At 62.2% G+C, this 84,261-nt stretch carries 91 protein-coding genes and 3 tRNA genes (1 of these 94 cut by a window edge); 47 read left to right on the top strand and 47 right to left on the bottom strand.

What is annotated here, in order from left to right; translation table 11 throughout:
* The first annotated feature begins 595 nt into the window (after nucleotides 1–595).
* Nucleotides 596–2,407, top strand: coding sequence for an adenine deaminase (ade, locus tag NKH98_RS15455; RefSeq protein WP_352705098.1), 1,812 nt, complete (start codon nucleotides 596–598; stop codon nucleotides 2,405–2,407).
* Nucleotides 2,408–2,426: 19 nt separating this feature from the next.
* On the opposite strand, the gene NKH98_RS15450 is transcribed toward ade, so the two are convergent.
* From NKH98_RS15450 to NKH98_RS15435, 4 genes are all read right to left on the bottom strand, one after another.
* Nucleotides 2,427–3,590, bottom strand: coding sequence for an alpha/beta hydrolase (locus tag NKH98_RS15450; RefSeq protein ID WP_352899556.1), 1,164 nt, complete (start codon nucleotides 3,588–3,590; stop codon nucleotides 2,427–2,429).
* Between the two features lie 132 nt (nucleotides 3,591–3,722).
* Entirely contained in the window at nucleotides 3,723–4,796 is a 1,074-nt protein-coding gene (locus tag NKH98_RS15445; protein WP_254817699.1) for an alpha/beta hydrolase, read from the bottom strand.
* Between the two features lie 103 nt (nucleotides 4,797–4,899).
* Complete coding sequence (locus NKH98_RS15440; protein ID WP_352899553.1) at nucleotides 4,900–5,988, bottom strand: M24 family metallopeptidase; 1,089 nt, start codon at nucleotides 5,986–5,988, stop codon at nucleotides 4,900–4,902.
* Between the two features lie 3 nt (nucleotides 5,989–5,991).
* Complete coding sequence (locus tag NKH98_RS15435; protein ID WP_352899550.1) at nucleotides 5,992–6,303, bottom strand: aminopeptidase P family N-terminal domain-containing protein; 312 nt, start codon at nucleotides 6,301–6,303, stop codon at nucleotides 5,992–5,994.
* 127 nt (nucleotides 6,304–6,430) lie between these two features.
* On the opposite strand from NKH98_RS15435, the gene ilvA reads away from it, so the two are divergent.
* Complete coding sequence (gene ilvA, locus NKH98_RS15430) at nucleotides 6,431–7,687, top strand: threonine ammonia-lyase IlvA (RefSeq protein WP_352509419.1); 1,257 nt, start codon at nucleotides 6,431–6,433, stop codon at nucleotides 7,685–7,687.
* Nucleotides 7,684–8,256, top strand: coding sequence for a DUF1697 domain-containing protein (locus NKH98_RS15425; protein WP_352477417.1), 573 nt, complete (start codon nucleotides 7,684–7,686; stop codon nucleotides 8,254–8,256). The genes ilvA and NKH98_RS15425 overlap by 4 nt, the downstream gene beginning before the upstream one ends.
* An 8-nt stretch (nucleotides 8,257–8,264) precedes the next feature.
* Here the strand turns inward: NKH98_RS15425 and NKH98_RS15420 are convergent, their stop codons facing one another.
* Nucleotides 8,265–8,558 (bottom strand): DUF2218 domain-containing protein, encoded by a 294-nt coding sequence (locus NKH98_RS15420; protein WP_254817703.1) that lies wholly within the window; start codon nucleotides 8,556–8,558, stop codon nucleotides 8,265–8,267.
* 78 nt (nucleotides 8,559–8,636) lie between these two features.
* The gene (gene gloA, locus NKH98_RS15415; protein WP_352509416.1) at nucleotides 8,637–9,077 is read right to left on the bottom strand and encodes a lactoylglutathione lyase; all 441 of its coding nucleotides are present in this window, start codon (nucleotides 9,075–9,077) and stop codon (nucleotides 8,637–8,639) included.
* Nucleotides 9,078–9,292: 215 nt separating this feature from the next.
* Here gloA and NKH98_RS15410 point away from each other — a divergent pair, with 215 nt between their 5' ends.
* The 4 genes from NKH98_RS15410 (at nucleotide 9,293) to NKH98_RS15395 (ending at nucleotide 11,770) form a co-directional block, all read left to right on the top strand.
* Nucleotides 9,293–9,889, top strand: a complete 597-nt coding sequence (locus NKH98_RS15410; RefSeq protein WP_254817705.1) for a cold-shock protein — start codon at nucleotides 9,293–9,295, stop codon at nucleotides 9,887–9,889.
* A gap of 19 nt (nucleotides 9,890–9,908) precedes the next feature.
* Nucleotides 9,909–10,472, top strand: coding sequence for a DUF192 domain-containing protein (locus NKH98_RS15405; RefSeq protein WP_352899548.1), 564 nt, complete (start codon nucleotides 9,909–9,911; stop codon nucleotides 10,470–10,472).
* A gap of 24 nt (nucleotides 10,473–10,496) precedes the next feature.
* A complete protein-coding gene (locus tag NKH98_RS15400; RefSeq protein ID WP_352808046.1) occupies nucleotides 10,497–11,264 on the top strand; it encodes an alpha/beta fold hydrolase in 768 nt (255 codons plus the stop codon).
* A 134-nt stretch (nucleotides 11,265–11,398) separates the two neighbouring features.
* Nucleotides 11,399–11,770 (top strand): hypothetical protein, encoded by a 372-nt coding sequence (locus tag NKH98_RS15395; RefSeq protein ID WP_352705082.1) that lies wholly within the window; start codon nucleotides 11,399–11,401, stop codon nucleotides 11,768–11,770.
* 42 nt (nucleotides 11,771–11,812) lie between these two features.
* Here NKH98_RS15395 and NKH98_RS15390 read toward each other — a convergent pair whose 3' ends face one another.
* Complete coding sequence (locus NKH98_RS15390) at nucleotides 11,813–12,424, bottom strand: HD domain-containing protein (RefSeq protein ID WP_352899546.1); 612 nt, start codon at nucleotides 12,422–12,424, stop codon at nucleotides 11,813–11,815.
* Between the two features lie 149 nt (nucleotides 12,425–12,573).
* On the opposite strand from NKH98_RS15390, the gene cysE reads away from it, so the two are divergent.
* Nucleotides 12,574–13,422, top strand: a complete 849-nt coding sequence (gene cysE / locus NKH98_RS15385) for a serine O-acetyltransferase (RefSeq protein ID WP_254817710.1) — start codon at nucleotides 12,574–12,576, stop codon at nucleotides 13,420–13,422.
* Between the two features lie 212 nt (nucleotides 13,423–13,634).
* Nucleotides 13,635–13,838, top strand: coding sequence for a DUF3126 family protein (locus NKH98_RS15380; protein WP_023674799.1), 204 nt, complete (start codon nucleotides 13,635–13,637; stop codon nucleotides 13,836–13,838).
* 68 nt (nucleotides 13,839–13,906) lie between these two features.
* Here the strand turns inward: NKH98_RS15380 and NKH98_RS15375 are convergent, their stop codons facing one another.
* A complete protein-coding gene (locus NKH98_RS15375) occupies nucleotides 13,907–14,638 on the bottom strand; it encodes a hypothetical protein (protein ID WP_352899544.1) in 732 nt (243 codons plus the stop codon).
* Between the two features lie 119 nt (nucleotides 14,639–14,757).
* Between NKH98_RS15375 and NKH98_RS15370 the strand changes: the two genes are divergently transcribed.
* Both NKH98_RS15370 and NKH98_RS15365 read left to right on the top strand, forming a co-directional pair.
* A complete protein-coding gene (locus NKH98_RS15370) occupies nucleotides 14,758–15,102 on the top strand; it encodes a DUF6949 family protein (RefSeq protein WP_352508582.1) in 345 nt (114 codons plus the stop codon).
* A gap of 18 nt (nucleotides 15,103–15,120) precedes the next feature.
* Nucleotides 15,121–15,648, top strand: a complete 528-nt coding sequence (locus NKH98_RS15365) for a gamma carbonic anhydrase family protein (RefSeq protein ID WP_352899541.1) — start codon at nucleotides 15,121–15,123, stop codon at nucleotides 15,646–15,648.
* 57 nt (nucleotides 15,649–15,705) lie between these two features.
* Here NKH98_RS15365 and NKH98_RS15360 read toward each other — a convergent pair whose 3' ends face one another.
* On the bottom strand, nucleotides 15,706–16,452 hold the full coding sequence (locus tag NKH98_RS15360; protein ID WP_352899539.1) for an SDR family oxidoreductase: 747 nt from the start codon (nucleotides 16,450–16,452) through the stop codon (nucleotides 15,706–15,708).
* Nucleotides 16,453–16,482: 30 nt separating this feature from the next.
* Nucleotides 16,483–17,670, bottom strand: coding sequence for an MFS transporter (locus NKH98_RS15355; RefSeq protein WP_352899536.1), 1,188 nt, complete (start codon nucleotides 17,668–17,670; stop codon nucleotides 16,483–16,485).
* A gap of 96 nt (nucleotides 17,671–17,766) precedes the next feature.
* Here NKH98_RS15355 and NKH98_RS15350 point away from each other — a divergent pair, with 96 nt between their 5' ends.
* Nucleotides 17,767–18,663: a LysR family transcriptional regulator gene (locus NKH98_RS15350; RefSeq protein ID WP_352899534.1), complete on the top strand. Its 897-nt coding sequence runs from the start codon at nucleotides 17,767–17,769 to the stop codon at nucleotides 18,661–18,663.
* Nucleotides 18,664–18,964: 301 nt separating this feature from the next.
* Here the strand turns inward: NKH98_RS15350 and NKH98_RS15345 are convergent, their stop codons facing one another.
* From NKH98_RS15345 to NKH98_RS15335, 3 genes are all read right to left on the bottom strand, one after another.
* Complete coding sequence (locus NKH98_RS15345) at nucleotides 18,965–19,564, bottom strand: transglutaminase-like cysteine peptidase (RefSeq protein WP_352899577.1); 600 nt, start codon at nucleotides 19,562–19,564, stop codon at nucleotides 18,965–18,967.
* A gap of 259 nt (nucleotides 19,565–19,823) precedes the next feature.
* Nucleotides 19,824–20,441 carry a PilZ domain-containing protein gene (locus tag NKH98_RS15340; RefSeq protein ID WP_254817716.1) on the bottom strand — a complete coding sequence of 206 codons (618 nt, stop codon included), beginning with the start codon at nucleotides 20,439–20,441 and terminating at the stop codon, nucleotides 19,824–19,826.
* A 117-nt stretch (nucleotides 20,442–20,558) separates the two neighbouring features.
* Nucleotides 20,559–21,197, bottom strand: a complete 639-nt coding sequence (locus NKH98_RS15335) for a PAS domain-containing protein (protein ID WP_352899533.1) — start codon at nucleotides 21,195–21,197, stop codon at nucleotides 20,559–20,561.
* Between the two features lie 392 nt (nucleotides 21,198–21,589).
* On the opposite strand from NKH98_RS15335, the gene NKH98_RS15330 reads away from it, so the two are divergent.
* The 4 genes from NKH98_RS15330 (at nucleotide 21,590) to NKH98_RS15315 (ending at nucleotide 25,071) form a co-directional block, all read left to right on the top strand.
* Nucleotides 21,590–22,360 carry a rhomboid family intramembrane serine protease gene (locus NKH98_RS15330; RefSeq protein WP_352899530.1) on the top strand — a complete coding sequence of 257 codons (771 nt, stop codon included), beginning with the start codon at nucleotides 21,590–21,592 and terminating at the stop codon, nucleotides 22,358–22,360.
* Between the two features lie 100 nt (nucleotides 22,361–22,460).
* Entirely contained in the window at nucleotides 22,461–22,892 is a 432-nt protein-coding gene (locus NKH98_RS15325; RefSeq protein WP_023717464.1) for a CBS domain-containing protein, read from the top strand.
* A gap of 189 nt (nucleotides 22,893–23,081) precedes the next feature.
* Complete coding sequence (gene gatB, locus NKH98_RS15320; RefSeq protein WP_352896737.1) at nucleotides 23,082–24,581, top strand: Asp-tRNA(Asn)/Glu-tRNA(Gln) amidotransferase subunit GatB; 1,500 nt, start codon at nucleotides 23,082–23,084, stop codon at nucleotides 24,579–24,581.
* Nucleotide 24,582: 1 nt separating this feature from the next.
* Nucleotides 24,583–25,071: a GNAT family N-acetyltransferase gene (locus NKH98_RS15315; protein ID WP_352477435.1), complete on the top strand. Its 489-nt coding sequence runs from the start codon at nucleotides 24,583–24,585 to the stop codon at nucleotides 25,069–25,071.
* Nucleotides 25,072–25,087: 16 nt separating this feature from the next.
* On the opposite strand, the gene NKH98_RS15310 is transcribed toward NKH98_RS15315, so the two are convergent.
* The 5 genes from NKH98_RS15310 to NKH98_RS15290 all read right to left on the bottom strand — a co-directional run bounded on the left by NKH98_RS15310 (nucleotide 25,088) and on the right by NKH98_RS15290 (nucleotide 30,091).
* On the bottom strand, nucleotides 25,088–25,429 hold the full coding sequence (locus NKH98_RS15310; RefSeq protein WP_352899528.1) for a hypothetical protein: 342 nt from the start codon (nucleotides 25,427–25,429) through the stop codon (nucleotides 25,088–25,090).
* Nucleotides 25,430–25,571: 142 nt separating this feature from the next.
* On the bottom strand, nucleotides 25,572–26,783 hold the full coding sequence (locus NKH98_RS15305) for a hypothetical protein (protein WP_352899526.1): 1,212 nt from the start codon (nucleotides 26,781–26,783) through the stop codon (nucleotides 25,572–25,574).
* 146 nt (nucleotides 26,784–26,929) lie between these two features.
* On the bottom strand, nucleotides 26,930–27,229 hold the full coding sequence (locus NKH98_RS15300) for a hypothetical protein (RefSeq protein WP_352899524.1): 300 nt from the start codon (nucleotides 27,227–27,229) through the stop codon (nucleotides 26,930–26,932).
* Between the two features lie 94 nt (nucleotides 27,230–27,323).
* A complete protein-coding gene (locus NKH98_RS15295; protein ID WP_352899522.1) occupies nucleotides 27,324–28,724 on the bottom strand; it encodes an ArnT family glycosyltransferase in 1,401 nt (466 codons plus the stop codon).
* Between the two features lie 206 nt (nucleotides 28,725–28,930).
* On the bottom strand, nucleotides 28,931–30,091 hold the full coding sequence (locus NKH98_RS15290; protein ID WP_352899519.1) for a helix-turn-helix transcriptional regulator: 1,161 nt from the start codon (nucleotides 30,089–30,091) through the stop codon (nucleotides 28,931–28,933).
* 253 nt (nucleotides 30,092–30,344) lie between these two features.
* Here NKH98_RS15290 and NKH98_RS15285 point away from each other — a divergent pair, with 253 nt between their 5' ends.
* From NKH98_RS15285 to NKH98_RS15275, 3 genes are all read left to right on the top strand, one after another.
* Nucleotides 30,345–30,743: an NADH:ubiquinone oxidoreductase subunit NDUFA12 gene (locus NKH98_RS15285; protein WP_254817092.1), complete on the top strand. Its 399-nt coding sequence runs from the start codon at nucleotides 30,345–30,347 to the stop codon at nucleotides 30,741–30,743.
* Between the two features lie 156 nt (nucleotides 30,744–30,899).
* Entirely contained in the window at nucleotides 30,900–31,382 is a 483-nt protein-coding gene (locus NKH98_RS15280) for a DUF2155 domain-containing protein (protein ID WP_254817093.1), read from the top strand.
* Between the two features lie 88 nt (nucleotides 31,383–31,470).
* Complete coding sequence (locus NKH98_RS15275) at nucleotides 31,471–31,839, top strand: hypothetical protein (RefSeq protein WP_352899575.1); 369 nt, start codon at nucleotides 31,471–31,473, stop codon at nucleotides 31,837–31,839.
* An 86-nt stretch (nucleotides 31,840–31,925) separates the two neighbouring features.
* Here the strand turns inward: NKH98_RS15275 and aat are convergent, their stop codons facing one another.
* From aat to NKH98_RS15245, 6 genes are all read right to left on the bottom strand, one after another.
* Entirely contained in the window at nucleotides 31,926–32,543 is a 618-nt protein-coding gene (aat, locus tag NKH98_RS15270) for a leucyl/phenylalanyl-tRNA--protein transferase (protein ID WP_023674821.1), read from the bottom strand.
* A 15-nt stretch (nucleotides 32,544–32,558) separates the two neighbouring features.
* Nucleotides 32,559–33,902: an acetyl-CoA carboxylase biotin carboxylase subunit gene (gene accC, locus NKH98_RS15265; protein WP_352477446.1), complete on the bottom strand. Its 1,344-nt coding sequence runs from the start codon at nucleotides 33,900–33,902 to the stop codon at nucleotides 32,559–32,561.
* Between the two features lie 19 nt (nucleotides 33,903–33,921).
* Nucleotides 33,922–34,380 (bottom strand): acetyl-CoA carboxylase biotin carboxyl carrier protein, encoded by a 459-nt coding sequence (accB, locus tag NKH98_RS15260; RefSeq protein ID WP_352899517.1) that lies wholly within the window; start codon nucleotides 34,378–34,380, stop codon nucleotides 33,922–33,924.
* Nucleotides 34,381–34,406: 26 nt separating this feature from the next.
* Nucleotides 34,407–34,841, bottom strand: coding sequence for a type II 3-dehydroquinate dehydratase (gene aroQ / locus NKH98_RS15255; RefSeq protein WP_031211260.1), 435 nt, complete (start codon nucleotides 34,839–34,841; stop codon nucleotides 34,407–34,409).
* A 164-nt stretch (nucleotides 34,842–35,005) separates the two neighbouring features.
* Complete coding sequence (locus NKH98_RS15250) at nucleotides 35,006–35,809, bottom strand: DsbA family protein (protein ID WP_352899516.1); 804 nt, start codon at nucleotides 35,807–35,809, stop codon at nucleotides 35,006–35,008.
* A 70-nt stretch (nucleotides 35,810–35,879) separates the two neighbouring features.
* Entirely contained in the window at nucleotides 35,880–37,274 is a 1,395-nt protein-coding gene (locus NKH98_RS15245) for a M48 family metalloprotease (RefSeq protein WP_352899513.1), read from the bottom strand.
* A gap of 146 nt (nucleotides 37,275–37,420) precedes the next feature.
* Between NKH98_RS15245 and NKH98_RS15240 the strand changes: the two genes are divergently transcribed.
* Nucleotides 37,421–38,569: a pyridoxal phosphate-dependent aminotransferase gene (locus tag NKH98_RS15240; protein WP_352899511.1), complete on the top strand. Its 1,149-nt coding sequence runs from the start codon at nucleotides 37,421–37,423 to the stop codon at nucleotides 38,567–38,569.
* Nucleotides 38,570–38,580: 11 nt separating this feature from the next.
* Nucleotides 38,581–39,546 (top strand): glutaminase, encoded by a 966-nt coding sequence (locus tag NKH98_RS15235; protein ID WP_254817099.1) that lies wholly within the window; start codon nucleotides 38,581–38,583, stop codon nucleotides 39,544–39,546.
* A gap of 96 nt (nucleotides 39,547–39,642) precedes the next feature.
* On the opposite strand, the gene NKH98_RS15230 is transcribed toward NKH98_RS15235, so the two are convergent.
* Nucleotides 39,643–42,627 (bottom strand): Rne/Rng family ribonuclease, encoded by a 2,985-nt coding sequence (locus NKH98_RS15230; RefSeq protein ID WP_352899508.1) that lies wholly within the window; start codon nucleotides 42,625–42,627, stop codon nucleotides 39,643–39,645.
* A gap of 667 nt (nucleotides 42,628–43,294) precedes the next feature.
* On the opposite strand from NKH98_RS15230, the gene NKH98_RS15225 reads away from it, so the two are divergent.
* From NKH98_RS15225 to NKH98_RS15200, 6 genes are all read left to right on the top strand, one after another.
* Entirely contained in the window at nucleotides 43,295–44,557 is a 1,263-nt protein-coding gene (locus NKH98_RS15225; RefSeq protein WP_352899506.1) for an N-acetylmuramoyl-L-alanine amidase, read from the top strand.
* 214 nt (nucleotides 44,558–44,771) lie between these two features.
* Entirely contained in the window at nucleotides 44,772–47,228 is a 2,457-nt protein-coding gene (locus NKH98_RS15220; RefSeq protein WP_352508562.1) for a penicillin-binding protein 1A, read from the top strand.
* Nucleotides 47,229–47,394: 166 nt separating this feature from the next.
* Nucleotides 47,395–48,526, top strand: a protein-coding gene (prfB, locus tag NKH98_RS15215) for a peptide chain release factor 2 (protein ID WP_352899503.1) whose coding sequence is annotated in 2 segments (ribosomal slippage) — nucleotides 47,395–47,460 and nucleotides 47,462–48,526 — 1,131 coding nt in all. Because the reading frame shifts where the segments join, the coding sequence is not laid out codon by codon here.
* Between the two features lie 467 nt (nucleotides 48,527–48,993).
* Nucleotides 48,994–49,380 (top strand): hypothetical protein, encoded by a 387-nt coding sequence (locus NKH98_RS15210; RefSeq protein ID WP_352508561.1) that lies wholly within the window; start codon nucleotides 48,994–48,996, stop codon nucleotides 49,378–49,380.
* A 197-nt stretch (nucleotides 49,381–49,577) separates the two neighbouring features.
* Nucleotides 49,578–49,946, top strand: a complete 369-nt coding sequence (locus NKH98_RS15205; protein WP_254817105.1) for a GFA family protein — start codon at nucleotides 49,578–49,580, stop codon at nucleotides 49,944–49,946.
* Nucleotides 49,947–50,120: 174 nt separating this feature from the next.
* Entirely contained in the window at nucleotides 50,121–50,768 is a 648-nt protein-coding gene (locus NKH98_RS15200; protein WP_254817106.1) for a YiaD family glycine zipper/OmpA-like lipoprotein, read from the top strand.
* Nucleotides 50,769–50,858: 90 nt separating this feature from the next.
* Here NKH98_RS15200 and NKH98_RS15195 read toward each other — a convergent pair whose 3' ends face one another.
* Together NKH98_RS15195 and NKH98_RS15190 are read right to left on the bottom strand one after the other, a co-directional pair.
* Nucleotides 50,859–51,131 (bottom strand): DUF2798 domain-containing protein, encoded by a 273-nt coding sequence (locus tag NKH98_RS15195; protein WP_352899500.1) that lies wholly within the window; start codon nucleotides 51,129–51,131, stop codon nucleotides 50,859–50,861.
* Between the two features lie 48 nt (nucleotides 51,132–51,179).
* Nucleotides 51,180–52,064, bottom strand: coding sequence for an NmrA/HSCARG family protein (locus NKH98_RS15190; protein ID WP_352899497.1), 885 nt, complete (start codon nucleotides 52,062–52,064; stop codon nucleotides 51,180–51,182).
* Between the two features lie 120 nt (nucleotides 52,065–52,184).
* Between NKH98_RS15190 and NKH98_RS15185 the strand changes: the two genes are divergently transcribed.
* Nucleotides 52,185–53,078, top strand: coding sequence for a LysR family transcriptional regulator (locus NKH98_RS15185; RefSeq protein WP_352899496.1), 894 nt, complete (start codon nucleotides 52,185–52,187; stop codon nucleotides 53,076–53,078).
* 26 nt (nucleotides 53,079–53,104) lie between these two features.
* Here the strand turns inward: NKH98_RS15185 and NKH98_RS15180 are convergent, their stop codons facing one another.
* On the bottom strand, nucleotides 53,105–53,272 hold the full coding sequence (locus NKH98_RS15180; protein WP_352899493.1) for a YjiS-like domain-containing protein: 168 nt from the start codon (nucleotides 53,270–53,272) through the stop codon (nucleotides 53,105–53,107).
* A gap of 249 nt (nucleotides 53,273–53,521) precedes the next feature.
* Here NKH98_RS15180 and NKH98_RS15175 point away from each other — a divergent pair, with 249 nt between their 5' ends.
* Nucleotides 53,522–55,534 (top strand): BTAD domain-containing putative transcriptional regulator, encoded by a 2,013-nt coding sequence (locus NKH98_RS15175; RefSeq protein ID WP_352899492.1) that lies wholly within the window; start codon nucleotides 53,522–53,524, stop codon nucleotides 55,532–55,534.
* Between the two features lie 45 nt (nucleotides 55,535–55,579).
* On the opposite strand, the gene NKH98_RS15170 is transcribed toward NKH98_RS15175, so the two are convergent.
* Nucleotides 55,580–57,175 carry a DEAD/DEAH box helicase gene (locus NKH98_RS15170; protein WP_352649924.1) on the bottom strand — a complete coding sequence of 532 codons (1,596 nt, stop codon included), beginning with the start codon at nucleotides 57,173–57,175 and terminating at the stop codon, nucleotides 55,580–55,582.
* On the opposite strand from NKH98_RS15170, the gene NKH98_RS15165 reads away from it, so the two are divergent.
* Nucleotides 57,162–57,458, top strand: coding sequence for a hypothetical protein (locus NKH98_RS15165; RefSeq protein WP_352477470.1), 297 nt, complete (start codon nucleotides 57,162–57,164; stop codon nucleotides 57,456–57,458). The two genes, NKH98_RS15170 and NKH98_RS15165, sit on opposite strands and share 14 nt — an antisense overlap.
* A 68-nt stretch (nucleotides 57,459–57,526) precedes the next feature.
* Nucleotides 57,527–58,183, top strand: coding sequence for an outer membrane protein (locus NKH98_RS15160; RefSeq protein WP_352477471.1), 657 nt, complete (start codon nucleotides 57,527–57,529; stop codon nucleotides 58,181–58,183).
* A gap of 74 nt (nucleotides 58,184–58,257) precedes the next feature.
* Here NKH98_RS15160 and NKH98_RS15155 read toward each other — a convergent pair whose 3' ends face one another.
* The 6 genes from NKH98_RS15155 to NKH98_RS15130 all read right to left on the bottom strand — a co-directional run bounded on the left by NKH98_RS15155 (nucleotide 58,258) and on the right by NKH98_RS15130 (nucleotide 64,054).
* On the bottom strand, nucleotides 58,258–59,031 hold the full coding sequence (locus NKH98_RS15155) for an NAD kinase (RefSeq protein ID WP_352649923.1): 774 nt from the start codon (nucleotides 59,029–59,031) through the stop codon (nucleotides 58,258–58,260).
* 450 nt (nucleotides 59,032–59,481) lie between these two features.
* Entirely contained in the window at nucleotides 59,482–60,240 is a 759-nt protein-coding gene (locus NKH98_RS15150; protein ID WP_352899489.1) for an MBL fold metallo-hydrolase, read from the bottom strand.
* A 2-nt stretch (nucleotides 60,241–60,242) separates the two neighbouring features.
* Nucleotides 60,243–61,307, bottom strand: a complete 1,065-nt coding sequence (locus NKH98_RS15145; RefSeq protein ID WP_352899487.1) for an ABC transporter ATP-binding protein — start codon at nucleotides 61,305–61,307, stop codon at nucleotides 60,243–60,245.
* Nucleotides 61,304–62,086, bottom strand: coding sequence for an ABC transporter permease (locus NKH98_RS15140; protein WP_352899486.1), 783 nt, complete (start codon nucleotides 62,084–62,086; stop codon nucleotides 61,304–61,306). The genes NKH98_RS15145 and NKH98_RS15140 overlap by 4 nt, the downstream gene beginning before the upstream one ends.
* A gap of 2 nt (nucleotides 62,087–62,088) precedes the next feature.
* Nucleotides 62,089–62,931, bottom strand: coding sequence for an ABC transporter permease (locus NKH98_RS15135; protein ID WP_352899483.1), 843 nt, complete (start codon nucleotides 62,929–62,931; stop codon nucleotides 62,089–62,091).
* 13 nt (nucleotides 62,932–62,944) lie between these two features.
* Nucleotides 62,945–64,054, bottom strand: a complete 1,110-nt coding sequence (locus NKH98_RS15130; protein WP_352899481.1) for a polyamine ABC transporter substrate-binding protein — start codon at nucleotides 64,052–64,054, stop codon at nucleotides 62,945–62,947.
* A 91-nt stretch (nucleotides 64,055–64,145) separates the two neighbouring features.
* Here NKH98_RS15130 and NKH98_RS15125 point away from each other — a divergent pair, with 91 nt between their 5' ends.
* On the top strand, nucleotides 64,146–64,760 hold the full coding sequence (locus NKH98_RS15125) for a TetR/AcrR family transcriptional regulator (RefSeq protein ID WP_352899478.1): 615 nt from the start codon (nucleotides 64,146–64,148) through the stop codon (nucleotides 64,758–64,760).
* Nucleotides 64,761–64,815: 55 nt separating this feature from the next.
* Here NKH98_RS15125 and NKH98_RS15120 read toward each other — a convergent pair whose 3' ends face one another.
* A complete protein-coding gene (locus NKH98_RS15120; protein WP_352808066.1) occupies nucleotides 64,816–65,016 on the bottom strand; it encodes a DUF2905 domain-containing protein in 201 nt (66 codons plus the stop codon).
* A gap of 137 nt (nucleotides 65,017–65,153) precedes the next feature.
* On the opposite strand from NKH98_RS15120, the gene NKH98_RS15115 reads away from it, so the two are divergent.
* Nucleotides 65,154–65,720 (top strand): DUF2569 family protein, encoded by a 567-nt coding sequence (locus NKH98_RS15115; RefSeq protein WP_352899476.1) that lies wholly within the window; start codon nucleotides 65,154–65,156, stop codon nucleotides 65,718–65,720.
* 63 nt (nucleotides 65,721–65,783) lie between these two features.
* Here NKH98_RS15115 and NKH98_RS15110 read toward each other — a convergent pair whose 3' ends face one another.
* Complete coding sequence (locus tag NKH98_RS15110; protein WP_352899473.1) at nucleotides 65,784–66,422, bottom strand: cupin domain-containing protein; 639 nt, start codon at nucleotides 66,420–66,422, stop codon at nucleotides 65,784–65,786.
* Here NKH98_RS15110 and NKH98_RS15105 point away from each other — a divergent pair.
* Nucleotides 66,416–66,811 (top strand): hypothetical protein, encoded by a 396-nt coding sequence (locus NKH98_RS15105; protein WP_352899470.1) that lies wholly within the window; start codon nucleotides 66,416–66,418, stop codon nucleotides 66,809–66,811. The two genes, NKH98_RS15110 and NKH98_RS15105, sit on opposite strands and share 7 nt — an antisense overlap.
* Before the next feature lie 209 nt (nucleotides 66,812–67,020).
* Here NKH98_RS15105 and NKH98_RS15100 read toward each other — a convergent pair whose 3' ends face one another.
* From NKH98_RS15100 to NKH98_RS15085, 4 genes are all read right to left on the bottom strand, one after another.
* A complete protein-coding gene (locus NKH98_RS15100) occupies nucleotides 67,021–67,419 on the bottom strand; it encodes a GFA family protein (protein ID WP_352899469.1) in 399 nt (132 codons plus the stop codon).
* Nucleotides 67,420–67,566: 147 nt separating this feature from the next.
* Complete coding sequence (locus NKH98_RS15095; protein ID WP_352899468.1) at nucleotides 67,567–67,692, bottom strand: hypothetical protein; 126 nt, start codon at nucleotides 67,690–67,692, stop codon at nucleotides 67,567–67,569.
* A 31-nt stretch (nucleotides 67,693–67,723) separates the two neighbouring features.
* Nucleotides 67,724–67,963, bottom strand: a complete 240-nt coding sequence (locus tag NKH98_RS15090; RefSeq protein ID WP_254817124.1) for a hypothetical protein — start codon at nucleotides 67,961–67,963, stop codon at nucleotides 67,724–67,726.
* 153 nt (nucleotides 67,964–68,116) lie between these two features.
* Nucleotides 68,117–68,192: transfer RNA gene (locus NKH98_RS15085), tRNA-Thr, on the bottom strand.
* Nucleotides 68,193–68,350: 158 nt separating this feature from the next.
* Between NKH98_RS15085 and NKH98_RS15080 the strand changes: the two genes are divergently transcribed.
* Both NKH98_RS15080 and NKH98_RS15075 read left to right on the top strand, forming a co-directional pair.
* Nucleotides 68,351–68,518, top strand: coding sequence for a hypothetical protein (locus NKH98_RS15080; protein ID WP_352899466.1), 168 nt, complete (start codon nucleotides 68,351–68,353; stop codon nucleotides 68,516–68,518).
* A gap of 222 nt (nucleotides 68,519–68,740) precedes the next feature.
* Nucleotides 68,741–69,097, top strand: coding sequence for a hypothetical protein (locus NKH98_RS15075; protein WP_352477490.1), 357 nt, complete (start codon nucleotides 68,741–68,743; stop codon nucleotides 69,095–69,097).
* Between the two features lie 40 nt (nucleotides 69,098–69,137).
* On the opposite strand, the gene bhcR is transcribed toward NKH98_RS15075, so the two are convergent.
* Nucleotides 69,138–69,995: an HTH-type transcriptional regulator BhcR gene (gene bhcR, locus NKH98_RS15070; protein ID WP_254817127.1), complete on the bottom strand. Its 858-nt coding sequence runs from the start codon at nucleotides 69,993–69,995 to the stop codon at nucleotides 69,138–69,140.
* A 202-nt stretch (nucleotides 69,996–70,197) separates the two neighbouring features.
* Between bhcR and gcl the strand changes: the two genes are divergently transcribed.
* From gcl to NKH98_RS15055, 3 genes are read left to right on the top strand one after another with little or no spacing between them, the layout of a single operon-like run.
* On the top strand, nucleotides 70,198–71,979 hold the full coding sequence (gene gcl / locus NKH98_RS15065; RefSeq protein ID WP_352899463.1) for a glyoxylate carboligase: 1,782 nt from the start codon (nucleotides 70,198–70,200) through the stop codon (nucleotides 71,977–71,979).
* Nucleotides 71,980–72,002: 23 nt separating this feature from the next.
* Nucleotides 72,003–72,794, top strand: a complete 792-nt coding sequence (hyi, locus tag NKH98_RS15060; protein ID WP_352899460.1) for a hydroxypyruvate isomerase — start codon at nucleotides 72,003–72,005, stop codon at nucleotides 72,792–72,794.
* A 9-nt stretch (nucleotides 72,795–72,803) separates the two neighbouring features.
* A complete protein-coding gene (locus NKH98_RS15055; protein WP_352899572.1) occupies nucleotides 72,804–73,721 on the top strand; it encodes a 2-hydroxy-3-oxopropionate reductase in 918 nt (305 codons plus the stop codon).
* Between the two features lie 90 nt (nucleotides 73,722–73,811).
* Here NKH98_RS15055 and rlmB read toward each other — a convergent pair whose 3' ends face one another.
* The gene (gene rlmB, locus NKH98_RS15050) at nucleotides 73,812–74,663 is read right to left on the bottom strand and encodes a 23S rRNA (guanosine(2251)-2'-O)-methyltransferase RlmB (RefSeq protein WP_352899458.1); all 852 of its coding nucleotides are present in this window, start codon (nucleotides 74,661–74,663) and stop codon (nucleotides 73,812–73,814) included.
* Nucleotides 74,664–74,864: 201 nt separating this feature from the next.
* Between rlmB and NKH98_RS15045 the strand changes: the two genes are divergently transcribed.
* Together NKH98_RS15045 and NKH98_RS15040 are read left to right on the top strand one after the other, a co-directional pair.
* A tRNA-Tyr gene (locus NKH98_RS15045) sits at nucleotides 74,865–74,949 on the top strand.
* Nucleotides 74,950–75,016: 67 nt separating this feature from the next.
* Nucleotides 75,017–75,090, top strand: a tRNA-Gly gene (locus tag NKH98_RS15040).
* Between the two features lie 173 nt (nucleotides 75,091–75,263).
* Here NKH98_RS15040 and NKH98_RS15035 read toward each other — a convergent pair.
* Complete coding sequence (locus NKH98_RS15035) at nucleotides 75,264–75,731, bottom strand: YidB family protein (protein ID WP_254817132.1); 468 nt, start codon at nucleotides 75,729–75,731, stop codon at nucleotides 75,264–75,266.
* A gap of 159 nt (nucleotides 75,732–75,890) precedes the next feature.
* On the opposite strand from NKH98_RS15035, the gene NKH98_RS15030 reads away from it, so the two are divergent.
* Complete coding sequence (locus NKH98_RS15030; RefSeq protein ID WP_254817133.1) at nucleotides 75,891–76,148, top strand: GlsB/YeaQ/YmgE family stress response membrane protein; 258 nt, start codon at nucleotides 75,891–75,893, stop codon at nucleotides 76,146–76,148.
* A gap of 49 nt (nucleotides 76,149–76,197) precedes the next feature.
* Here the strand turns inward: NKH98_RS15030 and NKH98_RS15025 are convergent, their stop codons facing one another.
* From NKH98_RS15025 to NKH98_RS15015, 3 genes are all read right to left on the bottom strand, one after another.
* A complete protein-coding gene (locus NKH98_RS15025) occupies nucleotides 76,198–76,857 on the bottom strand; it encodes a peptidoglycan recognition protein family protein (RefSeq protein WP_352899455.1) in 660 nt (219 codons plus the stop codon).
* A gap of 104 nt (nucleotides 76,858–76,961) precedes the next feature.
* Nucleotides 76,962–77,417, bottom strand: a complete 456-nt coding sequence (locus NKH98_RS15020) for a GFA family protein (RefSeq protein ID WP_352899452.1) — start codon at nucleotides 77,415–77,417, stop codon at nucleotides 76,962–76,964.
* Nucleotides 77,418–77,460: 43 nt separating this feature from the next.
* The gene (locus NKH98_RS15015; protein ID WP_352741120.1) at nucleotides 77,461–78,348 is read right to left on the bottom strand and encodes a DMT family transporter; all 888 of its coding nucleotides are present in this window, start codon (nucleotides 78,346–78,348) and stop codon (nucleotides 77,461–77,463) included.
* 270 nt (nucleotides 78,349–78,618) lie between these two features.
* Between NKH98_RS15015 and tuf the strand changes: the two genes are divergently transcribed.
* The 5 genes from tuf to NKH98_RS14990 form a co-directional block, all read left to right on the top strand.
* Nucleotides 78,619–79,794 carry an elongation factor Tu gene (tuf, locus tag NKH98_RS15010; protein ID WP_120015218.1) on the top strand — a complete coding sequence of 392 codons (1,176 nt, stop codon included), beginning with the start codon at nucleotides 78,619–78,621 and terminating at the stop codon, nucleotides 79,792–79,794.
* Between the two features lie 158 nt (nucleotides 79,795–79,952).
* Complete coding sequence (locus NKH98_RS15005; RefSeq protein ID WP_352899449.1) at nucleotides 79,953–81,638, top strand: COG3904 family protein; 1,686 nt, start codon at nucleotides 79,953–79,955, stop codon at nucleotides 81,636–81,638.
* Nucleotides 81,639–81,677: 39 nt separating this feature from the next.
* Nucleotides 81,678–81,947, top strand: coding sequence for a hypothetical protein (locus NKH98_RS15000; protein ID WP_352899446.1), 270 nt, complete (start codon nucleotides 81,678–81,680; stop codon nucleotides 81,945–81,947).
* Nucleotides 81,948–81,984: 37 nt separating this feature from the next.
* Nucleotides 81,985–83,778: a COG3904 family protein gene (locus NKH98_RS14995; protein WP_352899444.1), complete on the top strand. Its 1,794-nt coding sequence runs from the start codon at nucleotides 81,985–81,987 to the stop codon at nucleotides 83,776–83,778.
* 96 nt (nucleotides 83,779–83,874) lie between these two features.
* Nucleotides 83,875–84,261, top strand: partial view of a group II truncated hemoglobin gene (locus NKH98_RS14990; protein ID WP_352899442.1) — the 5' portion only. The gene runs 96 nt beyond the window's last position; only the first 387 of its 483 coding nucleotides appear in the window; the start codon lies at nucleotides 83,875–83,877; its stop codon lies beyond the right edge, outside the window.

The raw sequence follows: 84,261 nt of genomic DNA, 5'->3' as shown, positions 1-84,261 counted from the left end.
CTTGGGCATGGCAAATCACCTCCTTAAGGAAGTGAATCACAAACCCGACGTTAGCGGAATCCTTCGCGATTCAACCTGAATGTCCGACGCTCTAGAACGATGGAGTGCGTCAAACTCCGCGACCGTCGATTCGGTGAGATCCGCTAACGGGCGAAAGCTGATTGGCCGGAGTCATATTCCGCTTGGGCCATTTTGCCATGAATGGCGCTAAAACAAAAAACCCGCCTCGGCGGGCGGGTCGTTGGAGCCAATTAGCACCATAGCCAAATTAGTAGCATAGCTGCCGGCACAAAGCAAGAACAAAGTTGCTGCGGCCGGCACAAGAGCATAAATGCCTTTGTCCTGCCTTCCCGGCCCTGGTGATTGGCGAAAGCCGTGGCGCATCGATCTCCCTCCTTGAGGGGGAGATGGCAAGTTGTGGCAAAGAGGGCAGGCCAGAGGGGGGGCGTCTCGCGTGGATCGGCGACCCCCTCTGTCGCCTCCAGCGACATCTCCTCCTCAAGGAGGGAGAACTGCAACTTCGCCGTCCGCGCTTGCTTCCTCGCTGGTCAAAACCCTCGCGGCTTGGCACAGTCGGGCAAAGAGGAGCCTGTTGATGCCGAAGACCGCCAATGCGACAAAACCAAAACCCTGGGCCGAGATGGCGACGCATCTGGTCGATGTCGCCATGGGCCGCAAGCCCGCCGATCTCGTCATCCGCAACGGGCGCTGGGTCAACGTTCATTCCGGCGAGATCATCGCCGGCACCGACATCGCCATCGCCGGCGGCCGCTTTGCCTATTGCGGGCCGAATGCCGGCCACGCCATCGGCCAGGGCACCAAGGTGGTCGATGCCGGCGGCCGCTATCTGGTGCCGGGGCTTTGCGACGCGCATATGCATGTCGAGAGCGGCATGGTGACGGTGACGGAATTCTGCCGCGCGGTGATCCCGCACGGCACCACATCGATGTTCATCGATCCGCATGAGATCGCCAACGTGCTCGGCCTGCCGGGCGTGCGGCTGATGCATGACGAGGCGGTCGCCATGCCGGTCAACGTGCATGTGCAGATGCCGTCCTGCGTGCCCTCCGCTCCGGGGCTGGAGCATGCCGGCGCTGAGCTGACCGTCGCCGATGTTGCCGAGGCGATGACCTGGGAAAACATTATCGGGCTCGGCGAGGTGATGAATTTTCCGGGCGTCGCCGCCAATGATCCGGTGATGTCGGGCGAGATCGCGGCGACGGTGAGGGCCGGCAAGACTGTCGGCGGGCATTATGCCTCGCGCGATCTCGGCCTGCCGTTCCACGGCTATGTCGCCGGCGGCCCGGAGGACGACCATGAAGGCACGCGCGCCGAGGATGCCATCGCCCGCGTCCGCCAGGGCATGAAGGCGATGCTGCGGCTGGGCTCGGCCTGGTACGACGTCGCCTCGCAGATCAAGGCGGTGACGGAGAGCGGGCTCGACCCGCGCAACTTCATCCTGTGCACCGACGACAGCCACTCCGGCACGCTGGTGCACGAAGGCCACATGGACCGGGTCGTGCGCCACGCCATCAGCCAGGGCTTGAAGCCGGTGACGGCGATCCAGATGGCGACGCTCAACACCGCCCAGCATTTCCGGCTGGAGCGCGAGATCGGCTCGATCGCGCCGGGACGGCTCGCCGATCTGCTGATCGTCTCCGATCTCGCCGAAATGACCATCGACGAGGTCTATGGCCGCGGCGTCAGGCTGGCCAAGGGCGGCAAGCTCGAAATCGACATTGCAGCCTACAATTATCCGCGAACGGCGAAGAACACCGTCAAGCTCGGCAAGAAGCTCGAGGCAGGCGATTTCGACATCGCGGCACCGATGGGCGCCAACGAAGTGCGGGTGCGGGTCATCGGCGTCATCGAAAACCAGGCGCCGACGCGGGCGCTGGAGGCCGATCTTGCCGTCGAGGACGGGCTGGTCGCCATGGATCGCCGCAACGATGTCTGCCAGATCGCGCTGGTCGAACGCCACAAGGGCACCGGCGGCGTCACCAACGCCTTCGTCTCCGGCTTCGGCTATATCGGCGACTGCGCCATGGCCTCCAGCGTGGCGCATGATGCCCACCACATCATCGTCGTGGGCACCAACAAGCAGGACATGGCATTGGCGGTGAACCGGCTGGGTGAGGTCGGCGGCGGCGTCGTGCTGTTCTCCAAGGGCAAGGAACTGGCGCTGGTCGAAATGCCGATCGCCGGGCTGATGTCGGACGAGCGGGCGGAAATCGTCGCCGCCAAGGCGGACAAACTCAGCGACGCCATGCGCCAGATGGGCTGCTCGCTGAACAACGCCTACATGCAGCACTCGCTGCTGGCGCTGGTCGTCATCCCCGAGCTCAGGATTTCCGACGTCGGCCTGATCGACGTGACGACCTTCCAGAAGGTTGATTTGTTCGTTTGAACGCCGCCGGGGCGCCTCTTCAGCCGCCGGTGGCGATGGTCAGCACTTTGAACGGCGTGGTGATGACGATTTCGGCGACCGAGCCGACGGCCTTGCCGAGGCCCTGGCCGAGATTGTCGAGCTGGGCCGGCGCGGTCTCTTCGGAGGCGAGGCCGGCCGGGGCGCGCAGGCGGTCGCCGAGCAGCTGCACCAGGAACGGGTTGTCGGCGAATTTGGCGTGGTTCAGCCGGTCGCCGCCCTTGGTCTTGGTCAGGTCGACCACCGAGACGCCATAGCTGGCGAGGTCGGCCGCGTCGCCATAGTCGCCGACGCGCGGCTTGTCGCCGGAGATCAGGGTTGACAGCCTGAGCGCCCGGTCGTCGCCCGAAAGCAGCACGGCGAACGGCTTGTCGGGCTTGCCATAGCGGATCATCTGCTTCTTGAACACGTCGACGTCGATGTCGGGCGAAGCCAGGATGACGTAGCCGAGCTTGCCGCCGAGGTCGCGGTCGCCGGTAATGGCAAGCTGCCGCAACGCTTCCATCGTCACCCAGGTCCCCATCGAATGGGCAATGATGTCGATGCTCTTGGCGCGGCTCTTGGCGAGCATGCGCAGCGTCGCTTCGAGATCGTCGCGCGCCGCATTGGCGCTTTCCTTGTCGTAGATATAGCCGGTCGTCTTGCCGCTCGACGCCCACGAAAACAGCACCGGCGTGCCCGGATATTTCGTGTCGTGCGCGACCTGCGTCAGCCGGTAGATGCCGTCGTCGAAACCGTTGTTGAAGCCGTGCACGAAAACCAGCGCGCGGTCGCCGCGCATGGCTATGTCGGCGCCGACCGCCTTGGCGAATTGCGGCGCGCCTTCGTAGAAGGTGACGCCGGTCGCCGTGAAATCCTTCGCCGGATTGCTGTTGGCCGAGCCCTTGACCCGTTCGATGGCGCCGGCCTGATGCACCTTCGGCACCGTCACCTCGACGCTGGCAAAGCTGGTGGTCGGCGAACGGTCGCCGTCGAACACCTGCCGGGGCTCCTTCGTTGCCCTTTGCCGGGTTGTAGCGACGAAGATCTTGTGCGTCGCCGCAATGTCCGAAGCAGGCACGATGATCGTCGTCTTGTTGAGCAGATCGTGCGTGTTCTGACCGGCGCAGCCTGCCAGCGCGAGCGCGAACGCAACGACGAGAAAGATCTTCGAAGGCACGATCACGCGGGCTCCCGCAAAGGCGACGTCGAGCCGGAGACGTCTTGGCCTATTCGATAGAGGCAGAGGCCGGCACGGTCCAGTTCAAACTGTTCCGATAGTGCGGCAATGGTCAACAACGACTGCCGCGCAGTGCAGCTATTGTCCGACCGAGGCGATCCGGTCGGTCACTTCGCGGTCGCTGGCAAACCCGTCATCCTCACGCAGCTTCTGGCCGATCAACTGCACCAATTCCGGATTGTCGGCGAATTTGGTGTGGTTGAAGCGGTCGGCTCCCTTGACGCTGGAGAGATCGACGACCGACACGCCATAGCTGGCAAGGTCGGCGGCGTCCTTGTAGTCACCGACGCGCGGCCGCGCGCCGGCGATCAGGCCGGACAGCCTGAGCGCCCGGTCGTCGTCGGAGAGCAGCAGGATGAACGGCTTGTCCGGCTTGCCGTAGCGGCGCATCTGGCTCTTGAACACGTCGACGTCGATGTCGGGCGAGGCCAGCACGACGTCTCCGAGCTTGCCGCCGAGATCGCGGTCGCCGGTGATGGCGAGCTGGCGCAGCGCCTCCATGGTGACCCAGGTCCCCAGCGAATGGGCAACGATGTCGATGCGCCGCGCGCCGGTCTGCGCCAGCATTCTCAGCGTCACTTCCAGCTGGTCGCGGGCAACGCTGGCGCTTTCCTTGTCGTAGACATAGTCGGTGGTCTTGGCGCCCGACGCCCAGGAAAACAGCACCGGCGTGCCCGGATAGCCGGAATCATGGGTGATCTGGGTGACGCGGTAGACCGCGTCGTCGAAGCCGGTGTTGTAGCCGTGGACGAAGACCATGACGCGGCCGCCGCGCGCCGCGATGTCGGCGCTGAGCGCGCTGGAGAATTTCGGCTGGGTGTCGTAGCCGACGACCTCGGAAGCCATGAAGTATTTGGCCGGATCGTCCGACTTGCCGCGCGAGCGCCGCTCGATCTGGCCTGTCTTGTGGATGCCGGGGACGGTGACGTTGACGCGGGCATAGTTCAGCGTCGCCGACCGCTCGCCGTCGAAGACCTTGTTGGGATCGTCGGAGCGCTTGCGCGTCGTTGCGATGAAGATCGAGTGATTGCCGGCGATTTCCGTCACCGGCACCGCCATCATGGCGCTGCCGAGCAGTTCCTCGGTTTGGCGACCGCCGCAGCCGGCGAGCAGCGCGGCAAGGACAATGATGCAAATCGTCTTCAAGGGCACTTAAGCAATTCCACTCCGGCCTGACCAAAGGCCCATCCACCTCCGCCGCCCCTCCCGGACAGGCGAAGTGCGGCAGAAGTAAGTCGCGGATGCCGAAATGCGCTCAGTGCCTCGCGACGGCCATCGCACTGTTGCGCGAAAGCCAGAACGGCGGCAGGAACGCCGGGATGTTGGAAAACGGCAGCACTTCCGGCTTCAATCTTATGCCAAGCACGTCGCGCATGAAGGCGCGGCGCGCCTCGATGCGGCGCCAGGCTTCGGGATAGCGCGCGGCGATCTCTTCGCGCAGCGCCTCGTCGGCCAGCGCGATGCCGTCCTCGATGTTGGTGGTGAAATAAGCGGTGCCGGTTGCTGGGATGATGTCGACCTGCAAGGCCATGCCCGACTTCAATCTGATATCGGAGCCGGAAAATACCGGCGAATGCATCCATTCGTCGATATGGACGAGATGGCCGGGATTGAGCGACACGCCGAAGAACGGATCGCCGATCCGCTCGTGCACCGCTTGCCACAGTGCGCCGCCGGGAACGCCGATGCCGACCGTCTCATACCAGTCGACGACGGCGCAGAAATAGGGCGCGACCAGTTTCTCGACATAGTCCCGGATGCCCCTTGGAAGCTCGGCCGCGTCCTCGACCAGAAAACCGGCGCGGGCGTTGAGCGAGCCTTGGATGCCATAGGCCATGGTGATCGGGTCGCCGCGCTTGATGACGTCAAGACGCGGGCTTGGCAGGCCATAGGGCGCGCGCCTGCCGGCCGACAGCATCGGGTGACAGCATTGCGGCAGGCCGTTGATGCCCATCAGCCGCGCCGCCTGCAATTCGGTCATGCCGGGTTCGATGACCTGCAGGACATTGCGCAGGCCTTGCGAGGAATAGGTCGCGGCGAATTCGAACGCGGCCAGCTGGTCGGCCTCGTTAATGGCGCGCAGGCCGTCGGCAGGGTTCATCAAAAGGTTCGCCGCGTTGACGATCACACCCCTGTCGCCGGCAAGCGTGCGTAGCGTGTCGGCGATGAAGGACGGCAGGTCGAGCGTCGTTTCACCAAAACCGGCATCGCCGGGGCCGAACGGTTTCCAGCCGATGGCGCCGATGCGCTGGCCGGCTTTCAGGCCGCAATCGGCAAGAATGTTGGGAAGCGCCTGCGAGCGGTCGCGCGGCTGCGCCAGCAGCGAAAAGGTCTGGTAGAGCACGCGCTAGTACGGCCCGTCGCAGATCTCGGCATAGCCCCAGCCCTCATTGCCGACCAGCAGTTTCGGCGGCTTGTCGGGAACGATGACCAGCAGCGTCTCCTCGAAGCGCGGATCGTAGCCGCAGAGATAGGCGACATTGGCGGCATGTTCGCGGTCGCCATAGACGACGAACGCGTCGAACCCCGCTTCGCCGCCGCGTGCAACCAGTGCCGCGATGCGGGCCTCATAGGTGGCGCGCAGAACCAGCGGCATCACCGTCGGCTCGCCGAACTCCGGCAGCGACACGGTTTTCTGGGCCACCGATGCGACAGGCATGAACAGACGCTCCTAACGGCCAACGAGATTTTGGGAACACCCTTTCAGGGTGGCCGGACAATGGCTTCGTGAAGCCGGATATGCAATAGCGGGACCGAATTCGGCTAGCCTGTGGGGTGCTCTTGCCATGACCAGTTTCTCCTCTCGCGTTGCTGCCGCCGCTGCCGCGATCCGCGAGATCTTTCCGGAAACGCCGCTGCAGGAAAACGACTATCTGTCGAAGAAGAGCGGCGCGCGGGTGCTGCTGAAGCGCGAGGACCTGACGCCGGTGCGCTCCTACAAGATCCGCGGCGCCTTCAACTTCTTCCGCAAGACGCTTGCCGCCGGCAACGCTGCCGAGCTGTTCGTCTGCGCCTCGGCCGGCAATCACGCGCAGGGCTTTGCCTTCGTCTGCCGCCATTTCGGCAAGAAGGGCGTCGTCTTCATGCCGGTGACCACGCCGCAGCAGAAGATCGACAAGACGCGGCTGTTCGGCGGCGAGTTCGTCGAGATCAGGCTGGTCGGCGATTTTTTCGACGACTGCTACCGCGCGGCACTCGAATTCACCGAAACTGCCGGCGCGCATATGGTGCCGCCTTTCGACCACAAGGACATCATCGAAGGGCAGGCGACCGTCGCCTACGAGATATCAGGCCAGATGCCCGGCGCGCGCATGCCCGACATCATTATGCTGCCGGTCGGCGGCGGTGGCCTTGCCGCCGGCGTCACCCATTATTTCGCCGACCAGCTGCGTGAAACACGTTTCGTCTTTTGCGAGCCGGCCGGCGCCCCGAGCCTGAGCGAGAGCCTTGCCGCCGGAAAGCGGGTCAAGCTCGCCAAGGTCGACAATTTCGTCGACGGAGCGGCGGTAGCCGAGATCGGCCGCGAGCCGTTGCGCCACCTCAAGGAGTTTGCTGCCGATGCAGTGCGGCTGATCCCGGAAAACCGGCTCTGCGCGACCATGATCGAAATGCTCAATGTCGAAGGGGTCGTGCTCGAGCCGGCCGGTGCGCTGGCGATCGATGCGCTCAAGGATTTTTCCAAAAAGGAAATCAGGGGCAAGACCATCGTCGCCGTGGTGTCCGGCGGCAATTTCGATTTCGAGCGGCTGCCGGATGTGAAGGAACGGGCCCTGCGCTTCGAGGGCTTGAAGAAATACTTCATCATCCGCTTTCCGCAGCGGCCCGGCGCGTTGCGCGATTTCCTCGAATTGCTTGGTCCTGACGACGACATCGCCCGCTTCGAATATCTGAAGAAATCGGCGCGCAATTTCGGCTCGGTGCTGATCGGCATCGAAACCAAGGACCGCCGCAATTTCGACCTGCTTAAGGCGAATTTCGACGCCGAAAGCGTCCACTACCAGGACATTACCGACAACGAGACGCTCGCCGGGTTCATCATATGAGCAGCAACGATCTTCCGAACGCTCCGGCGAACGTTTTTATCGCGCTGTTTTCCGGCATCAATGTCGGCGGCAACCGCATCGTCAAGATGGCGGAGCTCAGGTCATTCTTGGAGCAGCTCGGCTTCTCCGATATCGCCACCTATGTGCAGAGCGGCAACGCCGTATTCCGGTCGCCAGACGGCGATGCGGCGATGCTGATCAGGCGGCTGGAAGCGGAATTCGAGAAGAAATGGGGCTTCCATTCGCGCATCATGGTGCGCGATCTCGGCTGGCTCGAGCGGCTGGCGGCGGACAATCCCTATCCGGAAGTGGCCGGCGAGCCGACCAAGCTGCATGCCTATGCGCTGGAGCGCCGGCCGACCGCCGAGGAGGTGGCCCGTCTGGCGGAAAAATGCACCGGGCCCGAACGCTTCGAGATCAAGGGCGACGTGCTCTACCTGCATGCACCCGACGGCCTCGGCAAATCGGTCTTTGCCAATCTCATCCCGCGCGTTCTGAAGGTGCACTGCACGGCGCGCAACTGGCGCACCGTGCTGATGCTGCTCGAGATGGCCAAGGCCCGCGCTTGACAGGTCGTCTACGCGGCCGGAGCGCGTTTCCAGTCGAATGCCAGCTCTTCACGGAAGGCGAAGCGCTTGATGTGCTCGGCGACGACCGTTTCCAGGCGCTCGAGCGAGCCAGCTTCATCGGTCGTCACCGCAATATGCAGCGCAGCCGGGTCCGCATCGAGAACCGTGCGGCCGAGCGTCAGATCGATGGTGCCGTGGTTCGGGTCGAATTCGACGGGAAACTTGTGCGCCCAATGTTTGCACAGCTGCTGCAGATAGCGGCTGGCATGTTCGGTGGCGACGTCGACATGGCTGGCCGGCATGAATGAACTCTCCTTGGGGAGGCGGACGCGAAAACCGAACCAGGGCCCGCCTGCGTCCGCTCAAGATAGCGTGATCGGTTACCAGCTGCCGGTGTTCGGCATCGAGGCCCACGGCTCGGCCTTCGGCTTGGCCGGACCTTTCTGCAACAACTCGATCGAGATGCCGTCCGGCGATTTGACGAACGCCATGTTGCCGTCGCGCGGCGGCCGGTTGATGGTAACGCCATTGTCCATCAGCCGCTGGCAGGTGGCGTAGATGTCGTCGACCTCATAGGCAAGATGGCCGAAATTGCGGCCGCCCTTGTAGTCTTCCGGGTCCCAATTGTAGGTCAGCTCGATCAGCGGCGCCTTTTCGGAGATGCCGCTCTGCTCGTCTTCGGGCGCGGCGAGGAAGATCAGCGTGTAGCGGCCCTGCTCGTTTTCATGGCGGCGCACTTCCTTGAGACCAAGCTTGTTGCAGTAGAAATCGAGCGAAGCATCGATGTCGGCGATGCGGACCATGGTGTGCAGATAGCGCATGATTTCCTCCTTATGTTGCATTGCGGCGCAACATAGGGGCGGCCCGGCCAAAGGGCAATCGGCCACGCTTGCCAGCGCCGGCAAACGGCAAATCCGCTATTCCTGTACGGAACCGTGAAAAAAGGCACGTCAGGTCTTGCACACACCGGAAGCCGCGGTGTTAATCTGATACCAAGAATCAGTTGCAGTGTTTCTTGAAAAAAGGGGGCGTTCTTATGGGGGAAAAGGCCTCTTTCATGGGGCGGGACGGGGCCGGTAACGATGCGTTGAAGCGGGATGAGAGCGCCGATACGGCCGATCTCGTCGAAATCGCTGGCGCCATCAAATGGTTCGACGTAGCCAAGGGCTACGGGTTCATCCTTCCCGATGATGGTACTTCGGGCGACATCCTCCTCCATGTGACATGCCTTCGAAAGGACGGTTTTCAGACCGCGCTTGAAGGCGCCCGCGTCGTCTGCCTGGTCAAGCAGGGCGAGCGCGGGCTGCAGGCCTTCCGCGTGCTCTCGATGGATGTCACCACGGCGATCCATCCGGCGGAGATGCAGGAGCAGCGCACCCATGTCGCGGTGACGCCGGAAAGCGGCCTCGAACGGGCGCTGGTGAAATGGTTCAACCGCACCAAAGGGTTCGGCTTTCTGACCCGGGGCGAGGGCACCGAGGATATTTTCGTCCACATGGAGACGTTGCGCCGCTACGGCATCACCGAACTCCGCCCGGGCCAGGTGGTGCTGGTCCGCTTCGGGCGCGGCGACAAAGGCCTTATGGCTGCCGAAATTCACCCCGATATGGGTACCTTGCCGGTCTCGCATTAGTTCCGGTCGAGGATTTCATATGGCTCACAGGAACCGGCTGACGGCGAGCGCGCTCTGCGCCGGGATTTTCCTCATCGTCGCCGCAGGTGCGTTCTTCTATTTTCAGCAACCGAGTTCGGCCGACGGCAAGGCGATGATCCTTCCCGTCGACCCGGCGCCGCTTGTCGCGGTGACGAAGGCCGGCGAGCGTTCTTTCTCCGTCGAAATTGCCGACACGCCCGCCGAGCGCGAGGCCGGCCTGATGTTCCGCCGGCACATGGCCGACAATCACGGCATGCTGTTCGTGTTCGGTGCGCCGCAGGATGTGAGCTTCTGGATGAAGAACACGCCGATGCCGCTCGACCTGATCTTCGTCGGCCAGGACGGCCGGATCCGGGCGATCAAGCAAGGCGAGCCGCAGTCGGAGGCGATCATCTCGCCGGACGAACCGGTGCGCTTCGTGCTCGAGCTCAAGGCAGGCACCGCCGCCAAAAAGGGCATTAAGGACGGCGACCTGCTGCGCCATCCGGCCATCGGCACGGCGCCGGGGCCGGCCATGCCGCCGCCCGACAAGGGCGACGCGCCGAGTGTCGATTCCGACTGAACGAACGGGCAGGATCTTCGGCCGATGCAGTTCTTCTCCCATGATGGTTTCGACCTTGCTTTCCTTGACCGCCAACCGGCATCGGGGCAGGGCGATCCGGTGCTGATGATCCACGGCTTTGCCTCGAGCCATTACGTCAACTGGGTGTCGCCCGGCTGGTTCAAGACGCTGAACGATGCCGGCTACCGTGCGATCGCCTTCGACAATCGCGGCCATGGCTCGTCGTCGAAGAGCTATGACGAAGCCGACTACACGCCGGCAAAAATGGCGTCCGACGCGGCAGCGCTTTTGAACCATCTCGGCATCGAACGCGCCCATGTCATGGGTTATTCGATGGGCGCGCGCATATCGGCGTTCCTGGCGCTCTCCAACCCGGACAAGGTGGCGACGCTGGTCTTCGGCGGTCTCGGCGTCGGCATGGTCGACGGCGTTGGCGACTGGGATCCGATAGCCGATGCCCTCCTGGCCGAGGATCCGGCAGGCACCAGCGACCCGCGCGGCCGCTCGTTCCGCGCCTTCGCCGATCAGACCCGCAGCGATCGCCGGGCGCTCGCCGCCTGCATCGCCACCTCGCGCGAATTGCTGAGCGAGGCCGACATTGCCCGCATTGCCCAGCCGACGCTGATCGCCGTCGGCACCAAGGACGACATCGGCGGCTCGCCGGATGAACTCGCCGCTCTGATGCCCAACGCCAGGGCTTTTCACATCGAAGGCCGCGACCATATGCTGGCGGTCGGCGACAAGACCTTCAAGCAGCGCGTGCTGGAGTTTTATGCCGAGCATCCGCTTTGATGGACGGCTCCCGAAGCGGCCATTGCGCCTGAAGCTGGGGTCCTTAGCGGTTTTGCAACGATACAGGAGTAAATAAGCGCGACGTGTGGATCGGTTCAAACCCGCCATGCGCTGAACGGAGGGCAGGGGGTATCATGGCACAATGGGGAAGGACCGACGCCGCTTTGCCGGGCGTCATTGCAAAAAGCACGTTCGGCGAATGGTCCGTTGTTCTAGCGCTGGCTGCTTTAGCGGCAGGGGCGATGGCGATCACCGCGTTGATAGCAATGCCGAGCGACGCGTCTCCACTGCTCCAGAACAGTGCGACGGGCTTCTTCGCTGCGGTATTTTTTCTGGCCGGGCCTTTGGCACATCTTACGGGAGTGGTCTTCGGGTTGATGGCCGTTGGTCGCCCAAACGACAATCGTGTGCTCGGCCTGGCTGGCATCGTGGTCAATGGTGCGTCGCTGGCGGCCGGGGTGTTCATGTTGTGGGCAATGGCATCGACTTTTGGCGCATTCACCTGATTTCGGGCAAATATCCCAGACGCACGCGAGCGACGCGAACTACTATCCGCCCTGGCCGTGCCCAACCGCCCTGAGCGAGCGTGCAATGTTTTGCTTGGCCCGCGTTTCGAAGCGCCGGCGGAACTCCTCGCTGTGGAAGATATGCGGGCGGGCGAGGAAGCCCTTCAGGACGGCGGCACGGCCGGCCCGCCACATCGGCTCACCGACCCACTGGTATTCGCGGCGAACCGTCTGTTCGTAGGCGTCAAACACGTCAGGCGCGGCACCCAGGATCGCCAGGTCCATGTCGAGGAACAGCGCCGCATCACGAACCGAATGTTGATCGCCAAGGGGCGGCAATTCGTGGCTGGCAGTGGCAGTGATCATCGCCGCGATGCGACGAAGGCGTTGTGCATCGGCGCGGCCGGCGAGCTTCTCCTCGGCAAGTGCGGCACTCCTCGCCTCATTGTCCTTGGCGCGGCTGTCGTAGATCGCGTCGTGGAACCAGATCGCCGCTTCGACTGCTTCAGGATCATGCAGCAATGCCTTGTAATGGTTGGCTAGCGCCAGCATCGCCTCGATATGGCCAAGGTCGTGGTAGTGGCGATCTTCGGCCGCATAGAGCGCGGAAAGCTCGCGCTTCAGGGTCTCGTCGATCAAGGTTGCGTTTTCCATGGCTGCTTGAAATTCCGCCAACCAAATCCATTTGACGAAGCACTAAGGAAAATTGAGTTCACCCGTGCTATGATCTGGCTTATAGGTGCGGCCGGAGAATAGGCAAGCCGCCAAGACAGTGGATGACATTGGATGGCCGGAGACATCAGATGAACAGCGTTACGATTTCCCGTCCCACCATGGTGCAGCCGGTAGATCCGATCTGGCGTTCGATCCGCGATGAAGCGATGGAAGCGGTCAACCGCGATCCGCTGCTGGCGGCGTTCCTCTATTCGACCATCCTCAACCAGGAAAACCTGGAAGAAGCGGTCATTCACCGGCTGGCCGAGCGCCTCGCCCACCAGGACATCGGCTCCGACCTCATTCGCCAGACATTCAAGGCAATGGCGGCCGACGACAAGGATTGGTCGACGACGGTGCGCGTCGACATCCAGGCCTATTACGACCGCGATCCGGCCTGCGACCGCTTCATCATGCCGGTGCTCTACTTCAAGGGTTTTCATGCCATCCAGACGCACCGGCTGGCGCATTGGCTGTGGAACCAGGGCCGCCAGGATTTTGCGCTGTATTTGCAGAGCCGGTCGTCCTCGGTGTTCCAGACCGACATCAATCCGGCCGCCCGCATCGGCAAGGGCATCTTCCTCGATCACGCCACCGGCCTCGTCGTTGGCCAGACGGCGGTGATCGAGGACGACGTGTCGATCCTGCACGGCGTCACCCTGGGCGGCACCGGCAAGGCCGGCGGCGACCGCCACCCCAAGATCCGCTACGGCGTGCTGATCGGCGCCGGCGCCAAGATCCTCGGCAACATCGAGATCGGCCATTGCTCGAAAATCGCGGCCGGCTCGGTGGTGCTGTCGCCGGTACCGCACAACAAGACGGTTGCCGGCGTGCCGGCCCGCGTCGTCGGCGAGACCGGCTGCGATCAGCCGTCGCGGCAGATGGACCAGCTGTTGCCATCGCAGACGATGGACCACGTCGTCAGCTTCGACATCTGAGTGCTCGGGCAGGGGCTGAATTCCTGCCCCCTGTGCCGGCTTGCCTTTACATGGCCATTGTCGACGTGCCAGAAGCGCGCTCACCAATGCATGTCGCCCAAAAGTGCCTAGCGGTTTTGGGATAGCGACATGGATGAAGCAAGATTCAAAGCGCGTCGCATCGATCTCTTCAGACGCGACGCACTTTAGCAAGCGACGATCGGAGAAGACTGTTGAAGCCGGACGAAATCAGAAAGCTGGACGCCTATTTCAAGCGCACCTTCCAGAACCCAAAACTCGAAGTGAAGGCGCGGCCGCGCAAGGAAGATTCGGCCGAGGTCTATGTCGGCGACGAGTTCCTCGGCATCGTCTTCAAGGACGAGGACGACGGGGACTATAATTTCTCGATGGCGATCCTCGACATCGATCTGGCCTGAGCCGGGAATTTTGCGGCTGGCGCCGGCGGGACAGCGAAGGATCGCTACGGAACGGCTCGTTTCGTTGCTCACCGCCCGGTCTCCAGCACACGCGCTGCCTCGCCCAAAATCGCCGCATCGAGCGCCTGCCAGTCGCCCAGGAATTCCCGCGGGAAGCGGTAGGTGAGGCTGAGATTATCGCCGACGAGGATGTCGCGCTCGCAGGGCGCTAGCGATTCGTCCGCGCTCGGGCCGCTCAGGCAGCGTGCGACGAACGGATCCTTGCCGGGGCGGTCGGCGACCGCCAGCACTTCGTTGAGATAGCCTGACTTTTCGCTGAAGGCGTAAAGCGTCGTGCTGCCAGGGCCGGGCGTACCCGGCTTGGCAATCAGCGCACTGTAGATCGGCGCAAAGCGGCCGCTCATGTCGCGCGACATCATCTGCGGCTCGAACGACAGGAAGACGATGTCCTTGCTGGGCCCGGTGTGGTTGAAGTCGTTGCGGGCAGCCTCGCTGTAGCCGTCCATCTCGGGATAGCGCAGATAGAGGTCGAGCCGCGAGGCGATGCCGTCGCGCCGGGCCTGGGCAAAGCGGATGACATTGGCCGGCACGGCGATGATGTTGTTGCCGATGACGACCTTGTGGACCGTGGTGTCGTCGGTGTACCCGGCCATGGCGATCGAGCGGCCGAACCATTTGCCGCCAAGGCTGATCGCCATCGAAAGCAGCGCCAGCGTTGCGAACGCATAAAACACCCGCTTCATCAGCGTCGAATCGACGACGCCGAGTTGCGGGCCCTCTGTGGCGGCTGACTGCTTCATCGCGACCCTCGTTACGATCCCATCGGCTGTACCTGAGCGGCACATCTCGGCGCGGCACGGCTCTTGCTTCGCAGCTTTTGCGGGCGACTGTGCGATTTCATGGTAAACGGAGGGTAAAGATGGGTCCCGTTGAACAAATCATATTCAGTTTTATGGCTGGGCTGACGGCTTGCGGCCTGGCCGGATCGGCGATGGAGCTGATCGCAGGCCGCAAGCTTGCCTTCGTCCAGCCCTATGTATCGTCGAAGCACATGCTGCGCTCGCTCGCGGCGACGGCTTGCGCCGGGCCGCTGATGTTCGCCAACGAGGCGCTGGACGCCTGGCGCGAGCGTCGCATCTCGGTGCTGGGGCTGATCTCCTGCGGCTGTACGGCGACCATCTGGGCGCTGGCGCTGGGCATGGTGGTGATCGCCATTGCGTCCTGGGCGGCTTCGCTTCTAGGGTCTGGCAGCTTGTCGGTGTGAGACGATCTGGAGACAGCAATGCCGATCTACGCGATTGACGGAAAAGCGCCCGCCTTCGAGGACGTCGACAGCAACTGGATCGCGCCCGATGCCACGCTGATCGGCAATATCAGGATCGGCCGCAATGCCGGCTTCTGGTTCGGCGTCGTCGTCCGCGGCGACGACGAGCCGATCGTCATCGGCGCCGACACAAACGTGCAGGAGCACACAATCATGCACACCGACGCCGGCTTTCCGCTGACCGTCGGCCAAGGCTGCACGATCGGCCACCGTGCCTTGCTGCATGGCTGCACGATCGGCGACAACAGCCTGATCGGCATGGGCGCCATCGTGCTGAACGGCGCGAAGATCGGTAAAAACTCGCTGGTCGGGGCCGGCGCGCTGGTCACCGAAGGTAAGCAATTCCCTCACAATTCGCTGATCGTCGGCTCGCCCGCGCGCGTCGTCAGGACGCTCGACGAAGCCGCAATCGCCAGGCTGCGCGCCTCGGCCGCACATTATGTGGCCAACGGCAGGCGATTCAGGGCGGGGCTGAAGAAGGTCTAGCCGATCCAGAAATGGTGGAGCCGGCCTTGGGATACCGAAAGCATAGCCCCTTCCAAGTCAAACCGGCTGGCCGGTCGGCCGGAACAAGATCTCGCTGATATCGACGTCGTCGGGCTCGTTGATCGCGAAGGCGACCGTGCGGGCAAACGTATCTGGCCCCACGGCGATCTTGCTCACGAAGTCCCTGGTGTCGTGCTGGATATCCTTCTCGCTGATGTGCTCGAGCAACTCTGTGGTGACAGCGCCCGGCGAGATCACCGTGGTGCGGATGTTGTAGGGTTTCACCTCTTTCCGCAGACCCTCGGACAGCGCACGCACGGCGAACTTGGTGGCGCAATAGACCGCCGCACCCGGGTCGACCACATGGCCGTATACGGACGAGACATTGATAATGTGCCCCGATCGCTGCTCCTTCATGTACGGAAGCGCGGCCGCGATGCCGTAAAGAACGCCCTTGATGTTAACGTCGATCATCCGGTCCCATTCGTCGACCTTGAGCCGTTCGAGCGGGGCCAACGGCATGAGGCCCGCATTGTTGAGCATCACGTCGATGCGGCCGAATTCCCGGACCGCCGTGTTCACCAGGTTCTGGACCTGGCCGGCGTCGGTGACGTCCGTAGTGACGGCCTTGGCTTTGAGCCCAGCGGCGGTCAGTTCCTGGACAAGGGCGTCGATGCGGTGTGACCGGCGTGCACCTAGGACCACGGAAGCGCCTCGCGCGGCAAGATGGCGTGCCGTCGCTTCACCGAGGCCGCTGCTGGCACCGGTGATGACGACGACCTTGTTCTCGATTCCTTCGGACATGAGATTCTCCTAGACAAGAATTGAAAGAGTTCAGGTGCGGGGGCCGGCCGAGGCGGCGAGCAAGGCCGAACCCGTGAGCAGGACGGCGGCGAGAAGGAAGGCGCTCCACCAGCCGGCCGCGTCGAACAGCAGGCCTCCCGCGATAGCGCCGCCCGCGATCGCGAACTGGATCAGGGCGACCTGGAGTCCGCCCCCGGCCTCCAGGTCTTCAGGGATGAGCGTGGTCATCCAGGTGTTCCACGCCACCGGGATCGGGGTCGCGAACAGTCCCCAAAGAACCAGCAGGCCGGCCGTGGCGCGTGCAAACGGTCCAAAGGCAATCAGCAGTAGAGCGAAGACCGCGAGTGCACTCGGCAGCCCGATCAGCACGGCTGTGAGGTGCCGCCGGAGTATGAGGCCGATGATCGACAGTCCCGCCAGGCCGCCGAGGCCGACGCCCAACAGAGCCATTGAGAGGGTGTTGACCTCGAGGCCCGTCACGTTTTCCAGAAACGGCCGCAGGTAGATCGAGAGCGCGTTCTGCCCGATGAACGCGAGCCCGGTTGCGCCCATGCCGATGGCGAATCTGCGATTCCGCAGCAAGCGGAACATGCTCGACACCGAGGCGGCCTCCATCGGTGGCATCTTCGGGAGAACGGCCAACTGCCACACGAGCGCCGCAAGGCCGATGGGGACAGTGACGAAAAAGGTTCCCCGCCATCCGATCAGCGATCCGAGGAGGCTGCCGACGGGCGCGGCGATCACCAATGCGAACGCAGTGCCACCCTGGAGCAAGGCAATGGCCTTGGGCAGGTCGGGTCCCGGGGCCAGGCGGGCCAGAATGGCCGTCGACAGTGACCAGAAACCGCCGATCGCGATGCCGACCAGCGCCCGCCCGGCCAGGAAGACCAGGAAATTGGGAGCAAGCGCCACCGCCAGGCTCGATGCGGCCAGCACTGCCGTATGGAGCAGAACCACCGTCCGTCGATCGACGTTTCGCAACAGCGAGTTGCCGAAGAGGCTGGTAACCACGGCGAAGAATCCGGATACCGCGATTGCCTGGCCTGCCTGACCCTCGGAGACGGCCAGATCCTGAGCGATCGGGGTGAGCAGGCTCACCGGCAGGAATTCCAGTCCGACCAGAAGGAAGGTCAGCAGCGACAGGCAGACCAACGCAGACCATGGGGTCGTCGTGTTGTCAGCAGCGGCGGCCTCGCCCAGCGCGAGTTCAATGGTCATAAGGCAGTCTCCTGTCCGTTCCCGAACTAACTAGTCGGGCTGGCCAAATGCGACTAGCGGGTATAATTTTGATGTGGTTGTGAATGAGGCTCATCAATGCCACGCGACGAGTTCGCCGAAATGCGCGCGTTTCTGGAGATCACCCGGACGCGGAGCTTCACCCGAGCAGCCGCCAAGCTCGGCGTCACTCCTTCGGCACTTAGCCACACCATCAAGTCGCTGGAGTCGCGGCTTGGCCTCCGTCTTCTGTCTCGCACCACCCGCGACGTGGCCCCGACGGCGGCCGGTCAACGCCTCAAGGAAGGCATCGAACCGCATTTCGAAGGCATCGCGGCTGAGGTCAGCGCTCTCGGCGTCCTGCGCGACAGGCCGTCCGGCAACATTCGCCTGGTGTGCACCGACGATTCGGTCGACATTGTCTTCCGCGCCCGGCTGCCAAAGTTCCTGAGCGACTTCCCCGATATCAATGTCGAGCTGGTGGTCGATAACGCCTTCACCAACATCGTCGAGCGCCAGTTCGACGCCGGTGTTCGGCTGGGCGAGTCCATTGCCCGGGACATGGTAGCCGTGCGCATCGGAGCCGACGTGACCTACACTGTCGTCGGCTCACGCCGTTACTTCGCCCACCGGACACCGCCGCAGACGCCGCAGGAGCTGACCGACCATAACTGCATCAACTACCGGCTGCCGACGTCAGGATCGGTCTATGCATGGGAATTGCGGGAAGGAGCGCGCGAGTTCAGTGCTCGGGTCGAGGGGCAACTGACGCTTAACAACATGGGGCCGGCGATCCAGGCCGCGCTTGACGGAGTGGGCTTGGCCTATCTACCGCGCGAACTCGTCCTGCCACATATTGAGAGTGGCCTTCTTCAGGAAGTCCTGACCAAATGGTGCCCGACGTTCCAGGGTTACCACCTGTACTATCCAAGCCGACGCCATCCCTCTCCGGCGTTTTCCGCCTTTGTCGACGCGTTCCGTATCAGGGGCAAGTAACAGCGTTTCGACGGCAAACGGCAGCTCATATTCCACAAACGATCGTGAGACAGCTTGGATGACGAAGCGCAGTTGGAGGCAAAGCCGAGATAACTGTATCGAGATGTTGTTCCGCCGGAAATGGTGGAGCCGGCCCGGGGACGGGGCCGGCTCCTAAACCCGGTCGTTGGGGACGGGGAGGGTGGGGACTCGACCGGGTTTCTCCTAAAGCGCGAAGTCATGCGACGCACTTAACCTCTGTTTTATGCATGTCGTTATCCCAAAACCGCTACGCACTTTTGGGCGACATGCATTGGCGTCCTCAGCGGACGCTGGCGACCGCGTCGGAGCGGCCGTCGTTGATCGTCACCCAGGCGCCGGAATTCCGCTCGGACTGGCGCTTCAGATAGGTGTAGCCGGTATTGGTCCAGGACAGCACCTTGGGTTGGAGATTGTCGAGGATGAACTCGCCAAGACTGGTGCGCACGGTCAGCACCGCATGGCCGTCGCCGTTGCGCTGGCGCACGACCGTCATCAGCAGATCGCCGGCCGGCACGCCGATGCTCATCAGCTCGCGCCGCTTTTCCAGCGCATAGTCCTCGCAGTCGCCGACGCCGTTATTGGGAAAGGACCAGACTTCCTCCTTGCCCCACATTTCCATGTCGGTGCGCGGCGCGACCTTGCTGTTGACCGAATTGTTGATCTTGACGATCGTCGCCCACAGCTTGCGGGTGAGCTCGACGGGTGCCCCGCCAGGCGTCCTCTGATTGCATTCCCGCGGAAGCTGCTGGCACAATTCGTAGTGACCGACCGGCTGTGTGGTGCGGCCGCCGGTGTGCATGAAGGCCGGCTCCGCCGCGTTTGCAATCCCCCAGCCGAAAAGCTGCATCGCTATTGCCGCCAGCAACAGCTTGCCCCTCATCCTGTTCATTATTCCGTCTCCCCGTTTGAGGAGACAATGACACGGCTGGATTTATTTGACGCAAAAGCGCGAAGTAGACATTAAGTAAAACGCCAATAGAATAAACCTAAAATTTGATGCAATTGAGTATAGAATTGTTTAAGGATTCCAGCCGGGCATGTTCCCATGCTTCGTTGCACCGTTCGAACAGCTAGGATGGCGGGACGGAGGGCGCGAAGGATCGCCAGCCTCGCTTCCCGATGGCGCTAACGCTTCCGCGTCAGCCGCGCGGTGAGCTGAATTCGGTATCAAGCGTTTCGGGGCGCTGGATGACGGCGAACTCGATGGCGATGCCATCTTCGAAATGGCGCACCACCTGGCCGCGCATGGTGCCCAGCGTCACCTGGACGCCGATGGCCGGCTTGACGTCGATCTCGATCGCCGCGCCCGACAGCGACAGGTCGATGATGCGGCACTGGTACTGGCGTCCGTCGGCAAGCTGCAGCACGCTCGTCGGGTTGCGCGGCGCGACGCGTTCATGGCGACGGTCTTCCGGCAGGTCGAGCTCGTGCTTGTTGGCAAGCCAGGTCAGTTGCGCGGCGAGCTTGTCCCTCTTGCGCTCCGACGCGATGACGGTCATCGCAAAGCCATCCTGCAAAGTGCGGGTAATGACGCCCTCGATGCGTCCGATATGATCGATATAGGCAATGACCTTTTCGCCAGCCAGGCCGGCGCGCTCGGTGCGCAGCGAAACGTTGCCGGGCGACATGTCGACTACCTGGCAGGGATGTTCGGTGCGGTCTTCCAGCATGAAGCGTCCGTAAATCTTCACGCGGACGCGCTGAAAGTTACGCCTTTCAGCTTGGGACGGTGCATGGTCGACCGCCGCTGACCTCATCACTGCCATACCCCGTTCGGCATTCCGCGCATGGATGCGGGGAATTTCAGCGGAAAACTACAACAAAGCAGGTTAACAAAGGGGAAAACCCGGCGCTGTTGCTTTAAGCTTTGGCCATCATTCCTCGCGTCCGCCGTCGAAGACGACCAGGTGACGGATGCGGCGGGCCTGGCCGAGCGCCGAAATCGTCTCGGGCGGGTCGAATTCCGACGGGGCGAGCGACGGAACCTCTATCGCCGGCCGGTTCTTCAGGAACATCGGCTCCTTGTCGGGATCGACGACACGGATCGAATCGATCAACGCGTCGAAAACCGGGTCCGCGCCCAGCCAGAAGGGCTTTTCGACGGCGTTTATCACGCCGAGGCAGCGCGGGCTCTCGACCCCGCCGTCGAGCGGCAGCGCGAGCAGCTCGAACCTGTTGGAGCGGCCATTGCGGCTGAAACCCTCATAGGTAATGAGGGCCGCCGATTTCAGGTCGAAGACGCCATCGGTCAGCTTCGAGATCAGCCGCTGGTCCTTTTCGCGCCACAGCGAAGGGAATGAAAACCCCTTGAGTTCGCGGCCATAGACTGCGCAAAGCCTGGTGCCGGCGAGCCGGAACACCGCTTCGCCGCGCGTGTCCTTTTCCAGGATAAACGTGTCGGCCAGCAGCGACTTGATGTCGGCCGGTTCGACTTCCGAGCGCTTCGGGGCAGGGCGTCCGTCACGCAACCGGTTCCAATAATGGAACAGCGTGATCGATCCGGTCTGGTTCATGCTAATGCTGCTCCGCGCATTCTGTCTTCTGATGTCCCATCGGTGAACAGAAGGGCGCCCTCCGAAGACCTACATGCGTTGCGGAGCAGGATGCGTGCCAGCATCGTTAATACTTGTTCACGGGTCGGGGCGGTTAAGGTTAACAACTGGTTTACGTTGCGCGTCTGCCAGCCCTGTGGCACACCAAAACCACTCCAGAAGCGGTCGTTTTGCGACGATCGGCAGCATTTCAGTCAAGAGTTCAGGGGGAGCAAGGGGGCTCGACCAGCCGTTCAAGGGAAACCTTGGACGGCTTCTTTTTTGATTCGGGCCCGCTGATTCGCCGTTTGTGATTCGGTTGGCCGTGATCTACATGCTCGCGAAGTCCAATCCAGCGACTGAGTGCAAGCCATATGAGTGACCCAGAAAGCCCACCGGAGATCGAGCAGGGCCAGGGTGGGCCTGTCGCCCGCGAACCGGAGCAGCGCCGCGAGCCGGTGTTCAACCTGCCGCCCGTGGTGCTGGCGGTGATCGGTATCTGCGTCGCGGTCCATCTGATCCGGGTCTATTGGCTGACCGACGACCAGGACTTCGAACTGCTTGTCCGGGCTGCCTTCGTGCCGATTCGCTATTCCGGCCGCTTCGACCTGGATTTCTTCGCGTTTTCAAGCCCTTTTACCTATGCCTTCCTGCATGGCGGCTTTGCCCATCTTGCCATCAATATGGTGTGGCTTGCGGCCTTCGGCTCACCGTTGGCCAACCGCTTCGGCGCGCTGCGCTTCAGCCTGTTCTTCGCCGCCACCGGACTGGCGGCGGTGGCGCTGTTCTGGGCCATGCACCCGCTTGGCGAGGCACCGCTGGTCGGCGCCTCCGGCGCGATTTCCGGCATGATGGGCGCGGCGGCGCGCTACGGCTTCCGCATCGACCGCTCGTCGGGCAAGGCCGCCTTCGCTGGCCGGCCCTTACCGATGGCGGCGGTCCTGCGCTCGCGCGGCGTCGTCACCTTTCTCGCCATGTGGATGGTGATCAACCTGGCGACCGGCCTCTTCGGCCTGGCGCCCGGCATTGACGGCCAGATCGCCTGGGAAGCCCATATTGGCGGCTTTGTTGCCGGCTTCTTCGGCCTGCGGTTTTTTGATCGGCGAGAGCAGGTGCCCCGGCAGACGGAGGAGCCGGAGAGCTGAGACCTCCGCACTTGAAAAGCAACCGATCGCGGCGCACCATGTTCATCCCAGGGAAAGCCGGCCAGGGCAGGAGCCGGCAGGAAATGCAGAGGAGGACGCCATGACTGTTAAGGCAATTCTCGAGGCGAAAGGCCACGACGTGGTGACGCTCGGGCCGAACGAAAAGCTCAGCGAAGCCATCCGCATGCTTTCCGAACACAGGATCGGCGCGCTGGTCATCACCAACGGCGATCACAAGATCGTCGGCATTCTTTCCGAGCGCGATGTGGTGCGGGTTCTCGCCAAGGAGGGGGCCGCGGCGCTCGACCTTGCCATCCGCTCGGCGATGACGCCCAAGGTGAAGATCTGCAATGAGAACCACACCGTCAACGAGGTGATGGAGATCATGACCAAGGGCCGCTTCCGCCATCTGCCGGTGGAAAAGAACGGGCTGCTCGACGGCATCGTGTCGATCGGCGATGTGGTCAAGCGGCGCATCGAGGACGTCGAGCGCGAGGCCGAGGAGATCAGGGCCTATATCGCCACGGCATGAGGCGGCGGCGGCCGGGTTGCCGGCCATTTGAATTTTTCAAGCTGCTATAGCAGTCCATCGCGGCAGCTGCGGGCCTGTGCCGCGTCGGCGCCTGCGGCTTGGCGCTTGTCTCGCGAAGCGGTTTGCACTAGCGAAGTTGCACACCAAATATGCGTTCCGCATATCCGCAATTCCAATACGCAGGCCCTTATGAGCATCATCGATACCCGCACGCCCGACGCCAAGCGCCTGGTTCCCGGCGCCACCGGCGACTGGGAGATCATCATCGGCCTCGAGGTCCACGCGCAGGTGACCTCGCAGGCAAAGCTGTTTTCCGGCGCCTCGACCACTTTCGGCGCCGCGCCCAATGCCAATGTCAGCCTGGTCGATGCGGCGATGCCTGGCATGCTGCCGGTGATCAACGAGGAATGCGTCAAGCAGGCGATCCGTACCGGTCTGGGCCTGAAGGCCGAGATCAACCACAAATCGGTCTTCGACAGGAAAAACTATTTCTATCCCGACCTGCCGCAGGGCTACCAGATCTCGCAGTTCAAGCAACCGATCGTCGGCGAGGGCAAGGTGATCGTCTCCGTCGGCCCCGACCGGCAGGGCGAGTTCGAGGATATCGAGGTCGGCATCGAGCGCCTGCACCTGGAGCAGGATGCCGGCAAGTCGATGCACGACCAGCATGCGACGATGTCCTATGTCGATCTCAACCGCTCCGGCGTGGCGCTGATGGAGATCGTTTCGAAGCCCGATATGCGCTCCGCCGATGAAGCCAAGGCCTATGTCACCAAGCTGCGCACCATCGTGCGCTACCTCGGCACGTGCGACGGCAATATGGACGAAGGCTCGCTGCGCGCCGACGTCAACGTCTCGGTACGCCGGCCCGGCGGTGAATTCGGCACGCGCTGCGAGATCAAGAACGTCAACTCGATCCGCTTCATCGGCCAGGCCATCGACTCCGAGGCGCGCCGCCAGATCGCCATCCTCGAGGACGGCGGCAAGATCGACCAGGAAACGCGGCTGTTCGATCCCAACAAGGGCGAAACGCGCTCGATGCGTTCCAAGGAAGAAGCGCACGACTATCGCTATTTCCCGGATCCCGACCTTCTGCCGCTGGAATTCGACCAGGCCTATGTCGATGCGCTGGCAAAGGACCTGCCTGAACTTCCGGACGCCAAGAAGGCACGGCTGATCTCCTCGCTCGGTCTGTCGACCTACGACGCCTCGATCCTGGTATCGGAAAAGGCGGTCGCCGACTATTTCGAGAAGGTGGCCGCTGGTCGCGACGGCAAGCTTGCCGCCAACTGGGTCATCAACGATTTGCTGGGTGCGTTGAACAGAGCCGGCAAGAGTATTGAAAATGCTCCGGTTTCGCCCGATCAGCTCGGCGCGGTCATCGATCTGATCAAGGAAGGCACCATCTCCGGCAAGATCGCCAAGGATCTGTTCGAGATCGTCTGGAACGAGGGCGGCGATCCGCGTCAGCTGGTCGAAAGCCGCGGCATGAAGCAGGTCACCGATACCGGGGCTATCGAAACGGCGGTGGACGAGGTGATCGCAGCCAACCCGGACAAGGTCGAACAGGCGCGCGCCAAGCCGACCATGGCCGGCTGGTTCGTCGGCCAGGTGATGAAGGCGACCGGCGGCAAGGCCAACCCGCAGGTGGTCAACGAGCTGGTCAAGGCCAAGCTCGGGATCGAATAGGATGTTCGTCCGCACCGCCGGCGAGCGCGATCTTGCGGCGGTGCGCGCATTGCTGGTCGAGACATGGCACGCCACCTATGACGCCATCTACGGCGCGGCGCGGGTCACCGAAATCACCGACGAATGGCATTCGATCGCCGCGCTCAAAGCGCGGTTGACACGACCGAATTCGGAATTCCTGGTCGCCGACGACGGCAAAAGCATCGGTGGCATGGCTTTCGCGGCCGCCACGACGGATGCCGGGGTCGTCATGCTGAACCAGCTTTACGTGCATCCGGCCTGGCAGAGGCAAGGCATCGGCAAGGCCCTGCTGGACGAGATCGAGGCCAGCTTTCCGGAGGCCCGAACGCTGCGCGTCGAGGTCGAGGAAGCAAATGCTCCGGCCGTTGCCTTTTACCGCTCGAGAGGGTTCACGCCCGCCGGCAACACGGCCGATTGCGGCGGCGCCTCAGGATTGCCGGCGCTGGTTTTGGAGAAGGCGATCGGCTAGCTCGTTCGCCTGGCGCTCAGTTGCGTTTCACGGGCAGGTTGGAGCAGCCGGCGGCGAGAAACTCGCACGGCAGGCTGCCGCCGCCGCCCGACGTGTGCGGGGGCGTAGTGGCTTCGATCTTTTCGACCTCGTAATATTTCGAGGTGACACCCCATTTTTTAACGCCCTGGCACGTCGAGCGCACGCCAACCTCCGTCGCCTTTGCCGCCGTCTTGTAATAGGTGGTGATCCGGCAGGATTGGCTGACCGGCAGCGCGTTCGCCGGGATCGTGACCGGCGGCAGGAAGTTCGGGAAGGCAAGCAGCGAGATTGCCGCAATGATCCGGACGGCGGGCATGGTGTGGGGAAAGTGCAGCATCGTGCGTCTCCATCGATGGCGCCGCTCGCTCGTGGCGCAGCGGCGCGTTTGTTCCCGCAAGATCAGGCCATGGTGCCGGCGCTGCCGCATCGGCCGCGCGGGGGATGGCGGGAACTGCCGCCGTCATCCGCGAGCGGCCGCGTCAGGGCGTTTTCGGCTTGATAAGCGTCTTTATCGGAACGGCGACTTTTGGAGGCCGGACCGTACTGGTTCCACCATCGACGGCCAGCTCGCCGCTGTTGAGATAGCGTACCGTATAGTGCAGCTCATAGGCGGGAACTCTGATCCATGTAGGCTTGGGATTGAACTGGTCCGGCGGCCTCGAATACCACTTCGGGATCTGCATGATCTTGGAACCGGCATCGAATCCCGCAGTCTTGGCCGCCACTGCGAAGGCGCTGTCTCTGGGATCGTTCGGCGGCTGGTCGACATTGCCGATGACCACCAGCGAATCGTATTTTCGCGCGTCGAGCCGTACTGCGGGAAGGTTCAGCGCAGCCACGTCGCCTTCGCGCATGGTCAGCGCCTTCTGAAGGCCGTCCTCATTGGCGTAGACGTTGAGGTTTATAGCCTCGGATTCCGCATAGACGACATTGTTGTGGAAGTCGCGGGCTGGCAGTCGTGTGAGGCTGTCGAAGGTCACTTCAACCGTCGGCTTGGCTATGGCGTCCGTCACCACCAGGTTGCGCCGCGGCACCGTCCAGAAGATGAGATCATCGCCGGTAGACTGCGTGCCGGTATCGGAGCCGTCTATTGCCGAGCATTTCGAATTTGGAACCGGCGTCGTCACGGGCAGGGGTGCCGAAAACGAGCTGCGTACCTGCGCGTCGATGTAATTGCCGACGTTGAAAACGTCCTCGAGGATGTTGCCGCCCTCGAAGCTCGCCGGGCCGGGTTGCGAGCGGATGATGACCTGGCTGGAATCGGTCTGCCAGCCGCTGCAGAAGACGTTGACGTCTATGGGAATGCCGATGTGGCGGTCGGAGGTCACCGGGATCGAGACTTTGATGGTCAGGATGTAAGGAACTTTGACAAACCAGCTGTTCGGCTGGTTCAGCATCTGCGTCGCAAAGCGCGACGGCCGCCATTGCTTCAGCGATTCGATCGATGCGCGTGACGATCGTCCCTGGGCGGCCAGCTGTGCGTTGGTGGCGTCGACCTTGGCTTGCGCCAGGTTGCGAACGGTGTTGGTGATCAGGAACACGCCGAGTTCGGCTTTGCACGGCTTGTTCGATTGTGTGGCGTTGCATGGGGCAAGTGCCGCACTGGGAACCGGCGGCCCCGAAGGCGGCGGCTGGGCGGCCGCGGTGGCCGCCATCAGGCAGAAGAACAGCATCATGCAGGTTTTCAACATGGTATCCTCGCTCTGTCGTTGGAAACCACCCTCCGGCTAGACAGCAGCATTTCTTCGATGGCGGTTCATCGCCCGCACGGGGGATGAACCGCGAAACATCGGGCCGGCCCAGCGACGTCGAGCCGCCGTCCTTTCGGATCGGACATCTACTGCTTCACGACGCCTTTGGTTGTCGCCTTCGGCGCGACGACCTTGGGCTTGGGGGTTTTCGGGCCGGGGTCGACTACCAATGCGGCCGTGCAGGAGCATTTGCCCGAACCGCAGTTCAGGTCGCCCTTGCACATTTTGGAATGCCGCATATCGGTGCAGTCGGCGGTCCCGGAGCAGGAGCAACTGCCTTGCCCGATCGTTCCGGACTGACATTTGAAGCTCCATGCCGGATCGGCGGCAAGGCCGGCCACAGCGAGCGATAAGGCAAAAAACGTCGTCGAGATGAGCTTGCGCATGAATACCTCCCGGTTCTATCGAGCGATGGAACCACGAAGCAGCAACGCCTTCATCTCCCGCGCGGGGGACGAACTCGCATACCGGTGACGATCGTCAATGCTGTCCCTTCAGCACGACGAGATAACCGCGTTCGGCGCGAAGCCGGAAGGCGATTTGCCCTGCAGTGCCGGGATCCTTGGAAACCTTGTCGATGACATAGCCGCTGGGATGCGAGCCAAGCCATTCTTCCGGTTTGTCGGTGCTTTCGAATGGCCTTTGCAACCGGGCCAGGAAGCCGACTTCGCCTTGATAGTCGAAAGCCACGGCCCAGTCCGCATCCTTTCGCTCGTCGATGAAGCTGGCGAGCGGCGTCAGGTCATAGCGTTTGAACGCGGTTGCCGATGCCACCGCGTGGCCGATGCCGAAAATGACAAGCATGACGACGGCCGAGCTTTTCAGCCTGGCGAGCGGGATCTCCGCCATGAAATACCCGAACAGGATGGTCACGAACGGCAACATCGGCACGACATAGTGAGGCTGCTTGCCGGATATCGCGCTGAACGCCAGCAACACGGCAACGAACGAGAACGACAGCAGGCGCAAGGCGCGCAGATCCGGCGACTTCGTCTCGATCAGGCTGCGTATCCGCGTACGCAGCTTCAACCGCCAGACCTCGGGTATGAAAATCCACGGTATGAACATGACCGGCAGCAGCAGCAGATAGAAATAGAACGGCCGGCCGTGTGAATTGCGCAAATTGCCGGTGACGCGCCCCGCCGACTGGTTCCAGACCAGATCATAGACAAAACTGCCCTTTGTCAGGATCGTCGCCGGCACCAGCCAGATCGCCACCGGAATCAGCGCGGCGAGCACTGCCAGGCCCACTCCAGCGAGGAAGTTCGGTGTCGTCAGTCCCGCCCGTCGGTCGCGCCAGAACGGGTAGAACAGGATGGGCGCGGCGATATGGATGAGCACCACAGGGCCTTTCGTCAGCACGCCCATGCCGATGAACAGCCCGGCCAGAACGGCCTGCCAGCGGTTGCCGCTCCGGGCAAAGGCAATCAACGACAATAGCGCGGCGAGCACAAAGACCGTCAGCAACAGGTCGAATAGGATCAGCGTCGAATAAATGACGAACACGCAGCTTCCAGCAACCAGCCAGGGGATGCGTCGTGCTATGTCGTCGCGGCCCGGAAACAGGGTCTTTGCCAAAGCCGTCGTCAGCCAGATGACGAGCGAGGAGGCGGCGAAGATGACCAGCATCGCGGCCGGCCGGCTGGCGCCGAAAATCTTCCAGACAAGGTCGATAAGCCAAAACAGCAGCGGCGGTTTCTGCAGATAGGGCGCGAAATTCATCGTCGGGACGAAGATCTGTCCGCTCAGATACATTTCCCAGGTGACGCTGAGATATCGCGTTTCGTCGACGGGCAGCAGAGGCCGGAAAGCGACTGCGATTACGATCAGCCCAAGCAAAAAGAGGTAGGGGAGCAGCCGCTCGGTAGATGTCGGTGTCAAAGATTGAGATCCGCGCCAGAAACCATTTTCTTTCCAGCCGAGCAGAGTGCCGCGTTTCTGGACCGCGAACGACCGCACCACGATTTTGGCCGAATTGCAACGATGCCGGTTTCGTTTCCCAGATTTTGCGGACGATGGTGTCAAAGGTTTGAAAAACTTACCGACCGAGTCATTTGGACCACCGCCGGTTCGAGAATCTGCGCAAATCAACTGGAGCGCAACGGCGGTGACAATTCGCGCATCAAGAGTTCGAGCTCGCGCTGATCGCCGGTGCCGGTCTTGTCGAAGATCGTCGCCAGCTGCGACTTGACGGTGCCGTCCGAGACGCCGCCGGCCGCGGCGATTTCCTTTCGCGTCAGGCCGGCGGCAACGTGACCGGCGACTCGCCTTTCTGCCGCCGTCAGTCCGAACAGCGCCGCAATGGCGTCCAGCGCCGGGGTCGGTGTCGAACCGGCCGCGGCGATGAAGATCGCTGCGGCCGCCCGCTGCGAGATGCGCGCGGAGATTTCACGCCGCGCCAGCGGCATAACATGGGCCACCGCCGGAACGGCCGTCTTGGCCAGCGGAATGTTGATGCCGCAAGGTCCGAGTGCGAATTCGTCGCGCGTGCCGAGCTGGACGGCACGGCCGATCGCGGCGTTGGCGTTGGCATAGGTGAAGGACAGCTGTCCGCGCACGCAAGCGACCGAAATGTTTTCGGCGAGCAGCGCTTCGGCTGACGGGTTGGCGAAGATGATGGTCATGTCTTCGGCGACGATCAGCACCGGATGGTCGAGGCTTTCGATGATGGAGCGGAAGATTTCGGCCTTGCGCCGCTCGGCCTCGAACAAGTCGCCGATGGTCACTGCGCGCCGCACATGCGGCGCCAGCAGGCAGACAAGCTCGAGATCCTCGCGGGAAATCTGGCGCCTGTCCTTGTCGGTCACCACCATCAGCGTGCCGATCCGGGTCGGCCGCTTCATCAACGCCACCCAGAAGAAATCGTCCAGCCGGTTGGGTTGTACCCATTCGCGCACGATGCGGCTTTCGAGCCATCTCTGTCGTGTATCCGGGCCTTGCAGGGCGTAGATCGAATCGACCGTGAAGGGCACGTCGATCTCCATCTTGGGAACCGCCGCATAGAACGGTACTTGCGAGCCGTAGTCATGCTTCAACGGCTCAAGAACTGCGGGATCGCCGCAGGACACCGAAAACCGCGCAGAGCTGCTGATGGTGTCGATGACGGCGAGCATGGCAAGCCGGCCTTCCGCCAGATTGCAGATGGCCTCGAGTGTCGCCTGCCAGCGGTCGACGTCGGCAATCGAATCGTAGATCGCCTCAACGACGTGCGGCAATGCGCGACCGGCCGTGCGCGCCAGCGATGACATAAACCCCTCTCATTTGCCGTCCTAGGCAACGAAGCATCAACTGTTAGAATAACGCTGCGTAAGGTTGCCAACAACTTATTTCATCTGCTTCGGACGGCCGCGAAAATAGCATGAACGTATCGCTTTTCCGTCAGCCATTTGCTCGCCGGTTGCGGCAAGACCCTTGCCTTCGCAATGCCGTGACGCCATAAGCAGGAACAGGCGCCGCAGCCGCCGCGAGGACTTGCCACAAGGACTTGCCACGAGGATTTGGATGAAGACTTTCCTTCTGCAGTTTTTCACCTGGTGGAACAGCCAGACATTGGGAACGCGCTTTCACACCTGGCGGCATGGCAAGAAGGTCGGGCAGGACGAGGTCGGCAACGTCTACTATGAGGGCGGGGTCGATTCGGAAGGCCGCACCCGCCGCTGGGTCATCTACCGCGACTATTCGGAAGCCTCGGCGATTCCGCCCGGCTGGCATGGCTGGATCCATCACCGTGTAGACGTTCCGCCGCCAAGCGAAGACTACAAGCCACGCGACTGGCAAAAGCCGCATGTGCCGAACCTCACCGGCAGCCCCGCAGCCTATCGGCCGAAGGGCTCGGTGCTGACCAACCGGCATCGTCCGCAGGTGACGGGCGACTACGACGCCTGGACGCCCGGTTCGTGATCGATCGCCGCGACAGGCCGCGGTCCCTCACGGAGGCGGTCCCCACGCGGGCGGTCCTTTGTCGCCACAATTACTGTTTAGCTGTTTGCTGATCCGACAGCAGCAACTAGCCTTGGCGTTAAGAGAATCACCCGGGCGCAAACCACCGGACCTTGCATGAGCATGTTCAGCCGAATTTTGACGGGCGGATTAACCGCGGTCGTTCTCGCTTCTATGGTGACGCTTGCTGCTGCGCAGGAATTGGCGCCGCCCGCGCCTGACGCGTCGGTGGCGCCTGCAGCACCGGCAGTATCCGAACGCCTCACCAATCCCGTCGCTGAATTCGCCGGCATCGACAAGATCACCGGCCGTATCATCACCTTCGATGTTTATATCGACGAGACGGTGCAGTTCGGCGCTTTGCAGGTGACGCCGCGCATCTGCTATTCGCGGCCCGAAAACGAAGAGCCGAAGACGGATTCGTTCGTCGAGGTCGACGAGATCACGCTCGACCGGAAAATACGCCGTATCTTCACCGGCTGGATGTTTGCCGAAAGCCCCGGGATCAACGCCGTCGAGCATGCCGTCTATGATATCTGGCTGAAGGGCTGCAAGCAGAAGTCCGACGTGCCGGCACCCGCCGCCCCCAAAACCAACTAGAATCTGTCAGCGCGCGGCGGATACCGCGCCCCGCGGAACCGCCGCGTTGCCCGAGCGTTGGTGCCTCTCTACGGAGGAGGTTGCCATGATGATGGCCAACAAGAACGAACTTCTCGACATCGAAAGGGGATTCTGGAGCGGCGACGCCGACTACTTCAAGGCCAATGCCGATACCGAATGCCTGGTGGCCTTCCCGCAGATGGCGCGGGTGATGAGCAATACCGATCTGGCCGAAACCGCCACGGACCCGAACCGCTGGCGCGATCTCGACATTGACCTCAAGGGCATCATCGAGCCGGGCAGCGACATCGTCATGCTGACCTACGAGGCGCGTGCGACCCGGCAAAATGGCGAAGCCTATGCGGCGCTGGTCAGTACTGGCTATGTCCACCGCGTCAATGGCTGGAAAATGATGTTCCACGCACAGACGCCGCTGCCGACGCCAGCAAAAGGCTGAGCGGCCGATAGAGCAATTCCAGGAAGAGTGTGAACGGCTTTCCGTCCGGAATTGCGTTTCTTTGAAATGATGAACCATTCTCCAGGTTATGGAAAAAACACCGCCTCGCCCTTCAGCGCCTCGGCCAGCATCTTCTCGTACTTGCCGCGCGGCACGTCGATTGCGCCGAAGCGTTTGAGATGCTCGGTGGTGAACTGCGTGTCGAGCAGTGCAAAGCCGCGCGCCTTCAGGCGTTCGACGAGGTGAACCAGGCAGGCCTTTGACGCGTCGGTCTCCCTGGCGAACATGCTCTCGCCGAAAAACACGCGGCCGAGCGATACGCCGTAGAGCCCGCCGACCAACCGGTCGTTGTGCCAGGCCTCGACCGAATGGCAATGGCCCATCCGATGCAGCTCGATATAGGCTTCGCGGATCGGCGCGTTGATCCAGGTCGACCGACGTTCCTCGCGCCTTTCGGCGCAGGCCTCGATCGTCGCCTCGAAGTCGAAATCGATGCGGAACTCGAACAGGTTCTTGCGGATCGTCTTTCTCAGGCTTTTCGGTATGTGGAACCCGTCGAGCGGAATGATGCCGCGCGTCTCCGGCCGCACCCAGAATACTTCGGGGTCATTGGCGCTTTCGGCCATCGGGAAGACGCCGGAGGCATAGGCTTTGAGCAAAAGGTCGGTCGGGATGCGATAACCGGGTGCGTAGGGACGGGTCATCGCTTCGCCCCTGTATCACTCGCCTTCGGCCAGGTATTTTTCCAGCCAGTGGATATCGTAGTCGCCATTGGCGATGTCGGCGTTGCCAACGAGGTCGCGAAACAGCGGCAGCGTCGTTTTGATGCCGTCGACGACGAATTCGTCGAGCGCGCGCCGCAGCCGCATCATGCACTCGACGCGGTTGCGGCCGTGCACGATCAGCTTGCCGATCAGGCTGTCGTAGTAGGGTGGGATCTTGTAGCCCGAATAGACGCCGGAATCGACGCGGATACCGAGGCCGCCCGGCGTGTGAAAGTGGGTGATGGTGCCCGGCGAGGGGGTAAAGGTGCGCGGATCCTCGGCGTTGATGCGGCATTCGATGGCATGGCCGTGGAAGCGGATATCCTCCTGGCGCACCGAAAGCCCGCCGCCCGAGGCGACGCGGATCTGCTCGTGCACGAGATCGATGCCGGTGATCGCCTCGGTCACCGGATGTTCGACCTGCAGGCGCGTGTTCATCTCGATGAAATAGAACTCGCCGTCCTCATAGAGGAATTCGATAGTGCCGGCGCCGGAATAGCCGAGATCGGCGATCGCCCTGGCGCAGACGCCGCCAATATGCGCGCGCTCCTCGGCATTGAGCGCCGGCGAGGGCGCTTCCTCCCAGACCTTCTGGTGGCGGCGCTGCAGCGAGCAGTCGCGCTCGCCGAAATGCACGCCGCGCCCGGCGCCATCGCCGAACACCTGCACTTCGATATGGCGCGGCTTCTGCAGATATTTCTCGATGTAGACGGCGTCGTCGCCGAAGGCCGCACCCGCCTCCGAGCGTGCCGTCTGCAGCGCCACCTCGAGGTCGGCCTCGCTATGCGCCACTTTCATGCCGCGCCCGCCGCCGCCGGCCGACGCCTTGATGATTACGGGGTAGCCGATCGCGGCGGCAATGCGCTTGGCTTCCTTGTCCTCGGTGACCGCGCCGTCGGAGCCGGGCACCACGGGGATGCCGAGGCGCTTTGCAGTGCGCTTGGCCTCGATCTTGTCACCCATAATGCGGATATGGTCGCCGGTCGGGCCGATGAAGGTGATGTTGTGCGCGGCGAGGATGTCGGCGAACTTGGCGTTCTCCGACAGAAAACCGTAGCCGGGATGCACTGCGTCGGCGCCGGTGATCTCGCAGGCGGCGACGATCTGGTGGATGTTGAGATAGCTGTCGCGCGACGGCGGCGGGCCGATGCAGACGCTCTCGTCGGCGAGACGCACATGCATGGCGTCGGCGTCGGCGGTCGAATGCACCACCACCGTCTGGATGCCGAGCTCCTTGCAGGCGCGCAGCACCCTGAGGGCGATTTCGCCGCGATTGGCGATGAGGATTTTCTGGAACATCTTTCGCCTGTTCCCGGCTCTACTCGATCACGACGAGCGGCATGCCATATTCGACCGGCTGCGCGTCTTCGAACAGGATCGCCGTCACCGTGCCGGCGCGCGGCGATGGGATCTGGTTCATCGTCTTCATCGCCTCGATGATCAGCAGCGTCTGGCCTTCCTTGACCTTCTGTCCGACCTCGATGAACGCCTTGGCGTCGGGCGACGGCGCCAGATAGGCTGTGCCGACCATCGGCGAGGCGACGGCGTTCTTCGACACGTCGGGCGCCGCCGGCACGGCGGCTGCCGCGGGCTGCGGGGCTGCCGGCGCGTGGGCCGGCTGCGCTGCGGCGACAGCATGGATGGCCGGCGCCTGCCGCGAGACGCGCACCTTCAGATCGCCCAGCTCGACCTCGATCTCGGTCAGGTTGGTGTCGTTCAGTATGCCCGCCAGATCGCGGATCAGCTGCTGGTCAACACCGTTCTTCTTTATCGACATTTTCGAGCCTTCTGTTTGTTGGCCGGTCATAGGCGTGCAGCCAGCGCCTGCAGCGCCAGCGTGTAGCCGAGCGGCCCGAACCCGCAGATCATGCCGACGGCGACCGGCGCGACCATGGAGACGTGGCGGAATGGTTCCCGCGCGTGGATGTTGGAAAGATGCACCTCAGCCACCGGCAGCGGCGCGACGGCGCGGATGGCATCGTGAATGGCGATCGAGGTATGGCCGTAGGCGCCCGGATTGATGACGATTGCGGCGGCCTTGTCGGCAGCCTCCTGGATCCAGTCGACGAGGTCGCCCTCATGGTTCGACTGGCGGAAATCGATCTCCAGCCCAAGTGCGGCACCTGCCTGCTTGCAGTCGTCGGCGATCGCGGCAAGCGTCTTGCCGCCATAGATACCCGGCTCGCGCTTGCCGAGCGCGTTGAGATTGGGGCCGTTCAGGACGAAAACCGTTTTCAAAAAATGCCGACCTTTCCCGGCGCGGCTAAGCCGGCGCGCCGGACCCTCTATAATGGGCATAGACGCTGGCGAAAAGAGCGCAAGTGCGTTCTTTCGCCGTCCACAACAGCCGGAAAACGGCCCGCGCCGGAAACCCGTAGCCCTAATCGAAACCCGAACGCTAATCAGAGCGCCGCCTTCGCCGCCTCGATCTTTTCGGCCAGCACTTCCTGGCCAAGCGCGCCGAACACAACCTCGTTGCCGACCACGTAGGACGGCGTTCCGGTGATGGCGAGCTTGGTGGCGAGATCATAGGTCTTGGAGAAGGCCTCGGTGATGCTCGGGTCCTTCATCTTTTCGCGCAGCGCCGCCTCGTCGGCGCCGAGCGACAGCGCCACCTTGATTGCCGCCGCCTCGGTGGCGCGCCCCTGGCCGCCGAGCAGCGCATTATGGAATTCGCCGTATTTCTCCGGCTTCAGCAAGTGGAAGGCCATCGAGACGACGCTTGCCTTCTGCGAATCCGGGCCAAGGATCGGGAACTCCTTGAGCACGAAACGCAGGTCCGGGTCGGCCTTGGTCAGCGCGCGCATGTCGTCGATGGCGCGTTTGCAGTAGCCGCAATTATAATCATAGAATTCGACGATGGTGACCTTGCCGTTGGGATTGCCGACAACACCGTCAAAGGAGGAATTGAAGATCTGGTCCTTGGCGTCCTTGATGACGCCGAGACTGGCGACGCGCTGTTCTTCCTTCTGCTTGGCCTCGAGTGCCTGCTGTGCCTCCAGAAGCACTTCCGGGTTCTTCAGGAGATAGTCGCGGACGATGCCTTCGACTTCGGTGCGGTCGAGCTTGGTACCCGAGGACGCCGTCTGGGCAAGCTGCGCCGTGCCGGCCTTCGCCGTCTGCGGATTGCCGGCGACGAAGCCGAACGCCAGCATGGCGAGAGCCGCTGCCACTCCGGTAGTGCCCAGCAGAATTGCCTTGGTCATGATCCTCGATCCTCTTGCCCGTGTTCCGGTCCGCTCGCTTTGGCTGTGTCGCAGCCTGCGTCCGAAAGGTTCACTTCTTCTTACCTGATGGTGCGTAGTTTTTAATGTCCTGCGCGCGAAGCCAGCCCGGCTCGCCCCGCTTCATGCTCTGCTGCGCCCGCATGGCGAAGATCTTCGCATTCTTGTAGTCGCCGGAATAGAAATGCCCTTCGGCGGTTGCAAGCTCGGCGGCCGGGATGTTGCCGAGTTCCCCGTAAGCCTGTGCCAGATAGCGGTATCCGTCGGCGTTTTCGCGATCCCGTCCGAGGCCGGTGTTGATCTGCGCCACTGCCTTCTTCAGCGAATCCGCCGTGCCGATGGCCATCAGCGCCTGGCCGTAAGACACCGGCAGCAGCCCGGATCGCGCCGGATCGAGGCTGACCGCCTTGGCATAGGCGTCAGCAGCATCCTTCGGCCGGTTCGCCTTCATCAGGATGTCGCCGCGCAATTCCTGGAAATACGGGTTTTTCGGCTGTTCCTTGATCAACGCGTTGGTCTTGGTGAGCGCCGAAGCCAGATTGCCGAAAAGATAGGTCATCTGTGCGTCGCCATAGCGCGAGGCGAGGCTGCCGGGGTTCTTGCGCATCAATCGTGACGCCGCCGCCTGGCCTTGCATGTAGGCGGCGATCTTGATGCGCATCATATCGTGGCGCTGCTGCAGTGCCGGCGGGTCGACCTTGTCGACGTAAGGGCTCTGCTTCACCAGCACTTCGAGATTGGCGATACGCTCCTGCGGCATCGGATGGCTGATGCGATAGGGATCGACTTGCGCGCCCGAGAGCGACAACGCGTTCTGGAAACGGCCGAACGTCTTCAGCATGCCCATGCCGGACTGGCCGGTTGCATTCAGATAAGCGATTGCCGAACGGTCGGCGGTCATCTCTTCGGTGCGCTGATAGGCTAGGATACTGCGTTGCGCCATCTCGCCGCCGCCGGCCATCACGCCCATGCCGGCCCCAGCGAGGCCGCGGCTGTTGCTGGTGGCGCCGGCAACCATGGCGCCGGCGCCAAGCAGCGTCGCCAGTATTGCCATCGTCTTGGCACGCTCGAGTTGCTCCCGCAGTTTCTGCTGATGCCCGCCGGCGATATGGCCGGCCTCGTGGGCGATGACGCCGATGATCTCGTTGGGCGTTTCGGCCGTCATCAGCGCGCCGGTATTGATGAACATGCGGCGCCCGGCAACAAAGGCGTTGAAGCTCTGATCATTGACCAGCACGATGTTGATGGCGTCGCCCGATAGGCCGGCCGCCTTGAAGATCGGCCGCGCGTAATCGCGTACCAGCGCCTCGATCTCGGCATCGCGCACCACCGGCACATTCTGAGCAAACGCATCGACCGAGCCGGCCATGGCGACCACCGCGGCAAGCGCAACCGTCGCGAAGGCGCGCGCTGTCCTGGCGATCGTCGATTTGGGTCGGCTCAACATGGCAGGTCCACTGGTAGACGAGTGGGCGAAGGATGAAAAGTCGGCAGCCTAAAACTTACCGAACTTGTGATCCCCACACCAATCGGGCATTTGTGCGGCGCGGCCAGCATGGCCGGCACGCGCGGACAAGTGTGGTGGATTGAAAAATGATTGTTTCGCTTTCGCGCCGCGGCGCGGTCGAACCGTTCCACGCCATGGACATCCTGGCCGAGGCGAATCGGCTGAAAGCCAAGGGCCTGCCGGTCGTATCCATGGCCGTCGGCCAGCCTTCCGATCCGGCGCCGGCCGGGGTTCGCGAAGCGGCGGCCAATGCGTTGAAAGCAGGCCGCATCGGCTATACCGACGCGCTGGGCCTCGCCGGTCTGCGCAAGGCGATCGCGGCGCATTATGGCGAGCACTACGGGCTTGACGTTTCGCCCGAGCGGATAGCCGTCACCACCGGATCGTCGGCTGCCTTCAACCTTGCTTTTTTGGCGATGTTCGATCCAGGCGATCGCGTCGCCATCGCCGCCCCCGGCTATCCTGCCTATCGCAACATCATGGCCGCGCTCGGCATCGACATCGCCGAGATCGAGTTGGACGGCGCCGCCTACCTCCATGCCGAGCACCTGCAAGCCGCGCATCGCGAAAAACCTCTGAAGGGCGTGCTGTTCGCCAGCCCGGCCAACCCGACCGGCGCGGTCATTCCCGCCGGCGATCTCGAGGCGCTGGTCAAGACGGCGCAAGAGCTCGGCATCGCCGTAATCTCGGACGAAATCTATCACCGGCTGGCCTATGCGGCGCCAGACACGACCGCGCTTTCTTTCGGCGCGGATGTGACGGTGATCAATTCCTTCTCGAAATATTATTGCATGACCGGCTGGCGCATCGGCTGGATGGTGCAGCCGCAGGAACTGGTGCGGCCGGTCGAGCGCATCGCCCAGAGCCTCTATATCTCGCCGCCCGAGCTGTCCCAGATTGCCGCGATCGAGGCGTTCAAGGCGACGCCAGAGCTGGAAGCGGTGAAGGCGCGCTATGCCTGGAACCGCGAGCTCCTGATGCAACGCCTGCCGGAGCTCGGCTTTGCTTTGGCCGCGCCCATGGACGGCGCGTTCTACGCCTTCTGCGACGTCACCAGGCACACCAATGACAGCATGGCGTTTGCGCGCCGGATGCTGGCCGAGGCGCATGTGGCAGCGACGCCCGGCCGCGATTTCGATCCGCTGCAGGGCCATCGCACGATGCGCTTTTCCTACGCCGGTAGCCACGACGACATGGTCGAGGCGATGGCGCGCATCGAACGCTGGCTGAAGTAGCGGGGGCGACGATGCCGGAGCTTGAACAGGCGTCTCAACTTGAACAGGCGCCCCAGCTTGAACAGGCCTTGCGCGAGGTCGCCACCGAAATGGCGGAGCGTACCGATCGCGGCGACGTCGCCAGCTATATTCCCCAGCTCGGCAAGATCGATCCGAAAAAATTCGGCATCGCCGCGGTGACCAATGACGGCCGCGTGCTGACCGCGGGTGACGCCGACGAGGCGTTTTCAATCCAGAGCATCTCAAAGGTGTTCACGCTGACGCTGGCGCTCGGCAATGTCGGCGACGCGCTGTGGCAGCGGGTTGGGCGCGAACCTTCGGGCAATCCGTTCAACTCGATCGTCCAGCTCGAGCACGAGAACGGCATTCCGCGCAATCCATTCATCAATGCCGGCGCCATCGTGGTCTCAGACATCCTGCTTGCCGGCCATCAGCCGCGCGAGGCGATCGGCGAGATCCTGCGCTTCATCCAGTTCCTGGCCGACGACGACACGATCATCGTCGACCGCGAGGTCGCGGCGTCCGAACGCGCCACCGGCTTTCGCAATTTCGCGCTCGCCAATTACATGAAATCGTTCGGCAATCTCCACCATGCGCCGGAACTGGCGCTGGGCGTTTACTTTCACCATTGCGCTATCGCCATGAGCTGCCGGCAACTGGCCCTGGCTGGCCGCTTCCTCGCCAATGGCGGCAAGAACCCGGCGACCGGGCATTCCGTCGTCTCGGCAGAGCGCGCGCGCCGCATCGGCGCGATGATGCTGACCTGCGGCCACTATGACGGCTCCGGCGACTTCGCTTTCCGCGTCGGCATTCCTGGCAAGAGCGGCGTTGGCGGCGGCATATTGGGAATCGTGCCGGGCGTCGCCTCGCTTGCCGTCTGGTCGCCTGGCCTCAATGCCAACGGCAATTCCAGGCTGGGCTCGATCGCGCTGGAAAAACTGGCGAAGATAATGAACTGGTCGATCTTCGCACCATAGTGTCGTTGCCTGCAATTGGGACAAAAAAATCCCGCGCAACCGATCGGCGACGCGGGACTTTTCTAGTCAGAAAGTCTGGCTAATGCACGGAAAGGCTTAGAAAAAGCCCTTCCGCTGCCACCAGCCGGCACGCTTTGGCTTGTCCTCGGTCTTTGCTTCCTCGGTCTTTGCCTCGTCGGCGACGATCGAAGAGACGACCGGCACGACCGGAGCATCCACCGGTACGGGCTTGCGCCGCGACGGCCGGACCTTCGGCGTTTCCTCGGCAGCCGCCACTTCGGTCTCCGCCGACACCGGCGCGGGGGTCTCGCCGGAAGCCACGGAGGCGGCCTCGGCAGCCGATGTCTCGGCGCCCGCAATCTCGGCAACTGCTTCCGCTGCAACTTTCTTCGGCTTGGCGGCGCGGCGCGGCTTCTTCGGCTTTTCGGCGCTCGGCATGTCGTCGTTCGCCGGAGCAAGCACCGCAAGCTCTTCGGCCGGCGGGGCACCTTCCGGCTCGCCGGTCACGGGCTCTGCTTCCGACACGGCACCTTCCGTCAAGGCGGCTGGCTCGCCGGCGCCGGCTTCGACGCTGTCCTCGCCGTCTTCACGGCGATTGCGCTTGCCGCCGCGCTTGCCGCGCCGGCGCTTCTTGCCGTGACCGTCGTCCGCCGCTTCCGCCGTTTCGGCCACAACACCGGCCGGCGCTTCACGTTCCGCTTCGGCGGCTTGGACGCCGTCGGCTACCAAGGCATCGTCTGTCGGCGCCGAAACGGAAGCACCTTCCACAGCAGCGCCATGTTCGCGGTCCCGGTGGTCACGATCCCCGTGTTCACGATCGCCGTGGTCACGATCCTTGCCGCCGCGCCGTCTGCGGCGCTTGCGGCGCTTGCGATCGCGGCCTTCGCCGTCCTCGCCGGACCTTGGCTGCTGCGGCTGCTGCGCAGGGCGTGGCTGCTCGGCCTGCACCGGTGCCTCGTCTTCCTCCTCGATGACGATCTCGTCCTCGGGTTCTTCCGGCTCGACATAGGCCGGGAAGGTGCGCGCCTCGACGAAGCCTTCCGGCTTTTCGGCCAGCGCACCGCGGAAGATGGCATAGTGTTGTGCACCGACCGTATCATCGGCTTCGATGGTGATGGTCACACCGAAGCGGTGCTCGAATTCCACCAGCGTGCCGCGCTTGTGATTGAGCACATAGAGTGCGGTCGCTGCCGGCGTCCGCACCGTGATGTGGCTGCGCGAATCCTTGAGCAGGAATTCCTCGATTGCCCGTACCACCATCAGCGCGACCGACGAATCGGAGCGCACATGGCCGGTGCCGCCGCAATGCGGGCAAGGCTTCATCGTCGATTCCAGCACGCTGGCACGGATGCGCTGGCGCGACATCTCCATCAGGCCGAAATGCGAGATGCGGCCGACCTGGATGCGGGCACGATCGTTCTTCAGGTGATCCTTCAGCCGCTTCTCGACGGAGCGGTTGTTGCGGTTCTCCTCCATGTCGATGAAGTCGATGACGATGAGGCCGGCGAGATCGCGCAGCCTCAATTGCCGCGCGACTTCCTCGGCAGCTTCCAGATTGGTGTGAAGTGCGGTGTCCTCGATCGAGTGCTCCTTGGTGGAACGGCCCGAATTGACGTCGATGGCGACCAGCGCTTCCGTCTGGTTGATGATGATGTAGCCGCCGCTCTTCAGCGTCACCTGCGGCTGCAGCATGCGGTCGAGCTGCGCTTCGATGCCGTTGCGCACAAAGATCGGCGTCGTGTCGCGGAACGGCTGAACCACCTTGGCGTGGCTCGGCATCAGCATGCGCATGAAGTCCTTGGCCTCGCGGTAGCCTTCTTCGCCGGAAACCAGGATCTCGTCGATATCCTTGTTGTAAAGGTCGCGTACCGAGCGCTTGATCAGGCTGCCTTCCTCGTAAACCAGGGCAGGGGCCGTGGATTGCAGCGTCAGATTGCGGACGTTTTCCCAAAGCCGCATCAAATATTCGTAGTCGCGCTTGATCTCTGCCTTGGTGCGGCTTTCGCCGGCCGTACGCAGGATGACACCCATGCCCTGCGGCACTTCGAGATCGGCGACCACTTCCTTCAGCCGCTTGCGGTCCTGCGCATTGGTGATCTTGCGCGAAATGCCGCCGCCGCGCGCCGTGTTCGGCATCAGCACCGAATAGCGGCCGGCCAGCGACAGATAGGTGGTCAGCGCCGCGCCCTTGTTGCCGCGCTCTTCCTTGACGACCTGCACCAGCAGGATCTGCCGGCGCTTGATCACTTCCTGGATCTTGTACTGGCGGCGCACCGGCTTGCGGCGGTTGCGCACTTCTTCCAGCGCGTCTTCGGCGCCGACCGATTCGACCTCGTGATCGTCCGAATGCGAGGATTGCACCTCTTCCAGCATGCCGCGATCATTGTCTTCGGAGGTTGCCTCGCCGCTGGTCTCGGCCCCGCCCGTCTCGGCTTCGCTTGTCTCGACTTGCGGGACGGCTTCCGAGATTACGTCGGCATCGACGCTGGCAGCGATGGAACTGGAACCGCCTTCGGACGGCTCGGTCTCGCCGCGATCAGCGACTTCATCGCTCTGTCCGGCTGCACCCTCGCTCTGTCCAGCAACGTCGGACATGGTTTCGTCATTGTCGGTAGCGGCATCCAGCTTTTCTGCGACGGCACCTTCGCCGTTCTCGCCGTCGGACGCGCCTGCCTCGTGCCTGTGCTCGCCGCGGTCACGGCTCTTGCCGCCGCGCCGGCGTCCGCGCTTGCCACGGTCGCGGCTCTGGCGGTCCTCGCCTTCGGCGGCTTCCTCGTCCTCTTCGTCCTGGGCTTCCTGTGCTTCCGCACGCAGCAGCGCCTGACGGTCGGCGACCGGAATCTGGTAGTAGTCGGGATGTATTTCACTAAAGGCGAGGAAACCGTGACGGTTGCCGCCATATTCGACAAAGGCTGCCTGGAGGGAAGGTTCGACGCGCGTTACGCGGGCGAGATAGATATTTCCTTTGAGCTGCTTCTTGTCCTGGGATTCAAAGTCGAATTCTTCAATTCGGTTACCGCGAACGACGACAACGCGTGTTTCCTCCGGGTGGGAGGCGTCTATCAGCATTTTGTTGGGCATTATTTCGTTTCCTCCCGGCAGCCGTCGGCCGCAGCTTGCGGGGCAATGCCCGCTGCCGTGGACCTGGAACATGAGTGCCGGACAATTGAACGTCCGCCGGCCGCTGCCTGAGCGCCATGGCGGTGCCGCCCGCAGCCATAGTGGCGCGGTTTGTTGCGGACCTTTCCATGATTGCGCTTGAAGCCATCGTCACCAGCAGAACCTTTTGAACCAAAGCCCGGGAAAAACCGGACCAGCTTGTTTGCTCATACAGAGCCGGCACGGGACAATCCCGGCCGTTTGCTCACGCAGGCGATTCCCCCGCCACGGGAGCACGCCTGCGAAAATCGTCGCGATCACCGATGCCTTCTTCGCCTGAAGCGAAAGGAGCCGTCTTGCGTCTGACCTGTAGCAGGAAGCTGCGGAGGAGGACGGTTCCAGGATTGCAGTGATCCACCATCGCTTTTATGATTTGGCGGGTTGGAAGGCAACCCCGATTCCCGATGCCGGCAAAAAGCCGTTCCGCAGCGGAAGCACAGGTCCCAAGCCTTCCATGAAAAGGCTTGGTTAACCTTCTCTGGATACCAATCGTTAATCGAGTTCGCGGCCTGCCGGCACTTTGACAAGCAACAAGGCACTTCGACAAGCGATCGGGCATGACGCCAAAACGGGAGCGACTGGTAGAAAGATGGGACTGGCAGGCTTCGCAGACAAGGGCCGTCATCATGGAGGCTGGTTCTTCCGCACCGTCTGCCTGCTGTCGCTGATCCTGGCTTGCCTGGTCTTTTCGCCGCTTTCGCGCGCTGCCGACGCGCCGCTTGGTGCCACGAGCTACAAGATGGCCGGCGATGCTACCAAGATGCGCATCGTCATCAATTTCGACCGCGAGCCCGACATCAAATGGTTCCTGCTGCGCGGCCCCAATCGCCTGGTCATCGATCTGCCGGCCACGAGATTCGCTCTCAATGCCAAGGATGTAAAGCCGCGCGGGCTTGTCCGCGCCGTGCGTTACGGCGAGCTCGGCGAGGGGAAATCGCGGCTGATTCTCACCGGCAAGGGACCGTTCGCCGTCGACAATCTCGACGTGCTCAAGAACGGTGACGGCAACGGCTACCGCATCGCCATCGACATGTCGGCAGCGTCGCAGCGAGAATTCGACGCAGCGCTCGCCAATCAGGCGCTGACGACCGGCTCGACGGTCTCCGCGGATAAGGCCGGCAGGGTCGGTACCGGGCCGGTCTCCAATCCGGGCCATCGTTTCACCGTCGTCGTCGATCCCGGCCATGGCGGCATCGACGGCGGTGCCGAGGGCCTGAACGGTACGGTCGAAAAGAACGTGACGCTCGCCTTTGCCATGGAACTGCGCGACAAGCTCGCCGCCAGCGGCAAATACGACGTGTTCCTGACGCGCGAAACGGACGAGTTCCTGCGGCTCGACGACCGCGTGCGCATTGCCCGCCAGCATGAGGCCGACCTGCTCATCTCGATCCATGCGGACACGATCAGCCTCAAGGGCATTCGCGGTGCAACCGTCTACACCGTGTCCGACAAGGCTTCCGATCCCGAGGCGCAGGCGCTTGCCGACCGTGAAAATCTTTCCGACCAGTTCGCCGGCATGGAGATCAAGGACGACAGCAAGGAAGTGACCGATATCCTGATCGACCTGATCCGCCGCGAGACGCATAATTTTTCGATGAGCTTCGCCCATACTCTCGTCGGCCAGCTTTCCACCAGCGTCGGTCTGATCAACAACCCGCAGCGTTCTGCCGGCTTCAAGGTGCTGAAGGCGCCGGACGTTCCATCCGTGCTGGTCGAACTCGGCTATCTGTCGAACGCCAAGGACGAAGCGCAGTTGCTCAGCGCCGATTGGCGCAACAAGGCGACCCAGAGCATAACCAATGCCGTTGCCCTGTTTGCTTCGGCCAGAAGCGGAACGGGGGCCGGAGGCTGAAATGCCTACCGGCGCCCACAACCTGAAGCAGCGTTGCACGGCGACAACACCCTGTGCTTTTATTTCCGGCATTCGAAACCGAAATCTCGCGCTGCCGTATTTTGCCCACATGGTCGCGACATGGATTTTGCGATTACGGTTTGGGACCGTCCCGAAAGCTTGCGTGAAGGGCGGCTTCGTTTAGGAAATTCCCGAACCAAGGACTGGAGCGGGTATGATTCGTCTCATTGGCTATTTCTTCGGCATCGGCACGACGCTGGCCCTTTTGGTCGCGGCGGGCGTGGCTATCTATATCGGCCATTTGTCGAAGGACCTGCCCGATTATGAGGTGCTGGCCAAATACGAGCCGCCGGTGACGACCCGCATCCACGCGTCGGATGGCGCGCTGATGGCCGAATATGCGCGTGAGCGGCGGCTTTATCTGCCGATTCAGGCGATCCCGGATCGTGTCAAGGCGGCCTTCCTGTCGGCCGAGGACAAGAATTTTTACAATCACCCCGGCATCGACGTGACCGGCCTTGGCCGCGCCATTGTCGTCAACCTGCAGAATGTTGGCTCGGGAAAGCGCCAGGTCGGCGCCTCGACGATTACCCAGCAGGTGGCAAAAAACTTCCTGTTGTCTTCAGATCAGACCTACGAGCGTAAGATCAAGGAGATGATCCTCGCCTTCCGCATCGAGCAGGCCTATTCGAAGGATCGCATTCTCGAGCTCTATCTCAACGAGATTTTCTTCGGCTTCGGCGCCTATGGCGTCGCCGGTGCTGCACTCACCTATTTCGACAAATCGGTGAACGAGCTCACCGTGGCCGAAGCCGCCTATCTCGCCTCCCTGCCAAAGGGGCCGAACAACTACCATCCCTTCAAGCATGCCGATCGCGCCTTGGAGCGCCGCAACTGGGTCATCGACCAGATGGTCGAGAACGGCTACGTCACGCATGAAGAAGGCGAGAAGGCCAAGGCCGAGCCGCTCGGCGTCACGCCGCGCCGCACCGGCAACTATCTCTTCGCCGGGGAGTATTTCACCGAGGAAGTGCGTCGCCAGATCATCGCGCGCTATGGCGAGAATGCGCTCTACGAAGGCGGCCTTTCCGTCCGCACGACGCTCGATCCGAAGATGCAGCTGATTGCCCGCAAGGCCATGCAGAACGGTCTCATGAAGTTCGACACGTTGCGCGGCTACCGCGGGCCGGTCACGAGCATTGACATTTCCGGCGACTGGGGCGTGCCGCTGGGCAACGTCAAGCGATTGGAGGACGTGCCGGAATGGTCGCTCGCCGTCGTGCTCGACAGCTCTGCCACCGGCCTGTCCATCGGCCTGCAGCCGACGCGCCAGATCTCCGGTGAAATCGTCAAGGACCGCGTCGAAGGCACCGTCAGCAAGGAAGACATGAGCTTCGCCATGCGCCACGTCGTCGATGGCAGGACCGTCAAGGCGAAGTCGCCGGCCGACGTGCTGAAGCCGGGCGACGTGATTTTCGTGCAGAAGAACGAGGGCTCGGACAACAGCTACAGCTTGCGCCAGGTTCCCGAAGTGGAAGGCGGCCTGATCGCCATGGATCCGCATACCGGACGCGTCCTGGCCATGGTCGGCGGTTTCTCCTACGCGCAGTCGGAGTTCAACCGGGCGACGCAGGCCATGCGCCAGCCCGGATCGTCGTTCAAGCCGATCGTCTATTCGGCCGCCCTCGACAATGGCTATACGCCCGCCTCCGTGATCATGGACGGGCCGATCACCATCCAGAGCGGCAACACGACCTGGACGCCCAAGAATTACGACGGAACGGTTGCCGGCCCGGCGACCTTGCGCTCCGGTATCGAGAAATCGCGCAATCTGATGACGGTGCGGCTTGCCAACGACATGGGCATGAAGCTGGTCGTGGAGTATGCCGAGCGTTTCGGCGTCTACGACCATCTGGCGCCATATCTGCCGATGGCGCTGGGATCAGGCGAGACGACGGTGATGCGCATGGTGTCGGCCTATTCGATCATGGCCAATGGCGGCAAGTCGATCAAGCCGTCGCTGATCGACCGCATCCAGGACCGCTACGGCAAGACCGTCTTTAGGCAGGACGAACGCGGATGCTCGAACTGCAACGCCGCCGAGTGGCAGAACCAGCCAGAGCCGGAGCTGGTCGACAATTCCGAGCAGGTGCTCGATCCGATGACCGCCTACCAGATCACATCGATGATGGAGGGCGTCGTGCAACGCGGCACCGGCGCCACCATCAACGAGCTCGGCCGTCACATCGCCGGCAAGACCGGAACGACCAACGACGAAAAGGATGCCTGGTTCATCGGCTATACGCCGAACCTCGTTGTCGGCCTTTATATGGGCTACGATCAGCCGAAAGGCCTTGGCAAGGGCGCGACCGGCGGCGGCCTCGCCGCGCCGATCTTCAAGGATTTCATGCGCGTGGCGCTGGACGGCACGCCCAATGTCGACTTCAAGGTTCCGGAAGGCATGAAGCTGATTGCGATCAATCGCAAGACCGGCATGCGAGCCAACGCGGGCGACGCCGGAACCATCATCGAAGCCTTCAAGCCGGGTACCGGTCCCGCCGACAGCTATTGGGTGATCGGCATGGGTGCGGACGGCTCCAACGCCACCGGCGGGGCGCTGTCGCCGCAGGCCAACCAGGCCATCCAGTCGGGCGGCGGCGGGCTCTACTGATAATCGCTGCATCGGGTCGGACCGGCTTGACGATGATGGTCGAGCCGGTCCATTCCGCTTTACGGAGGCCGGTACATAAAGGGGCCGGCGCTTTACAGGAGACCGTGCCGTCCCTATGTATCGCGCCACCAAACCGCCATCCAGCAACAGGACATAACAGCCAGCCATGCGCGCGGAAACGCAAAACATTGTCGACGAGATCAGGCAGGCAATCACCCTGCTGAGGAGGCATCTTTGACTGGGACCAAGCCATAAAGCGGCTTGAGTACCTGAACGTCCGTGCCGAGGATTCGAGCCTCTGGAACGAGCCGCTGGAAGCGCAAAAGCTGATGCGCGAGCGTCAGGGCCTCGAGGAAGGCATTGCCGCGGTCAAAGGCCTCACCCAGGCCCTGGAAGACAATATCGGCCTCATCGAGCTTGGCGAGGAAGAGGGCGACGAGGGCGTCATCGCGGAGGCCGAAGCGGCGATCCGCTCGATGCGCGGCGAGGCCAAGGCGCGCCAGATCGAAACGCTGCTGTCGGGCGAGGCTGATGCCAACGATACCTATCTGGAAATCCATGCCGGTGCCGGCGGCACCGAAAGCCAGGACTGGGCCTCGATGCTTCTGCGCATGTATACGCGCTGGGCCGAGCGCCGGCGCTTCAAGGTCGAGGTGCTTGAAGTGCATGACGGCGAAGAAGCCGGCATCAAGTCCGCCACGCTGCTGATCAAGGGCCACAACGCCTATGGCTGGCTGAAGACGGAATCGGGCGTGCATCGTCTCGTGCGGATTTCGCCCTATGACAGCAATGCGCGCCGCCACACCTCCTTCGCCAGCGTCTGGGTCTATCCCGTCATCGACGATACGATCGACATCGACGTTTCAGAATCCGACGTCCGTATCGACACGTATCGGTCGTCGGGATCGGGCGGCCAGCACGTCAACACCACCGATTCGGCGGTGCGCATAACCCATCTCGCCACCGGGATCGCGGTTGCCTGCCAGGCCGAGCGCTCCCAGCACAAGAACAAGGCCAAGGCCTGGGAAATGCTGCGCTCGCGGCTTTACGAGGAAGAGCTGAAGAGGCGCGAAGCGGTGGCGAACGCCACCGAAGCGTCGAAGAGCGATATTGGCTGGGGCCACCAGATACGGTCCTACGTGCTGCAGCCGTATCAACTGGTGAAAGATCTGCGCACCGGCGTCGAGAGCACTAGCCCGTCGAGCGTGCTCGACGGCGACCTCGACGATTTCATGGAAGCCTCGCTGTCGCAGCGGATCGAAGGTGGCGCCGGCGAAACGGTGGCCGATATCGACTGAGGCCGCCGGGAACCAATCCGGCAGGAATGTGGGTTCATCACGCGAGCGTTACGGCCATCGCGCGAGAGTGACGAGCTCTCAATTCGCACTTACCTGTCGTTCTACAACTTTGTTTTTCATCGGATTCTTCAAAATCGATTTCCGCTTTTGACGCGGATGCCGCGGGCCGCCGGTCCCAGGCCTGGAACCAGCGCGAGCCAAATCCCGTTATTGGCGATCCCGCTGCTTGACCAGGTTTCGTCAATCAGGGCGGCAGGTTGGTTCCGACTGCAGAGGTCGGCGTTCGGTTGCGACAGCAATTGCTTGCGCCAACCAAGGAATCAGCCCAGCATTCATGCGCTGGGGAGGAAAAAAGCATTTATGGCCGGACGCGGCGTATCTGCGACCTGACGATCCGGCCACTGGGAAGACACGTTCCGGGAACGGGCAAGCGAGATGCTTGACAACCGTTGATAGGAACTGCGCTCATGCCTGCTCTCACAACCAGACCGGCCTCAGTCGCCCGCACGGCGCGCCGACTCCTGAATTCACTTGTCGCGGCAGTGGTTTTGATTGCTGCCGCCATTCCATTTGCGGCGCCTGCTCTGGCGCATGATGCCAAACCGACCGCGGCCATGCCGCAAGGCTGGAGCTATCCGTTCTCCTGCTGCTCCGGCTATGATTGCCGCGAGGTCTCTCAGACATCGATCAGCGAACGTCCGGAGGGCTATGTCATTAAAGGAACCGGGGAGGTCGTGGCCTATAGCGACAAGCGGATCAAGAATTCGCCCGACGGCGAATATCATTGGTGCTCCGTTGCCGGTGCCAATGACGGAAAGACCATCTGCCTGTTCGTGCCGCCATCGTCCTATTAGCGCATGACGCCCAAAGCTTGCCGACGGGGTGACCCGAGGGTGTGCGGCGGCTTTGGATCGATGAGCCTTCAATCGGCACTCCGGCACTGTTTACCTGTGCATCGCAGGCTCACAGGCCTGCTGACCGGCAGTTGTCAGGAGCGTTTCTTTATGCTGCCTTTGCCGTACGGGGCGGCGGCATTGTGAGGGACCAATTCATGACCATCAAGGCAAGCTGCCACTGCAAGGCGACGACGTTCGAGGTTTCGCAAGCGCCGCAGACTGTGACGCGATGCACCTGTTCCTTCTGTTCGAAACGCGGTTCGTTGTGGGCCTATTACACCCCATCGCAATTCAGACTCACCAGCCCGCCGGAGAATGTTTCGTTCTACCTGTGGGGATCGAAAACCATAAAACACGGTTTTTGCGCCACCTGCGGCTGTGGCACCTTCACCGAGACGCCGGACTGGTCGACAGGCGAGCCGAATTTCGACAATCCGAAGATCAGCGTGAACTCGCGGCTGTTCGACGATTTCGATCTCGACACGGTCGAAGTGGTGGTCATCGACGGCAAGAATCTCTGGTAGCCGGTCGAATTGCGGTGGTCGCGCGAGCCGCTGCAGGCGTGTGGAATTGAGCCGGGGAAAGCCGCGGCAACGGCTTTTGCTGGTCCGCTTTTCGCCGCATTTCATGTTACAAGTCGCTGGAAGGGCTGATGCGGTGCGCCGTTGCGCGGCCGTGGAATGGAGAGGGACCACCATATGAAAAAGATTGTGCTCGCCGTCGTGGCGACGGCTGTGCTCGTGAGCGCATGCACCACCGATCCCTACACCGGGGAACAGAAGGTTTCCAACACCGCTGCCGGCGCCGGTCTCGGTGCTTTGGCGGGTGCCGGGCTCGGCATGCTTGCCGGCGGTAACGACCGCCGCAACGCGCTGATCGGCGCGGGCATCGGCGCGCTTGCCGGCGGTGCCATCGGTGCCACCATGGACCAGAACGAGGCCGAACTGCGCCGACAGCTTCAGGGCACCGGCGTCAGCGTCACCCGCACCGGCGACCAGATCATCCTCAATATGCCGTCCGACATTACCTTCAACGTCGACCAGGACGCGGTGAAGGCCGGTTTCTATCCGGTGCTGAATTCAGTGGCCCTTGTGCTGAAAAAGTTCCGCCAGACCACGGTCGACGTGTTCGGCCACACCGACTCGACCGGCAGCGACGAGCACAATTTCGACCTGTCGCAGCGCCGTGCTTTGGCGGTCGCCAACTATCTGTCCGGACAGGGCGTCGATTCCCGCCGCTTCGCCGTTACCGGCTTCGGCAAGACGCGTCCGATCGCCTCCAACGCGACCGCTGCCGGCCGGGCTCAGAACCGCCGCGTCGAGATCCAGCTGTCGCCGCTTACCTGAGGCAAGCGCACAAACCGGCAGCGGCCTCGCAAGGGGCCGCTCTAATGGCTATGCCGGCCCTATGGCCGCCGGCACCCTTCATTCGTGATGTCAGGACCGGGCCGGCTGATCGACAATCGCGGCAACGATCCGGCGCACGATCGGAAGCACAATCAGCAGACTGGGAAACGCGACAAGCCATGAAGCGCCCCATGCATAGCTCCAGGCCGCTATAAACCCGTTCGTCCAGCCTGCGCCGATTGCCGTCGAAACCGCCGAGACAATCGACGACATCAGAATCGAAAGAACCAACGGCATCACCACCGCGCCGTAGGAGGGCGGCAGCTTTCTCAACGTGAAGGCTCGGTCCGGTGATGCTTGCATCGAAGTCTCCTAATCAGAAAATATGCGTAGGCGTTATTGTGAGCACGATCAGGCGGCATATGCCGTCTGCAGCGCCAATTCCCGAATGAAGCTTCGCAGCGAACGCGGCTCGCGGCCAAGCACCGCACGCAACGTCAGGCTGTTCCCGCCGAGGCCGTATTTGGCGTAGTGGCTGTGTACTTTGGCCAGCATCTGCAACTGCCGGTCGGTATAGGGAAGGCGGGCCTTCGCCGCCCAGTCCTGAAATGTCGGCTCGCCCGCCGAAACCGGCCGGCCAAGCTCTTCGCTCATCATAACGACGACCTCTTCGCGGCTGTGCATTCCGTCGGCGCACAGCTCGAGGGTCGCATAAGACAAACGCGCTTCGGTCAATGCGATTGCCGCCACTTCAGCCACATCGCGATAGTCGACGCGGGCGAGCTTCGCCGTCCTTGGAAACGGCTCGGCGAAAACGCCGTGCTCGACGACGGACGGCCAGGCCGCCGCAATATTTTGCATGAAATTGGCCGGGTGCAGAATGGTGTATTCCATGTTCGTCGAATAGAGGGCAGCTTCGACAGGTATCTTGCTTGCATGGTTTTCCAGCCTCGTATTGGTCGGCTGGATCACCGACGAAAAGACGAACTTTCGAACGCCTGCTCGCGCCGCCGCCTCAACCATGGCAACCCCCAAGGCGGCTTCGTCGGGAGCAAAGGCCGGTCCGATGTGAAAGACACCGTCGACACCTTTCACGGCCTGCTCAAGGCTCTGATGGTTGCGCAGATCTCCGATCGCGATCTCGGATGCACCGGCTTTCCGGGCTTTTTCGGCACTCGCGGCGTCACGAACAAGCGCTCGAACCCTGGCATTGCGGCGGACGAGTTCAGGCACCACCAAACCGGCAACGCGGCCTGCGGCGCCTACGACCAGGACGGTTGGACTGGGTGTTCGCATGACGATCTCCTTCCCTCGAGTCTGCCTTTCAGCCTGTGCAGGGAAGATAAAATCTGGCGAACTGCGTTACAATTCATCGATTTTGCGATAGTTTATCCCGATTTTCGGGAGAAATAGGCGATGAGCCGGATAGACGATTTCGAAGCCTTCATTGCCATTGTCGAGCATGGCAGCCTGACGGCTGCCGCACGCCGGCTGAACCGTTCGCTGCAGTCGGTGAGCCGGTCCCTGGCGACATTGGAGGAATCGATCGGGGTCGAGCTTCTGCACAGGACCACACGCCGCTCGACGCCGAGCGAAGCCGGAGCGGCCTTTTTCCAGCGCATCAAACCCGCCGTCGAGGAGATTAACGAAGCCAGGCTTCAGGCGGCCAACCGACGATCCGAGCCGTCCGGCATCCTGCGCATGAGCGCCCCGGTTCTGTTCGGCCCGGACTTCCTCGTGCCGGTTATCGCCGACTATATGCGGACATATCCCCGGGTCGAGGTTGACCTCCAGCTTTCCGATGAATTTGTCGATCTCGATGCCGAGGGTCTCGATCTGGCGGTAAGAATCGGCAATTTGCCGGATTCCAATTTACGTGCGAAGCGCCTGGGCGCGCTGCGACGCGTGGTGTTCGGCGCACCTGCCTACTTCCAGCAACACGGCCGACCGGCCCATCCGCTCGAACTGCGTGAGCATGAATGCATCGTACGAACCGTCGACGGCCGCCCAGGCGAATGGATGTTTCAGATTGAAGGCAAGCCCCGGCCGGTGAAGGTCGCGGGCACCTTCCGGTCGAATTTGATGATATCGATCTATGCAGCCGCGGCTCACGGATTGGGTTTGGGCTACTCGCCGCTTTGGCAGGTAAAACACCTGGTGGACGACGGCCGGCTGGAACTGGTTCTGACCGAATTCGAGCCAGTGCCGGTGCCGATACACGCCGTGTGGCCGGAAGGCAGATCATCCTCGGCCAAAGTCCGCGCTTTTCTGGACCTGTTGGCATCCCGCCTGGAACTCAAGAACCTTTAGGGCGCAGACCAAACTCAACGCCGATCTTACCTCATCGACATCAAGTTCGTGACTAGAACAGCCGTGGCGGCATCGAGTGCGGGTTGATGGACCTCCGAATGACCGATGTCCTTCAGCTGTTCGGTCGTCAGATCTGCCAGTGCCTTGCGTCTCGCGACGGTCCGCCGCCATCCCGTGAAGGCAGCGATCATCATTGCTGCGCCTTTCAGGCTAGACCCAAGCAAGCGTTTGGACACGCTGCGGGCGGCGCGAGTTTCCGAGTGAGCCATTGTTTTGGTCTCCCATTTCGAGTTTGCGCATGGAGCGTGCCACGCAGACGTTTTCGGCCTGTTCGGCTGGGCGCGAACAACTGAGAGAAGTCCGACGAGCCGCCGTTAAATCGGTGTTAAATCGATCCACCGAGATGCTATTCTGTCGCCGCGGTCAAAGTCTGGAGACGATTTGTGCGCATCCGGTTGCTTGGTGGCCTGGAGGTTATTTCCCCGGAGCACCGGCCTGTCCGGTTCGCCACACGCAAGACTTCGCTCCTTTTTGCTGCCCTGGTTCTCGCGGGCCGCCGCGGCCATGGTCGCGAGCAGCTTTCCGAAGCCTTTTGGCCGGGGCGAAGCAACGGGCAGGCCCGCAATAGTTTGCGGCAAGCGCTGGTCGACATCAGGCGCACGTTCCCCGCCAGCCCGGATGCAGCCGTCTACATCTATGGGGATCAGGAAACCGTTGCGCTGATTGCCGGTCCGGATGAGGCGGACATCTCGATCTTCGACAGGAAATTGGAGCAGGGCCGAACCGCCGATCTCGCCTTCGCCGCCGATCTCTACCGCGGCGAGCTGCTTGCCGGGCAAGCCATCCCTGACGAACTGGACGAGTGGTTTGGACCGTATCTGAGCAAGTATCAGCGCAAGGCGCTGCAATTGGTCGACCGGCTGAGCCTGGCGCTGCCCGCACCCGGCTCAGCCGAAGAGACGGCCTGCGAAGGGCTCGCGGAGAGATTGCTCGCCTCGGATCCGACGGCGGAGGCAGCCCATCGGGCGCTGATCCGCATCCACGCTCATCGAGGCCACGAAAACGCGGCCTTGCGTCAGTTCGAGCTGTGTCGGGCAGCTTTAAGGAAACATCTGAACGCCGAGCCTGAAGAACAGACAAGCTCGCTGGCGGCTTCCCTGCAGTCCCGTGAACGACCTGAACATCAGCGGCCGGAGCCAAGCTCTGGCGCCGCATCACTGGCGCCGGTTCTGGCAGTCCCGACGAGGCGCGACGACCAGCCATCGATTGCGGTGCTGCCGTTTCAGAACCTAAGCGGTGATATCGAGCAGGAATATTTTGCCGACGGCATGGTGGAAGACATTGTCACCGCCTTGGCTCACTTTAGGCACCTATTCGTAGTCGCACGGAATTCGAGCTTCACCTACAGGGGACGGTCCATAGACATAAAGCAGGTCGGGCGTGAGCTGGGCGTGCGCTATGTGGTCGAGGGAAGTGTTCGCCGGGCGGGCGACCGCCTGCGCATCGCCGGGCAGCTCATCGACACCTCGACGGAGGCCTATCTCTGGGCCGACCGTTTTGACGGGACGCTCGCCGAAGTCTTCGATCTGCAGGACCAGGTCGCCTCGAGTATTGTCGGCGCAATCACACCGAAAATGGAGGAGGCTGAGATCGAGCGTGCCAAACGCAAGCCGACAGAAAGCCTCGACGCTTATGATTACTACCTCCGCGGGCTGGCGGCCTTTGACCGGACGATCACTAGTAGATCGGCCATCGACGATGCCTTGCGCCTCTTCATGAAAGCGATCGACCGTGACCCGGAGTTTGCCGCAGCCTATGCGCGGGCGGCGCGGTGCTACGCCACCCGAAAAAGCAACGGCTGGATGGTCGACCGCGCGAAAGAGAATGCCGAGGCTACTCGACTGGCCAGGAGAGCGGTCGAACTCGGAAGGGACGATGCGATTGCGCTTTCCTTCGGTGGATACGTCCTCGGCTACGTAGGTGGCGACCTTGACGACAGTGCGGCTTGCATCGATCGCGCGCTCGTTCTCAACCCGAATCTAGCGGCCGCGTGGGGCCTAAGCAGCTGGGTCAAGGCTTGCTTTGGCGAGCCAGGCAAGGCCGTCGAACACGCCGCGCTTGCCATGCGCCTAAGCCCATTGGATCCACGTCTGTTCGCTTGGCAATTCAACACCGGGCTCGCTCATTTTTGTGCCGGCCACTACGATGACGCCGCCGCTTGGGCGGGAAGGTCGCTACGGTACCAACCGAACTACGTGAGCGCGATGCGTGTAGTGGCGGCGAGTCATGCCCTGGCGGGGCGCCTGTCGGAAGCGAAGCAGATTATGGCCCGGGTCTGCGAGGTCGATCCCTCGCTGCGGCTCTCGAATCTCGCCGAGGTGCTGCCGCCGTTTTATCGACCGGACGATCGCAGCAGATATATCGAAGGTCTTCGCAAGGCTGGCCTGCCGGACTGACTGGCGGCAACGCTTCGCGCGGCCGTGGGACGCGCAAGCTGGATATCAGACCTTGGCGACGATCCGCATGAAGGCCGGCATGTCGTCGCCGAAGCCGACGGTCGCGTCATTGTCTTCCTGGCGCTGGCGGGCAGGGCGCTCGCGCTGCGGCCTTGTGTCGCCGCGTTCGGGCGCGCGCCGTTCGTTGCGATCGGGCGAAGCCTTCCGTTCAGGTGAAGCCTGGCGCTCGCTGTTTTCCGAGCGGATCGCCTCCTTGCGGGTACGCCGCTCGCCGATGTCGGCGACTGCGGCTTCGGCCACGACCGGCTGCTCCTCGCTAACCGCTCCCGGCTCTGCTTCTTCGCTGCGCTTGGCGTGGCGTTCACGCGGCTTGCGCTCGCCCCTGTCCTTGGCGTCGTCCTTACGCCCGGCGCGGCGTGGAGCACCACGGCCACGGCGCGGGGCCTCGTCCTCGCCGCCCTCGCTGGCGACGACTGTCGACAGGTCGCCGTCATGCCACTCGATCTTGGTGCCGATCAGCCGTTCGATGGCGTCGATGTATTTGGTGTCCGATTTGGTCGCGATGGTGAAGGATTTGCCGGAGCGACCGGCGCGGCCGGTGCGGCCGATGCGGTGGACATAATCCTCGGCGTGGATCGGCACGTCGTAGTTGAAGACATGGCTGACGTCGGGAATGTCGAGGCCGCGCGCCGCGACGTCCGAAGCGACGAGGTAGCGCAGCTTGCCGTCACGGAAATTGGCCAGCATCTGCATGCGCGCGCGCTGGTCCATGTCGCCGTGCAGAGCGCCGGCGTCGAAATCATATTTGAGCAGCGAACGGAACAGCTCCGACACCTCGACCTTGCGGTTGCAGAAGATGATGGCGTTCTTCAGCTCGGCATCCTCGGCCTTCATCAGATTGCGCAGCGTCTCGCGCTTGTCCCAGGGTTTCGGGCCGGATTTCACCAGCCGCTGGGTGATGTTGGTGGCGGCCGATGCTGCCTTCGACACTTCGACGCGCACCGGCGCGTGCAGGAATTTCTCGGTGAGCTTGGTGATTTCCGGTGGCATCGTCGCCGAGAAGAACAGCGTTTGCCTGGTGAACGGGATCATTTCGCAGATGCGCTCGATATCGGGGATGAAGCCCATGTCGAGCATGCGGTCGGCCTCGTCGATGACGAGGATCTCGACGCCGTTGAGCAGGAGCTTGCCGCGTTCGCGATGGTCGAGCAGGCGGCCTGGCGTCGCGATCAGCACGTCGGCGCCGCGCTCGAGCTTCTTGTCTTGCTCGTCGAAGGACACGCCGCCGATCAGCAGCGCGATATTAAGCTTGTGGTTCTTGCCGTATTTGACGAAGTTTTCCTCGACCTGCGCGGCGAGCTCGCGCGTCGGCTCGAGGATCAGCGTGCGCGGCATGCGGGCGCGGGCGCGGCCCTTTTCCAGCCGGGTGAGCATCGGCAGGACGAAGGACGCCGTCTTGCCGGTGCCGGTCTGGGCAATGCCCAGCACATCCTTGCCGAGCAAGGCGTGCGGGATAGCACCAGCCTGGATCGGCGTCGGCTCGGTGTAGCCGGCATCGGTAACTGCGGAAAGGACCTTCGGCGACAGGCCGAGGTCTGCGAAGGTCAACGCTTCTTGAGCGATCTGGGTGTCTGAGGACAAGTTTGGCGGTCTTTGGCTGGTTCGGGGGCGCAACATAAGCAGTCGCGGCAAGCGCCGCGCGCCTGCAAGATTGGTATTGCAGGTAGGCGCAAGCCCACGATTTGTCAACACAAACGGGCGGCATTGGCGCGATTGTGAAGTCGTAACCTTAATCGCGATGGTTACCGCATCGCCCATGCCGACTTTCCAGGAAGGCAACAGTTTTTTCCGCACCAGCGCAAGTGTTGCGGATCAGCAACGCCTTGCTGCATTCATCCCGATTGCACGGCAAAATTGCATTTAGGATTTGAGTTGGAGCAGAAACCTTGACACGAATGATTCATCCATTTTTCTTAGTCGAGGGGCCACATCATGAAAAAAATTCTTCTCTCTGCCGCATTTGTGGCACTTGCCTTGATGCCGGCGATGGCGGCCGACGTCGTGGAGTTGCCGGTTGCGTCAACATACAACTGGACGGGCTTTTATTTAGGCGCGCATGTCGGCGGCGGCAAAAGCAAGGTGGACTGGGAATATAGCCTTAACGGGGCGACGGCTGATCACGATGGCAGCGGTGCTCTAGGCGGCGTTCAGGCCGGCTACAATTTCCAGAGCGGAAATATAGTCTATGGTATCGAGGCGGATATCGCGGCCGCCAAGATCGATGGGGACACATCTTGCCCAAACCCAGCCTACACTTGCGAGTCCGATGTAAAGATGCTCGGTTCGTTGCGGGGTCGAATTGGCTACACAATGGACAGGCTGCTGATTTACGGTACCGGTGGTCTCGGCTATGGAACCATAGAGATTGGCACCAGTGGTCCCGTCGGGACGAACGATACCACGAAGACCAAAGCAGGCTGGACGCTGGGTGCGGGCCTGGAATATGCCTTTAATGATCACTGGTCGCTCAAGGGCGAATACAAGTATTTCGATCTAGGCAAGGGCGATTATACGGTCGACGGCGGCGAGAATGTCGAGGCAAAGGTCCGGATACACACCGGAGTTGTCGGCCTGAACTACAAGTTCTAAATCGTAAGGATCGGTTGCGGCGAGACTTTGTGTTGCACTGGACCCGGCCTCGTGCCGGGTTTTACTTTTGTCGTTTAATACCTGAACTGTTCGGCGAGAATGCGCTCGTTCCACGAATGGTTGGGATCGAACAGCAGCGTCGCCGTTGCCGTCGGCGATTCCCTTACCGTGACCGTCGTCACCGCCTTGACCTCGGTGTGGTCGGCGGCGGCGTTCACCGGCCGCTTTTCCGGCTCCAGAATGTCGAAACGCACGCTCGCCTTGTTGGAGAGTAGCGCGCCGCGCCAGCGGCGCGGACGAAACGGGCTGACCGGGGTCAGCGCCAGCAGCGGAGCGTCGAGCGGCAGGATCGGCCCGTGCGCGGACAGATTGTACGCGGTCGAGCCGGCCGGCGTCGCAATCATCACGCCGTCGCAGTGCAATTCCTCCAGCCGCTCTTGCCCATCCACGGTGATGCGGATCTTGGCGGTCTGGTAGGACTGGCGCCAAAGCGCGACCTCGTTGATCGCCAGCGCCGAAATCGTCTCGCCCTCCGCCGTAACTGCCTGCATCTCCAGCGGACGGATCGTTTCGGCAACGGCCGCCGCGATGCGCCCGGTCAAGCCGCTGGCGCGGTATTCGTTCATCAGGAAACCGATGGTGCCACGGTTCATGCCGTAGACCTTCTTTCCCGTGCTCATCGTCTCACGCAGGGTCTGCAGCAGAAAGCCGTCGCCGCCGAGCGCCACGACGATCCCGGCTTCTTCGACGGATGCCTGGCCGTAACGTGCCGAAAGGCTTTCCAGCGCCGCGTTGGCGTCGGCTGTACCGGATGAGACGAAGGCGAAACGGTTGGCGGTTTTGCTCATGGCTCTCAACGACAACCGATTGGCAGCGATCGATTGGCGGCGACCGGTTGCTGGGCCGCGCCAGCGCCGGGTTAGCATGGGTGGGCATTTCTGCAAAGGGAGGGAGGTGTCTTGATATGGCGGCCGAACAGCGCGCACTCGCGCATCGTGTCGGAGGACAAAATGATGTGATGGTTAAGGTCCGCCTTAAACTCTCGTAAAGCCGGATCGATCATGTTAGCCGGCAGCGGACGGGCGGCGTGGGGGCTAACCAGTCGAGGCCGATCTATTGCCGCTGGCACGCTTGATTATTGTCTTCCTGATGCTGGCAAGTTTTGCCCTGGCTTTCGCGGAACTGGTGCGCCAGTCGGAGGAAAAGAGTTTCAGACCGCAGCCCACGGCCTCACGCTGCGGCGACGCGGCGGGGACACCCTGTCCGCAAAGGGCGCTTTGACGTTACTACGCTGGTCCTTAACGGGCGAGCAGATGGCAGCCGGCCTGGCGCTTTTGCGCGAGATACTCGTCGACAAGCTGGCGATAGCGGACTCTCCCGAAGCTCGGGAAATGGCCGCCATGCACGACCGAGACATCGAGATCGCGCATGCGCAGTAGCGTTTCGACATAATCGTCGATATCGGAGTGATAGACGTCGTCGATCAGCGGGCCGTCATAGATGATGTCGCCGGAAAACAGGATGCCCGTCCTGTTTTCGTAGAGCGCAATGCCGCCGGGTGAATGACCGGGCGTGTGGATCACCTCGAAGGCACGGTCCCCGAGATCGAGGATATCGCCTTGCTCGACCAACCGGTCGGCTGGTGCGGGCAGGATCCGGTAGCGCTTCGTGTCCCAGCCTTGCGGCATGCCGTCGAACATCTCGTCGGTGGCATAGCGGTCGGCAACCGTCCATTCCTTGCGCGGGTCGGCGAGGATCCCGGCCTCGGCCGGGTGCACGCAGCGGTCGGGGAATTCGTGATGGCAGCCGATATGATCGAAATGCGTGTGGCTGGCCACGCAGATGAGCTTGCGCTCCGTGACCAGCGGCACGTGGCGGCGCAGGCTGAAATGGCCAAGGCCGGTGTCGAACAGAAGATCGCGGTCGCGGCCGCGCACATGCCAGATGTTGCAGCGGAAGAACGGCCTGATCCACGGCTCGTGGATCAGCGTCACGTCATCGCCCATGCGGATCGTTTCGTACCAGTGGCCGGCGTCGATGGTTGGAAGCGTGCTCATGTTCAGTCCGCAAGCAGGATGATGTCGCTAGCATCGCACGATACCGCGACCACGTCGCCCGGCTGGACGGCCGATACGGCGGGGACCTTGGCGATGAAGTGCAGCGCCGGGTCGGCCGCGGAGGTCCCCAGAACACGCTTGAAGCTGCCCTGAAAGACGACATCGCTCACCTTGACCGTACCAAGCGCCACGCCGCCACTGGTTGCGCCGAGGACAAGATGCTCAGGCCGGATGGCCAGCGCAACGGTCGAGCCGGCCGGCAATGTGCCGGCCAGCGAGAGCTGCCCAAGCTTCGTGGTGACGGTGATTTTGCCGCTCTTCGCCTCCGTCACCGTTCCCGATATCAGCGTGCTTTCCCCCATGAAAGTCGCGGAAAAGCGCGTCGCCGGCCGTGCATAGACGCGCTCGGGCGGTCCTTCGTCCTCGATACGCCCGTCATTCATCACCACGCAATGATCGGCCAGCGCCATCGCCTCTTCCTGGTCGTGGGTGACGTGGATGAAGGCGGTGCCGACGCGTTTCTGGATCGCCTTCAACTCGTCCTGCATCTGCCGGCGCAATTTCAGGTCGAGCGCGCCGAGCGGCTCGTCGAGCAACAGCACCGCCGGCTCGACCACCAGGGCGCGCGCCAGCGCCACGCGCTGCCGCTGGCCGCCGGAAAGCTGATGCGGCTTCTTGTCGAAGGCGGTGGCGAGGCCAACCAGCGCCAGCGCCTCGCGTGCCCTTGCTGCCCGGGTTGCGCCATCGACGCCCTGCATGCGCAGACCGAAGCCGACATTGCTGCCGACGCTCATATGCGGGAACAGCGCATAATCCTGGAACACGGTCGTCGTCGGCCGCTTCGCCGGCGGCACGGCGGTGCAGTCCTCGCCGCGGATCAGCACCTTGCCTTCGCTCGGTGTGACGAAGCCGCCGAGGATGGACAGAAGCGTCGTCTTGCCGGAGCCGGATGGCCCGAGCAGGATCGTGTAGCTGCCCGGCTCGATCGTCAGCGAGACGTTCTTCAGCACGGTGAGCTGGCCGAAGCGATGCGAGACAGAGCTTATATCGACCAGTGGCGCACTCATGCCGGCTTCCTCCGCAACAGCATCAGCTCGAACAATACCACCAGTACGATGGAGACGGCGAAGACCAGCGAGCCGACCGCGTTGGTCTTGGGATTGAGGCCGGAGCGCAGCAGGTTCCAGATCTCGACCGGCAGCGTCGTGTCGAAGCGCGTCAGCAGGAACGAGATGACGAATTCGTCCCAGGAGAACGTCATCGACAGGAAGAAGCCGGCGAAGATCGCCGGCGCCATGACAGGCACGGTGATCAAAAGCAGCACCTTCCATTCGGGCGCGCCGAGGTCGCGCGCGGCGCGCTCGATATTGATCTGGTGGTCGCCCATCTGGCTGTAGATGATGGCAAAGCAGAGCGGCAGGTTGATCACGACATGGCCGATGCCGGCGGCAGTGAGCGACTTCGGCACGCCGGCCCAATTGAACAGCACCAGCAGCCCCATGCCGATGATGAGATAGCTGACGGTCAAGGGCAAGGTGATCAGCCCGCGCATCAGGCCCGAGCCCGGCAAGGCGAAGCGCGCAAAACCCCAGGCGGAGAGAAAGCCGAGCATGACGGCGACAGCCGAGGAGACGACCGCCACCAGCAGCGAATTGACCAGCGCCGAAGTCAGCCGCGTGTCGGCGAGCACGGCCTCGTACCAGCGCAGCGACGGCCCGGTGAAGGGCGGGATCGGAAACGAGGTTGCCTGCAGCGAAAACAGCACCAGAACGACCACGGGCAAGAAGATGAAGCCGTAGATTGCGAGGGCATAGAGACCCGAGACAGTGCGGATGAGCGCGCGCATGGTCAGGCCCGCTCGATCTTCAGCCAGCGGGCGCAGGCGAGATAGGCGATGGTGACCACCGCCATCAGGATGATCGACAGCGCCGAGGCGAGCGGAAAGTCACCGCGCCGGCCGATCTGCATCATGACGAGCTGCGGCATCAACAGCTCGTTGTTGCCGCCGAGGATCTGCGGCGTGATATAGTCGCCGATGCACAGCACAAAGGTGAGGAAGGCACCGACCATGATGCCAGGCAAGGTCAGCGGCAGAACGACATGCAGGAAAGTCCGCAGCGGCCCGGCGCCGAGGTCGGCGGCGGCCTTGCGGTAGCTGGGGCTGAGCTGCTTCAGATTGGCGAAGATCGTCAGCGTCAACAGCATGACGAAGAAATGCACGAAGCCGGTGATGGTGGCCAACCGCGTATTGGCGAGTTGCAGCGGTTCGCCGAGCAGGCCGGAGCCGGTCAGCGCCCGGTTGACGACGCCGTTCTGTGCCAGCACCAGCAGCCACGAATAGGAGCGCACGACATAGGAGGTCCAGAAGGGCAGCACCGCCAGCATCAGCGCCAGCCGCTGCCAGCGCTCCGGCACCTGTTCGGCCAGAATCCAGGCAAAGGGATAGGCAAGCAGCACCGAGATAACGGTGACGATCGCTGTGACCTGTAGCGAGTTCACCATCGCCTGCCAGTAGGACGGATTGGCAAAGAATTGGCTGTAGTTGGACAGCGTGAAGCCGCCGCCTTCATGCGCCGTCAGGCTGGATACCGCCATGGCGACGAAGGGCAGCACGAAGAACAGCAACGTCCAGCCGAGCGCCGGCGTGACCAGCGCCCAGGGCAGGGCACGCCCGCTGTTGACGGAGTTCACGACCGGCAGCCGGTCATTGCGCCTGCAGCATTTCGGTCCAGACGTCCTGCATTTTCTTGTCGAGATCGGCGTTCGGCGCCGGATAGGGCTGCGCCCGGGCAAGGAATTCCGGCTGCTCGTCGAAGCGCAGGATCTTCTTCTGCTCGTCGCTCAGGGCCGCCTTGCTGTTGGCCGGCATGCCCCAGTAGCAGGACGAGGTGGCGAGCCGCGCCTGCCCTTCGGGGCTCATAATGTACTGGATGAATTTAAGCGCCAGATCCTTGTTCTTGGAATCCTTGAACATTGCCAGCGACTGCGACCACAGCACCGCGCCTTCTTTCGGAATAGAGAAGTCGAGGGCAGGGTTTTCCTTGGCCAGCCCCGCCGTCACCCATTCGCCGCCGCCGACCAGTATGTCGACCTCGCCTGTCGCCAGCGCCGTCTGGCTGGCGGTCACTTCGCCGACCAGCTTGGCGTTGGCCTTCATTTTGAGCAGCTCTTCCTTGATGGCGGGAAGGTCGGCTTCGGTCAGTTCCGCAGTCTTCTTACCGATCGCCAGTGCGGCCATGCCAATGACCGGCAGGTAATAATCGTAGATGGCGATCTTGCCCTTGTATTTGTCGCCGGTCAGCGCGGCAAGCGACTGCATGTCGGCCGGGTCGACCTTGGTCTTGTTGTAGCCGATCGTGTTGTAGCCGAACTTTTCGGTGATGCCGTAACGCTTGCCATCGACGACGGTGGAGCTATCCATCTTCACCTGCGGAAACAGATCGGCCAGCGGCAGCTTATCTTCCGGTAGCGGTTCGAACAGGTCTTTTTCGACGCCGCGCGGTATGTCGATGCTGTCGATCACCATCACGTCCCAGTCGCCCGGCTGCGACTGTTCGACGATGGCCAGGCCGGCGCCGGTGCCTTCGAACTCCTTGACATTGACCTTGACGCCATTCGCCTCCTCGAACGGCTGCAACAGCGCCGGATCGGCGTGATCGCACCAGATCAGCGCGTTGAGGTCCTGCGCCTGAGCGAGGCTGCCAGCCGCCAGCAGCAGTGCTGCGGCGGCGCACGCGCCCTGGAGATGGCCCTTCAGAACGGAAAGCGGGTTCCTGGTAATTGGATTGGGGGTCTTCTTCAGCTTGATGGACATCGAGTGTTCTCCCTTGCCTTTTTGGCTTGTGGCAAAAAATTGAACCAATTCTAAAATTGAGTCAATTCTGTTTTTGTGGCAAACAGCCGCTATGAGCGGATTGCGGGCAAGGCAGAAGGCGGATCGGCACCGCCGCATCATCGAGGCGGCGGCGGCGCTTTTCCGCGATGCCGGCTATGAAGGCGCCAAGATCGAAACTATCGCCGCGCAGGCCGAAGTCTCGGTCGGCACGATCTACAACTACTACCAGAACAAGGGCGACATCCTCGGCGCGATCGTTTCGATGGAGGTCAACGAGGTGCTGAATGCCGGGCGCGGCGTCGTCGCCAACCCGCCAGCCAATGTCGGCGACGCTCTCGATACGCTGCTCGGCATCTATATCGAACATTCGCTGCATTATCTCAGCAAGGAGATGTGGCGGCAGGCGATGGCGATCTCGACGCAACTGCCGGACAGCCCGTTCGGCCAGGCCTACACGGCGCTCGACCGGGCACTGACCGAGCAGATTCGCGCGCTGATCGCCAAGCTACAGGCGCTCGGCCTGGTGCGCCGCGACATCGATGGTCCCGCGCTCGGCGAACTCATCTTCAACAACATGAACATGATGTTCATCGAGTTCGTGAAGCGCGAGGAGGCGAGGATTGCAGAATTGCGCACGGCGATACGCAGGCAGAACCGGATATTGGTGGCGGCGATCGGAGTGTAAGAAGATCAAGGGCGAGAAGGGCCAGCAACACAAATCGCCGTTGCCGGAGCACCGCCTAACGATTGATCAGCCATAGAATGGCCGAGAGCACGATGCTGACCAGTATCCCCGTGGCGATGGGGACATAAAGCCTGAAGTTCTCACGCTCGATCACGATATCGCCGGGCAGCCTGCCAAGGCCGGTCCGGGCCAACCAAGGCCAAAGCAGGCCTATGGCGACTATGCTGAGACCAACGACGATCAGAGTTCGCGACATGGCATCCTGCCGGAAATAGCATCGTGCCAGAAATATAGTGTTGACGGGTCTCGCAAGCAGCGCTTCCTCTCGATGTTGCCTCTTGAGTTGAGATTGAAATCTGCTACAACCTGAACGGGCATCAAAGGAGGGATCGGATGCGGATTTCCATCTGGCATTGGGCTATACTGCTGCTGCTGATCGGCGTGCCTGTTTTCTTTGCCGTTCGGTCAGCCGCAAAGCCATTACAGGATCCTTCGGCTCTCGTAGGTTTTGGAGGCTGGCTTATGCTGCTGGCGATTGGACAGTGCTTGGCACCTTTCCGCACGCTGGCTGAGCTGTTCTCTTCGAGCGGGGGCTATCGACAGCTAATGACGCTCCCCAACGGCGCCTTGGCGGTCTACGGCGAGGTCGCCCTGTTGCTGGCGTTTCTGGTGCTCCAGCTGGTTGTGTTCGTTGCAATGCTCCGGCGGAGTTACCGCTTCAAGCAGCTGTTCCTGTATCAGTGGTTTGCAATACCAATCGTGTTTATTCTGGACACGACATGGATCTCAGCGGTTATGAGCGCTCCTGTGAGCTTGGTGCTTGCAGGGGATGCGCTGGTAATGCCCGCAGTTTCTTTTGTCCTGACCGGGATCTGGGTCGCCTACGTCTACAAGTCGGTCAGGGTGAGAAACACGTTCGACCGGGCCGCGATATCCGGTCAGGTCGCGAGTGCTTCCTGAGCTTGCCGCGAGCCCTATGTATGGCAGCCGACAAAAATGCCGGGCGCGCTGCATCGACCCGGATCACCCGGCCTGTAGGCCTGCTCGAGCGAGGATTTCAGGAGCCGGCGTGACATGCCCGTGCGGCTTGCAGTAGTCGGGGTCGATCGCGCGATAGCCAAACAGATGGCCGAGTGGCGCCAGGATCCCCAGCGCCACTCGCTGAATCGCAGGTGGCGGGTACGTGAAGACGATTACGTCGGCAAACTCTCTGGCGATGACCGCTGCCTGAAGCGGCGAAGGCCTACCTTTTCTGTCCACCTTGCCAGCATTGGCCAGGCCGAAGAGCATGCCGATCAGCAGCTCGAAACGGTTCGGGTCGACATTGTCTGAACCTGGCGCCCGGTCGACTTCGACCAGCACATGCGCTTCTTCGGTTTTGCTGCTGTTCCACCAATCGTGTGCGACGCCTGCTTCGATCGTGGCGGATTGGCCGGGCCCCAGGGACAAAGTCTTCCCGGCGATGCGAGCGTCGAGCCGGCCGCCGAGGACGGCAAACCGCTCCGTCAGGTTCGGGTGGTAGTGCTCGCCCACCACTGCGGCTCCCGGTCGGGCGGTCAGATGAGCGATGCCAGGTCCCTGGCCGCGGTCTTCGGTGCCACGCAGGATGACCGCATATTCGCCGGTCACCTTGTTCTCGTAGACATCTCCACAGCGTGACATGGATCAGCTCCGGGTTTCAGAGCACCGCTGCCGGCAAGCTTACGGTTAACGGGTTGGCGGTTCAACGACCGCTCGAACGTGCGATTGCGGAAACACTAGTTGCCGGCTCTTCGTCAACGCGGGCGATCAGCGCTCTACCGGACATGCTTAGGCGGGCGCGCTCGCGGAAACGGCACGACCGTCAGTGGCGCCTTGCGGAATTCCGCGATGGCTATTTCTTCAATCAGCGCGTCGAGGGCCTCGTTGACGCGTCGGCTCGTTTCATCCGCGCCGTAGAGGCGGTTTTGTGCGCATTCCAAAAGTTCGCGTGCCGCGGCGAAATCACTTCGCATGACAACACCCTTTGGTTTTTGGCCCGCCGCACGGCCATTGTCGGCGCGCTTAATTGAGCGAGTGCTAATATACACTGGAGCAATTTAATCGAATGCTGTTAAGTGGCCGTCGGGAGGCGGGACGAACCTATGGCCCAGCAAAAAGCAAGACAGGAATGAGCTCGGCGTCTCCTGGTAGGAAATGCTTGAGCCCGATCTGGTTCAGGCTAAGCCGGCAATTTCACGGGAACTTTCTGGCGATCCCGACGCTCCCGGTACGTACCGTCCTAATCTTTCGTATAGTCAGGCCCAAAACGGGTCGGCAGGTTGTCGGCGAGTTTCAACCAAGGGAGCTTCTCCTCAAAAGCGACATGCAGCGTAGGTGCAAATTTTTCTGGCTCCTCCATCGCCGCCGCAAAAAAATGCATGACGTCAGACATGTTCTTTGAGCGGAAGGACAGCGGCGTGCCACAGTGATCGCAAAATGTTCTTTCCACACCGGGAGAAGAGTTGAATACCTTCGGTAGCTTGCCCAGCCATCGCCATTGGCCGTTCAAGACGCCAATATAGGTGGTCATCGGCGCAGAACATTGCCGCCGACAACTTTCACAATGACAGACCACGCAGGCCTGTGCCGGGCCATTGACTTCAAAGGCAATAGCGCCGCATAAGCAATGACCACGCATGCAAATACTCCTCGAGTCAACAAGGACAGCTTCATGCCTGGGCGTGAGGGAGGCGCCATGAAATGCGCCGAGCTGGCGCCCAATTCCGACATTCGGCGCTGGCGATTGTCCTCGCGTGCGCGAGGCGTTGCCTCCAAGCTGCCTTCACTATCGCCTTTGCGGCATATTGAAATGTTCGTAGAGTTTCTCCGCCAGGCCGCTGGCGCCAAAGCCCGTCAATACCGATGAAAGTGCCAGCGGCGCCTTTTTGTCGAGCATGGCGTTGGCGATCATCAGATCGTCGCTTCGCTTATGAGTCCTCAGCCTAATACGATCTTGGGCGGCTTAAGAATTCTCTGGCGGCGGCAATCTGGCGTCGATGCTCGCGAAGGAATGCCGCGCCGAAGCAAATGGCGAATGCCAGTACCGAAAGGCTTGTCGTTGCTCTTGATGCAGGATCAGGATCGGGACTTATCAGGAAACGGAAGCCGAACGCGAAGGCGAAGACGACAACGCCACCAAACATGCCGCTGACGAAGGGGGCGGTCGTGCGTTTCTGCTCCAACGACAACTCCTAGGTTTTCCGCTAGGGAACTATGGTTTCCGCCAGGGAATATATGCGTTGAAGCTGATGTGCTACCGATCCTGACGGCCTCGGCCTGTGGATATCGGGGATGAGCAGATATCAAGCGCCCCGGAGGTCTCAAGAAGCCCGTGCTGGTGCCCCCGGACGGGATCGAACCGCCGACCTTCGGTTTACAAAACCGCTGCTCTACCAGCTGAGCTACAAGGGCACGGCGCTCCGGTTAGCATATTTGCTGCGCCAGTAAAGACAAAACTCCGTTTTTCGGTTCCCGGCGACCGCGCCGGTTCTGCCGCCAGGGCGTCCTGAAAACGGCCAATTCGCTTCCTATATTGATCGAAGGTGCAATCGCATCAGCGAGGCAGTCGCATGATCAGGTTTGTCATCATTCTCCCGCTCGTCCTCGTGGCGTGGCTTCTCCTGGTGAAGCTCATCAAGGATCTGAAGCGCGCCAATATCGACTGGACCGGCGTCACCACCATCATCGGCTTCATCGCGCTCGCCTTCTGGCTTCGCCATATCACCGGCATGGGCTGAGGCCTGCCGATCGGTCCGGTGAACTGTCGACCAGCGCGACCGTTGGTGGTCGCGGCTGACAGTATCAGACTGGCGTCGCGCTCCGTCAGCTTCTCTGTCCTGTCGAACATCGCTTAAGGCGAGATCGGATGCCGCTTCAGCATTCGCCAACACTCTTGCCGATGTACAGGGATTTCCCGACAGCCTAATCTACGGCCGAGCCGAAACAGGGAGAGAGGGCGCTTGGGCGAGCACGATCCGAACGAGGAACCGATCGAGACGGTTTTCCGCAACGGCACAATCACCACCGTCGGCATCCTGCTGGCGTTCTCGCTGGGCTTCATCACGCATTGGGCCGCCAACCCGATACCATGGGAAATCTATCACCTGGCCGCCGTCGTGCCGATTTTGATCGGCATTGCCCTGCAGATACGAGCGCTGCGGTTGCTGCTCGACATAACGTCTCTACAACGGCGCGTTTATGAACGCGCCAATCGTATCTTCATTGCCGGCCTCATCTTCACCGCCTGCGGAGTTGGGCTGGCGATGCTGCTTGATTTCTACGACCTGTCGACCAAGAGCGCGGTGCCCGGGGGCTAGCTCTGGCCATCCTGGCAGATGTCGCACCATTCGGCGCTGGTCAGCGCTGCCATGCGCTCGGTTCGCTGCCAGGGCCGGGAGGGGTCGGCAGGCCGCCGATCATCCTCGTCACCTGCGCTGCTGCATCGCGCACCAGCGGGCCGATTTCGGCCAGCCGCTCCGGTGTGACCCGTACCGTCGGCCCGGAGACCGAGACGCCGCCGATCGGTTCGCCGAATTCGTTGAAGATGGCGGCGGCGACACAGCGCATACCTGGATGCCGCTCCTCGTCATCGACCGACCAGCCGCGCAGCTTGATCGTCACCAGATCGCGGGCGAGCGCCGAGATGTCGGACAACGTGTTTTCGGTGAAGCGCTCCAGCCCGGCCCGGCGCAGTATGGTGGCTACCCGTTCCGGCTCGAGATGCGCCAGCACCGCCTTGCCGATGCCCGAGGCATGGAAGGAACTGCGCGTGCCCGGCCGGAAGAAGGCGCGGATCGCCTGGTGCGTCTCGACCTGGCTGACGAAGACCACGCAATCGTCCTCGGCGACGCCGAGATTGGCGGTCTCGCCGGTCTTCTCCATCAATTCCTGCATGACGATACGGGCGCGGTCGACCAGCTTGCGGCGGCGCAGGAACGCTGCGCCCATGCGATAGGTCTCGACGCCGATCGACCACAGCTGGTCGGTGCCTTCGAACTCGACCATGCCATGGTTCTCCAGCGTCGTCAGCATGCGGTAGGCGGTGGATGCCGGCAGGCCGGAACTGGCGGCGATCTCGCTCAACGACAGGCCGCTGCCATCGGCGACGATTGCCAGGATGCGCAGCGCCCGGTCCAGCGACTGCACCGAGGCGGCTTCGGACGGCCCGCTGAAAGCGCGCGGCCGGCCGCGCTGGCGTTTTTCGGTGGTTTCCATCGGGCCATTCTTCGCTCTGTTCGCCCAACAAGCAATGAAAAAGTTTTTCACCGGCCGGCGAAGCGAATTTATGGAAAACAGAAAGGCCAATCAATTCAAGCAGCAAGAGCCGTTCCCTAGAAATGAAAAAATATTCTGGAAAAATTGAAAAATAATCGACGCACTGGCATCATCAGCCATCAACAATTCCGTGGAGGCTGACATGGCCAAGATGCGCGCAGTCGACGCAGCCGTTCTCGTTCTTGAAAAGGAAGGCATCTCCTGTGCCTTCGGCGTGCCAGGTGCGGCGATCAACCCGCTTTATTCGGCGCTGAAGGCAAGGGGCAGCATCCGCCACATCCTTGCGCGGCACGTCGAGGCGGCCTCGCATATGGCCGAAGGGTTTACCCGCGCCAGATCGGGCAATATCGGTCTGTGCATCGGCACTTCGGGTCCGGCCGGCACCGACATGATCACCGGCCTCTATTCGGCCGCCGCCGATTCTATTCCCATCCTCTGCATCACCGGGCAGGCGCCGCGGGCACGTCTCAACAAGGAGGATTTTCAAGCCGTCGACATCGCCGCGATCGCCGCACCCGTCGCCAAATGGGCTGTTACCGTCATGGAGCCCTATCTGGTGCCGATGGTGCTGCAGAAGGCGTTCCATCTGATGCGCTCGTCGCGGCCGGGGCCGGTGCTGGTCGACCTGCCGGTCGATGTGCAACTGGCGGAGATCGAGTTCGACATCGATGCCTACGAGCCGCTGGTGCCGTTCAAGCCGGCAATGTCGCGCGCTCAGGCGGAGAAGGCGCTGACGATGCTCGACGCGGCGGAAAAGCCTGTGATCGTCGCCGGCGGCGGCATTATCAACGCCGATGCGTCGGACCTGTTGATAGAATTCGCCGAAGTCACCGGCGTGCCTGTCATTCCGACGCTGATGGGCTGGGGCGCGATCCCCGACGACCACCGCCTGATGGCCGGCATGTGCGGACTGCAGACCTCGCATCGCTACGGCAATGCGACGATGCTCGAGGCCGATTTCGTTTTCGGCATCGGCAACCGCTGGGCCAACCGCCACACCGGTTCGGTCGATGTCTACACCAAGGGCAAGAAGTTCATCCACGTCGATATCGAGCCGACGCAGATCGGCCGCGTCTTCGCACCGGACCTTGGCGTCGTCTCGGATGCCGGTGCGGCGCTTAAAATGCTGCTCGACGTCGCCACCGAATGGAGGACCGCCGGGAAATTGCGCGACTGGTCGGGCTGGGCCGGCGAATGCCGGCAGCGCAAGAAGACGATGAAGCGCAAGACCCATTTCGACCAGGTGCCGCTGAAGCCGCAGCGCGTCTATGAGGAGATGAACAAGGCGTTCGGCCGCGACACCACCTATGTCACCACGATCGGCCTGTCGCAGATCGCCGGGGCGCAGTTCCTGCATGTCTATAAGCCGCGCAACTGGATCAATTGCGGCCAGGCCGGGCCGCTCGGCTGGACATTGCCGGCAGCGCTCGGCGTTCGCGCAGCCGATCCGGACCGCACAATTGTGGCATTGTCCGGCGACTATGATTTCCAGTTCATGATCGAGGAACTGGCGGCCGGCGCACAGCACAGATTGCCCTACATCCATGTCGTCGTGAACAACGCCTATCTCGGGCTGATCCGCCAGGCGCAGCGCGGGTTTTCGATGGATTTCGAAGTCAGCCTGGCTTTCGAGAACGTCAATCGACAGGGCGATGCCGAAGCTGGCTATGGCGTCGATCACGTCGCCGTTGCCGAGGCGATGGGCTGTAAGGCGGTCCGGGTGCGCCGGCCGGAGGAATTCGCCGGTGCCTTCGAAGAGGCAAAGCGCCTGATGGACGAGCACCAGGTTCCGGTGGTGCTCGAATTCATCCTCGAGCGCGTCACCAACGTTTCGATGGGTACCGAAATCGACAAGATCACCGAATTCGAGGAGCTTGCCGAGCGCCATGAAGATGCCCCCACGGCGATCGTCATGCTCGATTAAGCCGCATATGAGGAACTACTGCCATGCCACGGTTTTCAGCCAATCTTTCGATGCTCTTTGGCGAGCATGACTTTCTCGACCGCTTCGATGCCGCTGCCCGCGCGGGCTTCAAGGGCGTCGAGTATATTGGTCCCTATGACCATGCGCCGGATGTCGTCGCGGCCAGGTTGAAGAAGAACGGGTTGACGCAGGTCCTGTTCAACCTGCCTGCCGGCGACTGGGCCAAGGGCGAGCGCGGCATTGCGATCCTGCCGGACCGCATCCCGGAGTTCCGGCAAGGCATTGCCAAGGTCGTCACCTATGCGCACGCGCTCGGCTGCGAGCAGGTCAATTGCCTCGCCGGCATCGCGCCGCAGGGCGTCGATCACTCAGTGCTGGAAGACGTCTTCGCCGAAAATCTGGCTTTCGCGGCGGAAAAGCTGGAGCAGGCCGGCATCAGGCTGCTGATCGAGCCGATCAACACCCGCGACATTCCGGGCTTCTTCCTGAATTACTCAGATCAGGCCCTGGCGCTGATCGACCGCGTCGGCTCGAAGAACCTGTTCCTGCAATACGACATCTATCACATGCAGATCATGGAGGGCGATCTCGCCCGTACCATCGAGGCAAACCTCGACCGCATCGCGCATATCCAGCTTGCGGATAATCCCGGCCGTCATGAGCCGGGGACGGGCGAGATCAATTTTCCCTTCCTGTACAGCCACATCGACCGCATCGGCTATTCCGGCTGGGTTGGCGCCGAATACAAGCCGAAGGGTGGGACGGAAGCCGGACTGGGCTGGTTTCGGGAGTTGGCCGGGCAGGCGGCGGCGTAGACGCTACGCATCGCCGCCTTACAAGAAACGGAGAAAGACATGGACACCATCGGCTTTATCGGCCTCGGCATCATGGGTGCGCCGATGGCGGAGCATCTGCTCGAGGCCGGCTACACCGTCGTCGCCAGCGATCATCGCTCGAAGCCGCCGGCCGATCTCGTCGCCAAGGGTCTGAAGACCGTCTCTGGCCACAGCGCCGTCGCGAAAATGGCCGACATCATTATCACCATGGTGCCGGATACGCCGCAGGTGGCCGATGTGCTGTTCGGCGAAAACGGCGTCGCGTCCGGGCTGACAAGAGGCAAGCTGGTGATCGACATGAGCTCGATCTCGCCGATCGAGACCAAGGCCTTTGCAAAAAAGATCAACGACCTCGGCTGCGACTACCTCGACGCGCCGGTGTCGGGCGGCGAGGTCGGCGCCAAGGCGGCATCGCTGACCATCATGGTCGGCGGCGAGGAAAAAGCCTTCGAACGCGCCAGGCCTATCTTCGAGAAGTTGGGCAAGAACATCACCTTGGTCGGACCGAACGGCGTCGGCCAGACGACCAAGGTCGCCAATCAGATCGTCGTCGCGCTGACCATCGAGGCCGTCGCCGAAGCGCTTGTCTTTGCTTCAAAAGCCGGCGCCGATCCGGCCAAGGTCAGGCAAGCGCTGATGGGCGGGCTCGCAGCCTCGCGCATTCTCGAAGTGCACGGCGAACGCATGATCAAGCGCAGCTTCGCGCCCGGCTTCCGCATCGAACTGCACCAGAAGGATCTCAATCTCGCGCTGGAAGGAGCAAAAGCGCTTGGTGTTGCGCTGCCCAACACCTCAACGACGCAGCAATTGTTCAACTCCTGCACGGCCAATGGCGGGGCGAAGGAGGATCACTCGGCGCTTGTTCGAGCGCTGGAGCGGATGGCGGGATGTGAAGTGGGTGAATAGTGAATAGTGAATAGTGAGTAGTAAATAGCAGTGAGTAGTTGGTAATGAGTTGGTAATGAGTTGGTCACGACCTACGTGCAGTCTCACCATTCACTCTTTCAAAAATTTCCTTGCCGCATAAAGGCTCACCGCCGCGGCATTCGACACGTTGAGCGAGCGGATGGCGCCGGGCATGTCGAGCCGGGCAAGCGTCGTCACCGTTTCGCGCGTCTTCTGGCGCAGGCCCTTGCCCTCGGCACCAAGCACCAATGCGATCTTTTCTCCCGAAAAACTCTTTTCGAGTTCCGCCGGACCGTCCGAATCCAGCCCTATCGTCTGGAAACCGGCCTCGTGCAACTGCTCCAGCGCATCGGCCAGGTTCTTCACCTCGATCTGGTCGATGTGTTCCAGCGCGCCGGAAGCCGACTTCGCCAGCACGCCGGATTCCTGTGGGCTGTGGCGCGCTGTGGTGATCAGCGCGCCGGCGCCGAAAGCCACCGCCGAGCGCAGGATCGCGCCGACATTGTGCGGATCGGTGATCTGATCGAGCACCAGCACCAGCCTGGTGTCGCCAAGCGCATCGAGGCGCTTGGGTTTTAGCGGCTCGGCCTCGATCAGCACGCCCTGATGCACGGCATCCGAGCCGGTGACCTTGTCGATGTCCTTCGGCTCGACCAGTTCCGCCTTGAAGGGCAAAGCGGCAAGATCGGCGATTGCCAGCCGCTCGGCAGCGTTGCGCGTCACCAGCATTTTTTTGATCTTGCGGCGCGGATTGTCGAGCGCCGCCCGCACCGTGTGCAGCCCGTAGAGCCGCACCAGCCCATCGGCGGCGGTCTTGCCCGGCGGCACCGGCTGGCGTGGCCTGAACGCTGGCGCGCCGCCGCTCTTCTCGTCGCGATGCGCACGGCGCAGCTTGGCGTAGTGGGTGTCTTTCGGGGTCTTGGATTTGTTATCGTTGCTCATGGCCGGTTCTATAGCCGTGTCGTCCGGTCATGGATACAGCCGCACAAGCTGCTTGTCGGGCGAGGTGTGAAATTCAGCGTTTTTTGCCGGGCTGTTGCGGTTGACAGTTTTGGACGCTCCCGCCATAAGGCGCTGCGCGGAAAGGCTGCTTTGGCGGCCGCGACGCGTCGATGCCTCGTTGCATGGCTCCGGCGGCAGACTGGAGAGGTGCCCGAGTGGTTAAAGGGGACGGACTGTAAATCCGTTGGCTATGCCTACGTTGGTTCAAATCCAACCCTCTCCACCACTGCCGGCCCGGAAGCCCTGAAACGCAGCGCGAGCGTCGGAGCGGATCCGATGCTTGACTGAAAGGCGCGGGTATAGCTCAGTGGTAGAGCAGCAGCCTTCCAAGCTGAATATGCGGGTTCGATTCCCGCTACCCGCTCCAGATTTCCCCAGGCCACGGCGCACTTCGCGCACGATCCCGAAGCAGGCGGCGCCAAGCGAAGCGCTTTGCCGATAGTTCAGAGCGTTCAATGCGCGTCCAGAAGGACGCGCATCTTAATCTGTGTTTTACGCATATCGTTGTCCCGAACCGCAGGCGGCGTTGGGCGACAGGCGTCAGCTCGCGAATTTGCTGAATATAGACGCGAGCTGGTTCTGCTGCGGCACTTGCCCGTTCGGCGTCAGCTGGTCGACAAGTCCCGGCAAGGCCGCGGACAATTGCTGGAGCAATTCCTGCTGATTCAGGCCCGTCCTTTGCGCGATCTCCTGAATGATTTGCGGCCCGAGAGCGCTGCCCAGATCGTTGGGGTTGATCGGCTGGTTCTGACCGGTGCCGACCCACGAATTGGCGACGTTGCCGTGGCCGGCGTCCTTCAGTTTGTCGAGCAGGCCGCCCAGACCGCCAAGCAGTCCGCCGTCGGCGGATGCGGTTGTATCAGGCGGGACGGGGGCAGGGCTCTGCGCTGCCTCCGGCTGGGCGGAACTTCCACTGCTCAGCATTTTTCCCACCAAAAGTGCGCCGAGCGCGATCATCAGCGGCTTGGCGACGTTGCCGCCCGGAACGGCATTGTCAAACAGTCCCATTGTGGATCTCCATGTCAAATTGCCCGTCCGTCTCCGACAATGACGCATTCATGGCGAATTTCAAGCCGGTTTGAGCTTTCCGTAATCATGATTTTCAAGTTGGCTTGAGCTTTGCTTAATAATGTGGAAGTAATCGGGTGCGGGGAACGGAGAGGAAAAATGTCAATATTAAGCTGGATTATTCTCGGCGTCATCGCCGGCTTCATAGGCAGCAAGATCGTCAATAAAAGCGGGCAGGGCCTGGTGCTCGATATCGTGCTTGGGATTGTCGGGGCTATCGTCGGCGGGCTGATCTTCAGCGCCTTTGGTGCGTCGGGCGTTACGGGGCTGAACATCTATAGTCTGATAGTGGCCGTGATAGGCGCGATAGTTGTCCTGTGGGCTTATCACCAGTTTACCGGCAGGCGGGCTCTTTAGAAACGGGCAGATCGGCAGTTGCGCCGGCATTCACCCGAATGCCGAGCGCCTATCTAATCCTTTTGAGGATCTGGCGGATCAGCGTGTTGAGGCCGGCTTCCAGCCCTCTCACCATGATCGGCCATAGTTCCTCCAGCAATCGCTGCCATACGGCATCGCGCCCAATCCTCACCGGCAGATTGGGCATCTCGCCCATTGCCGCCGTCACGTCGCGACGCAGCCGCTCGCCACAGGCGCTTGCGCCGCTGATCGTCGGATCGAAGGGCAGCCGGGTGAAATCCCATTTTCCGCGCTGCTCGATGCCCAGATTGCTCTCGACTTCGGCATGCGACAGCACCGTTTTGGGCGTGACCTTGATGCGGTAATATTTGCAGAGTTCGGCGACAACCGCGGTCATCGCGTTCCACTGTGCCCTGGTCATCGGATAGCGGCCGGCATCGAACGGCCTTTCCTCCGCCCCGGCCATGCAGCAGAGCGAAACCCCGATCGAGCCGCCATTGCAGTTGAGCGTGTGCGCGGCATATCCCGGTTTTACCCGACCCGAATTGAGCGCGATTGACGGCCGGCCCCTGACCAGACGGCCATTCCCCTCGACCAGTATGTGATGCGCATCCCTATCGGTATCGCCGGCCGAATGCGAGCCTGCCGTCCAATGGCAAACGACGCGCTTCATCGCAACATTGGGCAACCAGTCGGGCGGCAATGCCACAGAAATCTCCGCGACATAAGTTCAGTGACGCAGCACAGTATAATTTCCTTGGCGGCGGACGCGAAAACGAAACGATAGTTTGGTTGAGCGTTTCTAACGGTCAGCTATTCGCCGGCATCTTCGGCGACCGCGTGTTCTCTGTATTGCGGCAGATCGTCAGTGATCGTGAACCACTTCGCCTTGGAGCCGACGAAGATGTGCTGCGTCGGGCGGATGGTTGGCTCGTCGACGAGGCTTCCCATGGCGACATGCACGAAGGCACCGTCGCGGACCACCGAATAGAGCAACGAGCCGCAAGTCTTGCAGTGCGCGTCATGGACGGTTTCGTCGCCGAAGATCGTGAGATTGTCCTCGCCCCTCGTGAGGCTCAGCCTGTCCCGCTCGATGCCGGCGAATGGCTTGAAGGCCGAACCGGTGGTACGCCGGCAGTTCGAGCAGTGGCAGTTCGCGGCATAGACGAACGCGTCCGCCACCGCGTACTGAACGGCGCCGCACAGGCATTTTCCGGCGAGCATGCGGTTGCTTGCATTCTGGTTGTTTCCGTTCTCCGGGCTTGCCATACGCTTCTCCACTCAGGCGATCGTCCCTACACCCTCTCCAGCTCTAGGCGACGACGGTTAACCGGCGCTTGCGCTCGTCGAGCGAGACAATGGTCAACCCGCTGGCCACCACCAGCAGGATACCGCAGATGGCCAGCGCATTCGGGAGCTGCCGGAAAACCACCAGGCCTGAAATCACCGCCCAGACGGTAAAGCAATAGTAGAACGGCGCCACCACGCTGGTCGGCCCGACGCGATAGGCCATGAAGATGAAGAAGTGGCCGAAGATCAGGAACAGTCCGGCGCCGCCCATCAGCAGCAGGTGACGGGTTTCAGGCACCACCCAGCGCTCGGAAACCAGATGCGCAACGCCGGCGCCGGCCAGCACCACAATCACCGCGGAAATAGCCACGACCATTCCCGGCACGTCGGCAGCGACCTTGCGCCCGGCCAGATCGCGCGCCGCGGACAGGGCTGCATTGCCGAGCGCCAGCAGGGCGTAAACCGAAATCCCCTGCATCGTCGGTTGTGCCACCATCACCGCGCCGACAAAGCCGAGCCCGATCAGCGCCAGGCGAACCCCGCCGATCCGTTCGCCAAACAGCATCGAGGAGCCGACCAGCATCAGCAAGGGCGTGATCTGTCCGAGCGCGGTGGAATCGGCGATCTGCATGTTGGCGAGCGCCACCACGTAGCAAAGGATCGCACCCAGTTCGAGCAGGTTCCTACGCAAAACCTTGGCGTCGAGGATTAGCGGGATGTGCTTGCCATAGCCCAGCACGAACAGCAGCGGAATGCCCCACAACGTTGCCGCCGCGCCGCGCAGGAACAGCACCTCATAGGGCGGCAGTCCCGCGGTTGCGAGCTTCATCATCGTATCGTTGACGATGTAGGACCCGGTCGAAACGACCATGAACAGCGGGCCTCGTATGGCAGTCGGGATGAAATGCATCGGCCCACGAAATCAGACCGGCGCCAAAGCGGCAATGGGCCAGATCCGTCTGTAAATCCGTCAAAGCCGTCAGCCGCCGCCGTAACCATTCCATTTGCCCTTGTTCGTTCCTATATCCGCGCCACATTCTCCGAAACCGGATCACGCGTTCGGGCGGGCGAGCGCGCTCGGCGACAAGGCACTTGTGTTTTTCGGCCTTAGTCGCTAATCGCCCCGCATTCGACTGAACTGAAGGTCCAGGCCGTCCCAGGCCGTCCAAGGAAAGAGACTATGGCAAAAGGTAAATTCGAGCGCACTAAGCCTCATGTGAACATTGGCACGATTGGTCACGTCGACCATGGCAAGACGTCGCTGACGGCGGCGATCACCAAGTATTTTGGCGAATACAAGCGCTATGACCAGATCGATGCGGCGCCCGAAGAGAAGGCGCGCGGCATCACCATTTCGACGGCGCATGTCGAATACGAGACCGCCAACCGCCACTATGCCCATGTCGATTGCCCCGGCCACGCCGACTATGTGAAGAACATGATCACCGGTGCCGCGCAGATGGACGGCGCGATCCTGGTGGTGTCGGCCGCCGACGGCCCGATGCCGCAGACCCGCGAGCACATCCTTTTGGCCCGCCAGGTCGGCGTGCCCTCGATCGTGGTGTTTTTGAACAAGGTCGACCAGGTCGACGACGCCGAGCTGCTCGAGCTGGTCGAGCTCGAGGTGCGCGAGCTTTTGACCAAGAACGAGTTCCCCGGCGACGACATTCCGATCGTCAAGGGTTCGGCGCTTGCCGCCCTTGAAGACAGCGACAAGAAGATCGGCGAGGACGCCATTCGCGAACTGATGGCTCAGGTCGACGCCTATATCCCGACGCCGGTTCGTCCGCTCGACAAGCCGTTCCTGATGCCGATCGAGGACGTGTTCTCGATCTCGGGCCGTGGCACGGTGGTGACCGGCCGCGTCGAGCGCGGCGTCGTCAAGGTCGGCGAGGAGCTGGAGATCGTCGGCATCCGCCCGACCACCAAGACGACCTGCACGGGCGTCGAGATGTTCCGCAAGCTGCTCGACCAGGGTCAGGCGGGCGACAACATCGGCGCGCTGCTGCGCGGTGTCGACCGTGAAGGCGTCGAGCGCGGCCAGGTCCTGGCCAAGCCCGGCACCGTCAAGCCGCACAAGAAGTTCGTTGCCGAAGCCTACATCCTGACCAAGGACGAGGGCGGCCGCCATACGCCGTTCTTCACCAACTACCGTCCGCAGTTCTATTTCCGCACGACGGACGTGACCGGCATCGTGTCGCTGCCGGAAGGCACCGAGATGGTGATGCCGGGCGACAACATCACCGTCGATGTCGAGCTGATCGTGCCGATCGCCATGGAAGAGAAGCTGCGCTTCGCCATCCGTGAAGGCGGCCGTACCGTCGGTGCCGGCATCGTCGTCACCATCAAAGAGTAATCGTCGGCGCTGCCGGTTGAGATCGGATGCGAAAGGGCGGTCTTCGGGCCGCCCTTTTGATTCTGATATTCCGGCAATGGATTAACCGCATTGCCTTAAATCCTGTTGCAAGCGCCTCTGCCATAACTAGTATAGGTTGCATCGAGGGGGCTGCCCAAATGGTTCCATGGCGCCGTTTGCATAGTCAGGCATGGTGGTCGCTAGGGCTGATCTGCCTGGTGTCGTTGCTTGCCATGGGCCACGCTGCCTTCGCAGCGGATGCAAAGAAATCCACGCCGGAAAAATCCACGCCGGATTTCGGCCCGACGATGCGGTTCGTCGTCGTCCGCAGCAGCGCGCCGGGCTGCGAGCCGACCTGTCCGGAATGGATATCGGCGGAAGGCTCGATTGAAGCCGGCACGCCGGCCCTTTTCAAGCGCACGCTTAAGGCGCTTGGCGCCCGAAAGCTGCCGATCGTCGTCGATTCCCCTGGCGGCAATGTCGAAGCGGCGCTGACACTTGGTCGCCTGATCCGCAAGAACAAGCTCGATATCGCCGTCGGCAAAACCCGCTTCGCCGGCTGCCTGCCAGATATGAAGAACTGCAAGGAAAACGACGGCAAGGGCGCCCGTTATTTCGGCGATGCCTATGGCAACGGCGCCATCTGCAATTCCGCCTGCCCGTTGATGTTTTCCGGTGGCATCCGGCGCGTGGTCGGGGAGTGGGCCTTTCTCGGCGTCCATCAGATCACCACGACCTATATCCGGACGAAATTGCTGTACCGCACCACCTACCGCATGGTGAAAGGCAAGAGGAAGATACTCAGTACCAGGGTCGTCAGCCGGAAGAACGCGGGCAGCTACAAGACCTACGAAATGAACAAACCGCTGGAGCGGAAGCTGGCGGCCTATCTGAAGGAGATGGGCGTCGGCCTGGGCGTGCTTGAGACCATGAAAAGCACGCCGGCCAGCGGCATCCAGCAACTGATTCCCTACGATATGCTGCAAATGAATCTCGTCACCAGTCTGGATGCCGTCGACCTGCTGACCGCGCCAACCCTGTGCAAATCCGATCCGTTGCCGGCGAGTTGCAGGGAAGTGCCGGCGCCGGCGAACATCGCGAAGCCGGCCGGGCAAGTGGTGGCGAGCGCCGAGCCTGCACCTCTGGGGCTCGAAACCCCGCCGGCGAAGGAGGTCGCTGACATGCGCTTCGTCCTGGTCCGCGGCAGCAACCCGCTATGCAATCCCAATTGCCCGGAATGGATCTCGGCCGAAGGCGCAATTACCACTGACACGCCCGAAAAATTGCGCCAACTGCTTGACAGCGTCGGCGACCGGCGCCTGCCCATCGTAGTCAGTTCGCCGGGTGGCGACGTGCTCGGTGCTTTGGCGGCCGGAAGGCTGATCCGCGAACGCAAGCTCGACGTCGCCGTGGCGCGGACGGATTTCATTGGCTGCGAGCCGCGGCAGGCCGACTGCATGGCCGAAGACGGCGTCTACAACGGACTGACGGTCGATGCCGGCGGCGAGTGCGGCTCGGCCTGCCCAATCATGCTCGCCGGCGGTGTCAAACGCCTGGTCGGCCCGCGTGCACAGTTGAGCGTGCATTCGGTACGGCAGGAGCAAAAGGTCAAGGCCTATCTTGAGGACATGGCCATCGGCCCCGGTCTGTTTACGGCAATTCAGCTATATTCGGTCGAACGGCAGCTCGATCTCGACAGGATGCTGAAATACGGGCTGACAACAGGGCCTCAATCGGCAGACGAATTGACAGGCCCCGGCATCTGCAGATCGGAGCGACGGCCGGAGAACTGCCGCGAAGCCTCGGGCGTGAAGGCTCAGGCCAGCACGCCGGTCAAATCGTAACGCGGGCATGATAGCCGCGAGCTGATCGTGCCGATCGCCATGGAAGAGAAGCTGCGCTTCGCTATCCGTGCAGGCAGCCGGACCGTCGGTGCCAGCATCCATCAAAGAGTAATCGGCGCCGGCATTGCCGGTCGAGATCGGACGCGAAAGGGTGGTCTTCGGGTCGCCCTTTTTCGTCTGCTGACTCCGGGCAGAACAATCTTGCGCGGGTGTTTCAAAGCTATTGCAAGCACCATCGCCGCAACTATTATCGGTTGCATCAAGGGGGCTTTTGCCAAGCGTGGTTCCAGAACGCCGTTCAAACAGTAGGGCAAGGTGGTGGCGCGGGTTGGTTCGCCTGGCGCCGATGGTCGCAATTGCGATGGTTGCCTTTGCGGCGAAGGCCGAGGATGTCTTCCCGAAATGGTCCGATCCGACGACTTGGACCGATCCGAAGATATTCTCCGATGATCTCTCGCCCATGCGATTCGCAGTCGTGCGGAGCAACGCGATCGGCTGCGAGCCTAACTGTCCGGAATGGATTTCGGCAGAAGGCGCCATAGAAGCGGGCACGCCAGCGCAGCTCAAGCGCGTATTGAAGACGCTCGGCCGCCGCAAACTGCCGATTATCGTCAATTCCCCGGGCGGCAATGTCGATGCGGCGCTCCAGCTTGGTCGAATAATCCGCAAAAACAAGCTCGATATCGCCGTCGGTACGACCAAGTTTTCCGATTGTTGGCCTGGGATGAAGGACTGCCGAGCCAATGACGGCAAGGGCGCCGCATATTTCGGCATTGCGTCTGACGGGGGCGCCATGTGCAACTCCGCGTGTCCGCTGATGTTTGCCGGAGGCGTCGGACGCGTGGTCGGCGGTTGGGCCTATCTAGGCGTCCATCAGATCACTACGACTCATTTCCGCACAACACGGCAATATCGAACCACCTATCGAGTTGTGCGGGGCAAAAAATACAAGATCACCACAGAAACCGTCACTCAAGACAATGTCGGCTACAAGACCTATGAGATGAGCAAGGCGATTGAGAGGAGGCTTTCGGCCTATCTCAGGGAGATGGGTGTCGAACGGGGCGTGCTCGACAGAATGAAGGCCACGCCCGCCAGCGAAATCCGGCAGATCGCCCTCGATGACATGCTGACGATGAAGCTGGTCACCAGCAGGGACTCTCTCGACATGCTTACGCAGGCGGGCATTTGCCGGCGGAGTCCTGCGCCGACGAACTGCAGAGAGATCCCTGCGAATGCCAAACTGGCCAAGGTGGCAGCGATCGAGGCGAAGGCCGGACCTTCTCAGCCGGCTCAAGTCCCCCTTTTTCAGCCGGTCAGGGAGGCACCTGCTCAGCCGGTCCAGGTAGCGCCAGGAAAGGAGGCGCCGGACAAGGGCTTCATACTCGTTCGCGGCAGTGATCCGATATGCGAGCCCCACTGCCCGGAATGGATGTGGGCTCTGCCGCTCGGGGCAGCGCGGGGTGGGGCACCCGAGATGCGCTTCGTGATGGTTCGTGGCAGCAATTCGTCCTGCAATCCCGACTGCCCGGAATGGATATCAGCCCAAGGCGTAATCACGAGCCGGACCCGGCAGAAGCTGGGCCAGTTCCTCGCAACGCTTGGCAGCCGGCGGCTGCCTATAGTGGTGAGCTCGCGAGGTGGCGACTTGTTCAGCGCTCTGGCGGTGGGGCGACTTATCCGTGAAAAGAAGCTCGACGTCGCCGTTGCCCGCACCGATTTCGTTGGCTGCGACCCGGGAGAGTGGAATTGCTTGGCCAAAGATGGCGCCTATGCCGGAGTGGCCAGCGATGCGAAAGGCGACTGCGATTCGGCCTGCGCGCTGATGCTGGCTGGGGGCGTCAGGCGGCTTGTCGGTTCACGGGCGCTACTCAGCCTTTACCTGATGGAACAAGACCAACTGATTAAGGCTTACCTTGACGAGATGGCAATCAACCCTGATCTGTTCATGGCGCTTCAGCGCATTCCTGTCGAACGTCAGCTCGAACCTGACGTGATGCTGAGGGTCGGACTGACGACTGGGCCGCAATCAGTGGACGAGCTAATGGGTGCCACCCTCTGCAGATCGGTGCCGAAGCCTGACAATTGCCGCGTGGTGCTCTCGCCCAATGCACAGGCCGAGGCGCCCGCCAAATTGTAGAGGCGCGTCGGCTTCGGAAACTGGCCATCGAGGCAGGTTGAGCGGCGCTCGATATTTCCGCTATCGTCCAGCGAAGATCAGCATGGGGGATAGCGAATGAGCCAGGATGTCCCGACATTGTTCGAATGGGCCGGCGGCTCCGAAGCGCTGAACCGCCTGACCCAGACCTTCTACGACAAAGTCGCTCGGGACCCCATCGTCGGGCCGGTGTTCAAGCACATGTCGCCGGACCATCCCGCTCACGTCGCGGCTTTCATCGGCGAAGTCTTTGGCGGACCGAAAACCTACAGCGAAAAACATGGCGGCCATCGCGAGATGGTGATGCCTCATCTCGGCAAGCATCTGACCGAGGAGCAGCGCCGGCGCTGGATCAATCTTCTTGCCGACGCCGCCGACGAGATCGGGTTGCCTGACGATCCCGAATTCCGCTCGGCCTTCATGGGCTATGTCGAATGGGGATCGCGGCTGGCCAAGATGAACTCC

It is taken from the genome of Mesorhizobium sp. M0833, assembly GCF_040319905.1.
Classification (GTDB): Bacteria; Pseudomonadota; Alphaproteobacteria; order Rhizobiales; family Rhizobiaceae; genus Mesorhizobium.
The sequence above is the reverse complement of the archived record's forward strand: the minus strand, read 5'-3'. Positions and strand labels throughout refer to the sequence as shown.

Bases quoted from the DNA above. Each gene is read 5' to 3' on its own strand.
- ade (WP_352705098.1), top strand. From the start codon at position 596: ATGCCGAAGACCGCCAATGCGACAAAACCAAAACCCTGGGCCGAGATG.
- NKH98_RS15435 (WP_352899550.1), bottom strand. From the start codon at position 6,303: ATGCCTGTCGCATCGGTGGCCCAGAAAACCGTGTCGCTGCCGGAGTTC.
- ilvA (WP_352509419.1), top strand. From the start codon at position 6,431: ATGACCAGTTTCTCCTCTCGCGTTGCTGCCGCCGCTGCCGCGATCCGC.
- NKH98_RS15425 (WP_352477417.1), top strand. From the start codon at position 7,684: ATGAGCAGCAACGATCTTCCGAACGCTCCGGCGAACGTTTTTATCGCG.
- NKH98_RS15420 (WP_254817703.1), bottom strand. From the start codon at position 8,558: ATGCCGGCCAGCCATGTCGACGTCGCCACCGAACATGCCAGCCGCTAT.
- gloA (WP_352509416.1), bottom strand. From the start codon at position 9,077: ATGCGCTATCTGCACACCATGGTCCGCATCGCCGACATCGATGCTTCG.
- NKH98_RS15410 (WP_254817705.1), top strand. From the start codon at position 9,293: ATGGGGGAAAAGGCCTCTTTCATGGGGCGGGACGGGGCCGGTAACGAT.
- NKH98_RS15405 (WP_352899548.1), top strand. From the start codon at position 9,909: ATGGCTCACAGGAACCGGCTGACGGCGAGCGCGCTCTGCGCCGGGATT.
- NKH98_RS15400 (WP_352808046.1), top strand. From the start codon at position 10,497: ATGCAGTTCTTCTCCCATGATGGTTTCGACCTTGCTTTCCTTGACCGC.
- NKH98_RS15395 (WP_352705082.1), top strand. From the start codon at position 11,399: ATGGCACAATGGGGAAGGACCGACGCCGCTTTGCCGGGCGTCATTGCA.
- NKH98_RS15390 (WP_352899546.1), bottom strand. From the start codon at position 12,424: ATGGAAAACGCAACCTTGATCGACGAGACCCTGAAGCGCGAGCTTTCC.
- cysE (WP_254817710.1), top strand. From the start codon at position 12,574: ATGAACAGCGTTACGATTTCCCGTCCCACCATGGTGCAGCCGGTAGAT.
- NKH98_RS15375 (WP_352899544.1), bottom strand. From the start codon at position 14,638: ATGAAGCAGTCAGCCGCCACAGAGGGCCCGCAACTCGGCGTCGTCGAT.
- NKH98_RS15370 (WP_352508582.1), top strand. From the start codon at position 14,758: ATGGGTCCCGTTGAACAAATCATATTCAGTTTTATGGCTGGGCTGACG.
- NKH98_RS15365 (WP_352899541.1), top strand. From the start codon at position 15,121: ATGCCGATCTACGCGATTGACGGAAAAGCGCCCGCCTTCGAGGACGTC.
- NKH98_RS15360 (WP_352899539.1), bottom strand. From the start codon at position 16,452: ATGTCCGAAGGAATCGAGAACAAGGTCGTCGTCATCACCGGTGCCAGC.
- NKH98_RS15355 (WP_352899536.1), bottom strand. From the start codon at position 17,670: ATGACCATTGAACTCGCGCTGGGCGAGGCCGCCGCTGCTGACAACACG.
- NKH98_RS15350 (WP_352899534.1), top strand. From the start codon at position 17,767: ATGCCACGCGACGAGTTCGCCGAAATGCGCGCGTTTCTGGAGATCACC.
- NKH98_RS15345 (WP_352899577.1), bottom strand. From the start codon at position 19,564: ATGAGGGGCAAGCTGTTGCTGGCGGCAATAGCGATGCAGCTTTTCGGC.
- NKH98_RS15340 (WP_254817716.1), bottom strand. From the start codon at position 20,441: ATGAGGTCAGCGGCGGTCGACCATGCACCGTCCCAAGCTGAAAGGCGT.
- NKH98_RS15335 (WP_352899533.1), bottom strand. From the start codon at position 21,197: ATGAACCAGACCGGATCGATCACGCTGTTCCATTATTGGAACCGGTTG.
- NKH98_RS15330 (WP_352899530.1), top strand. From the start codon at position 21,590: ATGAGTGACCCAGAAAGCCCACCGGAGATCGAGCAGGGCCAGGGTGGG.
- NKH98_RS15325 (WP_023717464.1), top strand. From the start codon at position 22,461: ATGACTGTTAAGGCAATTCTCGAGGCGAAAGGCCACGACGTGGTGACG.
- gatB (WP_352896737.1), top strand. From the start codon at position 23,082: ATGAGCATCATCGATACCCGCACGCCCGACGCCAAGCGCCTGGTTCCC.
- NKH98_RS15315 (WP_352477435.1), top strand. From the start codon at position 24,583: ATGTTCGTCCGCACCGCCGGCGAGCGCGATCTTGCGGCGGTGCGCGCA.
- NKH98_RS15310 (WP_352899528.1), bottom strand. From the start codon at position 25,429: ATGCTGCACTTTCCCCACACCATGCCCGCCGTCCGGATCATTGCGGCA.
- NKH98_RS15305 (WP_352899526.1), bottom strand. From the start codon at position 26,783: ATGTTGAAAACCTGCATGATGCTGTTCTTCTGCCTGATGGCGGCCACC.
- NKH98_RS15300 (WP_352899524.1), bottom strand. From the start codon at position 27,229: ATGCGCAAGCTCATCTCGACGACGTTTTTTGCCTTATCGCTCGCTGTG.
- NKH98_RS15290 (WP_352899519.1), bottom strand. From the start codon at position 30,091: ATGTCATCGCTGGCGCGCACGGCCGGTCGCGCATTGCCGCACGTCGTT.
- NKH98_RS15285 (WP_254817092.1), top strand. From the start codon at position 30,345: ATGAAGACTTTCCTTCTGCAGTTTTTCACCTGGTGGAACAGCCAGACA.
- NKH98_RS15280 (WP_254817093.1), top strand. From the start codon at position 30,900: ATGAGCATGTTCAGCCGAATTTTGACGGGCGGATTAACCGCGGTCGTT.
- NKH98_RS15275 (WP_352899575.1), top strand. From the start codon at position 31,471: ATGATGGCCAACAAGAACGAACTTCTCGACATCGAAAGGGGATTCTGG.
- aat (WP_023674821.1), bottom strand. From the start codon at position 32,543: ATGACCCGTCCCTACGCACCCGGTTATCGCATCCCGACCGACCTTTTG.
- accC (WP_352477446.1), bottom strand. From the start codon at position 33,902: ATGTTCCAGAAAATCCTCATCGCCAATCGCGGCGAAATCGCCCTCAGG.
- accB (WP_352899517.1), bottom strand. From the start codon at position 34,380: ATGTCGATAAAGAAGAACGGTGTTGACCAGCAGCTGATCCGCGATCTG.
- NKH98_RS15250 (WP_352899516.1), bottom strand. From the start codon at position 35,809: ATGACCAAGGCAATTCTGCTGGGCACTACCGGAGTGGCAGCGGCTCTC.
- NKH98_RS15245 (WP_352899513.1), bottom strand. From the start codon at position 37,274: ATGTTGAGCCGACCCAAATCGACGATCGCCAGGACAGCGCGCGCCTTC.
- NKH98_RS15240 (WP_352899511.1), top strand. From the start codon at position 37,421: ATGATTGTTTCGCTTTCGCGCCGCGGCGCGGTCGAACCGTTCCACGCC.
- NKH98_RS15235 (WP_254817099.1), top strand. From the start codon at position 38,581: ATGCCGGAGCTTGAACAGGCGTCTCAACTTGAACAGGCGCCCCAGCTT.
- NKH98_RS15230 (WP_352899508.1), bottom strand. From the start codon at position 42,627: ATGCCCAACAAAATGCTGATAGACGCCTCCCACCCGGAGGAAACACGC.
- NKH98_RS15225 (WP_352899506.1), top strand. From the start codon at position 43,295: ATGGGACTGGCAGGCTTCGCAGACAAGGGCCGTCATCATGGAGGCTGG.
- NKH98_RS15220 (WP_352508562.1), top strand. From the start codon at position 44,772: ATGATTCGTCTCATTGGCTATTTCTTCGGCATCGGCACGACGCTGGCC.
- NKH98_RS15210 (WP_352508561.1), top strand. From the start codon at position 48,994: ATGCCTGCTCTCACAACCAGACCGGCCTCAGTCGCCCGCACGGCGCGC.
- NKH98_RS15205 (WP_254817105.1), top strand. From the start codon at position 49,578: ATGACCATCAAGGCAAGCTGCCACTGCAAGGCGACGACGTTCGAGGTT.
- NKH98_RS15200 (WP_254817106.1), top strand. From the start codon at position 50,121: ATGAAAAAGATTGTGCTCGCCGTCGTGGCGACGGCTGTGCTCGTGAGC.
- NKH98_RS15195 (WP_352899500.1), bottom strand. From the start codon at position 51,131: ATGCAAGCATCACCGGACCGAGCCTTCACGTTGAGAAAGCTGCCGCCC.
- NKH98_RS15190 (WP_352899497.1), bottom strand. From the start codon at position 52,064: ATGCGAACACCCAGTCCAACCGTCCTGGTCGTAGGCGCCGCAGGCCGC.
- NKH98_RS15185 (WP_352899496.1), top strand. From the start codon at position 52,185: ATGAGCCGGATAGACGATTTCGAAGCCTTCATTGCCATTGTCGAGCAT.
- NKH98_RS15180 (WP_352899493.1), bottom strand. From the start codon at position 53,272: ATGATGATCGCTGCCTTCACGGGATGGCGGCGGACCGTCGCGAGACGC.
- NKH98_RS15160 (WP_352477471.1), top strand. From the start codon at position 57,527: ATGAAAAAAATTCTTCTCTCTGCCGCATTTGTGGCACTTGCCTTGATG.
- NKH98_RS15155 (WP_352649923.1), bottom strand. From the start codon at position 59,031: ATGAGCAAAACCGCCAACCGTTTCGCCTTCGTCTCATCCGGTACAGCC.
- NKH98_RS15150 (WP_352899489.1), bottom strand. From the start codon at position 60,240: ATGAGCACGCTTCCAACCATCGACGCCGGCCACTGGTACGAAACGATC.
- NKH98_RS15145 (WP_352899487.1), bottom strand. From the start codon at position 61,307: ATGAGTGCGCCACTGGTCGATATAAGCTCTGTCTCGCATCGCTTCGGC.
- NKH98_RS15140 (WP_352899486.1), bottom strand. From the start codon at position 62,086: ATGCGCGCGCTCATCCGCACTGTCTCGGGTCTCTATGCCCTCGCAATC.
- NKH98_RS15130 (WP_352899481.1), bottom strand. From the start codon at position 64,054: ATGTCCATCAAGCTGAAGAAGACCCCCAATCCAATTACCAGGAACCCG.
- NKH98_RS15125 (WP_352899478.1), top strand. From the start codon at position 64,146: ATGAGCGGATTGCGGGCAAGGCAGAAGGCGGATCGGCACCGCCGCATC.
- NKH98_RS15120 (WP_352808066.1), bottom strand. From the start codon at position 65,016: ATGTCGCGAACTCTGATCGTCGTTGGTCTCAGCATAGTCGCCATAGGC.
- NKH98_RS15115 (WP_352899476.1), top strand. From the start codon at position 65,154: ATGCGGATTTCCATCTGGCATTGGGCTATACTGCTGCTGCTGATCGGC.
- NKH98_RS15110 (WP_352899473.1), bottom strand. From the start codon at position 66,422: ATGTCACGCTGTGGAGATGTCTACGAGAACAAGGTGACCGGCGAATAT.
- NKH98_RS15100 (WP_352899469.1), bottom strand. From the start codon at position 67,419: ATGCGTGGTCATTGCTTATGCGGCGCTATTGCCTTTGAAGTCAATGGC.
- NKH98_RS15095 (WP_352899468.1), bottom strand. From the start codon at position 67,692: ATGATCGCCAACGCCATGCTCGACAAAAAGGCGCCGCTGGCACTTTCA.
- NKH98_RS15080 (WP_352899466.1), top strand. From the start codon at position 68,351: ATGATCAGGTTTGTCATCATTCTCCCGCTCGTCCTCGTGGCGTGGCTT.
- bhcR (WP_254817127.1), bottom strand. From the start codon at position 69,995: ATGGAAACCACCGAAAAACGCCAGCGCGGCCGGCCGCGCGCTTTCAGC.
- gcl (WP_352899463.1), top strand. From the start codon at position 70,198: ATGGCCAAGATGCGCGCAGTCGACGCAGCCGTTCTCGTTCTTGAAAAG.
- hyi (WP_352899460.1), top strand. From the start codon at position 72,003: ATGCCACGGTTTTCAGCCAATCTTTCGATGCTCTTTGGCGAGCATGAC.
- rlmB (WP_352899458.1), bottom strand. From the start codon at position 74,663: ATGAGCAACGATAACAAATCCAAGACCCCGAAAGACACCCACTACGCC.
- NKH98_RS15035 (WP_254817132.1), bottom strand. From the start codon at position 75,731: ATGGGACTGTTTGACAATGCCGTTCCGGGCGGCAACGTCGCCAAGCCG.
- NKH98_RS15030 (WP_254817133.1), top strand. From the start codon at position 75,891: ATGTCAATATTAAGCTGGATTATTCTCGGCGTCATCGCCGGCTTCATA.
- NKH98_RS15020 (WP_352899452.1), bottom strand. From the start codon at position 77,417: ATGGCAAGCCCGGAGAACGGAAACAACCAGAATGCAAGCAACCGCATG.
- NKH98_RS15015 (WP_352741120.1), bottom strand. From the start codon at position 78,348: ATGCATTTCATCCCGACTGCCATACGAGGCCCGCTGTTCATGGTCGTT.
- tuf (WP_120015218.1), top strand. From the start codon at position 78,619: ATGGCAAAAGGTAAATTCGAGCGCACTAAGCCTCATGTGAACATTGGC.
- NKH98_RS15005 (WP_352899449.1), top strand. From the start codon at position 79,953: ATGGTTCCATGGCGCCGTTTGCATAGTCAGGCATGGTGGTCGCTAGGG.
- NKH98_RS15000 (WP_352899446.1), top strand. From the start codon at position 81,678: ATGGAAGAGAAGCTGCGCTTCGCTATCCGTGCAGGCAGCCGGACCGTC.
- NKH98_RS14995 (WP_352899444.1), top strand. From the start codon at position 81,985: ATGGTCGCAATTGCGATGGTTGCCTTTGCGGCGAAGGCCGAGGATGTC.